Origin of the sequence: Agromyces sp. NPDC056523 (genome assembly GCF_042794545.1) — a bacterium.
Taxonomy (GTDB): domain Bacteria; phylum Actinomycetota; class Actinomycetes; order Actinomycetales; family Microbacteriaceae; genus Agromyces.
In genome coordinates this window covers 111,530-225,981 of sequence record NZ_JBHTTM010000003.1, presented here as the reverse complement: position 1 = coordinate 225,981, position 114,452 = coordinate 111,530, and the positions used below count along the sequence as shown (strand labels likewise).

General features: G+C 71.3%; 100 protein-coding genes, 1 tRNA gene, 1 other RNA gene and 1 pseudogene (2 of these 103 running past the window's edge). 38 read left to right on the top strand and 65 right to left on the bottom strand.

All coding sequences use genetic code 11. The features are described from left to right. From rfbA to ACFQ58_RS11890, 10 genes are all read right to left on the bottom strand, one after another. Positions 1-395: the start of a glucose-1-phosphate thymidylyltransferase RfbA gene (gene rfbA, locus ACFQ58_RS11935; protein WP_376951324.1), read on the bottom strand. Its footprint begins 481 nt before the window's first position; 395 of the gene's 876 nt are visible here — the first part of the coding sequence; its start codon is at positions 393-395; its stop codon lies off the left edge, out of view. Positions 396-453: 58 nt separating this feature from the next. After that, positions 454-1,932 carry a sugar transferase gene (locus ACFQ58_RS11930; protein ID WP_376951323.1) on the bottom strand — a complete coding sequence of 493 codons (1,479 nt, stop codon included), beginning with the start codon at positions 1,930-1,932 and terminating at the stop codon, positions 454-456. Between the two features lie 164 nt (positions 1,933-2,096). Next, the gene (locus tag ACFQ58_RS11925; RefSeq protein WP_376951321.1) at positions 2,097-2,714 is read right to left on the bottom strand and encodes a thymidine kinase; all 618 of its coding nucleotides are present in this window, start codon (positions 2,712-2,714) and stop codon (positions 2,097-2,099) included. Then, positions 2,715-3,386, bottom strand: coding sequence for a response regulator transcription factor (locus ACFQ58_RS11920; RefSeq protein ID WP_376951320.1), 672 nt, complete (start codon positions 3,384-3,386; stop codon positions 2,715-2,717). Then, a complete protein-coding gene (locus ACFQ58_RS11915) occupies positions 3,376-4,515 on the bottom strand; it encodes a hypothetical protein (RefSeq protein WP_376951319.1) in 1,140 nt (379 codons plus the stop codon). The genes ACFQ58_RS11920 and ACFQ58_RS11915 overlap by 11 nt, the downstream gene beginning before the upstream one ends. Beyond that, positions 4,512-5,819: a sensor histidine kinase gene (locus ACFQ58_RS11910; RefSeq protein WP_376951318.1), complete on the bottom strand. Its 1,308-nt coding sequence runs from the start codon at positions 5,817-5,819 to the stop codon at positions 4,512-4,514. The genes ACFQ58_RS11915 and ACFQ58_RS11910 overlap by 4 nt, the downstream gene beginning before the upstream one ends. 105 nt (positions 5,820-5,924) lie before the next feature. Beyond that, positions 5,925-7,043, bottom strand: a complete 1,119-nt coding sequence (locus tag ACFQ58_RS11905; RefSeq protein ID WP_376951317.1) for an Rv2578c family radical SAM protein — start codon at positions 7,041-7,043, stop codon at positions 5,925-5,927. A 163-nt stretch (positions 7,044-7,206) separates the two neighbouring features. Then, on the bottom strand, positions 7,207-8,988 hold the full coding sequence (locus ACFQ58_RS11900) for an ABC-F family ATP-binding cassette domain-containing protein (protein WP_376951316.1): 1,782 nt from the start codon (positions 8,986-8,988) through the stop codon (positions 7,207-7,209). A gap of 319 nt (positions 8,989-9,307) precedes the next feature. After that, positions 9,308-10,843 carry a malate:quinone oxidoreductase gene (locus ACFQ58_RS11895; RefSeq protein WP_376951315.1) on the bottom strand — a complete coding sequence of 512 codons (1,536 nt, stop codon included), beginning with the start codon at positions 10,841-10,843 and terminating at the stop codon, positions 9,308-9,310. A 97-nt stretch (positions 10,844-10,940) separates the two neighbouring features. Next, positions 10,941-11,360, bottom strand: a complete 420-nt coding sequence (locus ACFQ58_RS11890; RefSeq protein WP_376951314.1) for a hypothetical protein — start codon at positions 11,358-11,360, stop codon at positions 10,941-10,943. An 88-nt stretch (positions 11,361-11,448) separates the two neighbouring features. Here ACFQ58_RS11890 and ACFQ58_RS11885 point away from each other — a divergent pair, with 88 nt between their 5' ends. After that, entirely contained in the window at positions 11,449-12,069 is a 621-nt protein-coding gene (locus tag ACFQ58_RS11885) for a MerR family transcriptional regulator (RefSeq protein WP_376951313.1), read from the top strand. 103 nt (positions 12,070-12,172) lie between these two features. On the opposite strand, the gene ACFQ58_RS11880 is transcribed toward ACFQ58_RS11885, so the two are convergent. The 16 genes from ACFQ58_RS11880 to ACFQ58_RS11805 all read right to left on the bottom strand — a co-directional run bounded on the left by ACFQ58_RS11880 (position 12,173) and on the right by ACFQ58_RS11805 (position 30,918). Beyond that, on the bottom strand, positions 12,173-13,228 hold the full coding sequence (locus tag ACFQ58_RS11880) for an aspartate-semialdehyde dehydrogenase (RefSeq protein WP_376951312.1): 1,056 nt from the start codon (positions 13,226-13,228) through the stop codon (positions 12,173-12,175). A 124-nt stretch (positions 13,229-13,352) separates the two neighbouring features. Further along, complete coding sequence (locus ACFQ58_RS11875; RefSeq protein ID WP_376951311.1) at positions 13,353-14,627, bottom strand: aspartate kinase; 1,275 nt, start codon at positions 14,625-14,627, stop codon at positions 13,353-13,355. Between the two features lie 131 nt (positions 14,628-14,758). After that, positions 14,759-15,112 (bottom strand): nuclear transport factor 2 family protein, encoded by a 354-nt coding sequence (locus tag ACFQ58_RS11870; RefSeq protein WP_376951310.1) that lies wholly within the window; start codon positions 15,110-15,112, stop codon positions 14,759-14,761. Between the two features lie 151 nt (positions 15,113-15,263). Then, entirely contained in the window at positions 15,264-15,860 is a 597-nt protein-coding gene (gene recR, locus ACFQ58_RS11865; RefSeq protein WP_092671575.1) for a recombination mediator RecR, read from the bottom strand. A gap of 3 nt (positions 15,861-15,863) precedes the next feature. After that, a complete protein-coding gene (locus ACFQ58_RS11860; protein WP_376951309.1) occupies positions 15,864-18,179 on the bottom strand; it encodes a DNA polymerase III subunit gamma and tau in 2,316 nt (771 codons plus the stop codon). A 65-nt stretch (positions 18,180-18,244) separates the two neighbouring features. Continuing rightward, a complete protein-coding gene (locus ACFQ58_RS11855) occupies positions 18,245-19,735 on the bottom strand; it encodes a lipopolysaccharide biosynthesis protein (RefSeq protein ID WP_376951308.1) in 1,491 nt (496 codons plus the stop codon). Beyond that, positions 19,732-20,802: a hypothetical protein gene (locus ACFQ58_RS11850; RefSeq protein ID WP_376951307.1), complete on the bottom strand. Its 1,071-nt coding sequence runs from the start codon at positions 20,800-20,802 to the stop codon at positions 19,732-19,734. Before ACFQ58_RS11850 ends, ACFQ58_RS11855 begins: the two co-directional genes overlap by 4 nt. Then, the gene (locus tag ACFQ58_RS11845) at positions 20,786-21,820 is read right to left on the bottom strand and encodes a glycosyltransferase (RefSeq protein ID WP_376951306.1); all 1,035 of its coding nucleotides are present in this window, start codon (positions 21,818-21,820) and stop codon (positions 20,786-20,788) included. The genes ACFQ58_RS11850 and ACFQ58_RS11845 overlap by 17 nt, the downstream gene beginning before the upstream one ends. A gap of 10 nt (positions 21,821-21,830) precedes the next feature. Further along, the gene (locus ACFQ58_RS11840; protein ID WP_376951305.1) at positions 21,831-22,892 is read right to left on the bottom strand and encodes a glycosyltransferase; all 1,062 of its coding nucleotides are present in this window, start codon (positions 22,890-22,892) and stop codon (positions 21,831-21,833) included. Then, a complete protein-coding gene (locus ACFQ58_RS11835) occupies positions 22,889-24,028 on the bottom strand; it encodes a glycosyltransferase (protein WP_376951304.1) in 1,140 nt (379 codons plus the stop codon). Before ACFQ58_RS11835 ends, ACFQ58_RS11840 begins: the two co-directional genes overlap by 4 nt. Next, a complete protein-coding gene (locus tag ACFQ58_RS11830) occupies positions 24,025-25,224 on the bottom strand; it encodes a hypothetical protein (RefSeq protein ID WP_376951303.1) in 1,200 nt (399 codons plus the stop codon). The genes ACFQ58_RS11835 and ACFQ58_RS11830 overlap by 4 nt, the downstream gene beginning before the upstream one ends. A 46-nt stretch (positions 25,225-25,270) precedes the next feature. Then, a complete protein-coding gene (locus ACFQ58_RS11825) occupies positions 25,271-26,461 on the bottom strand; it encodes a glycosyltransferase (protein ID WP_376951302.1) in 1,191 nt (396 codons plus the stop codon). Further along, entirely contained in the window at positions 26,462-27,949 is a 1,488-nt protein-coding gene (locus tag ACFQ58_RS11820; protein ID WP_376951301.1) for a sugar transferase, read from the bottom strand. It lies immediately after the preceding gene. Next, positions 27,940-28,914: a hypothetical protein gene (locus tag ACFQ58_RS11815; protein ID WP_376951300.1), complete on the bottom strand. Its 975-nt coding sequence runs from the start codon at positions 28,912-28,914 to the stop codon at positions 27,940-27,942. Before ACFQ58_RS11815 ends, ACFQ58_RS11820 begins: the two co-directional genes overlap by 10 nt. A gap of 4 nt (positions 28,915-28,918) precedes the next feature. Continuing rightward, the gene (locus tag ACFQ58_RS11810) at positions 28,919-29,518 is read right to left on the bottom strand and encodes a low molecular weight phosphatase family protein (protein ID WP_376951299.1); all 600 of its coding nucleotides are present in this window, start codon (positions 29,516-29,518) and stop codon (positions 28,919-28,921) included. Continuing rightward, positions 29,515-30,918 (bottom strand): polysaccharide biosynthesis tyrosine autokinase, encoded by a 1,404-nt coding sequence (locus ACFQ58_RS11805; RefSeq protein WP_376951298.1) that lies wholly within the window; start codon positions 30,916-30,918, stop codon positions 29,515-29,517. The genes ACFQ58_RS11810 and ACFQ58_RS11805 overlap by 4 nt, the downstream gene beginning before the upstream one ends. A 296-nt stretch (positions 30,919-31,214) precedes the next feature. Here ACFQ58_RS11805 and ACFQ58_RS11800 point away from each other — a divergent pair, with 296 nt between their 5' ends. Next, positions 31,215-31,586: a TraR/DksA family transcriptional regulator gene (locus tag ACFQ58_RS11800; protein WP_376917486.1), complete on the top strand. Its 372-nt coding sequence runs from the start codon at positions 31,215-31,217 to the stop codon at positions 31,584-31,586. Between the two features lie 16 nt (positions 31,587-31,602). Here ACFQ58_RS11800 and ACFQ58_RS11795 read toward each other — a convergent pair whose 3' ends face one another. The 4 genes from ACFQ58_RS11795 to pta form a co-directional block, all read right to left on the bottom strand. Beyond that, positions 31,603-32,967: an MFS transporter gene (locus ACFQ58_RS11795; RefSeq protein WP_376951297.1), complete on the bottom strand. Its 1,365-nt coding sequence runs from the start codon at positions 32,965-32,967 to the stop codon at positions 31,603-31,605. Continuing rightward, positions 32,964-33,554 carry an ArsR/SmtB family transcription factor gene (locus tag ACFQ58_RS11790; protein ID WP_376951296.1) on the bottom strand — a complete coding sequence of 197 codons (591 nt, stop codon included), beginning with the start codon at positions 33,552-33,554 and terminating at the stop codon, positions 32,964-32,966. The genes ACFQ58_RS11795 and ACFQ58_RS11790 overlap by 4 nt, the downstream gene beginning before the upstream one ends. Positions 33,555-33,620: 66 nt before the next feature. Beyond that, on the bottom strand, positions 33,621-34,814 hold the full coding sequence (locus ACFQ58_RS11785) for an acetate/propionate family kinase (RefSeq protein ID WP_376951295.1): 1,194 nt from the start codon (positions 34,812-34,814) through the stop codon (positions 33,621-33,623). Continuing rightward, entirely contained in the window at positions 34,811-37,042 is a 2,232-nt protein-coding gene (gene pta / locus ACFQ58_RS11780; protein WP_376951294.1) for a phosphate acetyltransferase, read from the bottom strand. The genes ACFQ58_RS11785 and pta overlap by 4 nt, the downstream gene beginning before the upstream one ends. 108 nt (positions 37,043-37,150) lie before the next feature. Here pta and ffs point away from each other — a divergent pair. The 4 genes from ffs (at position 37,151) to ACFQ58_RS11760 (ending at position 38,881) form a co-directional block, all read left to right on the top strand. Beyond that, positions 37,151-37,247: signal recognition particle sRNA small type (ffs, locus tag ACFQ58_RS11775), an RNA gene on the top strand. Continuing rightward, a tRNA-Ser gene (locus tag ACFQ58_RS11770) sits at positions 37,245-37,329 on the top strand. The genes ffs and ACFQ58_RS11770 overlap by 3 nt, the downstream gene beginning before the upstream one ends. Positions 37,330-37,551: 222 nt before the next feature. Next, positions 37,552-38,133, top strand: a complete 582-nt coding sequence (locus ACFQ58_RS11765) for a hypothetical protein (RefSeq protein ID WP_376951293.1) — start codon at positions 37,552-37,554, stop codon at positions 38,131-38,133. A 217-nt stretch (positions 38,134-38,350) separates the two neighbouring features. Next, positions 38,351-38,881 (top strand): hypothetical protein, encoded by a 531-nt coding sequence (locus tag ACFQ58_RS11760; RefSeq protein WP_376951292.1) that lies wholly within the window; start codon positions 38,351-38,353, stop codon positions 38,879-38,881. 27 nt (positions 38,882-38,908) lie between these two features. Here ACFQ58_RS11760 and ACFQ58_RS11755 read toward each other — a convergent pair whose 3' ends face one another. Further along, positions 38,909-39,544 carry a GNAT family N-acetyltransferase gene (locus ACFQ58_RS11755; RefSeq protein ID WP_376951291.1) on the bottom strand — a complete coding sequence of 212 codons (636 nt, stop codon included), beginning with the start codon at positions 39,542-39,544 and terminating at the stop codon, positions 38,909-38,911. After that, the gene (locus ACFQ58_RS11750; protein WP_376951290.1) at positions 39,541-41,424 is read right to left on the bottom strand and encodes a helicase HerA-like domain-containing protein; all 1,884 of its coding nucleotides are present in this window, start codon (positions 41,422-41,424) and stop codon (positions 39,541-39,543) included. The genes ACFQ58_RS11755 and ACFQ58_RS11750 overlap by 4 nt, the downstream gene beginning before the upstream one ends. A gap of 49 nt (positions 41,425-41,473) precedes the next feature. On the opposite strand from ACFQ58_RS11750, the gene ACFQ58_RS11745 reads away from it, so the two are divergent. From ACFQ58_RS11745 to ACFQ58_RS11730, 4 genes are all read left to right on the top strand, one after another. Beyond that, a complete protein-coding gene (locus ACFQ58_RS11745; protein ID WP_376951289.1) occupies positions 41,474-42,334 on the top strand; it encodes an aminoglycoside phosphotransferase family protein in 861 nt (286 codons plus the stop codon). Positions 42,335-42,425: 91 nt separating this feature from the next. After that, complete coding sequence (gene trxA, locus ACFQ58_RS11740; protein ID WP_376951288.1) at positions 42,426-42,803, top strand: thioredoxin; 378 nt, start codon at positions 42,426-42,428, stop codon at positions 42,801-42,803. Between the two features lie 34 nt (positions 42,804-42,837). Then, positions 42,838-43,710: an endonuclease/exonuclease/phosphatase family protein gene (locus ACFQ58_RS11735; protein ID WP_376951287.1), complete on the top strand. Its 873-nt coding sequence runs from the start codon at positions 42,838-42,840 to the stop codon at positions 43,708-43,710. Continuing rightward, the gene (locus ACFQ58_RS11730; RefSeq protein ID WP_376951286.1) at positions 43,707-44,366 is read left to right on the top strand and encodes a hypothetical protein; all 660 of its coding nucleotides are present in this window, start codon (positions 43,707-43,709) and stop codon (positions 44,364-44,366) included. Before ACFQ58_RS11735 ends, ACFQ58_RS11730 begins: the two co-directional genes overlap by 4 nt. A gap of 6 nt (positions 44,367-44,372) precedes the next feature. On the opposite strand, the gene menC is transcribed toward ACFQ58_RS11730, so the two are convergent. The 10 genes from menC to aceB form a co-directional block, all read right to left on the bottom strand. Then, on the bottom strand, positions 44,373-45,668 hold the full coding sequence (menC, locus tag ACFQ58_RS11725) for an o-succinylbenzoate synthase (protein WP_376951285.1): 1,296 nt from the start codon (positions 45,666-45,668) through the stop codon (positions 44,373-44,375). Positions 45,669-45,799: 131 nt separating this feature from the next. Next, positions 45,800-47,311, bottom strand: a complete 1,512-nt coding sequence (locus ACFQ58_RS11720; RefSeq protein ID WP_376951284.1) for an alpha-N-arabinofuranosidase — start codon at positions 47,309-47,311, stop codon at positions 45,800-45,802. A gap of 156 nt (positions 47,312-47,467) precedes the next feature. After that, complete coding sequence (locus ACFQ58_RS11715; protein WP_376951283.1) at positions 47,468-48,502, bottom strand: LacI family DNA-binding transcriptional regulator; 1,035 nt, start codon at positions 48,500-48,502, stop codon at positions 47,468-47,470. A 25-nt stretch (positions 48,503-48,527) separates the two neighbouring features. After that, a complete protein-coding gene (locus ACFQ58_RS11710; protein ID WP_376951282.1) occupies positions 48,528-49,379 on the bottom strand; it encodes a hypothetical protein in 852 nt (283 codons plus the stop codon). Positions 49,380-49,476: 97 nt separating this feature from the next. Then, a complete protein-coding gene (locus ACFQ58_RS11705; protein WP_376951281.1) occupies positions 49,477-50,451 on the bottom strand; it encodes a hypothetical protein in 975 nt (324 codons plus the stop codon). 57 nt (positions 50,452-50,508) lie between these two features. Continuing rightward, positions 50,509-51,786, bottom strand: a complete 1,278-nt coding sequence (locus tag ACFQ58_RS11700) for a saccharopine dehydrogenase family protein (protein ID WP_376951280.1) — start codon at positions 51,784-51,786, stop codon at positions 50,509-50,511. 62 nt (positions 51,787-51,848) lie between these two features. Continuing rightward, complete coding sequence (gene allB, locus ACFQ58_RS11695) at positions 51,849-53,213, bottom strand: allantoinase AllB (RefSeq protein WP_376951618.1); 1,365 nt, start codon at positions 53,211-53,213, stop codon at positions 51,849-51,851. 8 nt (positions 53,214-53,221) lie between these two features. After that, positions 53,222-54,070 carry a bifunctional allantoicase/(S)-ureidoglycine aminohydrolase gene (locus tag ACFQ58_RS11690; protein ID WP_376951279.1) on the bottom strand — a complete coding sequence of 283 codons (849 nt, stop codon included), beginning with the start codon at positions 54,068-54,070 and terminating at the stop codon, positions 53,222-53,224. Beyond that, entirely contained in the window at positions 54,067-55,320 is a 1,254-nt protein-coding gene (locus ACFQ58_RS11685; RefSeq protein ID WP_376951278.1) for a DUF6986 family protein, read from the bottom strand. The genes ACFQ58_RS11690 and ACFQ58_RS11685 overlap by 4 nt, the downstream gene beginning before the upstream one ends. 2 nt (positions 55,321-55,322) lie before the next feature. After that, a complete protein-coding gene (gene aceB / locus ACFQ58_RS11680) occupies positions 55,323-56,924 on the bottom strand; it encodes a malate synthase A (protein ID WP_376951277.1) in 1,602 nt (533 codons plus the stop codon). A 127-nt stretch (positions 56,925-57,051) separates the two neighbouring features. Here aceB and ACFQ58_RS11675 point away from each other — a divergent pair, with 127 nt between their 5' ends. Genes ACFQ58_RS11675 through xdhC form a run of 3 tightly spaced genes read left to right on the top strand, consistent with a single transcriptional unit; the run spans position 57,052 to position 61,798 of the window. Further along, positions 57,052-58,512, top strand: coding sequence for a xanthine dehydrogenase small subunit (locus ACFQ58_RS11675; RefSeq protein WP_376951276.1), 1,461 nt, complete (start codon positions 57,052-57,054; stop codon positions 58,510-58,512). Then, on the top strand, positions 58,509-60,944 hold the full coding sequence (gene xdhB, locus ACFQ58_RS11670) for a xanthine dehydrogenase molybdopterin binding subunit (RefSeq protein ID WP_376951275.1): 2,436 nt from the start codon (positions 58,509-58,511) through the stop codon (positions 60,942-60,944). The genes ACFQ58_RS11675 and xdhB overlap by 4 nt, the downstream gene beginning before the upstream one ends. A gap of 11 nt (positions 60,945-60,955) precedes the next feature. After that, entirely contained in the window at positions 60,956-61,798 is an 843-nt protein-coding gene (gene xdhC, locus ACFQ58_RS11665; RefSeq protein ID WP_376951274.1) for a xanthine dehydrogenase accessory protein XdhC, read from the top strand. 12 nt (positions 61,799-61,810) lie between these two features. On the opposite strand, the gene ACFQ58_RS11660 is transcribed toward xdhC, so the two are convergent. From ACFQ58_RS11660 to ACFQ58_RS11650, 3 genes are all read right to left on the bottom strand, one after another. After that, a complete protein-coding gene (locus tag ACFQ58_RS11660; RefSeq protein ID WP_376951273.1) occupies positions 61,811-62,617 on the bottom strand; it encodes a phosphatase PAP2 family protein in 807 nt (268 codons plus the stop codon). Positions 62,618-62,734: 117 nt separating this feature from the next. Further along, positions 62,735-64,006, bottom strand: a complete 1,272-nt coding sequence (locus ACFQ58_RS11655; RefSeq protein ID WP_376951272.1) for a multidrug effflux MFS transporter — start codon at positions 64,004-64,006, stop codon at positions 62,735-62,737. 217 nt (positions 64,007-64,223) lie between these two features. Next, entirely contained in the window at positions 64,224-65,408 is a 1,185-nt protein-coding gene (locus ACFQ58_RS11650; protein ID WP_376951271.1) for an ROK family protein, read from the bottom strand. A gap of 143 nt (positions 65,409-65,551) precedes the next feature. Here ACFQ58_RS11650 and ACFQ58_RS11645 point away from each other — a divergent pair, with 143 nt between their 5' ends. The 7 genes from ACFQ58_RS11645 to ACFQ58_RS11615 all read left to right on the top strand — a co-directional run bounded on the left by ACFQ58_RS11645 (position 65,552) and on the right by ACFQ58_RS11615 (position 76,367). Next, positions 65,552-66,850 (top strand): ABC transporter substrate-binding protein, encoded by a 1,299-nt coding sequence (locus tag ACFQ58_RS11645; protein WP_376951270.1) that lies wholly within the window; start codon positions 65,552-65,554, stop codon positions 66,848-66,850. A gap of 4 nt (positions 66,851-66,854) precedes the next feature. Next, the gene (locus tag ACFQ58_RS11640) at positions 66,855-67,853 is read left to right on the top strand and encodes a carbohydrate ABC transporter permease (RefSeq protein WP_376951269.1); all 999 of its coding nucleotides are present in this window, start codon (positions 66,855-66,857) and stop codon (positions 67,851-67,853) included. A 1-nt stretch (position 67,854) separates the two neighbouring features. Then, positions 67,855-68,757 carry a carbohydrate ABC transporter permease gene (locus tag ACFQ58_RS11635; protein ID WP_376951268.1) on the top strand — a complete coding sequence of 301 codons (903 nt, stop codon included), beginning with the start codon at positions 67,855-67,857 and terminating at the stop codon, positions 68,755-68,757. Further along, the gene (locus ACFQ58_RS11630; RefSeq protein ID WP_376951267.1) at positions 68,754-71,174 is read left to right on the top strand and encodes a glycoside hydrolase family 3 N-terminal domain-containing protein; all 2,421 of its coding nucleotides are present in this window, start codon (positions 68,754-68,756) and stop codon (positions 71,172-71,174) included. Before ACFQ58_RS11635 ends, ACFQ58_RS11630 begins: the two co-directional genes overlap by 4 nt. A gap of 177 nt (positions 71,175-71,351) precedes the next feature. Beyond that, positions 71,352-75,368, top strand: coding sequence for an endo-1,4-beta-xylanase (locus ACFQ58_RS11625; protein WP_376951266.1), 4,017 nt, complete (start codon positions 71,352-71,354; stop codon positions 75,366-75,368). 130 nt (positions 75,369-75,498) lie between these two features. Further along, the gene (locus tag ACFQ58_RS11620; RefSeq protein ID WP_376951265.1) at positions 75,499-75,906 is read left to right on the top strand and encodes a RidA family protein; all 408 of its coding nucleotides are present in this window, start codon (positions 75,499-75,501) and stop codon (positions 75,904-75,906) included. Then, on the top strand, positions 75,906-76,367 hold the full coding sequence (locus ACFQ58_RS11615) for an SRPBCC domain-containing protein (RefSeq protein ID WP_376951264.1): 462 nt from the start codon (positions 75,906-75,908) through the stop codon (positions 76,365-76,367). The genes ACFQ58_RS11620 and ACFQ58_RS11615 overlap by 1 nt, the downstream gene beginning before the upstream one ends. Before the next feature lie 16 nt (positions 76,368-76,383). Here the strand turns inward: ACFQ58_RS11615 and ACFQ58_RS11610 are convergent, their stop codons facing one another. Continuing rightward, positions 76,384-76,890: a MarR family winged helix-turn-helix transcriptional regulator gene (locus ACFQ58_RS11610; protein ID WP_376951263.1), complete on the bottom strand. Its 507-nt coding sequence runs from the start codon at positions 76,888-76,890 to the stop codon at positions 76,384-76,386. 144 nt (positions 76,891-77,034) lie between these two features. On the opposite strand from ACFQ58_RS11610, the gene ACFQ58_RS11605 reads away from it, so the two are divergent. The 3 genes from ACFQ58_RS11605 (at position 77,035) to ACFQ58_RS11595 (ending at position 80,317) form a co-directional block, all read left to right on the top strand. Next, on the top strand, positions 77,035-78,309 hold the full coding sequence (locus ACFQ58_RS11605) for an MFS transporter (RefSeq protein ID WP_376951262.1): 1,275 nt from the start codon (positions 77,035-77,037) through the stop codon (positions 78,307-78,309). 71 nt (positions 78,310-78,380) lie between these two features. Beyond that, positions 78,381-78,881, top strand: a complete 501-nt coding sequence (locus ACFQ58_RS11600; RefSeq protein WP_376951261.1) for a GNAT family N-acetyltransferase — start codon at positions 78,381-78,383, stop codon at positions 78,879-78,881. An 11-nt stretch (positions 78,882-78,892) separates the two neighbouring features. Then, the gene (locus tag ACFQ58_RS11595; protein ID WP_376951260.1) at positions 78,893-80,317 is read left to right on the top strand and encodes an NAD(P)-binding protein; all 1,425 of its coding nucleotides are present in this window, start codon (positions 78,893-78,895) and stop codon (positions 80,315-80,317) included. 31 nt (positions 80,318-80,348) lie between these two features. Here the strand turns inward: ACFQ58_RS11595 and ACFQ58_RS11590 are convergent, their stop codons facing one another. Then, a complete protein-coding gene (locus tag ACFQ58_RS11590; RefSeq protein ID WP_376951259.1) occupies positions 80,349-81,143 on the bottom strand; it encodes an SDR family NAD(P)-dependent oxidoreductase in 795 nt (264 codons plus the stop codon). Positions 81,144-81,240: 97 nt separating this feature from the next. On the opposite strand from ACFQ58_RS11590, the gene ACFQ58_RS11585 reads away from it, so the two are divergent. The 3 genes and pseudogenes from ACFQ58_RS11585 (at position 81,241) to ACFQ58_RS11575 (ending at position 83,023) form a co-directional block, all read left to right on the top strand. Next, positions 81,241-82,062 (top strand): MBL fold metallo-hydrolase, encoded by an 822-nt coding sequence (locus ACFQ58_RS11585; protein ID WP_376951258.1) that lies wholly within the window; start codon positions 81,241-81,243, stop codon positions 82,060-82,062. Positions 82,063-82,064: 2 nt separating this feature from the next. Further along, positions 82,065-82,891, top strand: a pseudogene (locus ACFQ58_RS11580) (alpha/beta fold hydrolase); the annotation flags it as partial. Beyond that, entirely contained in the window at positions 82,880-83,023 is a 144-nt protein-coding gene (locus ACFQ58_RS11575) for a hypothetical protein (RefSeq protein ID WP_376951617.1), read from the top strand. The pseudogene ACFQ58_RS11580 and the gene ACFQ58_RS11575, both read left to right, overlap by 12 nt. 37 nt (positions 83,024-83,060) lie before the next feature. Here ACFQ58_RS11575 and ACFQ58_RS11570 read toward each other — a convergent pair whose 3' ends face one another. After that, entirely contained in the window at positions 83,061-84,098 is a 1,038-nt protein-coding gene (locus tag ACFQ58_RS11570; protein ID WP_376951257.1) for a LacI family DNA-binding transcriptional regulator, read from the bottom strand. A gap of 121 nt (positions 84,099-84,219) precedes the next feature. On the opposite strand from ACFQ58_RS11570, the gene xylA reads away from it, so the two are divergent. From xylA to ACFQ58_RS11555, 3 genes are all read left to right on the top strand, one after another. Continuing rightward, the gene (xylA, locus tag ACFQ58_RS11565; protein WP_376951256.1) at positions 84,220-85,413 is read left to right on the top strand and encodes a xylose isomerase; all 1,194 of its coding nucleotides are present in this window, start codon (positions 84,220-84,222) and stop codon (positions 85,411-85,413) included. Positions 85,414-85,433: 20 nt separating this feature from the next. Further along, positions 85,434-86,930: a xylulokinase gene (xylB, locus tag ACFQ58_RS11560; protein WP_376951255.1), complete on the top strand. Its 1,497-nt coding sequence runs from the start codon at positions 85,434-85,436 to the stop codon at positions 86,928-86,930. Positions 86,931-87,181: 251 nt separating this feature from the next. After that, entirely contained in the window at positions 87,182-87,466 is a 285-nt protein-coding gene (locus ACFQ58_RS11555) for a hypothetical protein (protein ID WP_376951254.1), read from the top strand. 72 nt (positions 87,467-87,538) lie between these two features. Here ACFQ58_RS11555 and ACFQ58_RS11550 read toward each other — a convergent pair whose 3' ends face one another. The 5 genes from ACFQ58_RS11550 to ACFQ58_RS11530 form a co-directional block, all read right to left on the bottom strand. Beyond that, positions 87,539-88,630: a glycerate kinase gene (locus tag ACFQ58_RS11550; protein WP_376951253.1), complete on the bottom strand. Its 1,092-nt coding sequence runs from the start codon at positions 88,628-88,630 to the stop codon at positions 87,539-87,541. Continuing rightward, on the bottom strand, positions 88,627-89,355 hold the full coding sequence (locus ACFQ58_RS11545; RefSeq protein WP_376951252.1) for a ThuA domain-containing protein: 729 nt from the start codon (positions 89,353-89,355) through the stop codon (positions 88,627-88,629). Before ACFQ58_RS11545 ends, ACFQ58_RS11550 begins: the two co-directional genes overlap by 4 nt. Before the next feature lie 33 nt (positions 89,356-89,388). Further along, positions 89,389-91,413, bottom strand: coding sequence for a beta-galactosidase (locus tag ACFQ58_RS11540; RefSeq protein WP_376951251.1), 2,025 nt, complete (start codon positions 91,411-91,413; stop codon positions 89,389-89,391). Between the two features lie 108 nt (positions 91,414-91,521). Continuing rightward, on the bottom strand, positions 91,522-92,811 hold the full coding sequence (locus tag ACFQ58_RS11535) for an ABC transporter substrate-binding protein (RefSeq protein ID WP_376951250.1): 1,290 nt from the start codon (positions 92,809-92,811) through the stop codon (positions 91,522-91,524). 333 nt (positions 92,812-93,144) lie between these two features. Next, on the bottom strand, positions 93,145-93,621 hold the full coding sequence (locus ACFQ58_RS11530) for an SRPBCC family protein (RefSeq protein ID WP_376951249.1): 477 nt from the start codon (positions 93,619-93,621) through the stop codon (positions 93,145-93,147). 16 nt (positions 93,622-93,637) lie between these two features. On the opposite strand from ACFQ58_RS11530, the gene ACFQ58_RS11525 reads away from it, so the two are divergent. Next, positions 93,638-93,985, top strand: a complete 348-nt coding sequence (locus ACFQ58_RS11525) for an ArsR/SmtB family transcription factor (protein ID WP_376951248.1) — start codon at positions 93,638-93,640, stop codon at positions 93,983-93,985. A gap of 66 nt (positions 93,986-94,051) precedes the next feature. Here ACFQ58_RS11525 and ACFQ58_RS11520 read toward each other — a convergent pair whose 3' ends face one another. After that, on the bottom strand, positions 94,052-94,831 hold the full coding sequence (locus ACFQ58_RS11520) for a MerR family transcriptional regulator (protein WP_376951247.1): 780 nt from the start codon (positions 94,829-94,831) through the stop codon (positions 94,052-94,054). Between the two features lie 38 nt (positions 94,832-94,869). Here ACFQ58_RS11520 and ACFQ58_RS11515 point away from each other — a divergent pair, with 38 nt between their 5' ends. Beyond that, positions 94,870-95,346: a DUF6194 family protein gene (locus tag ACFQ58_RS11515; RefSeq protein WP_376951246.1), complete on the top strand. Its 477-nt coding sequence runs from the start codon at positions 94,870-94,872 to the stop codon at positions 95,344-95,346. A gap of 76 nt (positions 95,347-95,422) precedes the next feature. On the opposite strand, the gene ACFQ58_RS11510 is transcribed toward ACFQ58_RS11515, so the two are convergent. The 8 genes from ACFQ58_RS11510 to ACFQ58_RS11475 form a co-directional block, all read right to left on the bottom strand. Then, the gene (locus ACFQ58_RS11510; RefSeq protein WP_376951245.1) at positions 95,423-96,085 is read right to left on the bottom strand and encodes a hypothetical protein; all 663 of its coding nucleotides are present in this window, start codon (positions 96,083-96,085) and stop codon (positions 95,423-95,425) included. Between the two features lie 10 nt (positions 96,086-96,095). Next, positions 96,096-97,019, bottom strand: coding sequence for a carbohydrate ABC transporter permease (locus ACFQ58_RS11505; RefSeq protein ID WP_376951244.1), 924 nt, complete (start codon positions 97,017-97,019; stop codon positions 96,096-96,098). Further along, entirely contained in the window at positions 97,016-98,008 is a 993-nt protein-coding gene (locus ACFQ58_RS11500) for a carbohydrate ABC transporter permease (RefSeq protein ID WP_376951243.1), read from the bottom strand. Before ACFQ58_RS11500 ends, ACFQ58_RS11505 begins: the two co-directional genes overlap by 4 nt. Positions 98,009-98,082: 74 nt before the next feature. Continuing rightward, a complete protein-coding gene (locus ACFQ58_RS11495) occupies positions 98,083-99,396 on the bottom strand; it encodes an ABC transporter substrate-binding protein (RefSeq protein ID WP_376951242.1) in 1,314 nt (437 codons plus the stop codon). 165 nt (positions 99,397-99,561) lie between these two features. Beyond that, the gene (locus ACFQ58_RS11490; RefSeq protein ID WP_376951241.1) at positions 99,562-100,575 is read right to left on the bottom strand and encodes a hypothetical protein; all 1,014 of its coding nucleotides are present in this window, start codon (positions 100,573-100,575) and stop codon (positions 99,562-99,564) included. Then, a complete protein-coding gene (locus ACFQ58_RS11485; RefSeq protein WP_376951240.1) occupies positions 100,572-101,708 on the bottom strand; it encodes a Gfo/Idh/MocA family protein in 1,137 nt (378 codons plus the stop codon). Before ACFQ58_RS11485 ends, ACFQ58_RS11490 begins: the two co-directional genes overlap by 4 nt. Then, positions 101,705-102,481 (bottom strand): cupin domain-containing protein, encoded by a 777-nt coding sequence (locus ACFQ58_RS11480; RefSeq protein WP_376951239.1) that lies wholly within the window; start codon positions 102,479-102,481, stop codon positions 101,705-101,707. The genes ACFQ58_RS11485 and ACFQ58_RS11480 overlap by 4 nt, the downstream gene beginning before the upstream one ends. Then, complete coding sequence (locus ACFQ58_RS11475; protein ID WP_376951238.1) at positions 102,478-103,473, bottom strand: PmoA family protein; 996 nt, start codon at positions 103,471-103,473, stop codon at positions 102,478-102,480. Before ACFQ58_RS11475 ends, ACFQ58_RS11480 begins: the two co-directional genes overlap by 4 nt. A gap of 301 nt (positions 103,474-103,774) precedes the next feature. Between ACFQ58_RS11475 and ACFQ58_RS11470 the strand changes: the two genes are divergently transcribed. The 6 genes from ACFQ58_RS11470 (at position 103,775) to ACFQ58_RS11445 (ending at position 110,813) form a co-directional block, all read left to right on the top strand. Further along, positions 103,775-104,695, top strand: coding sequence for an NAD-dependent epimerase/dehydratase family protein (locus tag ACFQ58_RS11470; RefSeq protein ID WP_376951237.1), 921 nt, complete (start codon positions 103,775-103,777; stop codon positions 104,693-104,695). A 23-nt stretch (positions 104,696-104,718) separates the two neighbouring features. Beyond that, complete coding sequence (locus ACFQ58_RS11465; RefSeq protein WP_376951616.1) at positions 104,719-105,675, top strand: 5-dehydro-4-deoxyglucarate dehydratase; 957 nt, start codon at positions 104,719-104,721, stop codon at positions 105,673-105,675. Continuing rightward, a complete protein-coding gene (locus ACFQ58_RS11460; RefSeq protein WP_376951236.1) occupies positions 105,672-106,784 on the top strand; it encodes a mandelate racemase/muconate lactonizing enzyme family protein in 1,113 nt (370 codons plus the stop codon). The genes ACFQ58_RS11465 and ACFQ58_RS11460 overlap by 4 nt, the downstream gene beginning before the upstream one ends. Continuing rightward, positions 106,781-108,292, top strand: a complete 1,512-nt coding sequence (locus tag ACFQ58_RS11455) for an aldehyde dehydrogenase (NADP(+)) (protein ID WP_376951235.1) — start codon at positions 106,781-106,783, stop codon at positions 108,290-108,292. Before ACFQ58_RS11460 ends, ACFQ58_RS11455 begins: the two co-directional genes overlap by 4 nt. Then, positions 108,293-109,462: an MFS transporter gene (locus ACFQ58_RS11450; RefSeq protein WP_376951234.1), complete on the top strand. Its 1,170-nt coding sequence runs from the start codon at positions 108,293-108,295 to the stop codon at positions 109,460-109,462. It abuts the gene before it with no gap. A 133-nt stretch (positions 109,463-109,595) separates the two neighbouring features. Next, on the top strand, positions 109,596-110,813 hold the full coding sequence (locus tag ACFQ58_RS11445; protein ID WP_376951233.1) for a TolB family protein: 1,218 nt from the start codon (positions 109,596-109,598) through the stop codon (positions 110,811-110,813). 67 nt (positions 110,814-110,880) lie between these two features. Here ACFQ58_RS11445 and ACFQ58_RS11440 read toward each other — a convergent pair whose 3' ends face one another. The 3 genes from ACFQ58_RS11440 to ACFQ58_RS11430 form a co-directional block, all read right to left on the bottom strand. Further along, positions 110,881-111,228 (bottom strand): GntR family transcriptional regulator, encoded by a 348-nt coding sequence (locus ACFQ58_RS11440; protein ID WP_376951232.1) that lies wholly within the window; start codon positions 111,226-111,228, stop codon positions 110,881-110,883. Between the two features lie 78 nt (positions 111,229-111,306). After that, positions 111,307-112,395: a DUF2510 domain-containing protein gene (locus ACFQ58_RS11435; RefSeq protein WP_376951231.1), complete on the bottom strand. Its 1,089-nt coding sequence runs from the start codon at positions 112,393-112,395 to the stop codon at positions 111,307-111,309. Between the two features lie 185 nt (positions 112,396-112,580). Further along, on the bottom strand, positions 112,581-113,924 hold the full coding sequence (locus ACFQ58_RS11430) for a Gfo/Idh/MocA family protein (RefSeq protein ID WP_376951230.1): 1,344 nt from the start codon (positions 113,922-113,924) through the stop codon (positions 112,581-112,583). Positions 113,925-114,157: 233 nt separating this feature from the next. Here ACFQ58_RS11430 and ACFQ58_RS11425 point away from each other — a divergent pair, with 233 nt between their 5' ends. After that, on the top strand, positions 114,158-114,452 hold the 5' end (the start) of the coding sequence (locus ACFQ58_RS11425) for a LacI family DNA-binding transcriptional regulator (RefSeq protein ID WP_376951229.1). The gene runs 749 nt beyond the window's last position; the window shows 295 of its 1,044 coding nt (coding positions 1-295); its start codon is at positions 114,158-114,160; its stop codon lies beyond the right edge, outside the window.

Genomic DNA, 114,452 nt, shown 5'->3' with positions numbered 1-114,452 from the left:
AAGACGGCCGCGCCGTCGAGCCCGCTGAAGCGCGCCAACCGCGTACCCAGCCCGGGCCCGTAGAAGATGTTGTCCCCGAGCACGAGGCAGACCTCGTCGCCACCGATGAAGTCGGCTCCGATCATGAACGCCTGCGCCAGGCCCTCGGGGGCGGACTGCTCGGCGTACCGCAGCTCGATGCCGAACCGGGACCCGTCGCCGAGGAGCCGCTGGAACTGCGGCGCGTCATGGGGCGTGGTGATCACCAGGATCTCGCGGATGCCGGCGAGCATGAGCGTGCTCAGCGGGTAGTACACCATCGGCTTGTCGTAGATGGGAACCAGCTGCTTCGAGATGCCGAGCGTGATCGGGTGCAGCCGCGTGCCCGAGCCGCCGGCGAGGATGATGCCCTTCATCGGTTCGATTCTGCCCGACCCGGGAGGCCGCCGGTGGCCACGGCACCCGGCGGCGGCATCAATACGCGCCCTGCGCCCGGAGCACGGCCCGTGCGGTGCGGTACAGGATGATGACGTCGCCGGTCAGCGACCAGTTCTCGACGTAGTAGAGGTCGAGACGCACGCTGTCGTCCCACGAGAGGTCGGATCGACCCTGCGTCTGCCACAGCCCGGTGATGCCAGGCCGCACGAGCAGTCGGCGGAGTGCCCACTCGTCGTACCGCTCGACCTCGCTCGCCAGGGGCGGTCGCGGGCCGACCAGCGACATCTCGCCGCGCAGCACGTTGACCAATTGCGGCAGCTCGTCGAGGCTGTACCGTCGCAAGACGGCGCCGATCCGCGTGACTCGCGGGTCGGTGCGCATCTTGAACAGCACGCCGTTCCCATCGGTCCGGTCGAGCAGGGTCGGCAGCTGGGTCTCGGCGTCGATCACCATCGAGCGGAACTTCAGCATGTGGAACGGAGTTCCGTTGAGGCCCACGCGCTCCTGCGAGAAGATCGCAGGTCCCGGGCTGTCGCGACGCACGGTGAGCGCGATAAGCAGGAAGAGGGGGCTCAGCACGACGAGCGCGACGGATGCGACCACGAGGTCGAACGCGCGCTTCGCCGCGTACTTCCGGCCCGAGAACTCGGGATAGTCGACCTGGATGAGCGGAAGGCCCGCGACGGGACGGGCGTGGATGCGTGGGCCCGCGACATCGGTCAGCGCGGGAGCCACCACCAGGTTCGTCGAGGTGGTCTCGAGCCGCCAGCCGAGCTCGCGCATGCCGCGAGGGTCGATCGTGTCGGCGCCCGTGAACACCACGGTGTCGGCGCGGGCCTCGCCGAGCACGCGGTCGAGGCTGTCGTAGTCGCCGAGCACGGGGATGCCGGGTGCGAGCTCGCGTGCCGACTCACCGTGCTCGGTGATCGCGCCGACGATCTCGATCCCCGAGACGCCGTCGCGCGCGATCTGCTCGGCCACGTGCGCGGACTTCTGTCGCTCGCCCATCAGGATGGCGCGGTGCAGGAACCGTCCCTGCACGCGCTGCCGGAGCAGCCACTTGCGCCACGCCCACCGGCCGGTGATGAGCAGGACCAGTCCCAGCGGGAAGGCAACGAGCACGTACGCGCGGCCGATCTCGGAGCGAAGCAGGAACGCGCCGATGGCGAGGATCGCGAACACGCGGAGCGTGGCGTCCGCGATGCGCCGGTACTCGCTCGTGCCCGCGCCCACGACGGTGCGATCACGTGTCGCGAACAGCGAGAGGGAGACGAACCATCCGGCAGCCAGGAGCGCGGAGACCACGGCGTAGCTGATCAGGACATCAGCGCGCTCGCCGACGCCGGGAATGCGCAACGACGTCCCGGACGTACCGAACCGGATGAACTGCGATCCGTACACCGCGAAGAGGATGACCGCCAGGTCGGTGATGAGGAGGCGCCGCACGTAGGCGCGCTGCCATTCGGCGACCGCCTCGGCAGGGCTGATGGTCTCGGACTGCCGAGTGAGCGTCATGCTTCACCTCCGGCGCCGGCCCCCGCCTCGGGTTCGCGTGGCCGAGCGCGTCCCATCGTCGGGTCGATGGGCATGGTCAGGTTACCTCGATTCCGAGTCCTCACAAGAGGGGACGGCAGCAACTCACCCCCGAACTGGGGCGAGCCGACGTTCGGAGTCGCTCGTCAGCCGTGCCGACCGTCCAGCACGCCGCCGCTCTCCTGGAGGTAGCACACCCCGCAGAGCGACTCGTACGCGACATCCGCCCCGTCGATCGCCACCTGGTCGCCGTCGAAGACGTACCGGCCGTCGATGCGCCGGCCGTTGAAGATCGCCTTGCGACCGCACCGGCAGATCGTCTTGAGCTCTTCGAGGCTGTGCGCGATCTCGAGCAGGCGACGGCTGCCGGTGAACGCCACCGTCTGGAAGTCGGTCCGGATGCCGTAGGCGAGCACGGGGATGTCGTCGAGCAGGGCGATCCGCAGCAGGTCGTCGACCTGCTCGCCGCTGAGGAACTGCGCCTCGTCGACGAGGAGGCAGCTCACGTCGCGACCGTGCTCCTCGATGACCGGGGTCCGATGGCGTTGGAAGACGTCGAGCACCGGATCGTCGGGCGCGATCGTGAAGTCGACGTCCCTGACCACCCCGAGCCGCGAGACGATGCTGCGGTCGCCCTTCGTGTCGACCGTCGGCTTGGCGAGCAGCACCCGGTGGCCGCGCTCCTCGTAGTTGAACGCGGCCTGGAGCAGCGCGGTCGACTTGCCCGAGTTCATCGCGCCGTACCGGAAGTAGAGCTTGGCCATCTACTCGAGCAATCCGTCCTCCGCCACGCGGCGGATCAGTTCGGCCCGGCGCCCGGCGGGGCGCCCGACCTTGGCGTACTTGTCGCGCGCGCGGCGCAGGTAGGTCTTCGCGGTCTCGTAGCCCACCGACATCTGCCGGGCCACCTCTGCGGTCGAGAGTCCCTGCGCGTACAGCACCAGCGCGCGACGCTCGGCGTCGCTCAGTCCAGCGTCGGTCGGGGCGGCGAGGTCGTCGGATGGCTCGTGTCCGGCGGTTGTCGCGGCGCCAGTGCGCGCCATCCGCTCACCTGCGGCGACCCGCCGCGCGATCGCCACCAGGTCGGCGACCGGTAGGGTCTTGGAGACGAAGGCGGCGGCGCCCGCCCCGAGCGAGCGCTCGCGGGAGGTCTCGTCGTCGAGCGCGGTCACGACGACGACCGCGGCTCCGGCCGCACGGCAGGCGCGGATGCGCGACTCGATCGAGATGCTCTCGCCGAGCTGGAGGTCCATGAGCACCACGTCGACCGGGAACTCGGGGTGCCGGACGAGGTCCAGCCAGCGGGTGGTCCGGATGACCACCCGGAGATCGGTGGCATGCTCGTCGATCCAGCCCGCGAGTCCGTCGACGATCAGGGCGTGGTCGTCGAGGATGCCGACGCGAACCGGGTTCGACCCGGCGGGCTCAGGCGTCATAGCGGAACTCCACGCGCATATTCTCTCGCGTCGAGGCGACATCGCCGCGCAGCCCGACCGACCGCCCGACGGCGACGAACCGATCGAGCTCACGACGCGTCGGCGGCGCAGCGCCCGACTCCGACTCGAGCACGATGCGATCGGTGCCGTCGACCGATGACACCGCCAATCGGATGGCGCGCGCCCGGTCACCGGCCGACAGCCATGAGACCAACGCGGTGAGGGCCGGGCGCTGGTCGCTGCGCAGTCGCGCCGCGACGCCGCCGGGATCGTCGACCGTAACGACGATGCCGCGCACGGCGGAGACGGAGGCGGCGAGGTCGTCGAGCCAGGTCGATTCGAGGCCCGCCTTGAGGGCGCGACGGAGCGCCTCGGCGAGCTCCCGGGCGCGGTCGGCGTCCGCGACCGTCAGTCGGTCGGCGTTCATGACGTGCGCGAGGAACGGGAGCACCTCGCGGCCGAGCACCGAGACCCGCCCCTGCTGCACCGATCTGGCGATGCCGGCGCGGAGGCCCGCGTCGCGCTCGAGTGCGGCCGCGTTGGCCTGTCGCTGCCAGGCGAGCGTCTCGCGGACGATCGCCGCGGAGTACCCCGCCGCGGCTGCGGCGAACGCCAGCACCGTGACGGCATCGACGAGGACGAGGGACGCCGCGGTCACGCGCGGAAGCGACGGATCGGCGGATCCGATCTCGAGGATGACGAGCACGGCGGTGGCGATGCCGCCGGCCACGAGCAGTGAGAGCCAGGTGCAGTACGGTGCGACTGCGAGGATCAGGGCGCCGACCACGAACGGCCCGTAGTCCTCGTAGCCCGTGCGATCGGCGCCGATCGTGGCGATGAATTCCGCGATCGCTCCCCCGACGGCGAGGCTCACCGTGACCCAGAGCCGATCCGCCGTGAACGGGTTCCGGCCGGGCAGCGCCGAGGCGGAAGCGACGATGCCCGCGCCCGCGACGAGTGCGACCCCGAGCAGCGCGATCACGGGCGCCGAGACCTCACCCCACTGCGCCACGGTCACGCTCACCGCGACCGCGACCGCGAGCGCGGAGCCCACGACGACGAGCGGAGCGGCGGCGACGCCGCCGATCGGGTCGACCTCCTGCTGCGTGAGCCGCATCCCGGTGCTCATCGGGCACCGTCCGGAACGGTGAGGACCACGGTGGTGCCGACCCCGGGGCGCGACCAGATGCGTGCGGTGCCGCCTTCCTGCTCGATGCGCCCCCGGATCGAGGTGCGCAGCCCGATGCGGTCGTCGGGAACGGCGTCGGGATCGAAGCCCGCGCCCCCGTCGATCACCACGACCGTGACCTCACCGTCGCCGGGGTCGACGGCGACCTCGGCCTCGTCGACGCCGGCATGCCGGACGACGTTGATCAGGCATTGGGCGACGGCGGCCTCGAGCGCGTCCCGTCGAGCCGGCGCCAGCGTCTCGAGTGCGGCCGGCGACCCGGCGACGTGCACCGCCACGCCCGCGTCGCGCGCGATGCCGAGCGCCTCGGCCAGCGGCGGAGGCGACGCTCGGAAGGCCGGCCCGGGCCCGACCGCCGCAGCCCCGTCGGCGGGCGTACGGCTCGACGGGCTCGCGGCCGACGGCACGGCGGCGCCGGTGCGCGGTGGAAGCCCGTCGCCGTGAGCCTCGGTGTGGTCGCCCGCCCAATCACGGCCGACGATGAGCGAGAGGTCGGACCGGATCGCGCTCCGCAGGCGCTCGTCGACCGCGCCCGAACCCGCCGTCGCGATCGAGATCAGGTGGCTGAGCGCGGTGTCGTGCAGCCGAGCGATGGCGCGAAGCTCGTAGTCGTGCCGGATGGTCAGCTCGCGGGTCTGCTGGCTCGCCCGGTGCAACGCCGTCTCTCGACGATCGACCGCGCGCCGCGCGGCGGCGTCGAAGGTGCGGGCGATGATCACGATGGTCAGCACGGCGAGGGCCGGCAGGCTGGGCGCCCAGGGCGCGCCGATCACGGTCGCTCCGAGGAACGCGGCCGCCTCGCCGAGGCCCCAGCCGAGCACGGCCCAGGTGATCGCGATGCCCGACCCGATCCCCGCACCGCCCACGAGGACGAGGGCGGCGCGCGAGAGCGCGACGAGCGCGTTGTCGGCCGCCGAGTCGACGTCGCCCGACGCGAGCAGCAGGACCGTGAGCCCGAAGACGGCGGCGGTGCCGCCCACGAGCGCCATCACGGTCAGGGTGACCGTCTCGTACCGGGCGACGAGATAGAGGAGCAGCGCCTGCACCGAGAGCAGGACGGTCGCGGCGAGCGCCGCGCGTTGCCGGTCCGGACCCTCGCCGGTCGGAGCGGAAGCCGCGACCGCCGAGGCGATAGTGAGGACCAGTGCCGCGGCGAGGCATACCGCGGCGGCGCACTGCCCTGCACGCGCAAGTGCACGACTCAGGGATTCCCTCGCGAGATGCTCGGGCAAGCCGAGGGTCATCCGTGCTCCGATCCCGGCCGGTGGGGTGCGGCCCTTGCCGGATTATCGCAGTTCGCGCCCGGGCTGCTGAATCTTCGCTCAGGCGTCCAGGGGCGGCGACACCGGTCAGAACAGCATGGCGGGCGCCGCGGCATCGAGGGAGACGTCGCCGAGCTCCGAGCCGCGCCCGTTCGGCGATGCTCCCGCGTCGGCCCGTGACGGCGCACCGGCTTGTCTCGGGCGGCGTCCGAGCGCGGTGGATCGGACGCCTCCGGTCACCGAGTCCTCGCGGCCGCGCTCGAGTCGGTGCGTCCGGATGAGCGGGCGTATCCGCTCGGCGAGCCAGTCGCGATACTCGGATGGCGCGTAGGCGCTCGAGCCGGGGTACATCGCGCGGTAGCGGGGCACGAGTTCCGGATGCTCGCGGGCGAGCCACTCGAAGAACCACGGCTTCACGGCGCCGCGGAGGTGCAGCGCCGAGTAGATGATGCTCGTGGCCCCCGCCGCCTTGGCACGACGCAGTGCCTCGTCGAGGTGGGCGCGCGTGTCGGTGAGGTACGGGAGGATCGGCATCAGGAAGACCGAGCAGTCGAAGCCGGCGTCGCGAGCGGCGGTGACCGTGGCCAGGCGGGCCGCCGTCGACGGGGTTCCGGGTTCGATCGACTGCTGCAGCTCGTCGTCGTAGACCGCGATCGACATCGCGAGGTCGACCGGCACGTGTTCGCGCGCCGCCGCCAGCAGCGGGAGGTCGCGGCGGAGCAGCGTGCCCTTGGTGAGCACGCTGAACGGTGTCCCGCTGCCGGCGAGCCCCTCGATGATGCCCGGCATCAGCGCGTAGCGCCCCTCCGCACGCTGGTACGGGTCGGTGTTGGTGCCGAGCGCCACGGGCTCGTGCCGCCACGATGGTCTCGCCAGCTCACGCCGCAGGACATCGGCGACGTTGACCTTCACGATGATCTGCCGGTCGAAGTCGTCGCCGGCGTCGAGGTCCAGGTAGTTGTGCGTCGGCCGAGCAAAACAATAAATGCATGCATGGGTGCATCCCCGGTAGGGGTTGATGGTCCAGCCGAAAGGCATGTACGACTGGCCGGGGACCTTGTTGAGGGCCGACTTCGCGAGCACCTCGTGGAAGGTCACGCCGGCGAACTCGGGGGTCTGCACCGAGCGGACGAGGTTGTTCAGCCGCGCCAGGCCCGGCAGCGCATCGGGCTGGTCGACACCGAGTTCCTGTCCGTTCCATCGCACCGCTCAATTCGAACATACGTTCGAACTTCATGCAAGCGGATGTCACGGTGCGCCGACGGACGTCCGGCTCCCCGACGCGCGGCGACGGTCGATCCGCCGGATTCGGGTGGAAAGGTATCCCGCGGATACCTTTCCACCCGGTTTCGCGATGGGATGGCGCAGCTTACGCGGCCACGCCGGCCCGCGCCGACGCCGCCTCGAGCGCGAGGGTCTCGCCGTCCCAGCGCCGCCGCAGCCACCGGTCGTGACTCGCGATCACGACCGCGCCCGGGTAGCCGCCGAGCGCCTCCTCGAGCTCACCCGCGAGCGCGAGTGAGAGGTGGTTGGTCGGCTCGTCGAGCAGGAACACGTGCGGCGGCGCCGAGATCACGAGCGCGAGCGCGAGGCGGCGCTGCTGTCCGACCGAGAGGCGGCTGACGGGTCGGTCCAGGTCGCGGGGTGCGACGAGGCCGAGTCCCGCGAGCGGCACGCGCTCGGCGCGCCGCTCCCCCAGCGTCCGCGCGTAGATCGCTCGCGGCGTGGCATCCGGATCGGCGAACCGCACGTCCTGCTCGAGCAGCCCCACCCGCAGCCCGCGCCGGCGATGCAGCACGCCCCGGTCGGGCACGAGGCGACCCGCGAGCAGCGCGAGCAGCGTCGACTTGCCCGCGCCGTTCGCACCGGTCACGAGCAGCCGGGTCGCCGGTTCGATGCGCAGCCTCCCGAGGTCGAGCCGACCGTCGACCGCGACATCCGCGGCCTGCAGCAGTGCGCCGGATTCGTCATCGAGCACGTGCGAACCCGACGGGATCCCGGCGAACGCCAGCGGTGCGGGCGGCGCCGCCAGCTGGGTGCGCTCGAGTTCGGTGAGCCGCGCCTCGGCGTTGCGCACCCTGCGCGACACCGCCTGCTCGACGCCCTCACGCTTGAAGTGCTTGAGGAACTTGTCGTTGTCGGTCGGGGCACGGCCGTGGGCGACCGCGCGCGCCGACTCGGCGACGGCCAGTCGCAACCGGCGCAGCTCCGCCTGCTCGTCGTCGTGCTGGCGCTCCCAGCGGGCACGCTCGTCGGCGCGCACGCCGAGGTACTCGCTGAAGGTGCCGCCGAAGACCGTGCCGACGGATGCCGCGAGCACGACCTCGCGCGAACCGTCACCGCTCGGTCGACCCCCGCCGGCCTTCGCGACCGCCGTCGCACCGATCCGTCCGGGATCGAGGTCCATCAGCCCCGTCGCGACGCGGTCGAGGAACTCGCGGTCGTGGCTGGCGAACACGACCGGCCCACGCCAGGACCGGAGCCGATCCTCGAGGAACGCCGCGGCGTCGTCGTCGAGGTGGTTGGTGGGTTCGTCGAGGAGCAGCGCATCGGGCGACGACAGCAGCAACGCCGCGAGGGCGAACCGGCTGCGCTGTCCGCCGGAGAGCTCGCCGATGCGGCGGTCGAGGGCGAGGCCGGCGACGCAGAGCCCGTCGAGGAGCTCGTCGCGCCGCCGGTCGACCGACCAGACGTCGGCACGCTCGGCCGCCTCGAGGGCGACGGCGTAGCGCTCCGCGGGATCGACGGAGGCCGTGCCCGGGTCCGACCCGGACTCCGCCTTCGCCAGCGCACGCGCGGCCGCGTCGAGCTCGCGCTCGATCGCCCGCACGTCGGCGACCGCCGACTCGATCACGTCGTCGACGACGGCGTCGTCGGCGAGCGGCAGCTCCTGCAGCAGGATGCCCGTCCGGATCGGGCGCGCGACGCGCCCCGAGACGATCGCGCCGGGAACGGGATCGTCGCCATCGGCGTCGGCGCGCGCGATCACGCGGAGCAGCGTCGACTTGCCGGCGCCGTTCTCGCCGATGAGGCCGAGCCGCTGGCCGGGCGCGACGGCGAAGCCGAGGTCGGACAGCACGCGCCGGTCGCCGAAGGCGACGGACAGCCCGTCGACGCGCAGGTGGGTGGTGGGAGTGTGGATGACTGGCATGAGGGTGGATCCCCTTCGCGAGAATGCCCCGGAGCCGCCGCCGCGCACGGTCGCATGAGCGCGGAACCGGACGACGCGTCGAACCGGTCGCGCGCCACGCGACGGCGGCGGCGACGGCCCGGGACGGAGGTGGATCCCGCCGGGCATCTGCCGTCGTCGGAGCGCGCGCGAACACTGTCGCGATCAGTGCGAAGAGCACACCCCGGATGTCAACGGCGCCTCGGGCGCGGGACAATGGGATGTGCTCACTTCATAGCGAGCACGACCATAGCAGACACTCGTCCCCTCGGTCGAGTCTCGCCACGTTCCTGCAGCGAAGTCAGGCGGAAGCCAGCGCCGGCACCTTCGCGGTCGCCGCGATCTCGGGCTGCGCCGCCCCGGCATCGAGTCCGAGCACGGCGGCCGTGCGCGCGAGCGACGCGGCCGCGAGCTCGCGGTCGTCGGAGAGCGTGGTGCCGTACGACGGGATCATCTCGCGCAGGCGCGGCTCCCACGACGCGACGCGGTCGGGGAAGCACTTCGCGAGGACCTGCAGCATGATCGGCACCGCGGTCGATGCCCCCGGCGACGCACCGAGGAGGCCTGCGATCGTGCCATCCGCACCGGAGATGACCTCGGTGCCGAACTGCAGCACGCCACCCTGCTTCGGGTCCTTCTTCATGACCTGGACGCGCTGGCCCGCCGTGATGAGCTCCCAGTCCCTGCTCTTCGCGGTCGGCATGAACTGGCGCAGTGCCGCGAGCTTCTTGTCGCGCCCGGCGAGCACCTCGGAGACGAGGTAGCGGACGAGGTCGAAGTTCTTGAGGCCCACCTGCAGCATCGGGATGATGTTGTGCAGCCGGATCGAGAACGGTAGGTCGAACCACGTGCTCGACTTGAGGAACTTCGGGGTGAAGCCCGCGTAGGGCCCGAACAGCAGCGAGGTCTCGCCGTCGACGACACGAGTGTCGAGGTGCGGGACCGACATCGGCGGGGCGCCGACCGCGGCCTTGCCGTACACCTTGGCGTTGTGCTGGGCGACGAGCTTCGGGTCGGTCGTGCGCAGGAACTGACCCGAGATCGGGAAGCCGCCGTAGCCCTTGATCTCGGGGATGCCGGCGTGCTGGAGCAGCGCGAGCGCGCCGCCGCCGGCACCGACGAACACGAACCTCGCGCGCACGACGCGGGGGGTGTTGCCGACGGTGTGCCGCACCCGGAGTCGCCAGGTGCCGTCCTTCTGCCGCTTCAGCCAGGTGACCTGGTGGTTCGCGTGGATCTCGGCGCCGCGCTGCTCGATGTCGCGGAGCAGCAGTTGCGTCAGCGCGCCGAAGTCGACGTCGGTGCCGGAGGCCGCGCGGGTCGCCGCGATCCGCTGCCGCCGGTTGCGCTTCTTCGCCAGCAGCGGCGTCCACGCGGCGAGCGTGTCGATGTCTTCCGTGTACTCCATGTCGGCGAAGAGCGGCTGGCCCTCGAGGGCCGCGCGGCGCTTGCGCAGGTACTCGACGTTGGCCTTGCCGCTGACGAAGGTCATGTGCGGCGTGGAGTTGATGAACTGCTTCGGGTCGCCGATGGCCCCGGTCTCGACGAGGTGCGACCAGTACTGCCTGCTGACCTGGAACTGCTCGTTGATCGAGACGGCCTTGTCGGCGCTCACCGTGCCGTCGGCCGCCTCGGGCATGTAGTTCAGCTCGCACAGCGCCGCATGACCGGTGCCCGCGTTGTTCCAGGCGTTCGAGGATTCCTGCGCCTCGCGGCCGAGTCGCTCGTAGACGCGGATGCTCCAGTCGGGCTGCAGCCGCGAGATCAGGGAGCCGAGCGTGGCGCTCATGATGCCCCCGCCGATCAGCACGACGTCGACGGTGTCCTCTGAGTTCACGGGTTCCAGTCTAAGTCCGCCCGGATGGACGCGATGACCAGCCGATCTCTGCGCAGGCGCCACTCCGGCGAAGGGGCACGGAGGCGGCGTGCGCCCGTCACAGTGCGGCCACGCCGCCGGCGATGAGCCCCACCCCCGCGGTGATGAGCGCCGCGGTCAGCACCGCCGCACCGATCCACAGCAGCACGATGAGGCGGTTCGGCCGCTGCGGATCCCGCCCGGTCACCGAGAGGAAGAATCCCGCGGGCATGAGGATCGCCGCGACCGGAACCCCGACCCGCGCGAGTTGCAGCCAGACGCCGTCGAGCGCCGCGTGCGAGACGACCGAGAGGATCGCGATGGAGAGGACGAGCAGCACCGCGGCGTGGGCATGACCCGCGCGGAAGAAGCCCTGTTGGGGCCGGTTCGCCGGCACGTGCCCGCGCACGACGCGGGTCAGGAAGTAGCCGCCGCTCTCGACGGTGACGAGCGCGAGCAGCAGCACTCCGATGAGGATGAGGTCGTTCGGCGTCGGCATGGCGGGCCCCTTCGATACATGAACTCATGATTGGATAGTGTGACTCTCCAATACTAGAGAGTTGCACTATCCAATGCAAGGAGGCGGCATGCGCATCTCCGCACTCGCCACGGCGACCGGACTGTCCGTCGCGACCATCAAGTTCTACCTTCGCGAGGGACTCCTGCATCCCGGCGTCGCGACCTCGGCGACCCAGGCCACCTACGACGACACCCACGTGCGGCGCCTGCGGCTGATCCGTTCGCTCATCGGGTCGGTGGGGCTCAGCGTCCAGCAGGCGCGTGCCATCCTCGACCTCGTCGACGATCCGGGCGACGACCTCTACGCGACGCTCGGACGCGCGGTCTCGGCTCTGCCTCCGGCGGTCGACCCTCCCCGCGACGACGACCCCGACCCGTTCCCCCGGGCTCGGGCGGCGCTCGAGTCCCTCGGCCAGGTGTTCGATCCCCGTTTCGCGGCGGTGGCGCAGCTCGAGTCGGCGCTCGCGGCCGCCGACGCGGCGGGCATGCCGATCTCCTCCGAGCGGCTGCTCGCCTACGGGCAGCGGTTGCGCGACGTCGCCGAGTTCGACCTCGACCGGATGCCGGACGAGCCGCACGCCGCAGTGGAGTACACGGTGCTCGGCACCGCACTGTACGAACCGGTGATCCTCGCCCTGCGGCGACTCGCGCACCAGGACGTCGCGGCGCGGCGCGGCCTCGGGCGCTGAGCCGCGCCGGGACCGCGAACGGCCCGCCCCGCGCGGTGCGGGACGGGCCGTTCGACGAGTCTCAGCGGTGTGCCGTGCGAGCGCGCGGCCGCGCCATCCGGTCTCAGACGGTGGCGGGCAGCTTCGCGGCGACGAGCTCGGCGATCTGCACGGCGTTGAGCGCAGCGCCCTTGCGCAGGTTGTCGTTCGAGACGAACAGGACCAGGCCCTTCTGCTCGGGGGCCGACTGGTCCTGGCGGATGCGTCCCACGTAGCTCGGGTCGTTGCCGGCGGCCTGCAGGGGCGTCGGGATGTCGCTGAGGGCGACGCCCGGGGCATCCTCGAGCAGCTCGGTCGCGCGCTCGGGCGTGATGTCGTTCGCGAACTCGGCGTGGATCGACAGCGAGTGGCCCGTGAAGACGGGGACGCGCACGCACGTGCCCGCGACGCGCAGGCCCGGCAGCTCGAGGATCTTGCGGCTCTCGTTGCGCAGCTTCTTCTCCTCGTCGGTCTCGAGGTCGCCGTCGTCGACGATCGAGCCGGCGAGCGGGATCACGTCGAAGGCGATCGGACGCGCGAACTTCTGCGGCTCGGGGAACTCGACCGCGGCACCGTCCTGGACGAGGCCGATCGCGTCCTGCGCGACCGCGGCGCGCGCCTGCTCGAGCAACTCCTCGCCGCCCGCGAGCCCGGCGCCCGAGACCGCCTGGTACGTCGAGATCATGAGTCGCTCGAGTCCGGCCTCGTCGTGCAGCACCTTCAGCACCGGCATCGCGGCCATCGTCGTGCAGTTGGGGTTGGCGATGATGCCCTTCTTCGCCTCGCCGATCGCGTGCGGGTTGACCTCGCTGACCACGAGCGGCACCTCGGGATCCATGCGCCATCCGCTGGAGTTGTCGATGACGGTCACGCCGGCCGCGGCGAAGCGCGGAGCCTGCGCCTTCGAGAGCGTGGCGCCCGCGGAGAAGATCGCGATGTCGAGGCCCGTGGGATCGGCCGTCGAGGCGTCCTCGACGACGACATCCTGGCCCTTGAACGGCAGGGTCGTGCCCGCCGACCGCGCCGACGCGAAGAAGCGGATCGACGCGACCGGGAAGTCGCGCTCCTCGAGGAGGCGGCGCACGACCGCGCCGACCTGTCCGGTGGCGCCGACGACGCCGATGTTCACTCCACTGCTCATGTGCTCGTTCCTCATCCGGGGTCCTGTATTCCAGTGTGCAGGGCGTTGTCTGGGAAGTAGGACGGTACGACGCTCGAGCGTCCCACATTGGCGCGAATGTCCTACACGAGGGCAGGATGTCGCGTCAGCGACCCGTGCCGGCGTACACGATCGCGTCGCTGTCGCCGTCGAGGTCGAACGCGCGGTGCACCGCGACCGCGGCGTCGTTCACGCTGTCGGCGCGCGTGACGACCGAGATGCGGATCTCCGACGTCGAGATCATCTCGATGTTGATGCCCGCCTCGTACAGCGCCTCGAACAGCTTCGCCGAGATGCCCGTCGCCGAGCGCATCGCGGCGCCGACGAGCGAGAGCTTGCCGATCTGGTCGTCGTACTGCAGCGACTGGAAGCCGAGCGACTCCTGCGCGTCGGACAGTGCCGTGAGCGCCCGCTCGCCGTCGGACTTCGGCACGGTGAACGAGATGTCGGTGCGCCCCGTGGCGGCCGCCGAGACGTTCTGCACGATCATGTCGACGTTCGCGTTGGTCTTCGCGACGATCTTGAAGATCTTGGCCGCGGCGCCGGGCACGTCGGGCACGCCGACGACGGTGACCTTGACCTGCCCGAGGTCGACGGCGACTCCGGCGATGACGGACTCTTCCACAGCTTCTCCTTCGGGAAGGCGCTCGGGGTCGTAGACGATCGTCCCCTCGCTGTTGTTGAACGACGAGCGGACGTGCAGCGTGACGCCGTGGCGGCGAGCGTACTCGACGGCCCTGATGTGCAGCACCTTGGCGCCGGATGACGCGAGCTCGAGCATCTCCTCGCTGGTGATGCGGTCGAGCTTCCGAGCCTTCTTGACCACGCGCGGGTCGGAGGTGAACACGCCGTCGACGTCGGTGTAGATCTCGCAGACGTCGGCGTCGAGCGCGGCCGCGAGCGCGACGGCGGTGGTGTCGCTGCCGCCCCGGCCGAGCGTGGTGATGTCTCGGGACTCGCGGCTGAAGCCCTGGAAGCCCGCGACGATCACGACGTCGCCCTCGTCGAGCGCCTCGCGCAGGCGCACCGGGGTGACCTCGACGATGCGGGCGGCGCCGTGCGTGGCATCCGTGATCATGCCGGCCTGGCTGCCGGTGAACGACCGCGCGCCGTGGCCCATGCTCTTGATGGCCATGGCGAGCAGCGCCATCGAGATGCGCTCGCCCGAGGTGAGGAGCATGTCGAGCTCGCGGGGGGCGGGGAGCGGCGCGACTTCGTGCGCGAGGTCGAGCAGTTCGTCGGTCGTGTCGCCCATCGCCGAGACGGCGACGACCACGTCGTTGCCGGCCTTGCGCGCCTCGACGATGCGCTTGGCGACCCGCTTGATGCTCTCCGCGTCGGCGACGGACGATCCGCCGTATTTCTGCACGATCAAGCTCACGTGGGCGCTCCCGGGGTGACTGGGCCGGGGGAAACGTCCACCCGGCGCCGGAAGGTCCATCATACGGCGGGGCGCATTCCGCCCCCGCCATGTGACGGCGACGGCGGTGCCGGATGTCGCGGCCGCCGAGCTCAGCGATCGCGCGCCATGTACCACTCGGTGAACCGGGTCGCCCGGCCGTCGGGAGCGAGCCGGATGACCCACAGGTTGTCGTAGAGCTTGTCGGCCGGATAGTCGGTGCGTCCCTGCACGATCACGGTGTCGTCGTGCTCGAGGAGCACCTCCCAGTCGAAGGTCCACTCGTCCGGATCGTCCTTGGAGTCGAGCCATCCGGCGATGATCGCCTCGCGGCCGCGCAGGGCGTCGGGGTCGTCGGGGCTGAACTCGTACACGGCGTCGTCGGTGAAGATGGCGGCGATGTCGTCGGGGTCGTTGCTCCCCCACGCTCGCACGTACCCCTCGACCCACTCGGTTCCTGCGCTCATGGGCTCCGTTCTATCCGCGCGACGCGCACGGCGTCAACGGGCTCGACAAGGCGCACGCGACCGCGGCAGGTTCACAGGAGATTCCGCGATCTGCAGGATCGTGCCGGAGCGACGAGCCTGGAGATCACGAGATCTCCTGCACACCATCGGCTCAACTGACGACGCGGCGCCCTTCGAACGCGCGGCCCAGCGTGACCTCGTCGGCGTACTCGAGGTCGCCGCCGACGGGCAGGCCCGAGGCGAGGCGGGTGACGCGGATCTCGAGGGTCGTGAGCAACCGGCTGAGGTAGGTGGCCGTCGCCTCGCCCTCGAGGTTGGGGTCGGTGGCGATGATCACCTCGCGGACGGTGCCGTCGGCGAGCCGCTGCATGAGCTGGCGGATGCGGAGTTCGTCGGGCCCGATGCCGTCGATCGGGCTGATCGCGCCGCCGAGCACGTGGTAGAGCCCGCGGAACTCGCGCGTGCGCTCGATCGCGACGACGTCCTTGGCCTCTTCGACGACGCAGATGAGCGACGCGTCGCGGCGCGGGTCACGGCAGATAGAGCAGGTCGACTCCTCGGCGACGTTGCCGCAGATCTCGCAGAACCGCACCTTGTCGCGGACCTCGAGCAGGATCTCCGCGAGGCGGGAGACATCGAACTGCTCGGTCTGCACGATGTGGAACGCGATGCGCTGCGCGGACTTCGGACCGATGCCGGGAAGGCGCCCGAGTTCGTCGATCAGCTCTTGGACGATGCCCTCGTACACGCGCTACCCCCGCTCGCCGAACCGGGCGGGCGGAGCCTCGACCTCTTCGAGGAACGTCGCGCCGAGCAGGTCGCGGACCACGGCCTCGCCATAGCGCTGGATGCCGGTTCCGGCCGGCGGTGCCGTCGCTGCGGCGGCTCCGCGCCTTCGACCGCGCGCGGGTGCCGACACCGCGGGTGCTGGCTCGACCGGCGCGGCGTCGACGACCGGCTCGGGCCCGGGGTCGAACGCGGGCTCGACATCGGGCGGCGGCGCATCGGCGTCATCGGGCGGCGGCACGTCGTCGGCGGGCTGCGACGCCGTTCGCACGGCCGGGCGGTCGATGACGGCGGTCGCGGCACGAGCCGCCGGCGCGACGTCGATCGTCGCCCCGGCTGAGACGCTCGGCACATCGGCCGCGGTCGGATCGGATGTCGGGATGGCGACGGTCGCCCATGAGTCGACGGGTCGGGTGCGCGCATCGGTCGTGACCGGTGTCGCGGACGCAGAAGATCGACCGCGCGTCGATGAGGCCGTCGAGCGCGACGCCGCGGACGCGGCGGGCGCGGGCGACGACGCGGTGCTGGTGGCCGACTCTGCCGGTCCGGCCGATGGAGAGTCCGCGGTGCCCGGGTCGACCGGACCGGGCGCACTCGGCGCCGGCGCGGGCGCGGGCGGCTTCTCGCCGCCGCCGGGCGCGTCGGGCGTCCCGGGTGCGATCACGCGCGGGATGAACTTGACCTGCACGCCGAGCACCTCGACGATCGCACCGCGAAGCAGCTCGGCCGGGCTCTGGGAGCCGGTGCTCCCGCGCAGGTCTTGCACATCGTTCTGGCTCGGGAAGCCGAGGACGAGCACCGAGTCGTCGGCTCGGTACTCGAGCACCTGCGCCGTGAGCGCCGCCATCCAGGCGGTGCGCTTGGTGCGCTCGAGCACGCCGAGGATCTCGGGCCAGGCGTCGCGCACCTGCTCGAGCGTCACCGGGCCGACCGGCTTCGGGCGGGACACCGGCGAGCTCGATGGCGTCGCCTTCGGCGCAGGCGCTGCGGCTTCGGCGGGCCGCCCGGCCGGAGCCGGGACGGATGGCGCGACGGGCTCGGCCGCCGCCTTTGCGTGGGCCGACGGCGCGGCGTTCGTCGCGGGCGCTGTGCTCTCGGCCGGCCCCGCGGCATCCGTCACCCCGACCCGTCGTTCGAGCCGCTCGACCCGGACGAGGGCGCCTCGCTCGGTCGCGTCGCTGGCGGGAACGAGCACGCGAGCGAGCATGAGCTCGAGGTGCAGCCGCGGCGAGGTGGCGCCGGTCATCTCGGTGAGCGTCTGGCTGACGAGGTCGGCGACGCGCGACAGCTCGGCGGCACCGAACGCCGAGGCCTGCGTGGCCATGCGGGCGAGCTCGTCGGCGGGCACGCCGCGCAGCACGGCGGCCGCGGCCTCGGGGCTGGTCGCCGCCACGACGATCAGGTCGCGCAGCCGCTCGAGCAGGTCTTCGACGAAGCGCCGCGGATCCTGCCCGGTCTGCATCACGCGGTCGGCGGCCGCGAACGCACCGGCCGCATCGGCCGCGCCGATCGCGTCGACGACCTCGTCGAGCAGGGCGCCGTGCGTGTAGCCGAGGAGCGCGACGGCTCGTTCGTAGCCCACGGTCGAGCCCTCGGAGCCGGCGATGAGCTGGTCGAGCAGCGACAGCGTGTCTCGCGGCGAACCGCCGCCGGCGCGGACGACGAGCGACAGCACGCCCGGCTCGACCTGCACGCCCTCGTCGTCGCACAGCTTCTGCACGTAGTCGAGCATGGGCGCGGGCGGCACGAGCCGGAACGGGTAGTGGTGCGTGCGCGAGCGGATGGTGCCGAGCACCTTGTCGGGCTCGGTCGTCGCGAAGATGAACTTCACGTGCTCGGGCGGCTCTTCGACGAGCTTCAGGAGCGCGTTGAACCCCTGCGGCGTCACCATATGCGCCTCGTCGAGGATGAAGATCTTGTACCGGTCTCGGGCCGGGGCGAACACCGCCCGCTCGCGCAGGTCGCGCGCGTCGTCGACGCCGTTGTGGCTCGCCGCATCGATCTCGACGACGTCGAGCGATCCGCCACCCGCGCGCGACAGCTCGACGCAGCTCGGGCACACGCCGCACGGGGTGTCGGTGGGACCCTCGACGCAGTTGAGGCAGCGCGCCAGGATGCGGGCCGACGTGGTCTTTCCGCAGCCGCGCGGGCCGCTGAACAGGTAGGCGTGGTTCACCCGATCGGTGCGCAGCGCCGTCATCAGGGGCTCGGTGACCTGCGACTGCCCGATCATCTCGGCGAAGGTCTCGGGCCGGTAGCGGCGATAGAGGGCGGTGACCACGCGTCAATCGTAGTTGGCGCCTGCGACACCCGTCCCTCGGCATCCGGTCCAGCGGACCTCGCGACTTACGGACGAGTCTGCTGATCCATTCGCCTGATCTCCAGCGTCCGCCTGTGTCGGCGGCTGGCGAAGAATATGACGCCTGCAGCGAGGACGGTGACCGCGTACGCAGTGAGTGCAACCCACGCGCTGCCCGCGAGGTTGAGCGAGAGGCCGATGGCTGCCAGAATTGCGGCGCTCGCTGTGAACACGCCGATGCGCTTGAGATCTGATCGGTCGAAGTGGGTGAGTCCGAGCCGACGGACAGCCAGTACGAACAACGGCACCAACGCTGCGGATGGGCCGACCATGGCGACAGCGATCCACGTGAGTTCACCCGTATCAACGGCAAGAATCACGGCCGGAACAGTGAGCATCAGCGCCACGAGCTGGAGACGGGCAATGACCCAGGGGTTCCCGCGAAGGTTCACGAACAAGGCGGCAGGAAAGAGTATGGCATTCACCATGATCCCGAGGCCGATAACAGCAAGAGCACTTCCGGCGAAGACGAACTGAGGTCCGAGCCAGGCCGACAGGATCGGTTGAGCCATCACCGTGATCGAGATCGACAGTGCGGCGCCGACACCGATCGCGAGGCGCGTGCACTGTCTGAACAACACCTCAAGCTGAGGTCCATTCGTTTCGGAGTCCGCGACCTGGCCGCTGAACGGATTGGTCAGCCAGGAGATCGCGAGTCGCCCACTCTGATACACGCGCAAGAGCGCACCGAACGCCGTGGCCTGAAGCAGACCCAGGTGCGAGCCGACCAAGAAGAGCGGTAGTTGCGTCGCGGCCAGCCCAGCCATGCTGCCGATGAACAGCGGCCAGCTCATCGTCACGAGCGGCGCCGCGTGCTGATGCATCGCGGCAGTGGAGAAGACCGGTCGGCCATATCGACGCGATACAGCGACGAGGCACACGACGCTGGGCAGGACCAGGGTCACCGACTCCACGACGACGACTCCAAGCAGTCCGTGATCACTGATCAGTACAGCGCCCAGGCCGACCGCGCGCAGGAGTATGGCGACGATCGCGGCCTTTCGTTCGATATCCGGACGATCTTCCGCCCACAGGACGGAGTTCGCCGCTCGCCCCAGCACGGTGAACCACAGGTCTACCGACGCAGCGGCGACGACGATGGGCAGAACCGGCGCGATGTCGACTGGAATGGAGACGGTCCCGTAATAGACACCCAGACCGATACCAAACATGGCCGTCAGCAGGCTGGCAAGGAGAACGAACAGCGTGATGCCGAGCGTGACGAATCGACGGCGGTCCAGCCTGGCATCATCGGCCCAGCCGATGTGCCCGAGCCTTCTGACGATCGCAGTTCCCAAACCGAAGTCCATCATCGAAAAGAACTGAATCGCGCCGAAGGCCAAGACCCACAGCCCGTACTCCTCCCCGCCGGATGCCGCCACGGCCAGTGGATAGAGCAACAGCAAGCCGAACACGCTCACGAAGCCGCTGGCATAGTTCCACAAGATGTTGCCGCGAAGCCGCGACTGCCGGCTCATGTCCCGCTGCCGATCCGTCGCCCCATGTTCTGGGAGGCTCCAACCCGGCGTCGAACGCGCGGATCGGCGACGCGTGTGTACACGTCGATGTGCGCCGCGGCCTGCGCGGGCCATTCCCGCGCGGGAATGACCGGACGTTCGTTGCGACTGAGGTGCGCGACGCGATGAAGCGCCTCCCTGAGATGCTCGATCGCAAGCGGTCCGTCATAGACGTGAACCCAGTCCGCGCCGAAGTCTCGCTCAAGCAATTCTGCGCTCTCGGTCCGCGGCACGAGGATGGGAGTACCCAGATCCAACGAGAGCAGTGCAGCGCCGGAGTTCTCGAACCGGCTGTAGGGAAGGACAACCAATGCTGCATCGGTGATGTAGTTCGCCAGCTGGATGCCGGGGATGTGGCGAAAATCCACCGTGATGTTGTCGGCTCGATCGGCCTGGGCCGCAAGGGCCGCGGCGAGCTGTGGCGTCGCCGGCTTGCCCGCGATGGCGCAGGTGATCGTGCGGGCATGAGAGACGACCTCGATGAGCCTGTCGACTCGTTTGTACGCGCGGATCATGCCGAAATGAAGGACGTCGATTGCGCGCGATTTCTTCGGTGCAACCCCTGTCCGGTAGAACGAGCCGAGTTCACCGTGCGGGATTACCACAGAGAGCGCGCGGTTCGGATGGAATTGGTTCTCGTTGAGATTGATCCAGGCAGACGTGAGGCGGTCGAGCATACCGAGGAGCTGCCTGTCGAGATACGAGGGGGATTCATGTGGCGCGCGATTGTGTACCGTCCGAACGATCGTCGTCCTGCCGAACCGCGCCCGCGCGAGGAGCATCACGAAGAGGCCGCGGCCGACGATTCGACCGATCATCGTTCGCCGCGTAAGCATGGTCTCGGGCCAATGCACGTGGAGGAGCTGCACCCGCCCAGTGAGCAGACGCCTCCAGGAAAGGAGTTCCACTTGCACGCCGCAATTCGCCAAGGCCCTCACGAGGAGTTGGACGTAGGGGCTCGACTGTTCGTCCAGCCCCGTGAACGACATCATCACGTGCAGCGGAGGAGAATCAGTCGAATACAGCATGCGCATACCTCGCGGCGTACTCCTTGGGGTCGGTGACGGCGATCGCCCGCGCCCTGGCGGTTTCCGTTACCCGGATGCGAAGATCGCGAGTAAGCATCTTGAGCGCTTTCGCGAGGCTGCTCGCGTCGCCGGCCCGATACTTCACGCCCGTCACGAGATGCTCCACCAGCTCGGCCGCACCCCCGCTGTCGGGAACCACCGCCATGATGCCACGCAGTTGCGCTTCGAGGACGGTACGCCCCATCGGCTCCCGCGCATTCGCCACCACGAGCGCGTCGATGTCATCGAGCGCGCGGCTCCAAGGCGTCGGTCCTTCCATCCTGAATCGCTCACCCAGTACGCGTTCGCCGAGCGCACGGACGTCTGCCGCATAGGTCTCGGAATCATTGTCGATGTCCCCACGGATGGTGACGCAGGCGTCCAGTTCGACGCAGGCCTGGATCACCAGGTGGGGGGCCTTGTCGCTGTTCACCCGACCGACGATGCCGACCCTCAACGGAATGGATGACGGCTCGACAGGTTGCGCGTCCAGCTTCGCGACCGGCCGCGTGAGCACGCGTCCGATCGACCGGCGGACCCTGAGTTGGCGGAGGGTGAATTCGCTCACCGCGATGACGCGGTCGAGCCGGAACGCGGATACGGCTAGCGCACGACGCCCGAACCCAGCTGTCAGCGTGTCGTGAAGGTCCAGGACCACGCGGGGACGGCCAGCGCGCCAGCGGAGGGGAAGAATGGCGCCGGCGGCCAGAGCATACGAGAAGAGGACCACCACGTCCCGCTTGCTCGTCTGGTTCGCCAAGTGGCTCCAGTAGGAGCGAACGAGCGACAGGCGGCCTCGAGAGGGTCGCGAAGCGGAGACGACAGACGCCGATTCGCCGGTCGCTCGGAGCCATTCGTCGGCGAGGGTCTGGTCAGTGCAGATCAAGTGGATGCGGTGGCCCGACTCGCGAAGCTCGCGCGCGAGCGTGAACATGCTTCGTTCCGCGCCCCACACACCGCTGGCCAGTGAGGCGAACACCCACCTGACGCTACGACTTGGCGTTGGCTGCGACACGGTACACCTCCAGAAGCTCTCGGCCGTAGTAGACGTCGGCGAATCGGCCGCTTCCGGCCCGGGAACTTGCGGACAATGCATTCAGTTCCGATGGCGATCCCAGCAGCCGTCGCAACACGGACAATGCCTCGTCCTCGTTTCGTGCAATGTGTCCCGTGATCCCGTCGACGACAACGTCGGCAACACCGACGCAGTCGATGGCGATGGCGGGAATTCCGGCGGCCTGGGCCTGCATCAGGCCGACCGGCATTCCCTCCCAGCGTGACGTGAAGTACACCAGAGAAGCACTGGCGAGTTCATCGGCGAGGGCCTGCTGGTCCAGCCAGCCGCTGACCGTCCAGCGACCGCTGACATCGGCCTCACCGGTGCCGATCCACCGGAATTCCGCAACGTCGTGCAGTTCGGATGCAGCGCGAACGAATCGCTCCGGTGCCTTCTGCTGGGACCATCGGCCGAGATTGACTACGCGCGGCGGCCGGCTCGGTCGGTGAATCGTCTCGGCAGACCATCGTGAGCCGGAGTCCAGGACGTTTTGCAGGAGGATCGGGCGCGCGCGGAGCTGTTCGGCCGCGACACGGTGTTCATCACGTGAAACGCAATGGATGACATCCGCTCGCCGAGCGAGTCGACGCTCAACGAATTTGAACAGCGCAGCCGCGCGAGGCGCCACATCGTGCCGGAGGAACGAGAAGCCGTGAGGTGAGTAGACGATGGGAATGGAGGACGGTCGAACTCGTCCAACGAATCCCGCGAACGTGGAGTGCAGGTGGACGATGTCCCAGTCTTCACGCAGCAGCTTCGTCATCGCGAGCGCGAGGCCCATGACGCGAAGCGGCCTCGCCCTCCCCGATCCCCATCCCGTCACGATGCGAATCCCAGGGAGAGCGTGTCGCAGTTCGCTCGCGGATGGACTCTCCGGGTGCGGAACATGAAGTACCGTCACGTCACAACCTTCAGCCGAGAGCTTCGACGACATGCGTGCGATGACGTCGAGTACCCCCGTCGCGAGGCACTCGGTCACGTGGAGGATCTTCATCGCGCAGCTCCCAGAGCGGGTTTCACTTCGGTAGATCCCCTTACGCTCTTTCCGCGCGGCGCCTGAGCAACGGCTCGATAGAGCGAGAGATAGCGTTCTGACGCGACCGAGATGTCGAAGAGCTCTCGTGCTCGAGCCGTTGCGCGTTCCTGCCACGCCGTGGGCTCGACGCGGTAGCGAGTGAGGAAGTCCCGTAGCACGCTCGCGAGAACCTCTGGATTACGGGGCGGAACGACCATTCCCGATTCGAGCGCCAGCAGCGAAGAGTCCCCTACGTCGGTCGTGATGACGGGCACGCCGCTTGCCAACGCTTCGATGCCCGCCATGGGTAGCGCTTCACCGTGGGAGCTGGAGATCACCAGGCAATTGGCGCGTGCGAACTCCGTCCCGATCTCGGCCATGGGCCCTCGCAACTCGATCCGTGCTTCTGGCCACTCGCGAACCAATGCGCCGAGGTCGGGGTTATCGGCGGTCATTCCGGATCCAGCGCAGACGAGGATCGGCGCTTCGCCGAGAGATCCGACCGCTTCGAAGAGTGTTGCGTGATCCTTCATGGGATGCCAACGCGCGACGCTGAGGAGCCGTTCGCGAGGGGAACCGTTCCGTGCGTGCTCCTGCCAGCGGTCGATATCGGTCGCGTTGAGGATGGTCTCATCGCACTGCCGTCCGAGCTGTTCGGCCGCGAACGATGCCGCCGAAGGTGAGCATGCGATCAGGGCCGAGTACCGGCGCGAGATGAGGCGCAGCAAACGCGTGACGAAGCGCGATACGGCGCCTGATTCATGTCCCCCGCTCGTGTGAATGGTCGATATCTGCGGGGCAACAGCGCCGGCCGTCAGAGCGACGAGCAAGTCCGATTGGAGAAGGTGGGAGTGGATCACATCAGGTCGGGTCTCGCGGATCAGGTGGCGAAGGCGCCATGCACCACCGAGGACCGCAAGAGGTGAACTCTTCTTCATGTCCAGATAGGTGACGTGACCCGCCACCGCGTCGAGACGTTCGCTCAACGTGTCCCTGCCGAGGAGCACGACGACGTCGACCTGCAGTTCTCGGGCGGCGTGGCGGGCACACAGTTGCTCGATGAGCGTCTGCGCGCCGCCGGTTTCAGCGCTGTTGACCACGTGGAGGATCTTCACGATTGAACTTCTCCTCGGTGCGACGCCTGACGGTAGTGCAGGACGATTCCCATTGCGGCGCCCGGAGCGAGCCACAACCAGTCGGCGCTCTCATAGCTGACTGTCAGTCCAGCGACGACCAGCCACGCAGCCACCACGAACCACCACAGCTGGGTTCTCACAAGCCGGGCGCCGCGGACGATCTGAACGAGCATGATCGCGACCACAGTCATTCCGCCGATGAGGCCGAACTCGACGATGATTCGCACGATGGCGCTGATGGCGTCGCGTGGAATCTGGACGAAGGTGTAGCCACTGAGATCAACCGCCCCCGACTCGAAGCCAGCGGCGAGTCCACCACGCCCCAGTCCGAGAAGCAGGCTGCCGACGTCCGCGCTCCAGTGGCGCACAGCAACGGCGATGGAACCGAGCCGATCGCCCCAGGAGAAATTCGACGCCAAGCCGCGCTCGCCGACGATCCATATCGCGGCAACGACGGCGACGGAGATCAGCAGCAACGCGAGGGTCTGATTCTTGAGGCTCCTCTCCGCCGACATCACGATCGACACGGCGACGAGCCCGAGCCCGAGGATCGCACTGCCCGACTCACTCAACGTGATCACGATTCCGCCGAGCAGGACGGCTGTAGATTCGTGCGCCCGCAGCCTCCCACCGAAGTATCTGCGTACCATCACCATCGTGATGAGTGCGAGGGTGAGGCTTCCCGCCATGAACGATGGCTCCGGGAACTGGGCGAACGGTCGTTGGATGTAGTTGAGGATCGCGTAGCTGTTCGCCTCCACGCTCGCGTAGCCGGGTGCGTCGTACAGCTCGAGGAATGGGATCGTACCCGCGCGGAGGGCAGCGTACTGCACCAATGCGAACAGAGCTGAGACGGTGACCATCAGGGAGATCGCCGTTGCGAACCGTCCGCGCAACGCGAGCACGGCGAGCACTCCAGCGGCAAAGGCTCCCACCAGGTTCAGCCACGTCAAGACGCCGGCGGGTGGAAGGGGTGCCTGAATGAGCAGCGTGGACAGGGCATTGACAACGATCGGAAGGGTGATGAAGAGAGCCAGCGTCCCATCGAGGCGCGGGATCCGAGGTCCGATTATCCATGCGACGAGGCCGAGCAAGGCGCCGACCGACAGGTGCGTGTTCGACCCCAGTGGAATCGCGATGTATGGGAAGAACGAGGCGACCAGCGCGGTGATCACGACTGCGGCGCAGAGACGATTCGGAGTCTTCGCGATAGCGCGCGCCCTATTCGAAGAGGCTGATTGCGACAGCATCCCACTGTGCGGGGGCGGACTGCTTGAAGCCTGTGACATCGGAGTTCCTTGCATACGTCTGAAGTTCCGAGAAGACCCGAGCCAGAGAAGGCACATCCCCCGGCGGCACGAACCGGATACGTGGGTACTCGCCCGCTTGTTCCCGAAGAGCGGGCAGGTCGGAGGCGACGATCTCTCGATCGAATTGCATTGCTTTGGCGAGTACACCGCTCTGGGCAGCGAAGTGGACATACGGCAGAACGATAAGGGGTGCTGCGGCCAGTCGCCCGTTGAACTCGTCGGCCTCGAGGTAGCGAAAGTCGAGAGTCACTCCGGTCGCTGGCGTTATCCGCTTCAGTTCCTCGCCGTAACTCGACGGTTCCGGCGATCCGATGATGCTCAGCCTGGTCGCGGTCGAGAGAGCAGCTTCGATGGCGATCTCGATTCCCTTGTTCGGTCGAACCTCGCCGATGCAGAGCGCCGAGTCCGACGCGTTCGGATGCTCCACCACGGGGCGGGAATCCCCGGGAAGTGCCACGGCTCTCACATCCCGAACTCCCCAGTCCGCCACGGCCGATCGCTGCTCACCGCCGTGGACGGCGATGAGGTCCGCGCGGCGGGCACTGCGCTTCTCCATCCTGAAATGCCATCGATCTCGCAATCCCATGTCGTCTGAGAAGCCGTGCGGCAACGCGTTATGAACGAAGACGATGTTTCGCGTTGTCGGAGCGACGGTCGGGACGCCGTACTTGGTCGACTCCCACAGGACCGTCAAGCCTCCGCGTGACTCGAGTCGCGAAATGTGCGAGCGGATCAGCCTGCGTTCGCGGATCACGTCCATCAGTTGCAGCACCGCCCGGGTGACCCGAGAGCTGGATCGGCGCGGGAGCAGCACTTCGCGCATCTCGAACGCGGACGGGTCCCACCCGGCCGTACTCATCGAGGCGCCCGGCCGGCTCAGGATCGTGCATGCGTCGACGCTGCCCGAGCGGACCGCTGCAGCACCGAGTTCCGCGGCGTGCTCGATCTGCCCGCCATATTCAGTCGGGCAGACGATGAGGAGATGGTGTTCCGGCATGGTCCTCTCTTCCGCGTCGGGTGCATGCTCGGCCGCTGCATCAGCCACGCCGCTGGCGGCAGACTCGACGGCGTGATGGTTCACGAATCGCTGATCGATGACCATTCACACCGCACCGGTCGGCTCAACGACGGCTCGAACCGTGCGCCACAAGATGACGAGATCCGCCATCATCGACCAGTTCTCGACGTAGTACAGGTCGAGGCGGATTGCGTCGTCCCATGCGAGGTCTGAGCGCCCGCTCACCTGCCATAGGCCGGTGATTCCGGGCTTCATGAACAGGCGGCGGTGCGCGTAGTCCTCGTAGAGGGCAACCTCGGCGGGGCGCTGCGGGCGCGGGCCGACCAAGCTCATGTCGCCACGGAGCACGTTGAAGAACTGGGGCAGTTCGTCGAGCGAGTAGCGGCGGATGAACCGACCGACCGACGTGATGCGCGGGTCGTCGTTCACCTTGAAGAGCGGGCGGTCCGACGTGCCCTGCGCGTCGAGCAGGCTCTTCAACTGGTCGTCAGCGCCGCTGACCATCGACCGGAACTTGAGCATGCGGAAAGGTTCGCCGCGAAGTCCGATCCGCTCCTGGCTGTAGAAGACCGCCCCGGTGCTCGTCGCCTTCACGGCGGCCGCGACCGCCAGCATGATCGGCGCGAACAGCACGATCAGTACGAGGGACCCGATGACGTCGAACGCGCGCTTGGTCGTTGCCTTGCCGCCGTCGAACGACGGGTACTCGACGTGGATGAGCGGGAGTCCGGCGACCGGGCGCGCGTGCAGGCGCGGCCCCGCGACATCCGTCAACGCCGGTGCCACGATGAGGCTGACCGAGCGTTCCTCCAACTCCCAACCGAGCTCTCGAAGTTGCTGCGGGTCGACCTCGTCGGAACCGGTGTACACGATCGTATCCACCCCGGTCTCCTCAATCGCTGCGAGCACGTCGGCGAGTGCGCCGACCACCGGGATGCCGTCGCCCAGGTCGCGATCCACCGAGCCGTGATCGGTCACCGCGCCGATGATGGAGATGCCGACCTCGGCATGGCGCGCCATCTGCAGTGCGACATGCTCGGCCTTCGTCCGCTCGCCGACCAGGAGTGCGCGGTGCGAGAATGCGCCCCTCTCCCGCTGACGGTTCAACCACTGCCGCCACACCCAGCGGCCGAAGAGCAGCAGCACGAGCCCGATGGGGAACGCGATCAGGAGGTAGCCGCGGCCGATCGCCGATTGAGTGAGGAAGGCGATGATCGCGAGCAGCCCGAAAGTCCGGAAACTCGCGTCGGCGATGCGCTTGTACTCGAGGCTGCCGCTTCCGACGATTCTCGGGTCGCGGGTGGCGAGCAGCTTGAGGGCGAGCATCCACGCCACGATCAGCGCGATCGACACGGCCGTGTACGTCACTGCGAAGTCGCGTTCGCCGGCCCCGTAAGTGTCGAGCGCCGCACCGCGGCCGCCGAAACGCACCCACTGCGAGCCCAGCACCGCGATAGTCACGCCGAGGAGATCGGTGGCGAAGAGCCGCATCGCGTACTCGCGCTGCCAGCGCGTCACGAGCATGTGCGGCGCGAGCGCCGGGACGGAATCGGATCCACGGGTCAGAGCCATGAGCTGCCACCATCCGTCGAGATGCCGACGCGGTCGCCGGCCCACACCCACATCGAGCCGTCGTCGCCGATGCCGACCGCGACGGCACCCGCCGGAACGGCGGCATCGAGGCATCCACCGGCCACGCCGACCTGGGCCACGCCCGCGGCGAGCGTCACCGTCGCGAGCTGCGCCCCCACGCAGCCGCCCTGGTCGACTAGTACAACGTGGTACCCGTCGGCCGCCGCCGAGATCGCCGCCGCACCGATCAGCGGTCCGGCCGCCGCGAGCCAGGTCGCTCCGCCGTCGATTGTCGCATGTACGGTGTCGTCGGTACACAGCAGGGCCGCGGAATCCGCGTCGACGGCGGCCAGCTGCTCGACCGCGCCGCACGGAGCCGACAGCTCGCCGGCGGGTGTCAGCAGGGTCGCCGGGTTCGCGGGATCGACGTACCATGACGCCGCGAGCTCCCCCGGTGCGGACTCCCACTCTGCCCCGCTGGTCCAGCTCTGTTCGTACACCGGCCCGCAGCCCTCAGCCGCAAGCCCCAAGACCGAGACGAAGGCCTCACCGTCCCATCCGACCCACTGCGCCGCCGACACGGTGGCGGCCGCTATGGGCGCCCATGTCGCGCCGCCGTCAGTCGTCACCTCGACCGTAGTCGGCTCCGGGCAGGTCGACGCGGTCGCACGGATGGCGGAGCTCGCGTCGATCGCGGTCAGGACGCGGCTTGCGCCGACTCCTGCGGGCGCCGGCGACGGCGCAGTCGGCTCGGCCGACGGTTCCGCGGACGGCGCCGGTTCGAGCGACTCGGTCGGCGGAGCGACCGCCCCTGGCGTGGCGCCCGCCTCGGGCACGACGCGATTCACGCTGAGGGCCAGCCCAACCGCCGCCAGCGTCACCACCGCGAGCACCGAGAGCAGGACGGCGCTCGCGACTTGTCGCGAACGCGCCGACCTGAAGCGCGGACGTGGAGCTGCTGCCATGCCACTACCCGCGCCTTGCGGCGCGCGCGAGCAGGGCGACGGCGATCTCGACGGCGGGCACGATCTGGGCCGCTGACTGCTCGTACACCGTCGCGGAACGTCGGTAGGGGTCGACGACGTCGGCGTCGTCGGGCGACGCGAACGGCGCGGCCACACCGCGAAGGGAGGCGGCAGCGGTCACGGCGGCGCGGAGGCGCGAGCGCTCGTCGTCCCCGTCGAACGGACCGCTCGACGCCTCGAGATCGGAGTCCGTCACCTCGCGGGCGAGGTGCGCGAACTCACGCAGCGTGAAGGCCTTGCGCGTCGCCGCGGGAACGAGCTCGACGACGGCTCGACGGTGCTCGCGCGCCATCCCGAGCACGAGGTCGGCCTCGCGGATGGCTTGCTCGTCGAGCTGGCGGGCGCGGTGAGAGTGCGCGTCGGCGATGCCGTAGCGCGTGGACAGGTCGAGCGCCTCAACAGGCATGCCCTCACCCACCATGGCGATCGTCCCGGCGCTCGACACGCTGACTTGGGTGCCACCGACACCGTGACGGAGGAGCTGCTCGGCGAAGGGAGACCGGCAGATGTTCCCCGAGCACACGGTGAGGATGCGGAACGTCATGCGTTGCCCCGGAATCCCTCGGCGGTCTCGACCTCGTGCGCGACGCCGTACGTGTACTCGCCGTAGCCGTAGCTGTCTGGCCCCTTCGTGGGCAGCATCGTGACGACCACGCCGAGCAGGCGGCTGCCGATCGCCTCGAGCGAGCGCACCGCGGCGGCGAGCTGCGGCTTGCGCGTCGAACCCGACGCGGCGATGAGGATGGCACCGCTGGTGAGCTTCGACACCACCGCCGCGTCGGTGACGAGGAGCAGGGGCGGGGCGTCGATGAGCACGTAGTCGAACTGACTGGTCAGCGTGTTCAGGAGTCGCTCCATCGAGGCCGACCCCAGCAGCTCGCTCGGGTTCGGCGGGATCCGGCCGGACGGGAGCACGTAAAGATAACCGCGACCCCATTTCTGCATCACGTCGACGAGTTCGGCTCGGCCGATCAGCACGTCGGTGAGACCGACACCGCCCTCGATGCCGAGGTAGTCAGCGAGCTTCGGCAGGCGCAGGTCGCCGTCGAGGAGCGCGACCTTCGCCCCGGTCTCGGCGAGGGAAATGGCGAGATTCGCAGTCGTGGTCGACTTGCCCTCGCCCGGACCGGCGCTCGTGATGACGAAGCTCCGCGAGCCACCTTCGACGTTGACGAACTGCAGGTTCGTGCGAAGGCTTCGGAAGGACTCGGCTCGCGGGTTCCGCGGGTCGGCGTGGACGATGAGCGGTCGACTCTGCGCGTCGGGATCGAGCGCGATGCCGCCCAGCAGCGGTTTATCGGTCACCTGCTCGATGTCGTGAAGCGAATGGATACGCGTGTCGAGCACGGTCCGCAGGACGGCGATGCCGACGCCAAGCGCGAGCCCGACCAGACCCCCCAGCGCCAGGTTGAGCGGCACATTCGGACTCGCCGCGTGTTCGGGCACGACCGCCGGTTGGATCGTCTCGATCTTGACCAGGCTCGCCGCGTCGCCCTCGGGCTTCTCGAGGTCGTTCACGACCACGTCGGCGAACGTGCGGCCGATCGAGTTCGCGATCTCGGCCGCCCGCTCGGGATCGCTGTCGGTGAAGGCAATCTCGATGAGGACCGTGTTGACGGGTGAGCTCGCCTCGATCGCCTCGGCGAGCTCTGCGCTCGTCTCCTCCAGCGAGAGCTCTGCGATGACGCGGTCGAGCACGATGCCGCTGTCGACCACGTCGACATAGCTCGTCACCGCTTGGCGCGCGAAATTCGTGCCCTGCACGAGGTCGCCGGTCACCGAGCTGTCGCCGGCGCGAACCGAGACGTAGAGCTCGGTCGTCGCCTCGTACTTCGGGGTCACGAGGATCGAATACGCCGCGGCGGCGGAAACTCCGAGCAGCAGGGTGGCGAGGATGAGCACCCAGTTCCTGTGGAGGATGCGCACGTAATCGCGGAGTTCCAAGTCGTGCTTCCCTTCGTCGCAGCGGGACGCACTCCGCTGCGCCTTCGCCAGCCCGAACAAACGAGCAACCCGCGTGCGCACGCGGGTGTGATGAGGAGTCTACCCTCCGCTGGTAACCCCGTTGACCGGTATGAACCATTCCCCAGTTCCAGGGCCACACCCGGGCTTCCCGCGGCCGGGGCTCGAACCGCCGTGCGACGGCGCCTCAGCCTCCCTGTCGTCCCGTGGGCGTAGGATGCCTGCACCGCACCGGTGCGGGCGCGACATCCGGCCGGTGCACGACGACGGAGGTGGGCATGACGGGCATCCGCAGCGCCGGGCAGATGGAGCGCTTCCGAGAACTGCTGCTCGCGGAACGCCGCGAAGCGGAGGAGCGGCTCCTGTCGCAGAGCGAGGGGATCACGGCAGTCCGCGAGGCTCGATCCGACGGATCCGTCGACGACGAGCACGACCCCGACGGCCCGACGATGAGCCAGGAGTGGTCGCAGCGCACTGCGGTGCTGCACGACGTCGAGCACGAGCTCGCCGACATCGACCGCGCGCTCGCCCGGATCGACGCCGGCACCTACGGTATCTGCGAGCGCTGCGGCCAGAAGATCTCGGTCGGCCGGCTCGAGGCGCGCCCGACGGCGACCCTTTGCATCGACTGCGCGCGCCTGGTTCGCTGACTCATCGGCGCGACGGTCAGCGCGCCGGCTCGGCGACCTCGTCGCGGCCGGCAGCCGCCCCGCGCGATGGCGGCGCATCGACCGTCACGACCTCGACAGGGGCGACGGATGCCGCGTCCCGCGCGCCGGCGAGCCCGTCGAAGCCGCGCAGCACCAGCGGACTCGCACCGAGCACCGCGTAGAGCACGGCCGCTCCGGCGAGCGCTGGAACGAGTCCGAACGCGTCGACGGCCACGCCCGCCGCGAACGCCCCGATCGGCATCGAGGCGGCCACGCCCGAGGTGATCGCCCCGAACACACGCGCGCGCATGCCGTCGGGCACGACCGCGAACAGCGCGGTCGCGATCATCGGGTTCAGCGCTCCCGCCGCCAGGCCCGACACCGCGAGGACCGCGTACAGCACGCCGGTCGGCACCTCGAGCGCCATCGCCAGGTACGGCGGCGTTCCGGCCAGCACGAAGCATGCGGCGAACATGAGCCGGCCGGAGCCGCGATGTCCGACCGCTCCGAACAGCGCCGACCCGGCGAGGGCACCGGCCGCGAAGCAGCCGATCATGAAGCCGAGCGCGGCGGGGTCGCCGAGCACCCGGGAGGCGTACACCGGCTTGAGGACCGTCATGCCCGCCGCATCGATCGCGTTCGTGAGCGTGACGAGCAGGACGACGGCCCGCGCCAGCGGCGTGCGGGCGATGAAGCGGATGCCCGCGACGAATCCTGCGGTGCTCGACCCGGCGTCGGTCGGCTCGGCCTCGATCGCCGCGATGGAGGCGCGGCGCCGCGCGGGCACGAGCAGGGCGACGAGCAGGGCCGACACGGCGAACCCCGCGGCGTCCGCGAGCAACGCGACCATCGGGCTCGCGAACGCGACGAGCGCGCCCGCGCTGCCCGCGCCCACCATGGTCGCGGTGCGCTGCACCGCCGACTGCGCGCCGGCGGCACGGGCGAGCGGCGTGCCGGCGAGCGCCGCGAGCTCGGGCATGAGCACGGTCTTCGCGGTGTCGCCGGGCGGGTCGAGGAGGCCGCCGAGGAACACGAGGGCGAGGAGCGCTCCGAACGAGAGCAGGCCCGCGGCGTCGAGCAGCGGGATCGCCAGCACGGTCGCGCCGCTCGCGACATCCGCCGCGATGCTCGACGCGCGAAACCCGAACCGGTCGACGAGCACGCCGCCGAACGCGCCGCCGATCACGAGCGGCACGGTTGCGAAGATCCCTGCCACGCCGGCGGCGAGCGGCGATCCGGTCTGCTGGAGCACGATGAGCGGGATTGCCACGATCGCGATCGCGTTGCCGCCGAGGGAGCACAGCTGCGCCGCGAACAGGGCGATCAGCGGGATGCGACGCCGATCGGCCCCAGGTACGGGATCGGCGTGGCCGCGGCTCATGCGTCGCTCCGTGGGAAGGCGTGCGTGATCCAGCGCACCGCGCGCGTCCCGTCGCGCGGGTCGCGACCGCGAGCCCACCACTTCTCGCGCACCGCCGCGAGGTCGGCGGCCAGCTCCCGGAACTCCTCGATGGTGAGCTGCGCGGAGCCGTCGCTCGCGTCGGAGGCCGCGACCCACTCGGGCTCGAGGGATGCCTCGGCCTCGAGCGCGCCGAGCAGCTCGCGGTGGTACGCCTCGAGCACCGCGCGGCGCATCGCGTCGGATGCCGCGTGCCGCTCGGGATCGTCGAGGAACTCTTCGGTGCGCCAGCTCGTCACCTCGTGCGAGGCCCGCCACCAGCGTTCTCGGCGGTCGCGCGCCAGCTCGGGCGCGGGTTCGACGAAGCCGTGCTTCGCGAGCGTCGAGAGGTGATAGCTGACGGACCCCGCCGCTTCGCCCGTACGCTCGGCGAGCATGCCGACCGTGGCCGGCCCGTCCACTCGCAGCATGCCGAGGATCCGCAGCCGCACGGGATGCGCGAGAGCCCGCATGGGGCCCGCCTCACGCAGTTGGACGCGGGTGCTCTCCTCGGGCGACGACTGATCCATGTCGCCGAGCCTACTTTCACAAGATCCCTTGTACAAGAGTTCTTGTAGATATCGAGGACCCTGGCGTCAGCCCGCGATGACCTCCACCGTCTGCCGGGCGATCTCGAGCTCCTCGTTCGTCGGCACCACGAGCACCTGCGTGCGCGATCCCTCGGCCGAGATCGTGCGTGCCTCGCGCGACCGCTCCGAATTGCGCGTCGCATCGATCTCGACGCCGAAGCCCTCGAGCCCGGCGAGCGCGCGGCGCCGCACCTCCGCCGCGTTCTCCCCCACGCCGGCGGTGAACACGATGGCATCGACCCGGCCGAGCTGCGCCGCGTAAGCCCCGACGTACGAGCGGATCCGGTGGCAGTACACCTCGAGCGCGAGCTCGGCGCGTGCGTCGCCCGACTCCGCCGCCCCGACGAGGTCGCGCATGTCACGGTGCCCGCCGAGGCCGAGGATGCCGCTGCGCTTGTTGAGCAGGTCGTCGACCTCGTCGACGTCGAGTCGCGCGCGCCGCTGCAGGTGCAGCAGCACGGCCGGGTCGAGGTCGCCCGAGCGCGTGCCCATCACGAGTCCCTCGAGCGGGGTCATCCCCATGCTCGTCTCGACCGAACGGCCGGCGTCGACGGCGCACGCCGAGGCGCCGTTGCCGAGGTGCAGCACGATCAGCTTGAGCTCCTCGATCGGGCGTCCCAGGTACGCCGCCGCCGCGTGTGAGACGTACCGGTGGGATGTGCCGTGGAACCCGTAGCGGCGCACGCGGTGCCGCTCGGCGACCTCCCGGTCGATCGCGTAGGTGTACGCCGCAGGCGGCATGGTCTGGTGGAACGCGGTGTCGAACACGGCGACGTGCGGGACGTCGGGGAACGCGCGCTCCGCCGCGACGATGCCCGCCAGGTTCGCCGGATTGTGCAGCGGCGCGAGCACCGAGAGCTCGTCGATGTTGATCTTCACGAGCTCGGTGATCACGGTGGGCTCGAAGAACCTCGCGCCGCCCTGCACGACGCGGTGCCCGACGGCGACGGGCGGGTGCGCCTCGAGCGACGGCCCGTGGTCGGCGAACGCGCGCAGCATCCACGCGAACGCGGCGTCGTGATCGGGGATGGCGAGCTCATCGCGCAACTCGCGGCCCGTGGCATCCGAATGGGTCGCGAGCCCCTCGGGCTGGCCGATGCGCTCGACGAGCCCGGTGGCGAGCGCCTCGCCCTCCTCGACGTCGAGGAGCTGGTACTTCAGCGACGACGACCCCGAATTGACGACGAGGACCGTGGTCATGACGCGGCCGTCCGTGACTCGAGCTGGTCGAGCGGGCCGGCCGAGTGGTGGAGTCCATCGCCCGCGGCGGCCTGGATCGCCGTGATCGCGACCGTGTTCACGATGTCCTGGACGAGCGCGCCGCGCGAGAGGTCGTTGACCGGCTTCCGCAGGCCCTGCAGCACCGGCCCGATCGCCACGGCACCGGCCGAACGCTGGACGGCCTTGTAGGTGTTGTTGCCCGTGTTGAGGTCGGGGAAGATGAACACGGTCGCCCGCCCCGCGACATCCGACCCCGGCAGCTTGGTGCGCGCCACCGCGGCGTCGGCCGCCGCGTCGTACTGGATCGGCCCCTCGACGGGCAGTTCGGGGGCGCGTTCGCGCACCAGGTCGGTCGCCCGCCGCACCTTGTCGACGTCGGCGCCGTAGCCCGACTCGCCGGTCGAGTACGAGAGCATCGCCACGCGCGGCTCGATCCCGAACTCTGCCGCGGTCGCGGCCGACGAGATCGCGATGTCGGCGAGCTGCTCGGCCGTCGGGTCGGGCACGATCGCGCAATCGCCGTACACGAGCACGCGGTCGGCGAGCGCCATGAGGAACACGCTGGAGACGACCTCGACGCCCGGCCTGGTCTTGATGATCTCGAACCCGGGACGGATCGTGTGCGCGGTCGTGTGCATCGCCCCGGACACCATGCCGTCGGCCAGGCCGAGCTCGACCATCATCGTGCCGAAGTACGAGACGTCCTGCACGGTGTCGCGCGCCTGCTCGAGCGTGAGGCCCTTGTGCGCGCGACGCCGCTGGTACTCGTCGGCGAAGCGGTACACGAGCACGTGGTCGTGGTTCGAGAGCACGGTCGCCCTCGAGATGTCGAGGCCGAGCCCGATCGCGCGGGCGCGGATCTCGATCTCCTCGCCGAGGATCGTGAGATCGGCGACATCGCGCGCGAGCAGCGTGGCCGCGGCGCGCAGGATGCGGTCGTCGTAGCCCTCGGGCAGCACGATGTGCTTGCGCACCTGCCGGGCCCGCGCGAGCAGCCCGTACTCGAACATCAGCGGGGTCACCACGTCGGTGGTCGCGACATCCAGCCGATCGAGCAGCGCCTGGCCGTCGACGTGCTTCTCGAAGAGCGCGAGCGCGGTGTCGCGCTTGCGCTGCGACTCGGCCGCGAGCCGGCCGCGCGTCGAGGTGATCGCGAGCGCGGTGTCGTAGGTCGTGAGCTGGGTGCGGATGATCGGCAGCCCCGACTTCAGGCCCTCGATGAGCCGCTCGACCGTCTCGGAGACGGGGAATCCGCCGTTCAGCACGATGCCCGAGATCGATGGGAACGTCGCCGACGAGTTCGCGGTCAGCACGCCGAGCAGCACCTCACTGCGATCGCCCGGCACGATCACGACCGACCCCTCGATGAGACGGACCAGCACGTTCTCCATCGACATCGCCGCGATCACCACGCCGAGCGCCTCGCGCTCGAGCAGCTCGGGATCGCCCGCGTACAGCTCGCCGCCGAGGGCGTGCATGATGCTGCGCATCGAGGGCGCGACCAGGAACTCGTCTTCGGGGATGGCCCAGACCGCGACGGATGGTGCAGCCCCGGCCTCGCCCTCGGTGCGAGCGGATGTCGCGACATCCGCTGCCCCGCCGGCCGCCGACCGCACCGCCTCGACCACCTGGTCGAGCCGATCGGGATCGGCGCGGTTCGCGACGATGCCGAGCAGTGTCGCGTGCTCGCGCGCGAGTTCCTCGACCGCGAGCTCGGTGAGCTGCGCCAGCTCGTCGGGCGTGCGCGCATCCGTGTAGCCGAGGCGCTCGCTCGCGCCGCGACCATGCGGCACGCGTCCGCCGACGACGAGGAGCACGGGCGCCCCGAGATTCGCCGCGATCCGCGCGTTGAAGGCCAACTCGGTGGGGCTCGCGACATCCGTGTAGTCGGACCCGATCACGACCACCACGTCGCAGCGCGACTCGACCGCCTTGAAGCGGCGCACGATCGTCGCGAGCGCGCCCTCGGGATCGGCGTGCACGTCCTCGTAGGTCGCGCCGATCGCGTCGTGGTACCCGAGCGCGATCACGCCGTCGTGCGCGAGCAGCAGCTCGAGCACGTAGTCGTCCTCTTCCGAGGAACGGGCGATCGGACGGAACACCCCGACGCGGGTCGCGCGCCGGCTCAACGTGTCGACCGCGCCGAGTGCGACGGTGGACTTGCCGGTGTTCCCTTCCGCGGAGCAGATGTAGATGCTGTGCGCCACGCCCGCCAGCCTATTGTCCGCGTGGGCGGCCCCGCTGGGAATCCGGGGCGAGTGCGGCTGCGCCGGCCTACGCGGTTCGCGGGGGTCGCGCGCTCGGGTAGACTGTCCGACGGCTCCTCGCGTGGCGCCATCCAGGCCAACTCCCCCAGGGCGGAAACGCAGCAAGGGTAACCGGGCTCTGGCGGGTGCGCGAGGGGTCCCAGGAGGATTCGCCTAGTGGCCTATGGCGCACGCTTGGAAAGCGTGTTGGGTGAAAGCCCTCGGGGGTTCGAATCCCCCATCCTCCGCCGATTGAGTACGTGAAACCCGGGTGACGCGCAGCGCCCGCACCGGGGTTCGAATCCCCCATCCTCCGCCGATTGAGTCAGCCCCGCACATCGCTCCGGCGCGCCGAAATCACCCCCGAACGGGTGTGGCAGCGACCGCACGGATCCGCGAAGATTCGCCCAACCCGGCCAATGCAGCGCAGCGGGTCGCTCTCCGCCCTCGCCGCGCGAGAAGGGGAGAACATGTCCGCATCCAGCCCGATCCGCCGGCGCGGCATGGTCGCCGCCGCCGCTGCCGCGGCTCTCGCCGCCTCAGTCGTCGCCGCACCATCGGCGATGGCGCGCCCTCTCGAGAACGTCAAGTTCACCGAAGAGGACTCGTTCACGGACATGAACTTCTGCGACGTGGGACTCACGGTGCAGGTCGATTCGACGGCCGAGGTGCACGTGCTCTTCAACTCCCGCAAGCCGGGCACCGCGCCGTTCTTCAAGGCGAACGTCGCGGGCGTCACGACCTATACGGGTCCGGGCGGCGTCGTCACCGAACGCGTGCGTACCGTGGACAAGGACCTGAAGATCACCGACAACGGCGACGGCACGATGACGATCCTCGTGCTCGCGACCGGGAACGCGGCCGTGTACGACGAGTCGGGCAAGGCCATCGCACGCAACCCGGGCCAGGTCCGGTACGAGGTCCTCATCGACTACGGCGACGACATCACCGACCCGTCCGACGACGTGTTCCTCGAGTTCCTCGGCCTGGTGAAGGGCTCGACCGGACGCACGGACGACTTCTGCGCGGCGGTGCTGCCGATCCTCGAATAGCGCCCGACGTCGCTCTCGCCGGCGCCGAAGCGGACCCCGTCGTCCGCACGCGCATCCGCGCCGCGCGCGCAAGTCCTCCTTAATGCCGAATAGCGGCTCCCGCGGCATCGGCGGGATCATGGATCTGATGTCAACGGCAACTGTGGTCATGGTGGGAAGTGGGGACGCAGGGGGCTTCCGCACCGACCCGACGTCGACAGAGGGCCGGGGTCTCAGGGTGCACACCCTGAGACCCCGCCGCACCCTCGCGCGCAGCATCGGCCTGCCGGTGCTCGCGCTCGCGCTGCCGCTGCTCGTCACGATCGCGTGGGTGCTGCGCCCCCTCGGACCCGTCCTCGTCGTCGGCGCCGTCCTTGCGGCGACGGCGCTCGGCGCACTCGCCCTCGCGGCCTGGGTCCGATACCAGCGCACCGAGGCGGCCGTCAGCCCGCACGGCATCGTGGAGCGCGGGTTCTTCGGGCGCATGCACAGCGTGGCGCGGCGCGATGTCGCCGGCGTGCTCCGACTCGAGACGTATCGCGGCGACACCCTGGAAACCGTGAAGCAGCTCTTCGTGGTCGACGCGGAAGGTCGGTGCGTGTTCCGCATGCGCGGGACCTTCTGGGACGACGCGTCGATGGACCTCGTCTCGGAGATCCTGGGCGTCGACGAGGTGGTTCGCGCGGAGCCGGTCACGATGTCCGAGCTCCGGGCGACCGACCCGAAGCTGCTGTACTGGTTCGAGGGCCACGGGCTACGCCGCAGGTGACGGCGAGGCGGATGGCGCGCCATCCGCTCAGCGCGTGGTGATGCCGAGCAGGGGCGCGTCGGGTCGGCTCGACGCGAGTTCGTGGAAGCCCAGCCGTTCGTAGAAGGCGCGCGCCCCGGTGTTCGCCGGATCCAGGCCGAGGTGCACCGCGGGCACGCCCCGCTGGGCGAGCGCATCCCGAAGCCGGTCGATGAGCCGCCGGCCGAGGCCCTGCCCGTGGTAGCGCGAAAGGAGGTCGATATGCAGGTGCGCCGGGTACGCGTCGAGCTCGGCGATGCGCATGCGCTCGGGATCACCCCCATCGGCGATGAGCTCTGCCTCGGTGTATGCCGGCCGGTGCGTCGTCGGCGGCGCGGGCATCGGGTGACGCCGACGGAACCCCGGCGCCCACTCGCGCGCGTACCAGTCGATGAAGTCGGCCGTGTCGGCGACTCCGAGCACGTATCCGCCGACGACTCCGCCGTCGTCGACCACGAACGCGAGGTCTGGCGCGTACTCGACGTACGGCAGCGCGTACACCTCGGGCATCAACGTGTCGTCGCCGTAGACGCCCGTCGCGTCGCCGCCGCCCGCCGCGGTGAGCAGGCAGATGCGCGCGAGCGCATCGTGGTCCGCCGCGCGGTACGGGCGGATCACGGGCGCCCGCCCCGCGGCATCCGTCATCGCCGCTTGGCCATGCCGAACAGGCCCGTGAGGACCTGCCCGATGATCTTCTGCGTCTGCTTCGAGCCGAGCACCTGCTCGAGCGCCGATCGCTCGGGCGTGCGCGATCGCGAGCGCGAGGTGCCGGAGGTCCGCTTCATCATCCGGTCGTACTCGGCCTGCGCCTTCTTCTCGGCCTTCTCCTGGTCGGCGCGGATCTTCGCCTGCATCTTCGCGTACTCGGCATCGGCCTCGGCCTGCGCCTTCGCGGCCTCGGCAGCGTCCGCGGCGGCCGCGGCATCCGCCATCTTCTTCGTCAGCAGCTCGTGCGCGGACTCGCGGTCGATCGCGGTGCCGTACTTCGCCAGCAGCGGGGATGCCGCGACGGCGGCGTCGATCGCGGCGTCGGGGCTCGGCGACATCGACGCCTGGGGTGCGCGCAGCCGCGTCCAGGCGACAGGGCTCGGTGCGCCCTTCTCGTTCATGACCGTGACGATGGCCTCGCCGGTGCCGAGCACGGTGAGCGTCTCCTCGAGGTCGTAGCCGGAGTTCGGGTACGTCGAGACGGTCGCGCGCAGCGCCTTGGCGTCGTCGGGCGTGAACGCCCGCAGCTGGTGCTGCACACGCGAGCCGAGCTGCGCGAGCACGTCGCCCGGAACGTCCTTCGGGGTCTGCGTGACGAAGAACACGCCGACGCCCTTGGAACGGATGAGGCGCACGGTCTGCACGACCTGCGCGAGGAACTCCTGCGAGGCGTCGCGGAACAGCAGGTGCGCCTCGTCGAAGAAGAAGACGAGCTTGGGCTTGTCGAGGTCGCCGACCTCGGGCAGGCCGCCGTACAGGTCGGCGAGCAGCCACATGAGGAACGTCGAGTACAACGCCGGCTTGTCGGCGACGCCGGGCACCTCGAGGAGGCTGATGACGCCGCGGCCGTCGGCGGCGCTGCGAAGGAACTCGGCCGTGTCGATCTCGGGCTCGCCGAAGAACACGTCGGCACCCTGGTCGGCGAACGCGATCAGCTCGCGCAGGATGACGCCGACCGTCGCCTTCGACAGGCCGCCGAGCCCCTCGAGCTCGTCCTTGCCCTCGTCGCTCACGAGGTACGCGAGCACGGCGCGCAGGTCGTCGAGGTCGAGGAGCGCGAGGCCGTTCCTGTTGGCGTAGTGGAACACGAGTCCGAGGCTGGACTCCTGCGTCTCGTTGAGCCCGAGCACCTTGCTCAGCAGGAGCGGTCCGAATCCCGAGATCGTCGCGCGGATCGGGATGCCCCGGCCGACCCCGCCGAGGGAGTAGAACTCGGTCGGGAAGCTCGCGGGCGTCCACTCCTGGCCGATGCCGGTCGTTCGCTTCAGGAGCTTCTCGTTGCCCTCGCCCGGCGTGGCGACCCCGGAGAGGTCGCCCTTGATGTCGGCGGCGAACACGGCGACGCCGTTGGCCGCGAGCTGCTCGGCGAGCACCTGCAGCGTGCGGGTCTTGCCCGTGCCGGTCGCGCCGGCGACGAGGCCGTGCCGGTTGGTCATCGCGAGCGGGATGCGCACGGGCACGCCGGGCAGGGGCTCGCCGTTGACCAGCGCACCCATCTCGAGGGCGGCGCCCTCGAAGGCGTATCCGGCGCGGATGGCCTCGACCTCGTCGGCGGAGAGCGGCCCGGCGGGCGTCGCGGCGGCGGGGGTCGCGGCGGCGACGGATGGCGCGGGCGCCGGATCGTCCGCGGCCGGCGCGCTCGCAGCATCCGGTGTCGCCTTCGCTGCTGCCGCCTGCGCGTCGGCCGCCGCCTTCGCGAGCGCCGCGGCCTCCTCGGCCTTGCGGATCGCTTCCTGCGCCTGCTGCTGCAGCGCCTCGGCCGCTGCCGCGGCGGCGGCGGCCGCCTCCTGTGCCTGCTTCACCACGTCGTCCGACATGGGCCTACCCTAGCCGCGGGCCGCAGCCCGGAGCCGGAATACTGGAGCGGTGAGCGACCTCGGACCCGTGGACCCCGGACACGGCGCAGACCTCGCGTGGCTGCGGCGGTGGCGGCTGCACCAGGACGGCGACGCGGTGACCACCGCGTCCAGCCGGCTCATCCCGGTGAGCACCGAGGAGGGCACGCCCGCGATGCTCAAGATCGCGCACGTCGAGGAGGAGGCTCGCGGCGCCGACCTCCTCGTCGCGCTCGACGGGCACGGTGCGGCTCGCGTCCTCCGACGCGACGGGCGCGCGCTGCTCCTCGAACGCGCGATGGGCGATGGCGACCTCGTCGAGATGGTGCGCGCCGGGTCGGATGACGAGGCGACGCGCATCGTGTGCTCGGTCGCCCGGCGACTCCACGGGCAGACCGAGCGCGTGCTGGCCGCGCCGACGCCGCCCGACCTGGTCGATCTCGAGAGGTGGTTCCGCTTGCTCTTCGAGCACGCCGACGAGCTGGAGCCGCTCCATCGAGCCGGCGCGTCGATCGCCCGTCGGCTGCTCGACGAACCGGGCGAGCCGGTGGTGCTGCACGGCGACCTGCACCACGCGAACGTGCTCGACTTCGGCGACCACGGCTGGCTCGCGATCGATCCCAAGGGCCTGATCGGCGACGCCGAGTTCGACGTGTGCAACCTGCTCTGCAATCCCCACGACCTGGCGCTCGCGCCCGGTCGCCTCGCCCGGCAGTTCGCCGTCGTCGTCGAGGCGACGGGCTTCGACGAGCGTCGGCTGCGCGACTGGCTGGTCGCCTGGTGCGCGCTCTCGTCGACGTGGTTCGCGCTCGACGACGACCCCGATCGCGCCGTCGCGGTGGCCCGGATCGGCGAGCTCGCCGCCGGCCTCGACGGGGGCGCATTCGCCTGAGCCGGCGCGCCCGGGGCAATGGTGGTGCCCGGTCCGCGGCATCCAGCCAAACCCGGAGGATACCCCCAGGGTATCTGCTAGACTCGCCCGCATGGCTTCCGTGAACATCACCCACGACACCATCGAGTCGACCGTCAGCGACAACGACATCGTGCTGCTCGACTTCTGGGCCGAGTGGTGCGGTCCGTGCCGCATGTTCGGGCCCATCTTCGAGAAGGCCTCCGAGCAGCACGGCGACGTCGTGTTCGGCAAGGTCGACACCGAGGCCGAGCAGGCCCTCGCGGCCGGCTTCGGCATCACCTCCATCCCCACGCTCGTGGTCTTCCGCCAGGGCATCATCGTCTTCGCCCAGCCCGGCGCGCTCAACGGCGCCCAGCTCGAGCAGGTGGTCCAGGGCGCGAAAGCGCTCGACATGGACGACGTGCGGCGCCGGATCGCCGAGCAGCAGGCCGCAGGCGCACAAGCCTGATCCTGATCCCGCCCGCCGCGCGTACGCTGGCGGGATGACGGATGTCGCGCTGATCGGTCGGGTGGAACCCCCCGCCCTGCACGTCATGACGTTCAATGTCCGCCGTCGCATCCCGCGCTACCGGCCGGGCAGCCCAGACGACTGGACCGAGCGCAAGCGCCTCGTCCGCCGACTGCTCGCCGCCGAGCAGCCGACCGTGCTCGGCGTGCAGGAGGCGCTCGCCGACCAGGTCGAGGTCGTCGCCGACGCGCTCGGCGACCGGTACCGCTGGGTGGGCACCGGCCGCGATCCCTCGGGGCGCGGCGAGCGCTGCCCGATCTACTACGACGCGACGCGACTCGAGCTCACCGCGTGGCGACAGCTCGCCCTCTCGGCGACGCCCGACCTGCACGGCTCGCGGTCGTGGGGCAACGTCACCCGCCGGATCCTCGTCACCGCCGAGTTCACCGACCGCGAGACGCGCACCCGGCTCATGGCGTTCAACACGCACCTCGACCACATCTCGTGGCGGTCGCGCCTGCACTCCGCGCGCATGATCGTGCGACTCGCGCAGGCCGCGCGCGCCGCCGACCCCGCGGCCGCCGTCGTGATCACGGGGGACTTCAACGCCGGGGAGGACTCGGCGGTGCACCGTAACCTGGTGCTCGGCGACGGCCTCCGCGACGCGTGGGATGCGGCCGACGAGCGGGTCACGCCGCAGTGGGGCACCTATTCGGGCTATCGTCGGCTCAGGGTCGGCGGACGGCGCATCGACCACATCCTCGTCGACGACGGGCTCGACGTGCTCCGCGCGGGCATCAACGCGACGCGGTTCGATGGACGATCGCCGTCCGACCACGAACCGGTGCAGGCGGTGCTGCGCCACCGACGCATCGGCCGGACGCACCGCACGGAAGGGGACGGATGATGCACGAGCTGCTCGAGAACCTGCGCCGCCGACCGCACGGCCCGGCCGAACTCGTCGCCGACGGCCTGCGCGCGGTCGGGCTCGTCTGCATCGTCATCGCCGGCATCGGGTGGGGGCCCATGGGTGCCGTCAGCCTCGCGTTCGTCACCGGTGCGATGCTGCTCCCGCGTGCGTTGGCCGTGCGCCCCGGCTTCGACATCGCCTACTGCGTGATCGCCCTGATGTCGGTGTGGAGCAGCGTCACCGACCTCTACGTCACGGTGAAGTGGTGGGACCTGCCCATGCACTTCCTCATGAACGGCCTCGCGGCGGCGGTGTGCTACATCCTGCTCGAGCGGCTCGGCGTCGTCGCCAAGGCATCCACGCTGCCGCGTCCGTTGCTCTCGACGACCATCGTCACGACCGCGATCGGCCTGTCGCTCGCGGCGTTCTGGGAGATGTTCGAGTGGTTCGGCAAGACCTTCCTCGACGAGACGATCTACGTCGGCTACCGCGACACGATCGGCGACATCGTCGCGGGCGGCCTCGGTTCGCTGCTCGCGGGCCTGCTCATGCCGGTGCTCGTCGCGCGACCGCGCCGCGCCGAGTCGGCCGGTTCCTCGCGAGCCGGCGCCACCCCGCACGCGACGACGCCGCCCGCGAGTCCGGACCCGTGAGCCGGCTCAGCGCGATCGCGGGGTGATCGTGACGGGCGGCCGGGTCGCCCAGTCGCGCACGAGGTCCTCCCCGACGGTGACGCCCGTGCCCGCGCCATCCGGGACCCGCAGCTGCCCGCGATGCTCGCCCTCGCCGAGCACGAACGGCTCGGTGAGGTCCTCGGCGAAGTAGCGCGCCGAGGCCGACGTGTCGCCCGGCAGTACGAACCCCGGCAGCGCGGCCAGCGCGACGTTCGCAGCACGGCCCACCCCCGTCTCGAGCATACCGCCGCACCAGACGGGCACGTCGCGCGCCCGACAGGCGTCGTGCACGCGCAGCGCTTCGAGGTAACCGCCCATGCGGCCGGGCTTGATGTTGACGATCGAGGTCGCGCCGCGTTCGATCGCGTCGATCGCGGTCGTGACGTCGAGGATCGACTCGTCGAGGCATACGGGCGTCGTGGCCGCCTCGGCGAGTCGTACGTGCGTCGCGAGATCCTCCTCGGCGAACGGCTGCTCGATCAGCAGCAGCTCGAACGGATCGAGGCTCGCCAGGAGCGGGATGTCCTCGGCCGTGTAGGCGGTGTTCGCATCGACCTGGAGCATCCCGTCGCGGCCGAGCAGCTCCCGCACCGCGGCGACGGGCACGAGGTCCCAGCCCGGCTTGATCTTGAGCTTGATGCGCCGGTACCCCTCCTCGAGGTACCCGGTGACCTCGTCGAGCAATTCCTCGAGGGTCGGCGCGATGCCGACCGAGACGCCGCAGTCGACCCACTCGCGAACAGCGCCGAAGCACTCCCCCATCGACCTGCCCTGCGCTCGCAGTTCGGCGTCGAGCACGGCCGCCTCGAGCGCGCCCTTGGCCATTCGGTGGCCCGCGACGAACGACAGGGTGGGGGCGACGGATGCGGCGAGCGGCACGCTTGCGATCGAGGCCGCCGCACCGCCTGCCGCGGTGGGCCCGGCGGCGCCCTCGATGTGCTGCTCGCGGTCGTCGATCCAGATCCCGGCGGAGTGCGCGGGATCCTCGATGAGCACGCCCGAGACGTGGCCGTCGTCCACCGCGTGATGGGCCGGGCGAGCCAGCAGCGCGGGCGCGAGGTAGTGCTCGATCACGGATGCCGCGCCGTCGACGTACTCGGACGAGTAGAACGGGTCGCGACCGGCGACGCATTCCCCCCACCCGTCGCCCCGGTCGGTGCGGACGCGGACGAGGAGCACCTCGCGCGCGGTCTCGCGCCCGAACGAGGTCTCGAACGGACGCACGAGGGGCACCTCGAGCCGGTGCAGCTCGATCGCCTGGATCACGGGCGCGTCGGTCATCTCGCCTCCAGTCGGCTCGCCGGTGCCCCCATCCTCTCGCAGCCGCGGCTCCGGCGTCCGCCCGATTCGAGAAGTCGCGTTCGCACGGTCCCGCGGTGCATCCGCGACCTCCCGGTCGGCAGCGGACCCGGTCAGCCGAGCGAGATGGCGGTCCAGGAGACGGGCGGCAGGGTCGCCGTGAGCTCGCGCCCGTCGATTCGCGCGGTGTCGTTCGGGCGCGGGGCGACGCGAGTCGGCTCGGCGAGGGTGTTCTTCGCGTACACGTCGTCGTCTGCGAGCGTGTGCGTCTCGAGCACCGAGACCTCCCCGAGCGAGCCGACGTCGACCGTGAGCGTCACGGCCTCCTCGACGCTGCGGTTCACGAGGAATACGGCGGTGCGTCCCGTCGACGCGTCGTGCGTAGCGACGGCGTCGACGAGCGGCACGACCCCATACTCCTTGGTCTCGTACGTGGGTGCGTCGAGTTTCAGCTCGAGCGCCTCGCCCCCCGCGAGCCGCGAGGTGATCGAGAACGGGAAGAACGTGGTCTGCCGCCACGCCGGGCCGCCAGGCTCCGTCATGATCGGGGCGATCACGTTGACGAGCTGCGCGAGCGATGCGCTGGTGACACGGTCGGAATGCTTGAGCAGCGAGATCATGAGGTTGCCGAAGACGACCGCGTCGGCGACCGAGTAGACGTCCTCGAGCAGCCGCGGCGCGACAGGCCAGTTGTCGAGCCCCTCGATCTTGTCGACGTTCTGGAAGCGCGAGAGATACCAGACGTTCCACTCGTCGAACGAGATGTTCACGGACTTGTCGCTGCCGAGCACCGCCTTGACGTGATCGGCCGTCGCGACGACCGTCTCGATGAAGCCGTCCATATCGACCGCCGAGGCGAGGAAGCTGCCGAGGTCGCCGTTCTTCTCCTCGTAGTACGCGTGGCACGAGATGTAGTCCACGTCCTCGTAGGTGTGGCTGAGCACCACGCGCTCCCACTCGCCGAAGGTCGGCATGTGCGCGCTCGACGAGCCGCACACGACGAGCTCCACCGACGGGTCGAGCTGGCGCATCGCCTTCGCGGTGCGCGAGGCGAGCTTGCCGTAGTCGTCGGCCGATCGGTGGCCGAGCTGCCACGGGCCGTCCATCTCGTTTCCGAGGCACCACATCTTCACGCCGAACGCGTCGGTTCGGCCGTTCGCGATGCGCTGCTGCGACAGCGCCGTGCCGCCCGCGATATTCGCGTACTCGAGCAAGTCGAGCGCCTCGAGCGTGCCGCGGGTGCCGAGGTTCACCGCGAGCATCATGTCGCTGCCGACCTTCTCGAGCCAGTCGGAGAACTCATGCAGGCCGACCTCGTTGGTCTCGGTCGAATGCCAGGCGAGGTCGAGGCGGCGCGGGCGCTCCTCGCGCGGTCCGACCGAGTCCTCCCACCGGAACCCCGAGACGAAGTTGCCCCCCGGGTAACGGATGGTCGAGACGCCGAGCTCCCTGACGAGCTCGATGACGTCCTGCCGGAAGCCCTCTGTGTCGGCCGTTGGGTGGCCGGGTTCGTGGATGCCGTCGTAGACGTGTCGGCCGAGGTGTTCGACGAACCCGCCGAAGAGGCGGCGCCGGATGGGCCCGATGGTGGAGCGGGGGTCGATCGTGAGGCGTGCGCTGGGCATCGTGGGCTCCAATGGGCGAGTCGGTCGGTCGGTGCGATGAGGGCGAGCGGATGGCGCGTCCAGGCGAGTCAGGGCGTTCTACATCGTTGTACGTAAACGTTGTAAATCCATGGTGCAGGGGCGACGGCCATCCGTCAAGGCGAAGACGCGTCCGGCTCAGTGGGCGCCGTCGGTGGCGCGCGCCGCGGGCGCCGACTCGCGCTCGACGACGCGGAAGTTCGCGAGCATGAGCCGCGGCGCCTCGTCGGCAGCGCCGCCCCGGACGCGATCGAGCAGCGTCCGCACGGCCGTCTCGGCGATCCAGTGCCGCCCCGGATCGACCGTGGTCAGCGACGGGACCGAGTACTCCGCCTCGTCGAGGTCGTCGAACCCGATGACCGCCACCTCGTCGGGCACGCGCACCCGGGCCTCCTGGAGCGCCCGGATGGCACCGAGCGCCAGCGTGTCGTTGAGTCCGAACACCGCATCGAACGCCTCGCCCCGGTCGAGCAGCTCGCGTGTGGCCTGCGCCCCGCCCGCACGGTGCCACATCGCGCTCGGCACCACGATGGCGTCGTCGTACGAGATGCCGGCCGCCTCGAGCGCCTCGCGGTAGCCGCGCAACCGCAGCCCGGCCGTGCCACCCTCGTCGCCGTCGTGCGTACCGACGACCGCGATGCGTCGCCGTCCCGACGCGAGCAGGTACGCCGTCGCAGCCCGGGCCGCCTCGACGTTGCGCATGGTCACGTGGTCGGCGGGCGCGTCGTAGACCTGTTCGCCCAGCAGCACGAGCGGGTACGCCACGGCGAGGGTCGCGACATCCGCCTGCCCCATGCCGAGCGCACTGAAGATGAGCCCGTCGGTGAGCTGGCGCCGAGGGCTCCGCAGCAGCTCGAGCTCGCGCTCGCGGTCGCCGCCGGTCTGCTCGACGAGCACCACGACTCCGGCCGCCTCGGCAGCCTCGACGACCGACGCGGCGAGCTCGGCGAAGTACGGCAGCCCGAGGTTCGGCACGGCGAGCCCGATCGCCCCCGTGCGACCCGAACGGAGGTTCCGCGCGGTCAGGTTCGGCGTGTAGCCGAGCTCGGCGATGGCCTGCTCGACGCGTTCGCGGGTCGCGGGCCGGATGTGCGGGTAGTCGTTGATGACGTTCGAGACCGTCTTGATCGAGACGCCCGCGACCCGGGCGACGTCGTGCAGGGTCACGGCCATGGGCGCCTCCTCGTCGCCCGCTACCCTACAACGTTGTAGAAGCGGATGGCGCGCGGTCGGGGTCGTCGGCCGTGAAGACGTAGTCCCCGCTCGCGTCCAGCTCCGGCCGCAGCCGCCCCTCCGCCAGCACCGCGAACGCCTCGCGCGACGCGTCCCGGAGCTCCGCGGCCGTGCGCGGATCGGCCGCGCGCACGCCCTCGAAGTCGGCCGTGAGCGCGAGCCCGCCCTCGGCGTGCCACGCCGGCTGCGGCATCCGCTGCACCGCACGCTCGACGCGCGGCGAGGCGAGCCGCCAGCGCACTTCGAAGCGGTCGCTGCGGTCGCCGCCCGAGATCGCGTCGCGCAGTTCGCCGTAGAAGTCGGGGTGGTAGGCGACGACCTCGGCGCCCAGCCGCACGAGGTTCATCCGCGCATTGCGGCGGATGAGCGGGTCGTACGTCCAGCGCACCTCGTCGATGCCGTGTTCGAGGCAGATGGCGCGCTGCCGCAGCTTCAGCGCGACGCCGATCCCGCGCCCGCGCGCGTTCGGGTCGACCGCGTTCATGTGCGAGTGCACGTGGAGTCCGCCGGACCACCCGAGGAAGCCGAGCGCAGCCCCGAGGGGCGCGTCGTCGGGTGTGACGAGCTCGCCCGCGGCATCCGCTCGGCCCGCCGCCGGGACGGCCACGAGCACGGTGTTGCCCGCGTGCGCGATCGCCGTCAGCGAGGCGAGGTCGACCGTGCGACCGACGCCCCAGGTCGCGTCGAACCGGGCGAGCGTGCCGGCGAGCTCGTCCATGCGCGCCTCGCGCGTCACCACGCCCGAACGCCGGTCGGCCTCGTCGGCGAGCGCGTGCGCATCGACCGCGGTCGCCGCGAGCTGCGCGCCATCCGTCATGCCCGCGACCCTATCGCGGCGGCCGGCGCACGGACGCCGACCGTACGCCTGTGAGAATCGTGCGCCGGGATCGTCCGGCCACGGCGGCGAGTCGGCGTCAGCCGCCCCAGGAGAGCAGACCGCCATCCGGCATCACCGCATTGATGAACGGCTCCGGCGACTGCGGATCGCCGCGGATTGCACCGGGTTGAGGGCCGAGCACCATGGAAACGCGATTCATGGAAGAGAGCACGCGAGAGACGATCTCAGGCCTCAGCTCGAAGCATTCGACTGCAGCTTCCCGCTCGAGCGGATCATCCACCCCTGCCGACGGGAACTGCCGCTCAGTGCCGTAGACCAGCTCTTGCGCAGCACGAGGAAGCTGATCGATCGCCCTCGTCGCGGGTACGTTGTAGCCGAACAGTCGCAGTTGGACCCAGAAGCAGAGCGCGTAGGACGAGGGCGCATACGGCCGGAATTCCTCCTCCACCCAGGTCTCGGTCGGACCTTCCCATGGTCCGCGGAGAAGCGATCGCGGGCTCCGGATCAGCCGGAGCCGTACCTCGAAGGCTCCAGGTTGCCCGCCGAGATCGTCGATGTCACTCGGAGCGAGCGCGCCGGAACGCACGAGAGCCAGGCCGGAACGCGTGAGCCGACGTTCGAAGGGAGGACCCGCTTGATTCACCCAGATCACGCGCCCATCCGAATAGACCCGCACCCAGCCGTCGTGAATCTCGGACCATGCCGCGATGACCTCGACCGAGTCCTCCTCCGCAACGCCGCCGGCGAGGTCGGCCACAGGACCGGCGGCGGAGCTTTCGTCAGACGACGAGCCGCGCTCACCGACCGTTGCAGCGACCGCCAGGCCGGCGACGACCAGTGACGCGATCACCGCGACACGCCTGCGGCGCCGTCTGGCGACGCGCTTCGCCTCTTCGATACCGGCGTCGCCACCCGGGCCCGGCTCGACGGTGAACTCGACATCGTGGGAGTCTGCCCGACGTGGCGGTCCGATGGCCGCCATGATCGTCCCTCCTCCGATGATGCTACGCGCCTCGCACCGAGGAGACACCTCGGGGTCGACGAACACCATCGCGACGACGCGACGTCCACTTCACGCGATCTGCCGCGACGTCGCACGAGGCGCGGCTCAGCGCGCGAGCCGGTCCTCCATGCCCCAGGCCTGGCCGTAGCCGCCATCGGCTTCCGCCCGCGCCATCAGGTCGAGGAAGGGCTTCGCGTCGAACGCCTCGGGCCCGAGCACGCCCACGCCCTGCCACGCCCCGCTCGCGAGCAGCTCGAGCGCGATGACGGGGTTCAGCGCGGTCTGCCAGACCACGCACTGCGCCTCGTACTCGCGCATCGTCCACTCGTTGTCGCTGACGTGGTACAGGTACACCTCGCGGGGCGCGCCATCGGTGCCGCGACCGGTGACCCAGAGGCCGGCGCAGGTCTTGCCGGTCATGCGCGGGCCGATGGTCGCGGGGTCGGGCAGCGCCGCCGCCACGACGTCGCGCGGCGCGACCTCGACCGGGCCGTTCGCGCTGCGCACCCGGATCGGGCGCGTCGAGTCGAGCCCCAGCAGGTTCAGCGTCCTCAGCACGCCGATGAACTCGTCGCCGAGCCCGTACTTGAACGTGACGCGCTTCGCGTCGACCCAGCGCGGCATGAGGAGCACCTCCTCGTGCTCGACGTTGACGCACTCGACCGGCCCGATGCCCTCGGGGAACTCGAACACCTCGGGCTCGCTGAACGGCGGGGTCGTGTACCAGCCGCGCTCCTCCTCCCACACGACCGGCGGGTTGAGGCACTCCTCGATGGTCGTCCAGATCGAGAACGACGGCGCGAAGATCTCGTTGCCCTCGTCGTCGCGCACGACCAGGTTCGCCCCGTCGCGCGTGCCGAGCTCGTCGATCTCACTGAAGAGGTGGTCGGCGGCGTACCGCGCGAACACGTCGGAGAGCCCCGGTTCGACCCCCATGCCGACGAGGGCGAGACGGCCCGCCTTCTCCCAGTCGCCCGCCTGCGCGAACTGGTCGTCGCCGAGCTTCACGCCGGTCTCGGCGTACGGGTCGGTGGGGTGCGGCTCCGACAGGCTCATGGCCATGTCGAGGTAGTCGGCACCCGCGGCGAGCGCGCCGGCGAAGATCGACGGCACGAACTTCGGTTCGACCGCGTTCATCACATGGGTTGCGCCGTGCTCACGGGCGACGGATGCCACGACCTCGGGGTCGCCCGCGTCGATCTGCGCGGTGGCGAACCGGCCCGCGACGTCATCGCCGTGCCGCGCGCGGATCCACTCGACCGTGCGGGTCGCACGCGACTCGTGGTAGTCGCTCACGATGATCAGCTCGAAGAACGAGCGACGGGCCGCGATCTTGGCGATGGCGTCTCCGACGCCTCCGGCGCCGACGAGGAGGATTCGCATGGTGGGTACGGTAGCCGCCGGTCGATGAATTGTCCAGATGGACAGCAGGCCTCGCGGCCCGGTCACGGATGGCGCAACATCCGCCCGCGTGTCACCTCGGGAGCCACCGGCTCGCCCCCCAGGTACGTCGCGCGCACGACGCCCCGCAGCGTGCGGCCGTCGTACGGCGTGATCGGATGGCGGTGCTCGAGCCGCGCGGCCTCCACCGTGAACTCGGCCTCGGGTGCCACCACCGCCAGGTCGGCCGCACCGCCGACCGCGAGCTCGCCCTTGCCCGCCACGCCCGCCATGCGCGCCGGCGCCGACGCCATCCATCCGACGACGCGCTCGAGCGGGATACCGCGACGCCGCGCCTCGGTCCACACCACGGGAAGCCCGAGCTGCAGCGACGCGATGCCGCCCCATGCCTCGTCGAAGTCGCCGCCACCGGCGTGCTTGAGGTCGGCGGGGGCCGGCGAGTGGTCGGTGACGACGAGGTCGATCGTGCCGTCCTCGAGTCCGCCCCAGAGCGCGTCGCGGTTGTCGGTCTCGCGGATGGGCGGACAGCACTTGTACGCCGTGGCACCGGCCGGCACGTCCTCGGCCGTGAGCGCGAGGTAGTGCGGGCAGGTCTCGGCGGTGAGGCGCACACCGTCCCGCTTCGCCGCGGCGATGAGCGGCAGCGCCGTCGCGGAGCTGAGGTGCAGGATGTGCGCCCGGGTACCGGTGCGCCGTGCCGCCTCGATCACCGTGGTGATCGCGGCCTCCTCGGCGGCGGAGGGGCGGGACGCGAGGAAGTCCGCGTACAGACGGCCGCGCGGGCGCGGCGCGTGGCCGATGACGGCGGGGTCCTCGGCGTGCACGATCACGGGTCGGTCGAGCTCGGCGAGCATCCCCATCGCCGCCTCGAGCTCCGTCGCCGTCACGGGCGGGAACTCCTCGACGCCCGAGTCGACCAGGAAGCACTTGAACCCGAACACGCCCTCGGCGACGAGCGGTCGCAGGTCGCCGAGGTTGCCCGGCACGATGCCGCCCCAGAATCCGACGTCGACCGCGAGTCCCGCCGCCGCCGCGGCCCGGCGCTTCACGTCCAGCGCCGCGACCGACGTCGTGGGCGGGATGCTGTTGAGCGGCATGTCGACGATCGTCGTGACGCCGCCGGCCGCGGCCGCGCGCGTCGCGCTCCGGAAGCCCTCCCACTCGGTCCGCCCGGGCTCGTTCACGTGCACGTGCGTGTCGACGAGGCCGGGGAGGAGCACCTCATCGTCGGCGAGTCGCGTCATCCGCGCGCCCTCGAGCCCGGTGCCGAGCGGTTCGATCGCCATCACGACCCCGTCGCGCACGCCCACCTCGGCAGGCGTGAACGCGCCCGCGACCAGCACGCGCGCGCCGGCGACGACGAGGTCGTACGACGCCTCGCCGCCCGGCGCTCGGCCGCCCCGCGGCATCCGCTCGGTCACCACCGCCGCCCGCCGGCCGGACCGCCGGAGGGATCGGTGAGCCGCACCTGCCGGTTCACGTCCTTGTAGAGCAGGTACCGGAACGGGCCGGGGCCACCGGCGTAGCAGGCCTGAGGGCAGAACGCGCGGAGCCACATGAAGTCGCCCGCCTCGACCTCGACCCAGTCGCCGTTGAGCCGGTACACGCCCTTGCCCTCGAGCACGTAGAGGCCGTGCTCCATGACGTGCGTCTCGGCGAACGGGATCACGCCGCCGGGCTGGAACGTCACGATGTTCACGTGCATGTCGTGCGCGAGGTCGTCGGGGTCGACGAAGCGCGTCGTCGCCCACGCGCCGCCGGTGTCGGGCATCGCGCGCGGCTCGACCTCGGCGTCGCTCGTGACGAACGACCGCGGCGGCGCCACGTCGTCGAGCGGCTCGTACACCTTGCGGATCCAGTGGAAGCTCGCGAGTGCGTCGCCGTCGTTGGCGATCGCCCACTCGGTCCCGGCGGCGAGGTACGCGTACCCGCCGGCCTCGATCACGTGCCGCTCGCCGTCCAGGCGCAGGGTGAGGGCGCCCGCCGTCACGAAGACCACGCCCTCGACGCCCGGCTCGCGCTCGGGCCGCTCGGCGCCGCCGCCCGGCGCGATCTCGACGATGAGCTGCGCGAACGTCGTCGCGAAGCCGGCGATGGGCCGCGCGAGGATCCACGAGCGCGTGCGCGTGAAGCCGGGCAGGTTGCTCGTCACGATGTCGCGGAGCACGCCCTTGGGGATCACGGTGTACGCCTCGGTCACGATCGCCCGGTCGGTGAGCAACTCGGACTGGCCGGGCAGCCCGCCCGGCGGGGTGAAGTAGCTCATGCGCCCTCCCTCACGCGCGCGAGCGCGGTGAGCGCCCGCTCGTCGAACCCGGTGTCGGTGGCGACCTCGTCGGAGGTCAGCGCCCCGCATTGAACGCCCCGCCGCACGAATGCGGCGAGCGCGCGCGCGGTCGCAGGCTCGTCGAGCACTCCGCCCGTGCGCCGGTCATGCACGTCGCGCAGCCGCGCCGCCGCCTCGGCGTAGCCGTCGCGGTAGTACGCGTAGGTCGCGAGGAACCGGGTCGGCAACTGTGCCGGGTGCAGGTCCCAGCCCTGCGGGAACCCGCGCTCGAGCGAACGTCGCACGAGCCGCGCATGCAGTCGCCAGGCGTCCAGCGCGCGGTCGCCGACGGGCAGCACGTTGGTCGAGCCGTCCGAGAGGCGGATGCCGGTGCCCGCGACCGCGAGCTGCATGACGTGCTTCGCGTGGTCGGCGGCGGGGTGCTCGAGCGACTGGTACGGCCCGGCGATGCCGAGCGCGGCGCTGTAGTCGTACGTGCCGAAGTGCAGCCCGCTCACCCGCCCGCGCCCCGCGAGCGCGATCCGGGCCAGCGGCGCCACCCCGTCGGGTCCGAGCACGAGCTGCGGGGTCTCGACCTGCACCTCGAACCGCAGCCGGCCGTCGGGCAGGCCGTGCACGCGCTCGAGCGCCGCCGCGACCTCGACCATGGCCTCGACCTGGGCGATCGTCGACACCTTCGGCAGGGTGAGGGCGAGGCCGTCGGGCACGCCGCCGTGCTCGACGAGGGCGGTGATGAAGTGGTCGAGGGTCCGGATGCCGCGCACCCGCGTCGCGGCCTCGAAGCTCTTGAAGCGGATGCCGATGGATCTCGGTGCGAATCCGGCGCCCTCGGCGGCGAGCACGCGACGGGCGGCGCGGACCGCATCGGCGTCCTCGTTCTCGTCGCCGTGGTCGCCGTAGCCGTCCTCGAAGTCGATGCGGAGGTCCTCGATCGGTTCGCGGTCGAGCTTGACGGCCACGTGCGGCACGACCGCCGACGCAATCCGCTCGTCGAAGCCGATCAGTCGCGCGACCACGTCGAGTCCGCCCGCGGCCTCGACCGCCTCGCGCGCCAGCCTGCCCCACACCGTCGTGAGCTCCGGCGTGAACCGGTCGCCTGGCACGTACACCGTGTGCACCGGCTGCCGGGAACTGTCCTCGCCCGGATACGCGCGGGCCAGCAGCTCATCGGTCGCCACGAGCCGGGCGTCGATCGCGGCGAGATCGGCGGCGGACAGGGCCGTGCGCATGTTCACTCCAGCAGCTCGTAGGCGGGGAGCGTGAGGAAGTCGACGTACTCGTCGGCGAGGCACAGCTCGGCGACGAGCCGGGCCGCGGGTTCGTAGTACGCCGCGAACCGGTCGGGCGGCACGTCGGCGCGCAGCGCGGCGCCCTCCTCGTCGAGCACCTCGCGCACGAGTTCGGGCGTGATCGTGCGTCCGGTGTCGGCGAGCACGACCTCGTGGCGCAGGTGCTGCCACACCTGCGACCGCGAGATCTCGGCGGTCGCCGCGTCCTCCATGAGGCTGTGCAGCGCGACCGCGCCGTTGCCCGACAACCAGACGGCGAGGTACGCCACGGCGACCGACAGGTTGGTGCGCAGCCCCACCTCGGTGACGGCGCCGCCCGTCGAGGCGACATCGAGCAGTTCGGCGGCGGACACCTCGACCTCGGGCCGCAGCCGATCGAGCTGGTTCGGCCGGTCGCCGAGCACGCCGTCGAACACCTCGCGGCACACGGGCACGAGGTCGGGGTGCGCGACCCAGGAGCCGTCGAACCCGTCGCCGGCCTCGCGCGCCTTGTCGGCCCGGACCTTCTCGAACGCGACCGCGGTCGCCTCGGGGTCGGCGCGGTTCGGCACGAAGGCGGCCATCCCGCCCATCGCGACCGCCCCGCGGCGGTGGCACGTCTGCACGAGCAGTTCGGTGTACGCGCGCATGAACGGCGCGGTCATCGCCACCGAGGCGCGGTCGGGCACGACGAACTCGGGCCCGGCGTCGCGGAACACCTTGATGATGCTGAACAGGTAGTCCCACCGGCCGGCGTTCAGCCCCGACGCGTGCTCGCGCAGCGCCCAGAGGATCTCGTCCATCTCGAACGCCGCCGGGATGGTCTCGATGAGCACCGTCGCCCGGATGGTGCCCGGCGGGAGCGACATCCGCTCCTCGGCGAACGAGAACACGTCGTTCCAGAGCCGCGCCTCGAGGTGCGATTCGAGCTTCGGCAGGTAGTAGAACGGGCCGTCGCCGCGGTCGACGAGCAGCCGCGCCGTGTGGAACACGTGCAGCCCGAAGTCGACGAGCGACGCCGAGGCGCGCTCGCCGTCGACGAGCACGTGCTTCTCGGGCAGGTGCCATCCGCGTGGGCGCGTCACGACGGTCGGGCGACGGAGGTCATCGCGCAGTGCGTACGCCTTGCCCTCGGGCGACGTGAACGCGAGCGTGCCGCGGGCGGCATCGCGCAGGTTCCGGATGCTGCCGACGATGTTCGCCCACGTCGGGCTGCACGCATCCTCGAGGTCGGCCAACCAGACGCGCGCACCCGAGTTGAGCGCGTTGATCGCCATCTTCGCAGGCGCCGCCGGACCTGTGATCTCGACCCGGCGGTCGACGAGCGCCGGCGGCGGGGGCGGCACGCGCCAGTCGGCCGACCGCACGTCGGCCGTCTCGGCCAGGAAGTCGAGCCGTTCCTCGCCACGGGCGATGCGCTCGCGCCGCGAGCGCCGGGCCGCGAGCAGCTGGCGGCGGCGCTCGCCGAAACGGTGATGCAGCTCCTCGACGAACGCGAGGGCGTCGTCGGCGAGGATCTCCTCGCCACCCGCGACGCCGTCGGCACCGGCGATCTCGATCGTCATGCGGCTTCCGCTCCCCTCCGGGTCGATGCCACCACGCTGCCCTCATCTTGGCGCACGACGGGCGCGCCGTCACGGGGTTCCCGGCCTCTCGCGCGAGCGTAGACTCGCCGGAACGAGGGGTGCGACGATGGACGACTCGATGGTGACCGTCAACGGACGGCCGCGCCCGCTGCGCGGGGTCGCGCCGCACACGACGGCGCTCGACTGGCTGCGGTCAGAGGGCCTCACGGGCGCGAAGGAGGGCTGCGCCGAGGGCGAGTGCGGCGCGTGCTCGGTGCTCGTCGCCATGCCCGACGGCGCCGACGGCACCGCCTGGACCGCCGTGAACTCGTGCCTCGTGCCGGCCGCCGGTCTCGACGGCCAGGAGGTCGTGACCGCCGAGGGGCTCGGCACGCCCGAGTCGATGCATCCGGTGCAGGCCGCGCTCGCCGCAGCGGGCGGCTCGCAGTGCGGGTACTGCACTCCGGGGTTCGCGTGCAGCATGGCCGCCGAGTTCTACCGGGCCGGGCGGCGCGAAACGGATGTCGCGCGCGCGAAGGATGGCGCAGGTGAGGCGGATGGCGCGAGCGCCTTCGACGTGCACGCCCTGGTCGGCAACCTGTGCCGCTGCACCGGCTACCGACCGATCCGCGATGCCGCGGTCGGACTCGGCGAGCCCGACGCCGACGACCCCCTGGCCGCGCGCCGGACCGCCCCCGCACCGGCGGCGGTCGGGACTCGGATCGAGGTGGACGGCTCGCGCTTCGTCCGGCCCCGCTCGCTCGACGAGGCCTTCGCCCTGGTCGCCGACGAACCCGATGCCGCGGTCGTCGCCGGCTGCACCGACTGGGGCGTCGAGGTGAACCTCCGTGGCCGTCGTGCGCCGCTCACCGTCGCCATCGACCGGTTGCCCGAGTTACGGGGCTTCTCGTTCGGCGACGCCGGCATCGAGCTCGGTGCGGGCCTGAGCCTGACCGAAGCTGAACGACTGCTCGACGGCCGGGTGCCGGTCCTCGCGGAGCTGTTCCCGCAGTTCGCATCGCCGCTGATCCGCAATCGCGCGACCCTCGGCGGGAACCTGGGCACGGCCTCCCCCATCGGCGACGCCGCGCCGGCGCTGCTCGCGCTCGAGGCACGGCTCGTGCTCGCCTCGGCCGACGGCGAGCGCGAGGTCGACCTCGCCGAGTACTTCACCGGCTACCGCGAGACCGTGCGCCGGCCGGGCGAGCTGATCCGCTCGGTGCGCATCCCGCTGCCGCTCGCGGCGCTCTCCGGGTTCCACAAGGTCGCGAAGCGCCGTTTCGACGACATCTCGAGCATGGCCGCGGCGTTCGCGATCGACGTCGGCGCCGACGGCGTCGTCGCGGCGGCGCGCATCGGGCTCGGCGGTGTCGCCGCGACGCCGATCCGTGCCCGCGCCACCGAGGCGGCGCTGGTCGGACGTCGATGGGACGTCGAGGCCGTGCGCGACGCCGCATCCGTGCTGGGCTCCGAGGGCACGCCCATGAGCGACCACCGGGCGAGCGCCGAGTACCGCGCGATCATGCTCCAGCAGTCGTTGCTCCGGTTGTTCCGGACGGCGGCCCCAGAGGAGGTGGTGCCCGCATGAGCGGACTCGCCGACCGTCCCGAAGGCGCCCTGGTCGGCGCGGCGCTGCCGCACGAGAGCGCGGCACGGCACGCCACGGGCACCGCCATCTACACCGACGACCTCGCCGCCGGTCGCCGCGACGTGCTCACCGCCTGGCCCGTGCAGTCCGAGCACGCGCACGCGCTCGTGACCCTCGACGTGGCGCCCGCGCTCGAGGTTCCCGGCGTGGTCCGCGTGCTCACCGAGGCCGACGTGCCGGGCGAGAACGACGCGGGCGCGAAGCACGACGAGCCGCTCTTCCCGTCCGAGGCGATGTTCCACGGCCACGCGCTCGCGTGGGTGCTCGGCGAGACCGCCGAAGCGGCCCGGCTCGGTGCGGCCGCCGTGCGCGTCGCGTACGAGCCGCTGCCGTCGATCATCACGATCGCCGAGGCGATCGACGCCGGGTCGTTCCAGGGCATCGCGCCGACCGTGCGGCGTGGCGACGCGGCATCCGCCCTGGCCTCGGCACCGCACGTGTTCGAGGGCGTCTGCGAGGTCAACGGGCAGGAGCACTTCTACCTCGAGACGCACGCCTCGCTCGCGCACGTCGATCCCGAGGGCCAGGTGTTCGTCGAGTCGAGCACGCAGCACCCGTCGGAGACGCAGCAGATCGTGGCGCACGTGCTGGGCGTGCCGAACCACCGCGTGACCGTGCAGTCGCTGCGGCTCGGCGGCGGCTTCGGCGGCAAGGAGATGCAGCCGCACGGATTCGCCGCGATCGCCGCGCTCGGCGCCACCCTCACCGGGCAGCCGGTGCGCGTTCGGCTCACCCGCACGCAGGACCTCACGATGACCGGCAAGCGGCACCCGTTCCACGCCGCCTGGCGGGCCGGCTTCGACGACGAGGGCCGCATCCTCGCGCTCGAGGCGACGCTCACCTCGGACGGAGGCTGGTGCCTCGACCTGTCCGAGCCCGTGCTGGGTCGGGCGCTGTGCCACGTCGAGAACGCGTACTGGATCCCGGATATCGTCGTGCTCGGCCGTATCGCGAAGACGCACAAGACCTCGCAGACGGCGTTCCGCGGATTCGGCGGCCCGCAGGGCATGTTCGTGATCGAGGACATCCTCGGCCGCGTCGCTCCAGTGCTCGGCATCGAGCCAGCGGTGCTGCGCGAGCGCAACCTCTACCGGCCGGGCCAGACGACGCCGTACGGGCAGGAGGTGCGGCACGCCGAGCGCCTCCACCACGCCTGGGCACGCGTGCGCGCCGAGGGCCGCGTCGATGAGCGCCGCGCCGAGATCGACGCGTTCAACGTCGCCCACCCCGACGTCAAGCGCGGGCTCGCGATCACGCCCGTGAAGTTCGGCATCTCGTTCACGTTCACCGCGTACAACCAGGCCGGCGCGCTCGTGCACGTCTACCGCGACGGCTCCGTGCTCGTGAACCACGGCGGCACCGAGCTCGGGCAGGGCCTGCACACCAAGATGCTGCAGGTCGCGGCGACCGCGCTCGGCGTGCGCATGTCGGCGGTGCGGCTCGCGCCGACCCGCACCGACAAGGTGCCGAACACGTCGGCGACGGCCGCGTCGAGCGGCGCCGACCTCAACGGCGCCGCGGTCAAGCACGCGTGCGACCAGATCCGCGAGCGCCTCCTGCCCGTCGCCGCCGACCTGCTCGGCATCGACGAGCGCGACGTGCGGTTCACGGGCGGGCTGGTGTCGGGGTCCGATCCGGATGGCACGTCGCTCGGCTTCCACGAGGTGGTCGAGGCGGCGTACGCGCGCCGCGTCCAGCTGTTCGCCGCCGGGTTCTATCGCACCGAGGGCCTCGGCTGGGAGCCCGGCACGATGCAGGGCACGCCCTTCAAGTACTTCGCATACGGCGTGGCCGCGAGCGAGGTCGAGGTCGACGGGTTCACGGGCGCGACGCGGTTGCGGCGCGTCGACATCGTGCACGACGTCGGCGACTCGCTCTCGCCGATCATCGACCTCGGCCAGGTCGAGGGCGGCTTCCTGCAGGGCGTCGGATGGCTCGTGCTCGAGGAGCTCCGCTGGGACGAGACCGACGGCCCGGGGCGCGGGCGCCTGCTCACGCAGTCGGCGAGCACGTACAAGCTGCCGAGCCTCGGCGAACTGCCGGACGAGCTCAACGTGCACTTCCTCGAGCGGGCGACCGAGGATGGCGCGGTCTACGGGTCGAAGGCGGTCGGCGAGCCTCCGCTCATGCTCGCGTTCAGCGTGCGGGAGGCGATCCGCGAGGCGGTCGGCGCGTTCGGACCGGACGGGCACAGCGTCGAGCTCGCCTCGCCCGCGACGCCCGAGGCGGTGTTCTGGGCGGTCGAGGCGGCGCGCGGCGCGGGCGGGGATGACGCCGCGACGGGCGCGGGCGCCTCCGACCGGCTCGCCGACGCGGGACTCGCCGACGCGGGACTCGCCGCCGCACGGCGGTCGCCGCGCGCGGAGCACTGAGCGAGGCGCGCGTGGACTGGGTCGACGCCGTGCAGCGGCTCCGCACCGAGCGGCGCCCCGGCGTCATCGTGACGCTCGCGATGGTGCGCGGCCACGCGCCGCGGAACGGCGGCGCGAAGATGGTGGTGTCGGCTGACGACGCGGTCGGCACGGTGGGCGGCGGCAACCTCGAGCGCACCGCGCTCGAACGCGCGGGAGCGATGCTGGCCGAAGCATCCGTCGAACCCGAACTGCTCACGCTGACGCTCAGCGACAAGGCCGTCACCGAGTACGGCGTGCAGTGCTGCGGAGGAGAGGTCACCATGCTGCTCGAACCCCTGCCGGTTGTGCCGGTCGTCGCCATCTTCGGCCTGGGACACGTGGGCCTCGAGCTCGCGCGCGTCCTCGCACGGCAGCCGCTCGAGCTGCACCTCGTGGACTCGCGCGAGCAGATGCTGGACGCCGCCCGCCTCGGCGTGCCCGGCGAGCGCGGTCCGCTCGGGGACGCCGTCGCGACCGTTGAGGTCGAGCACCGGCCCGTGCCCGAGTCGGCACTCTCCGACCTGCCGACCGGCGCCCACGTGCTCGTGATGACTCACGACCACGCCGAGGACCTCGCCATCTGCGACCTCGCACTGCGCACGCCCGGCATCGCGTCGATCGGGCTCATCGGGTCGCGCTCGAAGTGGGCGCGGTTCCGCACCCAGCTCGCCGCGGCCGGACACGACGACCGCGCGCTCGAGCGCATCACGACACCGATCGGCATCGCCGGCATCCGCTCGAAGGAGCCCGCGGCGATCGCGGTCAGCGTCGCCGCGCGGATCCTGCAGCTCGTCGAGGAGGCGGCTCCCGCCGGCACACCGGTGGTCGAGTAGCGCCCACCGGGGCTATGAACGCGCTCGGGCGGGCGGGGTGATGTGCGACTGCGCCGTCGCGGCGTTCCGCTCGGCGATGATCGCGGCGCGTCGAAGGCGCTCGGCCTCGAGCTTGCGCGCGAAGAGCGTCCACGTGAGCAGCGCCATCCCGGCGCCGACGAGCGCGCCGCCGATCGTGTCGGTGAGCCAGTGGGCGCCGACGTAGGTTCGGCTCACCGCCATGAGGAACGTGTAGATCGCGCTCGCGATCCACACCCAGCGCCTGGGCGCGATGATGCCGATCGCGACCGCGATCGTGGCCGCGTTCGCGACGTGGCCCGAGGGGAACGAGCCGAAGTCGGACACGACGAGGATGTCCTCGGGCCGCGCCCGCCCGAACAGGTTCTTGAGCACCTGCACCATGATCGCGCTGGCCGCGGACGCGACGATGAAGTACAGCGCCGCCCACGGGCGACGGATGACGAGCAGGGTCGCAGCGATCGCGATCGGCACGACGAACACGCCCATGATGCCGCCGCCGAGCTCGTCCATGCCGAACGCGAAGACATCCCAGATACCACCGCGGAACTCGAAGACGTCCTCCGCCCATTCCTCATCGATCTCGAACGGCAGCCCGCCCGACCGCAGTGCGATCAGCACCCCGAGCACGGCCGCGATGACGACCGCGGCGATGCCGGCGACCAGCGGCACGAAGCGCGCGACGTACTCGGTGCGGGCTTCGCGCGCGGCCGGCCGGAGGTCGTCGGCCTTCGCGGCGGTGCGACCGGCTTCGCTCGTGGTCGTGCCCTCGGGTCCCTGGTCGGTGCCGGGTGCGCTCATTCCCTCACGGTAGCCCGCGTGCCGCGAACCCCTTGAGATCGGATGCCGCGTGGCCGCGGTTCGCGCGACGCGCTATCCTCCGCCCTGCGCGCGGCACGCGCCATCCGCTCGCCCCGGTCAGTCGGAGAGCGCCGGCACCGTCGACGGCCGCACGAGCGCCCACACCGCGACGATCGCGATTCCGGCGGCGCCGAGCATGACGACCGCCATGGGGACCGCGCTGCCCACGCCGAGCAGTCCGACGAGCGGCGAGATGGCCCCGGCCAGGCCGAAGTTCAGCGCACCGAGGAGCGACGCCGCGGTCCCGGCCTCGGCTCCGTGGTTCGCGAGCGCGAGCACCTGCACCGCGGGGAAGGTGAACCCGCATGCGGCGATGTAGATCCAGAGCGGGATCGCCGTGCCCCAGAAGCCGGCGCCCGCGCCGTCGAGCACGATGATCGCGATCGCCATGGCGAGGTGCACGACGGTGGTGCCGGCGATCACGTACTGCGGCGGCACCGGCCCGCGGATGAGGCGCGACGAGACCTGCACGCCGGCGACGACGCCGATCGAGTTCACGGCGAAGAGCAGGCCGTACTGCTGCGGGGTGAAGGCGTACACCTGCTGGAACAGGAACGATGAGGTCGACAGGTACGCGAACAGGCCTGTGAAGGTCATGCCGCCGACGAGGGCCGCACCGAGGTAGACCCGATCGCGGAACAGCGCCCGGTAGCGCTGGCCGACCGACGAGTGGCCGGCGATGTGGCGGCGCGACTCGGGCAGGGTCTCGACGATGAGGAACCCGACGGCGACGACCACGACCAGGCCGTAGCCGGCGAGAACCCAGAAGACGCCGCGCCAGTCCATGACCTGCAGCAGCTGCGAGCCGATGACCGGCGCGAGCACGGGAGCGAGGCCGTTGACGAGCGCGAGTCGCGAGAGCATGCGCACGAGCGGCTTGCCGCCGAACAGGTCGCGCACCATCGCCATCGCGACGACGCCGCCGGCCGCGGCGCCGAAGCCCTGGAGCAGGCGGAACACCACGAGCCAGGCGATGTCGGGCGCGAGCGCCGCGGCGACCGACGCCGCGATGTGCAGCGCCGTCGAGAGCATGAGCGGCAGGCGACGACCGACCTTGTCGCTCCACGGCCCCACGATGAGCTGGCCGAGGCCGAAGCCGATCATCGTGCCGGTGAGCGTGATCTGGATGGCGGCGGCGTTCACGCCGAGCTCGGCCTCGAGCGCGGGGAAGGCGGGCAGGTAGAGGTCGATCGTGAACGGCCCGAGCGCGGTGAGCGCACCCAGCACGAGCACGTAGACGAGCCGCTGGCGGCGGCTGAGCAGGTCGCCCGGATGGCGCGGCGCGGTGTAGTCGTCGGGCCGGACGATGGGGATGGAGGCAGTGGACATGGCGTTCCCGAGGCGTGCTGGAGTGCGGACGTGCGAGCGGATGCCGCAGGCGCACGCCGTCGGGCGCCGGGCGAACGAAAACGGCGCCCGATCTGCTGGGCGCCGCCGGTGGGCGATCTCGGCCATCACGGCCTCGAATCGATTCGACTGCCTTCGAGTGTAGCGTTTCACCCCCGGTTCCGCGCAAGTGCGGACCGACGGGCCGACACCGGAGGCCTCAGCCCGCGGCGCCGAGCGGGTCGGCGAGCAAACCGGCGAACGCCGCCTCGGCCGCGCCGATCATGAGCCGGTCCTCGCCGAGCGCGGCCACGCGCACGTCGACGTCCTCTGCCGCGGCCGGCATCGCCTGCGCCGCCATCGCGTCGCGCAGCGCCGTCGGGTCGAGATCGGCGAGCGTCGCGAGGAACCCGCCGAGGATCACGAGCGACGGGTTCAGCACGTTGACGGCGTTCGCGAGCGCGGTCGCGAGGATGCGCCGCTGCCGGGCGAGCTCGTCGGCGATCGGGGCGCCGCCCGACGCCTCGAGGGCCGAGCGGATGGCGGCCGCCAGCGTCGGCTCGTCGGCGCCGCGCAGCCCGACCGCCTCGAGCAGGCGGGCGCGGCTGACCTCGTCCTCGAGCACGCCGCCGTTCGCACGGCGGTCCTCGGCCGAGGCGATGCCCGGACGGTTCTGGCCGAACTCGCCGGCGTACCCGCTCGCGCCGCCGACGGGACGGCCGTGCACGATGAGACCGCCGCCGATGCCGCTCGCGCCGCCGTTGAGGTAGAGCAGGTCGTCCACGCCGCGGCCTGCGCCGAACAGGTGCTCGGCGATCGCGCCGAGGCTCGCGTCGTTCCCGACTGCGCTGGGAAGGCCGGTCGCCTCCTCGACGAAGGCACGGATCGGCACCTCGCGCCATTCGAGGTGCGGCGCGAAGCGCACCAGGCCGTCGGAGGCGCGGACGAGTCCCGGCACGGCGAGACCGACGCCCGCGAACCGGGCGTCCTGCAGATCGCCCGCACGCCAGCGCCCGATCGAGTCGGCGATGAGGCGTGCCGTCTCCTCGGGCGTGACGAGGTGATCGACCTCGATGCGCTCGCGTGTCTCGATCCGGCCGCCCAGCCCGACGGCGGCCACGGTGACGGCGTCGACCTCGGGGTTCACGGCCACGGCGACGAGCCGGGGATGCGGCGCCACCACCGGTGACGGGCGTCCGACGCGATTCGTGGGATCGGGCGCGCGCTCCTCCGCGAGGCCGAGCTCGACGAGCTCCCCGGCGAGCGCGGCGATCGTGGACCGGTTGAGCCCGGTGAGCGCGGTGAGCCGTGCTCGCGAGAGCGGCCCCTCGAGATGCACGAGGCTGAGCACGCGCGCCAGGTTCCGGCGATGCACGCCGTCGAAACTGCCGGACCGGTCTTTCACGCGTCCACTCTAGGGACGCCCCCGCAACCGCACACCGTGGCACGCCGAATATGTTGCGCTTGACCGCAAATCGGAGGCGTCGTATATTCGAGTCGTCCGTATCACTTTCGGCGAAGATGTCGAAAATTTCGAAGGGTTCAATGATGAACAGACGCAGCACCATGCGGTTCGTCACGCTCACCGCGGCCACCGGCCTCGCGCTCGCGTCGCTCACGGCGTGCAGCGCCGGCGGCGGGGCTGACGACGGCGGCGACGGCGACGTCACCATCACCTGGTGGCACAACGGCACGACCGGTCCGCTCCCCGACGTCTGGGAGGAGGTGGCCACCGAGTTCGAAGAGGCGCACCCGGGCGTCACCGTCGAGCAGACCGGCTACCAGAACGAGGAACTGCAGCGCACGCTCATCCCGAACGCCCTCGCGGCGGGCGACCCGCCGGACCTCTTCCAGGTCTGGCCGGGCGGTGAGCTCCGCGACCAGGTCGAGAACGGCTACCTGATGCCGCTCGACGACGAGATCGGCGACACGATCGAGAGCGTCGGCGCGACCGTGAACCCGTGGCAGGTCGACGGTGAGACGTACGGCGTCCCGTTCACCTTCGGCATCGAGGGCTTCTGGTACAACACCGACCTCTTCGAGCAGGCGGGCATCGACGCGCCGCCCGCCACCTTCGACGAGCTCACCGACGCCGTCGGCAAGCTCAAGGACGCCGGCATCACCCCGATCGCCGTGGGTGCGGGCGACAAGTGGCCGGCCGCGCACTGGTGGTACCAGTTCGCCCTGCACTCCTGCTCGCCGGAGGCGCTCCAGGCGGCGGAGACCGAGTACGACTTCGAGGACGAGTGCTTCGTCGAGGCGGGCGAGCAGCTGGAGGAGTTCCTCGCGCTCGAGCCCTTCCAGGAGGGCTTCCTCGGCACCCCCGCCCAGCAGGGCGCGGGAAGCTCCGCCGGTCTCGTCGCGAACGGCCAGGCCGCGATGGAGCTCATGGGCCACTGGAACGCCGGCGTCATCGGCGGCCTCACCCCCGACCAGCAGGTGCCGCCGTTCCTCGGCTGGTTCCCCTTCCCCGGCATCGAGGGCGCCGACGGCGACCCGACCGCCGCGCTCGGCGGCGGTGACGGCTTCGGCTGCTCGGCGGAGGCCCCGCCGGAGTGCGCCGAGCTGCTGGAGTACATCATGAGCGAGGACGTGCAGGCGAAGTTCGCCGCCAGCGGCTCGGGCATCCCGACCGTCCCCGCGGCGACGGAGTCCCTCGACGACGAGAACCTCAAGGCCGTGGCCGAAGGCCTCGCGAACGCCTCGTTCGTGCAGCTCTGGCTCGACACCGCGTACGGCACCACCGTCGGCAACGCGATGAACGAGGGCATCACGAACCTGTTCGGCGGCGCCGGTACGCCGGAGGACATCGTCACCAAGATGCAGGACGCTGCGGCGACCCAGTAGCACCATGACCGCGACGCTCAACCCGGCCGGGCCCGCGACCACCGCGGGCCCGGCCCCCACCGCCCCGGTCCGGCGCAGCCGGTCCAGCTCGACCCGCCAGCGGGTCGAGATCGCGATCCTGGTGGGCCCCGCCCTGATCCTGTTCCTGGGCTTCGTGATCCTGCCGGTGCTGCTCGCCGCGGTCTACAGCCTCTACAACCTGCCCCCGGCGTTCCGCTGGGAGCACCTGGCCGACCCCGAGCGGTTCGTTGGCTTCGCCAACTACGAGCGCGCGTTCAACAGCCCCGAGTTCATCCGCGCGATCAGCAACAACTTCCTCATCCTGTTCCTGTCGCTGCTCATCCAGGGCCCGCTCGCGATCGGCATCGCACTGCTGCTCAATCGCCCGCTGCGGGGCCGGTCGGCGCTGCGCCTGCTGATCTTCGTGCCGTACGTGCTCGCCGAGGTCATCGCAGGTCTCTCGTGGAAGCTGCTCCTGCAGCCGCAGGGCGGCGTGAACGCGGCGCTCGAGGCGATCGGCCTCGGTGAGTTGCAGCAGAACTGGCTGGCCGATCCCGAGATCGCGCTGTGGACCCTGTTCTTCATCCTCACCTGGAAGTACCTGGGCTTCGCGATCATCCTGATGCTCGCCGGCCTGCAGGGCGTGCCCGAGGAACTCGCCGAGGCGGCGGCCATCGACGGCGCGAACTGGTGGCAGATCCAGCGCCACATCACGATCCCGCTGCTCGGCCCGACCATCCGGATCTGGGCCTTCCTCTCCATGATCGGCGCGCTGCAGCTCTTCGACATGGTCTGGGTGACCGTCGCCCCGACCGTTCGCGCAATGGCGACGGAGACCATGGCGACGTACATGGTGCAGCAGGGCCAGTTCGCCGGCCAGCCCGGCTACGGCAGCGCGATCGCCGTCATCCTCTTCTTCATCTCCCTCATCGTGGCGCTCGTCTACCAGCGCTTCGCCCTCCGCCGCGACCTCGCGGGCGCCATCACCCGAGGAGTGCGCTGACATGACCGCCACCACCGCCATCACCACGGGCCGTCCACCGGAGGACCTGCCCGTCCGGCGCACCGCCGGGCGCGGGTTCGACTGGGGCCAGCCCTTCGTGTACCTGATCGCCCTCGTCGTCGCGGCGCTCGCGATCGGTCCCGTCGTGTACGTCTTCATCGGCGGCTTCCGCACCACCGCCGACCTGAACGCCGATCCGGCCGGCCTCCCCGACCCGTGGACGCTGCAGAACTGGGCGACCGTGCTCGGCGCCCCGCGCTTCTGGGGCAACGTCTTCGCGAGCGTCGTGCTCGCGGTCGGCACCACGCTGGGCGTCGTCATCGTCGGCATCATGGCGGCGTTCGTCATCGCCAGGTACGACTTCCGCGGCCGGGAGGGGCTGTACACGCTGTTCACCGCGGGACTCATGTTCCCGCTCACGGTGGCCGCGCTGCCGCTCACGCTGCTGCTGCGCACGCTCGGCCTGCACGGCACCTACCTCGGCGTCATCATCCCGTCGATCGCGTTCGCGCTGCCGACGACGATCATCATCCTGGTGCCGTTCCTGCGCGCCATCCCCGACGAGCTGGAAGAGGCGGCGTCGATCGACGGCGCCTCGCGGCTCGGGTTCTTCTGGCGCATCCTGCTGCCGCTGTCGATGCCGGGCCTCGTGACCGTCGGCGTGCTCGCGTTCGTCGGCAGCTGGAACGGCTACCTCCTGCCCCTGCTCGTGATCAGCACCGGGACGCTGCCGCAGGACCTGTGGCCGCTGCCGCTCGGCGTCACGCAGTTCTCGACGCAGTACTCGCAGGACACCGCGGCCGTGCTCGCCTACACCTCGCTGGCGATGATCCCGGCGCTCGTGTTCTTCCTCGCCGCCGAACGACGCATCGTCGGCGGCCTGCAGGGGGCGGTGAAGGGATGACGCAGATCGACGACACCACGAGTGCCGAGTCGGCGACGACGGATGCCGCATGGCGCGACGCCGCGCGCCCGCTCGACGAGCGCGTCGAGGCCCTCGTCGGCGCGATGACGCTCGACGAGAAGCTCGCACAGCTCTACGGCGTGTGGGTCGGCGCGTCCGACGACGGTCACGCCGATGTCGCCCCGCACCAGCACGACCTGAACGACGACGTGGACCTCGACGCCGTCCTGCCCGCCGGGCTCGGCCAGGTGACGCGCCCGTTCGGCACGGCCCCGGTCGACGCCGCGGTCGGCGCGCTCTCTCTGGTGCGTATGCAGGAGCGCATCGTGGGCGCCAACCGCTTCGGCATCCCCGCCATCGCCCACGACGAGTGCCTCGCGGGCTTCGCGGCCTGGGGCGCCACCGCGTATCCCGTTCCGCTGTCGTGGGGCGCGACCTTCGACCCGGCGCTGGTCGAGCGGATGGCGCGCCGCATCGGCGAGGACATGCGTTCCGTGGGCGTCCACCAGGGGCTCGCGCCGGTGCTCGACGTGGTGCGCGACGCCCGCTGGGGCCGCGTCGAGGAGACGATCGGCGAGGACCCGTACCTCGTGGCGACGGTGGGCACCGCGTACGTGCGGGGGCTCGAATCATCCGGCATCGTCTCGACGCTCAAGCACTTCGTCGGCTACTCGGCGTCGAAGGCGGGACGCAACCTCGCGCCCGTGTCGATCGGGCAGCGCGAGCTCGCCGACGTGCTGCTGCCGCCGTTCGAGATGGCCGTGCGCGAGGGCGGCGCCCGCAGCGTCATGAACTCGTACTCCGACCTCGACGGCGTGCCGTCGGCAGCCGACCGGTGGCTGCTCACCGAGCTGCTGCGCGACACGTGGGGCTTCGACGGCACGGTCGTCGCCGACTACTTCGCGGTCGCGTTCCTGAAGCTGCTGCACGGCGTGGCCGACACGTGGGCGGATGCCGCGGGCGCGGCGCTCGAGGCCGGCATCGACGTCGAGCTGCCCACCGTGAAGGCGTTCGGCGAGCCCTTGCGCGCGGCGGTCTCGTCGGGCGCGATCGACGTCGCGCTCGTCGACACCGCGCTCCGGCGCGTACTCCGGCAGAAGGGCGAGCTCGGGCTGCTCGACGCCGACTGGTCGCCGATCCCGCCGGCGCTCCACGGCGTCGACCTCGCGGATGCCGCGGCGGTGCGGGGCACGATCGATCTCGACTCGTCCGCCAACCGCGACCTGGCGCGCGAGCTCGCCGAGCGCGCGATCGTGCTGGTCCGGAACGACGGGATGCTGCCGCTCGCCGTCGGCGAGGGCGCACCATCCGTCATCGCGGTCATCGGCCCGAACGCCGACGACCCGTACGCGATGCTCGGCTGCTACTCGTTCCCGACGCACGTCGTGACGCAGCACCCCGGCGTCGAGATGGGGATCCGCATCCCCACGCTGCTCGACGCGATCCGGGCCGAATTCCCCGGCAGCGACATCCGCCACGCCCTCGGCACGACCGTCGACGGCGGCGAGACCGACGGCATCGCGGCGGCCGCGGCGCTCGCCGCATCGGCCGACGTCGTCGTGCTCGCGCTCGGCGACCGTGCTGGGCTGTTCGGCCGCGGCACGAGCGGCGAGGGCTGTGACGCCGAATCGCTCGACCTCCCGGGCGCGCAGCAGCAGCTCGTCGACGCGGTGCTCGACACGGGCACGCCCGCCGTGCTCGCGCTCCTCGCCGGGCGTCCGTACGCGCTCGGCCGGGCGACGACCGAGGCGGCCGGCATCCTGCAGGCGTTCTTCGCGGGCGAGGAGGGCGCACCGGCCATCGCGGGCGTGCTGAGCGGGCGCGTGAACCCGAGCGGACGCCTTCCCGTCTCCATCCCGTCGACGCCGGGCTCCCAGCCGACGACGTATCTCGCCGCGCCGCTCGCGCGGGCGAACGACGTGTCGAACGTCGACCCGACGGCGGCGTTCGCGTTCGGTCACGGCCTGGGCTACACGTCGTTCGACTGGGAGTCGTTCGAGGGCGACGAGGACACGATCGCGACGGACGGCGCGGCGAGCGTCCGGCTCCGGATCCGCAACACCGGCTCGCGAGCCGGTACCGAGGTCGTGCAGCTCTACCTGCACGACCCCGTCGCGTCCGTCGTGCGGCCCGTGCAGCGGCTGATCGGGTTCGTCCCGGTCTCCCTCCAACCCGGAGCCGCCGCCGACGTCTGGTTCACGGTGCCCGCCGACCTCGCGTCGTTCACCTCGCGCACCGGCGAGCGGATCGTCGAGCCCGGCGACCTGGTGCTGAGCATCGGCCGCTCCGCCGGTGATCTCGCGCACGCCCACACCGTTCGCCTCACCGGTCCGAAGCGGGTGGTCGACCACCGCCGACGCCTGCACCCCGTCATCGATGTCGAACCCAGCCCCGTGGCGGCGCCCACGACGGGCTGAGCACCGCGACGGTACGGCGGATGGCGCTCCCCTGCGCTTCATCCGCCGGACCGCCGCGCCCGCGCGATCCCGCGAGCCCCGCACGACCCCGCAGACCCCGCACCACCGTCATCGCACCACCGACCGCGCAAAGGAGCGCAGCACATGCAACGACGAAGGATATTGGGAACCCTCGCGATGGCCACGGCCACGGCGGTCCTGACGACGCTCGGCCTCGCCACCTCGGCGAGCGCCGAGCCCGTCACGGTGCACGCGACGGGCTTCGAGGACGGCACCACCGGCCCGTGGGGTCCGCGCGGCGGCGTCTCCCTGACGGTGACCGACGCCGAGGCGCACGGCGGCACGAAGAGCCTCGCCGTGGGGAACCGCACGGCGAACTGGCAGGGCGTGTCGGTCAGCGCGGCGTCGCTCGGACTCCAGGCCGGCGCGACGTACGAGTTCTCGGCGTGGGTCAAGCTGCCCGCGGGTGACGCCGGCACGAGCGGCATCCATTTCACCGCCGAGCAGACGCCGGCGGGTGGCGGCTCGAACACGTACACCTGGATCGGCGGATCCGTCGACACCACAGCCGACGGCTGGGTGGAGATCGGCGGGAGCTACGTGTTCCCGGAGGGGCTCGCGAGCGCCAACCTCTACATCGAGGCCGCGGCGATCGGCGACCGCCAGCCGTCGTTCCTCGTCGACGACGTGCTCATCACGACCGAGGAGGGAGGAACCGTACCGGATCCCGACTTCGTGCCGGGCGGCGCGATCAACCCGGTCGTCACGCCGGTGAGCCTCGCCGAGGGCACCGGGAACGTCTCGGCACTGACGTTCGATGACGGGCCGAACCCGGGCACCACGCCGGCGCTGCTCGACTTCCTCGCCGAGCACGACCTGAAGGCGGTGTTCTGCGTCATCGGGCAGAACATCACGGCACCGGGCGGGAGCGACATCCTCAAGCGGATCGTCGCCGACGGCCACGTGCTGTGCAACCACTCGACGAGCTACGCCGACATGGGCTCCTGGTCGGCCGCGCAGGTCGAGGCCGACCTGAAGGCGAACCTGCAGATCATCCGCACCGCGCTCGGGAACCCTGACCAGGCCGTGCCGTTCTGGCGCGCACCCAACGGCAGCTGGGGCGTGACGCCCGCGGTCGCCGTCGCGCTCGGGATGCAGCCGCTCGCGGTCGTGAACACGATCAACGACTGGGCGACGCAGGATGTCGCGACCCTCACCGAGAACCTGCGGGCGGCCATGAAGCCGGGCGAGGTCGTGCTCGCACACGACGGCGGCGGCGAACGGTCGGGCACGCTCGCGGCCGTGCAGACCGTCGTCTCCGAGCGGCTCGCTGACGGCTGGGTCTTCACGTTCCCGAAGGGCACGCCGCCGGCGGCCGGGTCGGTCGTCATCGACACCGACTTCGAGAGCGGTCTCGACGGCTGGGGCCTTCGCGGCGGCAGCGGCTCGACCACGGCCACGGTCGAGCTGTCGACCGTGCTGGCGCACGGCGGCGCGCAGTCGGCGGTCGTGCGGGACCGCGCGAGCCAGGGCGATGGCATCGGCCACGACGTGACCGGACTGCTCGACCCATCCGTCACCTACGAGCTCACCGCGTGGGTGCGCTTCGGCGAGGGCCAGCCGGTCGACGACGTGTGGCTCAGCCGCGCGAACACGACCGGCGGCGCGACGGCGTTCTCGACGCTCGCGCAGTTCGACACGGTCACGAACAGCGGATGGACCGAGTTGACGGCGACCTTCCAGGGCTCGGACGCCGACAGCTCGCTGCTGTACTTCGAAACCCGATGGGACAACGGCGCCGTCGGCAACATCAGCGACCTGTACGTCGACGACATCGTGCTCCGCGTGCCCGAGCCGCCCGTCATCGAGGACCTCACCGGGATCCACGAGACCGTGGACTTCCCCGTGGGCGTCGCCATCGACAGCCGGGAGACCTCGGGCGCGGCCTCCCAGCTGCTGCTGCGGCACTTCGACCAGGTGACGCCCGAGAACTTCATGAAACCCGAGGCCTGGTACGACGCGAACGGCGACTTCGTCACGGCGAACGCCGAGGCCGACGCGCTCATGGACTTCGCGCAGGAGCACGAGCTCGGCGTGTACGGCCACGTGCTCGTGTGGCACAGCCAGACCCCGGCGTGGTTCTTCCAGGATGACGCGGGGCAGCCGCTCGCAGCCGACGACGCGGGCAAGGCGGTACTGCGCGACCGCCTGCGGACGCACATCTTCGATGTCGCCGAGTACCTCGCGGGCAAGTACGGTCCGTTCGGCTCCGACACCAACCCGCTGCGCGCGATCGACGTCGTGAACGAGGTCGTCTCCGACGGCAGCGAGTTCGCCGACGGCCTGCGCCGCAGCGAGTGGTACCGCATCCTCGGCGAGGAGTTCATCGACCTCTCGTTCGCGTACGCCGACGAGGCCTTCAACGAGGTCCACGCGGCGGATGGCGCGGAGCGGCCGGTCACCCTGTTCATCAACGACTACAACACCGAGCAGGGCGGCAAGCAGGAGCGCTACCGCGCGCTCGTCGAGCGACTGCTCGCGCGGGGCGTGTCGGTCGACGGCGTGGGACACCAGTTCCACGTGAGCCTCGCGATGCCGGTGTCGGCGCTCGAGCAGGCGATCGTCGCCTTCGAGGACCTGCCCGTCACGCAAGCGGTCACCGAACTCGACGTGACGACCGGCACGCCAGTCACGCAGGCGAAGCTGGTCGACCAGGGCTACTACTACCGCGACGCGTTCCGGGTATTCCGCGAGCACACGGACTCGCTGTACTCGGTCACGGTGTGGGGCCTCACCGACGGGCGCAGCTGGCGTGCCGGCTCGGGTGCGCCGCTGATCTTCGACGACCAGTACCGGGCGAAGCCCGCGTACTTCGGCGCCGTCGACGGCGAGCTGCCGGCGCCGCTGCGCACGGCGAACGTGTTCGCGGGCGACGTGGCCCTCACCGACGAGGCGATCGCCTCTCCCGAGTGGGACCGACTGCCGCTGCACCGCGTCGACGACGTGGCGGAGTTCCAGCTGCGGTGGGCCCCCGATCACCTCACGGTGTTCGCACGCGTCGATGACGCGACGACGGATGCCGCGGACGGCGTCGAGCTGCAGCTCGGCGATGCCGTGGCGACCGTCGGCCGCGACGGGTCCGGGTCCGCGTCCTCGACGGTGACCGCGCGGGACGGCGGCTACGACATCGTCGCGCACCTCCCACTGGCTGATGTTGCGCAGGGCGACACGCTCGCGTTCGACCTGCGGGTGACGGATGGCTCGGGCGCGCCGGTCGGCTGGAACGCGCCGGGAGTCCTCGGCACGCTCACGCTCGTCGAGCCGCTCTCGTTGCTCGAGGTCGTCGAGGCCGGTGCGGCGCCGACCGTGGACGGCGCGATCGACGCCGCGTGGGATGGCGCGAACTCCGTGCGCACCGAGAAAGCCGTGGTCGGCGAGACCGGCGCGTCCGCGGACGTCCGCACGCTCTGGTCGGGTGACACGCTGTACATGCTCGCCGAAGTGGCCGACCCGATCGTCGACGTCACCGGCTCGGACCCCTGGATCCAGGACTCGGTTGAGGTCTACGTCGATCCGGGGAACGCGAAGAACGGGTCCTACCGTTACGACGACACCCAGATCCGCGTCAGCGCGGCGAACGCGGTGTCGTTCGGCACCGGTGACGAGGCGTTCCAGCGAGGTCGCGTGCAGAGCGCGACCGCGCTCGTCGACGGCGGCTACGTCGTGGAGCTGTCCGTCGACCTCGGCGACGCGGCAGGCCACGGCACGTTCCACGGACTCGACTTCCAGGTCAACGACGCGTCCGGCGGTCAGCGCTCATCGATCCGCAACTGGGCCGACCCGACGGGCGCCGGCTACCAGTCGACGGCGCGCTGGGGCGTGGGCGAGTTCGTCGGACCGGCGGCACCCACCGCGGCCGTGAACCTGGTGGCGCCGATCATCCAGGGTGCGGCCGTCGCGGGTCGCGTCGTCGCCGCGAATGCCGGCGGCTGGAATGTCGCGGGCCTCGCGTTCGCGTACCAGTGGCAGCTCGACGGCGTCGACATCCCCCGCGCCATCGGGCCCGAGTACCGGGTGCGCGGCACCGACCGTGGCGGCGAGCTCACGGTCGTCGTCACCGCCACGGGTGACGGGCTCGAGCCCGGCACCGCCGTCTCCCCCGCGGTGCGCGTGGCGGCCCGTCCGGCTGGGTGACCCCGACCCAGCCGTGCGAAGCGGGGCGGCCGATCGTGTGGAACGATCGGCCGCCCTGCCGCTTCCCACCCGACCGGGTGCGGATGTCGGTCGCCTCCGGAAGACTCGTCCTGAACCGAAGGGAATCATCATGACGACGCAGGTGACGCCGGTCGACCCCGAACAACTGCACCGCAGCCCTGCCTTCGCGCAGGGCATGATCGCGCCGGCCGGTCCGCTGCTGTTCGTCGGCGGCCAGAACGGCACCGATGCCTCGGGCGAGCTGCTCGAGGGCGGCCTCGGTCCGCAGACCGAGCAGGCGCTGCGGAACGTGCTGGCGGTGCTCGCCGAGGCGGGCAGCGGGCCCGAGCACGTGGTGAAGCTGAACATCCACCTCGCGCCCGGCATCGACCCCTCCGACGGGTACGCCGCGACCGGCTCGGTGTGGGGCAACCGCCGCACCGCGGTCACCGTGCTCATGGTCGCGCCCGCGCGTCCCGGCGCCCTCGTCGAGATCGACGCGATCGCCGCCATCCCGCCGACCTCAGCGGGCGAGTGATGCCCTCCCGCACGACGCTCCGCGACTCGTTCGACCTGCCCCTCTCGCGCGGGGTCGCCTTCCGCCTCTTCACCGCGCGCGGCGAGCAGCTCTGGGTCCCGGGATGGACCCCGCGCTTCTTCGCCGACGTCGAGGATGACCTCGCGGTCGGGACCGTCTGGCGCACCGACGACGACGCGGGGCGTCCGACCACGTGGATCGTGCTCGACGCCGATCCTCCGTCGCGCGTGCGCTACGCCCGCGTGGCCGAGGCGTGGACCGCCGGAACCGTGACCGTGTCGTTGACCGAGACGACGAGCGGATGCCGGGTCACGGTCGAGTACGACCTCACGGCGATCCATCCGGATGCCGCGGCCGAACTCGATCGCTTCGCCGACGGCTACCCGACCTACCTCGGCTCGTGGCGCGACGCGATCCTCGACCATCTCGATTCCGGCGGCCCGATGCCCGACCCGGTCTGACGCGTGCCGTCCGGCGTCAGGCCTCCACGTCGTCGAGCCGCGCGATCACGACCTCGAGCAGTCTGGCGAGCTCGCCACGTTCGGCGTCGGAGAGGTCCTGGAGCACGTCCGATTCCACGACGTCGGAGCCCCGGATCGCGAGGCTGAAGAACTCCCACCCCGGGCTCGTGAGCCCGACGAGGATCCGCGTGCGGTTCTCGGGGTCGGGCGTGCGCTCCACAAGGCCGCGTTCGGCGAGCTTGTCGAGCCGGTGCGTCATCGACGAGGGCGCGACGTTGGTGAGGTCGGCGAGGTGGCTCGGCGTGAGCGCGCCGTCGGCCTTCGCGAGCGCGGCGATCACCGCCCACTCCCCCGCGGTGACGCCCAGGTCGGCGAGCTGCCGGGCGTACCACTGGTCGAGCTTGCGCGAGAGGCTCCCGATCGCGGTGATGACGCGCTGCACGGATTCCTCGCCGCCCGCCGCGACGTACGTCGCGACCGCTCGCCGGTGCTGCTCGGCCGCGCTCGGCCTTCGCTTCGCCATGCGGGAATTGTCGCACACCTCTTTCGGTTGCTAATATTTCGATATCGAACTCTTCGACGCCGAAGCCGATCTCGTGCCGCCGGCGTCGCCGTGTGCGGCGCCGTCGGCCGCGACATCCGTCGACCACACGAAAGGGGTGCGCCCATGCGCGCGATGCTGCTCGTCCTCGCCTCGAGCATCGGTTCACTGGGATGGGGCGGCGTGCTGCCCTACCAGTACGCCTATGCCGCGGACACGAGGGACTGGGGCGCACTCGTCGCCGCGGGCGCGGCGTCCCTGTTCTCGGTCGGCGCGCTCGTCGCGGCGCCGATCGCCGGGCGGTTGAGCGACCGGTTCCCGCCGGTGCGCGTCGCGGTCGTCGCGCAGCTGATCGGCGCGGCCGGCGCCGCGTCGCTGATCCTCGCCGGCGAGCCGGCGACGTTCCTCGCGGGCATGCTCGTGTTCGGCCTCGGCCTCTCGGCGGCCGCGCCGGCCAAGCAGGTGCTCGCGCTGCAGTGGTCGTCGAGCGACGACCGCCGCAAGGTGTTCGCATACAAGTTCACGGGCGAGGCGCTCGGCATGGCGGCGGGCGCGTTCATCGCGGGCCACCTGGTCGACCTCGACCGACCCGACGGTCTCAACGTCGGCTTCCTCATGGCGGCCGCCGGCTTCGTGGTGTCGTCCGTGATCATCGCGCTCGCGGGTCGCGGCGCGGCCGTGCCGAGCGAGTTCACTGCCGACCCCACGGGCGCGATCGCGGCGATCGAAGGACGCCCGCGCGGCATCCTGCGCCTGATCTTCGCGAACCCGGCCCTGCGCTGGACCGCGGTCGTCACCATCACCCTCGCGCTCGGCTTCTACGCGCAGTTCGAGTCGGGCCTGCCCGCGTACGGCATCACCGTGCTCGGCGTCGACCCGACCGCGATCGGCACGGCCGCCGCCGTGAACTGCATCGTGATCGTCGCCATCCAGGTGGTGGTCGTTCGCGTGACCGCGAAGCGCAGCGCCCCGGTGCTGCTCATGGCGGTCGGCACCATCTGGGTCATCGCGTGGCTCGGGCTGTCGGCGGCGCAGTTCGCGCCCGGCGTCGCGTCGGCGATCTTCGTCATGACCTACGGCGTCTTCGCGGTCGGCGAGACGATCTACAGCCCGGTGCTGAACCCGCTCACCGCCTCGCTCGCGCCGAAGGGCATGGTCGGCCAGACGCTCGGCGCGATGGCGGCGCTGCAGACCGCGTTCACGGCGGCCGGCCCGATGGTCGCGGGCGTGGTGCTCGGCGCGGGCTTCGCCGACGGCTTCCTGCTCATGCACCTCGGCGTGAGCGCCCTCGCGGTGTTCGCAGCCTGGCGCGTGCACCGTGCGCTCGCGCCGGCGCGCGTGGGCTCAGAGCCCGAGCCGCCGCTCACGCGGCCGGTCCCGGTCGCGGGCCCGGCCGCCTGATCCCAGCGACGGATGCCGGCGGCGTGCGACTCTCGACGCCGCGCGTCGGATCGCTCTGGGAGGATGGCCCGGTGACCGTCGAGACGTCCCGGATCCGGCTGGAGCCCATCACCGCCGAGCTCGCGCGCAGCATCGTCGCGCGCGACGAACGCCCGGGTGATGCGTGGCATCCGGAGTACCCGTTCGCCGACGAGCTCGACGTGCTGCGGAGGGTTGCCGAGTCGACCGAGCTGCACCCCGTCTTCGGCGCGTACTTGGTGCGCCGCAGCTCCGACGGGCTCGCGGTCGGCGGACTCGGCTTCTTCGGACCGCCGGACGAGCAGGGCGAGGTCGAATTCGGCTACGGCCTCGTGCCGAGTGCGCGCGGCCACGGCCTCGCGACCGAGGCGGTCCGGGCCGCGCTCACCCACGCGGCGACCCACGGGGCGCGACGGGCCGCGGCCGAGACGGAGATCGGCAACCACGCGTCGCGACGCGTGCTCGAGAAGGCGGGGCTCGTCGAGGTGCGACGGGACGGCGACATCATCCGATTCGAGCGCGACCTCTCCCCCGAGGTTGGATCTCCGACCTAGCCACGCGGCCGGTGGACTCGCCGCAGGCCGCGTGGTTCAGTTGGTACGTGTCCCACGTGGTCCAAGCGGACTACCTCGTCGTGGGCGCCGGCGCCACCGGGATGGCGTTCACCGACGCCCTGATCGATTATGCCGACGACGTGACCGTGGCCCTCGTGGACCGTCGCCACGGCGTGGGCGGCCACTGGCTCGAGGCCTACCCGTTCGTGCGCCTGCACCAGGCGTCGGCCTTCTACGGCGTCGCGTCGACGCTCCTCGGCGGGGGTCGTCTCCAGCATCGCGGGCCCGAGGCGGGACTCCAGGAGCGCGCCACCCGCGCGGAGATCTGCGCGTACTACGAGGACATCCTCGCCGACCGGCTGCTGGAGTCGGGCCGCGTCGAGTTCTTCCCCGGATGCGACGTGCTCGACGACGGCCACGCGTTCGTCTCGCGAGTGTCGGGCGAGCGGTTCGCCGTTTCCGAACGGTGCCGAGTCGTCGACGCCCACTACCTCGCGCCGGGGATCCCCGCCGAACTGGCCCCGCCGTTCGTCGTCGGCGACGACGCCCGGGTGGTGCCCGTCAACGAGCTCGCCCACCTCGAGGAGCCTGCCGGCCAGTACGTCATCGTCGGCTCGGGCAAGACCGCGACCGACGCGTGCGTGTGGCTCCTCGCCCGAGGGGTCGAATCCGACGCGATCTGCTGGGTACGGCCGCGCGACCCGTGGATGCTGAACCGCGCCGTCGTGCAGCCCGATCCCGCCATCTTCCTCGGCATGGTCGCCGACACGATGCAGGCGGCGGAGGCCGCTTCCTCGCTGTCCGACCTGTTCCTCCGACTCGAGGACGCGGGTGTCATGCTGCGCATCGATCGCGACGTCGAGCCGACCATGGCGCGCACGCCGACCCTCGCAACGTGGGAGCTCGAGCTGCTGCGTTCCATCGCGAACGTCGTCCGACACGGCCACCTCGCGGCGGTCGCGCGCGGACGCCTCGAGTTCGCCGACGGCGCCGTCGTGACCGTCGCCGACGACGCGCTGGTCGTGCACTGCGCGGGTGAAGGGCTGCGGATGCGGCCGCTCGTGCCGGTCTGGACGCCGGAGGCGATCACGCTCCAGCCGATCCGGTCGGGCTTTCCGTGCTTCGGGGCGGCGCTCGTCGGGTACGTGGAGGCGACGCGCGACGACGACGCGGAGATGAACCGGCTGTGCCCACCGTCGCCGTATCCCGACTCGACCGCGGAGTGGGCGCGGATGACGGTGATCGGCGCACGCTCGGCGGCCTCGTTCGGCTCGGAGCACGACATCGCGTCCTGGGCGGACGGCGTCGCACTCAACCCTGCACGGATCCCGCCGGGCTCCTCGCACACCGGTGAGCTCGGCGACGTGCTCGATCGCCTGCAGGCGCATCGGTCACAGGGGCTCGCCCGGCTCGCCGAGCTTGCCGGGATCGGGTGAATCCGGGCGGCGATGACCGCGAAGAAACCGGCTACGGCACGATCGAGTCCACGTACCCGCCGTCGACCCGTACCGCTGCCCCGGTCGTCGCCGAGGCGAGCGGAGAGGCGAGGTACGCGACCATGTTCGCGATCTCCTCGGGCTCGATCAGCCGCTGCAGCAGCGACTGGGGTCGGTGCTCCTTCATGAACTCGCGCTGCGCCTCGTCCCACGGCAGGCTGCGATCGACGAGCTCGTACACGAAGTTCTCCACGCCGCCGGTGTGGGTCGGGCCGGCGAGCACCGAGTTCACGGTGACCCCGCTGCCCGCCGCCGCCTTCGCGAAGCCGCGCGAGACGGCGAGCAGCGCGGTCTTCGACATGCCGTAGTGGATCATCTCGGCCGGAATGACGATCGCCGAGTCGCTGGCGATGTTCAGCACTCGCCCCCAGCCTCGCTCGATCATGCCGGGCAGCGTCGCGCGGATGAGCCGGACGGCGGCGAGCACGTTCACGTCGAAGTAGCGACGCCACTCGGCGTCCGAGATCTCGAGCGGCTCCTCGGCGCCGAAGACGCCGAGGTTGTTGACGAGGATGTCGACCGGTCCGGTCGCAGCCAGCACCTCGGCCGCACCATCCTCGGTCGTGACGTCGCCGGATGCCGCGATGAGCTCGCGCCCGTCGGATTCCGCCCGCAGCTCCGCGACCACGTCCTCGACCGTCGCCGCGGTGCGCCCGTTGATCGCCACGCGGGCTCCGGCGTCGGCGAGGGCGACTGCGATCGCGCGGCCGATGCCCTGGGTCGAGCCGGTGACCAGTGCCGTCCTGCCGCTGAGATCGATTCGCATGGGTCCCACGCTACGACGTGCGGACCGCTCGCTCTTTGTCGGCAGGAGGCAATACCGTCTGGACAAGCGGATGCACACCACGAACGGAAGGCGTTCCATGTTGAAGCAGATCGCTGAGGGCGTACTCGTCCACGAGAGCGAGTTCCTCCAGAGCAACTCCGTGGTGGTGCAGGGCACTGTGGGCGTGCTGCTCATCGACCCCGGCATCACGAGCGAGGAGATGGCGACCATCGCCGACGACCTTCGCGCGTTGGGCCAGCCGGTCGTGGCGGGCTTCTCGACGCATCCGGACTGGGATCACGTGCTCTGGCTCGAGGCGTTCGGCGACGTGCCCCGCTACGGCACGGCCCGCTGCGCGGCCGCACTCGACGACCTGCTCTCGCACGCCGACTGGCGGGACCGCGTCGCCGAGGGACTCCCGCCCGAGTACGCCGAGGACATCCCGATGCACCTGCTCGGCCTCGTCACCGGCCTGCCCGCCGATGCTGCGCGAGTCCCCTGGGACGGCCCTGAGGTCCGGATCATCGAGCATTCGGCGCATGCGCCGGGCCATGCGGCCCTGCTGGTCGAGGAGCACGGCGTGCTCGTCGCCGGCGACATGCTCTCCGACATCCTGATGCCGTTCCTCGACCTCGAGGCCGCGGACCCGATCGTGGACTACCTCGCCGCGCTCCGCCGGTTCGAGGCCGAGGCCGACGACGTCGTCGCGGTCGTCCCGGGTCACGGATCCGTCGGCGGAGCCGAGGAGTTCCGCGCACGCCTCGCGCTCGATCGCGCGTACGTCGAGGCCCTGCAAGACGGCGAGGTTCCCGACGATCCGCGGGTCGATCCGGCAGGCCCCTTGTACTGGCTGGCCGACGTGCACCACTGGCAGGTCCAGCGGCTCGCCGAACGGAATCCGGACGCGACGTCGGACTAGCGATGCACGAACACCCGGCACCGTACGGCGATGGCGTCCTCGAGGTCGCTGGCGCGGCATCGATCCACTGGGAGGAGTCGGGCACTGCGGGCGGCGTGCCGGCGGTCTGGCTGCACGGCGGTCCGGGCGGATCGGTCGGCACCGGATGGCATCGCGCGCACTTCGACCCGCGCCGATACCGCCTCATCGGCTTCGATCAGCGAGGTTGCGGCCGGAGCCGGAAGTCCGAATCCGAGGCATCCGACGACCTCACCCACCAGACGACCCAGCAGCTCATCGAAGACCTCGAGGTCCTCCGCGAAGCCCGGGGAATCGATCGTTGGGTCGTGGCCGGGATCTCCTGGGCACGACGCTCGCGCTCGCCTACGCCGAGCAGCACCCGGATCGAGTGTCAGCCCTGGCACTCGCGGCGGTGACGACCACGAGCCGGCAGGAGGTCGAGTGGATCACCGAGGGAGTCGGCCGGTTCTTCCCCCTCGAATGGTCCGCCTTCCAGCGAGCGAGTGGCCGACGCGAGGGTGAGCGAATCGTCGACGCCTATGCCCGCCGGCTCGCCTCTGACGACCGGGCCGATCGCGCGGCAGCAGCCCACCACTGGGACATCTGGGAGAGCGTGCAGGACTCGTTCGACGACCCCGAGGCCCGCGGATCAGGGCACGTGAACCCCGAGCGGCGCGTGGAATTCGCGACCCTCGTCACCCATTACTGGAGCAACGACGCCTTCCTGAACGACTCGAACGCCATTCTCGAACGACTCGACGACATCGCATACATCCCAGTCGCCCTGGTGCACGGCCGACGAGACATCGGCAGCCCGTTGGTCACCGCCTGGCGGCTGCACCGCGCACTTCCGATGAGCTCGCTCGTGGTCATCGAGGACGAGGGGCACGGAGGCCCGAAGTGCAGTGCCGCGCTGAGCGAGGCGCTCGACGGGTTCGCCTCTTCAGCCGAAGCACCATGACGGCGTGCCGTGAGCAGTCCGGTCGAGTACCGACGGCTCAGGCGCCGGCGGGCGGCGCCGTGCTCTCGCGCACGACGAGGCTCGTCGCGAGGTCCATGCGCGGCGTCGCGGCGCCCGGCTCGAGCGGCTCGTCGGCCAAGCGGATGGCGAGCCGCGCCGCCTCCTCGCCCATGCGACGAAGGGGCTGGTGCACGGTCGTGAGCTTCGGGGTGAGCCACGCCGCGAGCGGGATGTCGTCGTAGCCGACCACCGAGAGGTCCTCGGGCACGCGGATGCCGCGCTCGCGCGCCGCCTCGAGCACGCCGAGGGCCTGCATGTCGCTGCCGGCGAAGATCGCGGTGGGCCGCTCACCGTCGTCGAGCAGCTCGCGCGCGCGGTCGCGGCCGCCCGAGACGTGGAAGTCGCCGAATCGGATCCACGACTCATCGATCGGCAGGCCGGCCGAGTTCATCGCCGAACGGTAGCCGTCGATGCGGGCGAGCGAGCACATCATGTCGGCCGGCCCCGTGATCGCGGCGATGCGCCGGTGACCCAGTTCGATCAGGTGCCGGGTTGCGGCGAGTCCGCCCGACCAGTTCGCCGAACCGACGGATGGCGCGTCCGCCGACGGGTCGCCGGCCGGGTCGACGATCACGAACGGGATGGCGCGCGCGTGCAGCTGCTCGCGGTACTCCGGGACCAGGTCGCTGAACACGAGCACGATCCCGACGGGCCGGCGACGCATGACGCCCTCGATCCAGTCGGGGTCGGGCGAGTGCCGGCTGCCGCTCACCGTGAGCACGACCGACAGACCGTGCTGCTTCGCGACCGACTCCACGCCGTCGATGAGCTCCATCGACCAGATCGGGTCGAGCTCGTGGAAGACCAGTTCGATGAGCTCGGCGCGCGACTCGGAGCGTCCGCCACCCCTGCGCCGGTAGCCGCGCTCGGCGAGCACCTGCTCGACGCGAGCCCGCGTCGCGGCCGCGACATCCGCCCTGCCGTTCAGCACCTTCGAGATCGTCGACAGGGACACACCCGCCTCGTCGGCGATCTCGGCGAGCGTCACGCGCTCGGTCGCGGCATCCAGTGACATGTTTCGAAGCCTAGCGCCGAAAGTTCCGGCACGCAGACATGTCAGGCGAGGTTGCGCGGGACGCGACATCCGGTTATGTTTTGTCTGCCAACAAATCATCGACGACGCTGAGAGGCGGATCATGGCCAGCGCCCCGACCCGTGACGACAAGTTCTCCTTCGGTCTCTGGACCGTGGGCTACAACGGCACCGACCCGTTCGGCGGTCCGACGCGAAACGCGCTCGACGTCGTGCACGTGGTCGAGAAGCTCGACGAGCTCGGCGCCTACGGCCTCACCTTCCACGACGACGACCTGTTCGCCTTCGGCTCCTCCGACGCCGAGCGCCAGACGCAGATCGACCGCCTGAAGGGCGCCCTGGAGGCCACGGGCATCATCGTGCCGATGGTCACCACGAACCTGTTCAGCGCCCCCGTCTTCAAGGACGGCGGCTTCACGTCGAACGACCGCCAGGTGCGCCGCTTCGCGCTCCGCAAGGTGCTGCGCAACATCGACCTCGCCGCCGAGCTCGGCGCGAAGACCTTCGTCATGTGGGGCGGCCGCGAGGGCGCCGAGTACGACGCCGCGAAGGACATCCGGTCGGCCCTCGAGCGCTACCGCGAGGCCGTGAACCTGCTCGGCGACTACGTCACCGACAAGGGCTACGACCTGAAATTCGCGATCGAGCCGAAGCCGAACGAGCCCCGCGGCGACATCCTGCTTCCGACCGTCGGCCACGCGCTCGCCTTCATCGACTCGCTCGAACGTCCCGAGCTGGTCGGCCTCAACCCCGAGGTCGGCCACGAGCAGATGGCGGGCCTCAACTTCGCCGCCGGCATCGCCCAGGCGCTGTACCACGGCAAGCTCTTCCACATCGACCTCAACGGCCAGCGCGGCATCAAGTACGACCAGGACCTCGTCTTCGGCCACGGCGACCTGCACAACGCGTTCGCGCTCGTCGACCTGCTCGAGAACGGCGGCCCGAACGGCGGACCGGCCTACGAGGGCCCGCGTCACTTCGACTACAAGCCGAGCCGCACCGAGGACGAGACCGGCGTCTGGGACTCGGCCGCCGCGAACATGCGCACCTACCTGCTGCTCAAGGAGCGCGCCGCGGCCTTCCGCGCCGACCCCGAGGTGCGGGAGGCGCTCGAGGCCGCGAAGGTGCTCGAGCTCGCGCAGCCGACCCTCGGCGACGGCGAGTCGTACGACGACCTGCTCGCCGACCGTTCGGCGTTCGAGGACTTCGACGCGTCGGCGTACCTCGGCGGCAAGGGCTTCGGCTTCGTGCGCCTGCAGCAGCTCGCGACCGAGCACGTGCTCGGCGCGCGCGGCTGAACCGCGAGGACGACTCTGCGATGACGCTCGTCGCCGGCGTCGACTCGTCGACGCAGTCATGCAAGGTCGTGATCCGGGATGCCGCGACCGGGGCGCTCGTTCGCTCCGGTCGTGCCCCGCATCCCGACGGCACCGAAATCGATCCCGCCGCGTGGTGGGGCGCGCTGCTCAGCGCGCTCACGGATGCCGGCGGGCTCGACGGCGTCGAGGCGATCTCGATCGGCGGCCAACAGCACGGCATGGTCGTGCTCGACGCCGAGGGCCGGGTCATCCGCGACGCGCTGCTCTGGAACGACACCCGCTCGGCGCAGGCCGCCCGCGACCTGATCGACGACGTCGGCGCCGACGAGTACGCACGCCGCACCGGTGTCGTGCCGGTGGCGTCGTTCACGGCGACCAAGCTCCGTTGGCTGCGCGACGCCGAACCGGAAGCCGCGGCCCGCGTCGCGGCGGTGGCGCTCCCCCACGACTGGCTGACGTGGCGCCTGCGCGGCTACGGCCCCGCGGGCGAGTCGCCGCTGGGCCCCGTGCTCGAGGAGCTCACGACCGATCGGTCCGACGCGAGCGGCACCGCGTACTGGGGCGCCGACGGCTACGACCGCGACCTCCTCGTGCGGGCGCTCGGGCACGACGTGATCCTCCCGCGCGTGCTCGGACCCGGCGAGGCGGCCGGCTGCACGCCCGACGGCATCCTCGTCGGCCCCGGCGCGGGCGACAACGCGGCAGCAGCACTCGGGCTCGACGCGGCATCCGGCGACGTCGTCGTGTCGATCGGCACCAGCGGCACGGTCTTCGCCGTGACGGATGCCGCCGTCGCCGACGCCTCGGGCACGGTCGCCGGGTTCGCGGATGCCACGGGGCGCTTCCTCCCGCTCATCGCGACCCTCAACGCGGCCCGGGTGCTCGACGCGACGGCGCGCCTGCTCGGCGTCGACCACGCCGAGCTCGGCCGAATCGCGCTCGAGGGCGAGCCCGGTGCATCCGGCGCCGTGCTCGTGCCGTACTTCGAGGGTGAGCGCACGCCGAACCTGCCCGAGGCGACCGCCTCGTTCTCGGGCCTCACGCTCGCCAACACGACGCGGCCGTCGATCGCGCGCGCCGCGATCGAGGGCATGCTGTGCGGACTCGCCGACGGGCTCGACGCCGTGCGCGGCCAGGGCGTCGACGCGCGGCGCGTGCTGCTCATCGGCGGCGCCGCGCAGAACCCCGCGGTGCGGCGCGTCGCGGCGCAGGTGTTCGACGTGCCCGTGACGGTGCCCGCGCCCGGCGAGTACGTGGCCGACGGAGCGGCGCGCCAGGCGGCGTGGGCCCTCACGGGCGAGCGCCCGGCATGGCCCGTCGAGATCGTCGACGAACTCGCCGTGGACACGCACCCGATCATCCGCGAGCAGTACGCCGCTCGCTCGGCCGAGGCCGCCTCGGTGGCGCCGGCCCGGTCGAGCGCCGAGATGCCCGGTCCGCCGGGTCCCGTCGCCGACGACTCGGCGGTACCGGCATCCCGCGGGCGCGGAGCGTGACGGGCCGACCCCAGTGCGAACGGATGACGCGGGGCGCGTGTCCGTGCGCGGGTTCGCCGGAGACTACGCGGTGCGTCGGGCCGGCGCAGATGGCACGGCCAGGCCATTCGCGATCGCGCACGGCGGCGCGGACGAGGCATCCGTCATCCTCTGAGACCTCGCGGCTGACCGGCCGTTTCGCGCGCGGACGGGCTTAGCATGAGGGTGAGACGTCGGAGACGGCGCCCCGGACCACGAGCGAGGGAGCGATCATGTCAGACCGCACACCAGGCGAGCACGCCGAGCCGGATCAGCAGATTCCCGACAGCGACCGCGTCGAAGGCACGTACACCGAGGTCGACGGCGAAGCCCCACCGGTGCGCGGGGTCCCCGGCGAGTACACCCGCACCGACGGGGCTCCCGACGACGAGAACGTGATCGGCGACTACGTGTCCACCGAGGAGCACCCGCACACGCACGACCCGAGCGAGCGTCGCGGCAAGTTCGTGCGCTCGGAGCCGCCGAAGCCGCACCCCGGCATGCACCACGTCGACTAGCCGAGGGCACGCGCGACGACATCGTCCGGGTCGCCCGGGCGATGCGCTGCGTCCCCGGTCGAGGGGCCGCGCTCAGCCGCGCGCGAGCTGCGCGCCCGCCGCCTCGAGCCAGCGCAGCGGGTCGGCCATCGCAGCCGCACCGTCGCCCGCGAGCTCGGTGAGCGAAGCGGATGCCGCGAACGCCGAGGCATCCGCGTCGATCGCGCCTGCGACCAACGCGACCGGCACGCCCCACGCGCCGGCGCGCGCGGCCACCTCGCTCGGTACCTTGCCGGCCGCCGACTGCCCGTCGAAGCGCCCCTCGCCCGTCACCACGAGCGACGCGCCGCGGAGCGCCTCGGAGAGCCCGATCGCATCGGCGACCGCGCCCGAGCCGCCGGCCATCGTCGCACCCCACGCGAGCAGGCCGAAGCCCGTGCCCCCGGCGGCACCCGCGCCCGGCTCCTCGCAGAGGCCGTCGCCGCCCGGCATGGCACGCACCAGCCGCGCGAGGTTCTCGTCCATCGCCTCGACGAGTTCGGGAGTCGCGCCCTTCTGCGGACCGAAGATCGCCGCGGCCCCGAACGGGCCGAGCAGCGGGTTCGTGACGTCCGAGAGGATCAGCGCGCCATCCACCGGCAGCGCACGCAGCCGCGACAGGTCGACGCGAGCGAGTGCCCCGACCCCGCGATTGCCCAGCCGCACCGGGCGGCGCTGCGCGTCGAGGAAGACCCCGCCGAGCGCCGCGAGCGCACCGAGGCCGCCGTCGGTCGACGAGCTGCCGCCCAGCGCGAGGAGCACCCGGGTCGCACCGGCGTCGAGCGCGGCGGCGATCGCCTGACCGAACCCCAGGGTGTGCGCGTCGAGCGGACGGAGCGGGTCGAGCAGCGTGATGCCGCTCGTCATCGCGAGCTCGACCACGGCCGACCCGTCGGGCAGCCGCAGCCACGCGGCGTCCACCGGACGGTCGTCGGGGCCCTGCACGGTGACGGGCACGCGCTCGGCACCGGGCACGGAACCGGCGAACGCGTCGAGCGTGCCCTCGCCGCCGTCGGCCATGGGCTTCTCGACGAGCTCGTCGTCGGGTGCGACCGTGCGCCACCCGCGCGCGAGCGCCGCGGCGGCGTCGGAAGCGGTGGCCGTGCCCTTGAACGAGTCGGGCGCGAAGACGATGCGGCGCGTCATCCGGCCCGCCCGTCGACCGCGCCCGCGCCCAGGCCGAGATCGGCGGCAGAGGGCGCCGGCACGTGCGAGAGCCAGGCGAGCGCCTGCGAGATCAGCGCACGATGCTCGGCGGAGTCGTACGAGCGCGTGTCGTGCCCGAGCGCGTCGTACACGAGCCGCGAGCGCCCGAACTCACGACCCCAGACGAGCGGGTGCCGGATGCCGTCCTCGACATGCTCGGCGATGGGCTCGATCACGTCGTACTGGTGCAGGTCGGTGTACCGCTCGTCCTCCACCGTGAAGTCGTCGATCCCCTCGCGCACGGGATGGTGCCCGACGAGGTGCACGAGGGCGTCGCCGAACGGCGGATGCCACGACTCGTCGGGCTCCCATCGAGCGCCGAGCGCGCGGTCGAACGCGCCGTAGTCGCGCAGGCTGGACGCGGCCGCGTGCATCGCGAGGATGCCGATGCCGCGCTCGAGCGCCGCGTCGAGGGCCGCCGGGTCGACGAGGTCGTCGGCCCCGTCGTCCCCGCCGTCGGGGATCGGGCCGTCGGGGTCGCCGGCGTTCACGACGACCAGGGTCACGTCGTCGTCGAGCGTCGCGAGCGCGTCATCCACGTCCGCCCGCACCTCGACCTCGAACCCGGCGTCGCGCACGAGCTCGGCGAGCCGCGCGCTGGTCTCGGGGTACGGATGCCACGGGTCGTCGTATCGCCCGGCTCCGCTCAGGATGATGGCGCGCATGGAACCTCCTCGGTCGGCGGCATCGTACGACGCTCAGTCGCTGAGCACCATGGCCCAGTCGTACGCCTCGAGCCGGACCTCCGCCATCCGGTTGCCCGAGACGGCGTCGACGCCGTCGATCTCGATGGTCACCGCCGGGCCGCCGTGGTTGATGACCGTGAGGAGCCGACCCCGTCGTGCGGCCTCGACGTGGGCGGGGAGCCCCGCGACGACCGGCTCCACCCCGGTCGTCGCGAGGAGTCGGTCGACGACGGCCTGCACGCCGGCCTCGTCGGGAATCGTGGCGAGGTACCTGGCGCTCCCGGCGCCCACCGCGCGCACCGTGAGTGCCGGGTCGCCGGCCCGACGGCCATCGGTGAAGGATGCCTCGACGCGCGCGTCCTCGGCGACGAGCCGCACCTCCTCGGCGAGCAACGTGCCGGTCCCGGCGATCGTCTCGGCGGTCGCGCCGACCTCGCCGCGCTCACCCCGGAATGGAGCCTGCCGCTCGCCAGGCGTCCCGGCGGGCGCATCGACGGGCACCAGCGCCCCGAAGTCCTCGATGCGGATGCCGCACAGCGGGCCGAGCTGCGTCGCGAATCCGCCGTCGCGGAAACGGTCGAACTCATCGACCACGTCGGTGAACGGCCCGGCGAGCAGGTGCCCGCCCGCCTCGACGAACGACGTGAGCGCCGCGGCATCCGCCTCGCGCACCAGGTACAGCAGGGGCGCGATCGCGACGTCGTAGCCGTCGCCCACGCGTGACGCCGGCACCACATCGACCTGCACGTGCCGTCGATGCAGCGCGCGGTACCAGCGCTGGATCACAGCGAGGTAGTCGAGCGCGTTCTGCGGGTGGTCGGACGCCTCGACGGCCCACCAGTTCTCCCAGTCGAACACGAGCGCGACCCTCGCATCGCGGGCCCCCGCCTCACCCGACGGCAGTTCGGGCAGCCCCGCCAGGTCGGCGCCGAGCGCGATGACCTCGCGCCACGTGCGGGTGTCGGTGCCGGCGTGCGGCAGCATCGCCGAGTGGAACTTCTCGGCGCCTGCCCGCGACTGGCGCCACTGGAAGAACAGGATGCCGTCGGCGCCGCGCCCGATCGCCTGGGCACTGAGCGCGGCCATCTGCCCGGGTGCCTTGGGCGCGTTCGTCGGGCGCCAGTTCAGCGCGTTCGTCGACTGCTCCATGAGGATCCACGGCACCTCGGGCTTGACCGAGCGGACGAGGTCGCGCTGGAACGCTGCCGCGCGGAAGGACTCCGGGTCGTTCGGGTCGGGGTACGCGTCGTCGCTGATCACGTCCATGTGCTCGGCCCACTCGGCGTAGTTCGCGGGCTTGAACGCACCCATGAAGTTCGTCGTGATCGGCTGCGTCGCGCCGGCGGCGAGCAGGATGTCGCGCTCCATGAGGTAGCACTCGAGCAGCATGTCGCTCGTGAAGCGGCGGAAGTCGAGCTCCTGGCCGGGGTTGCGGCTGTACGGCGCCTTGCGCGGCGGGAACACCTCGTCGAACGACTGGTAGCGCTGCGACCAGAAGTTCGTGCCCCATGCGTCGTTGAGCGCCTGGATGTCGGGGTAGCGATCGGCGAGCCAGCGACGGAACGCGTCGCGTGCGGCATCCGAGTAGTCGGCGTTGAGGTGGCAGCCGTACTCGTTGTTGACGTGCCACATGACGACGCCCGGGTGGTCGGCGTACCGCTCCGCGATCGCGGTGACGAGTTCTCCAGCGAGGCGTCGGTACACAGGCGACGACGGTGCGAACTGCTGGCGGCTGCCCGGCCAGTACGTGGCGCCGTCCTCGTCCTGCGGGAGCATCTCGGGGTAGGCGGCTGTCGCCCACGGCGGCGGCGACGCGGTCGCGGTCGCCAGGTCGACGGCGATGCCGCCGTCGTGCAGCAGGTCGATGACGCGATCGAGCCACGCGAAGTCGAACTCGCCTTCGCGCGGCTGGAGGCGCGACCACGAGAAGATGCCGAGGCTCACCATGGTGACGCCCGCCTCGCGCATCCGTGCGACGTCCTCGGGCCAGACCTCTTCGGGCCACTGCTCGGGGTTGTAGTCGGCGCCGTAGTGCACGGGTGTCCTCTCTCCACGTCGAGGTTGCGAAAGATACCGAGTGGGCGATCTTGGCGGTCCATCGGAGATGGATCCCGCCAGGATCGCCCACTCGAGGGGGCTGGTCGCTCAGCCGAGGATGACGTTCGCCTCGGTGAAGAACTGCGACACCGCGTCATCCACGCTGATCGCGCCGAGTCCGATCGACTTGCCGAGGTCCCAGAAGGTCTGCTCGAGCGAGCCGTAGCCCACGACCGGCACGGGCGGGGCGTCGCCGATGCGGTCGGCGACCGACTCGAGGTAGTCGGCGACCTGCGCGTCGACGCCCTCGAGGGTCGTGCCCGCGAGCTTCGTCTCGGAGGCCGGGAAGCCCAGCGTGGTGCCGAAGACCTCACCTGCCTTCTCGCTGTTCACGACGTAGTCGAGCCACAGCGCGGCCGCCTCGGGGTGCTCGGTGTCGGCCGAGATCGCCATCTGCAGGCCGGCCTGTCGGTAGAGGTCCTTGCCGTCGGGCTCGTCGGTGGGCGGCGCGACCAGCGTGATCGACGCGGCGCCCGAGTCGGCGAGGTAGCCGCCGAGGAAGTTGCTCCAGCTGCCCTCGCTCGCGGTGAGGTTGGCGCCGAAGCCCGAGATCGGCGAGATCTCCTCGAGCTTCTGCTGCGGGATCGCGATGCCGTCGCGCGCAGCGGCACCCGACTCCCAGAACTCGCGGAGCTCGTCCTCGGTGAAGCCGAGCTCGCCGTCCTCGGTGTAGAGGTTCCCACCCTGCGCGCGCAACACGTTCTCGAACGTCTGGATGCGCTGGGTCATGTCGGTGCCGCCGTAGACCGCGCCGCCGGTCGCCTCGGTGACCGACGCCATCCACTCGTCGTACTCCTCGTACGAGGTGCCGCCCTCGTACGGTTCAACGCCCGCCTGCTCGATGAGCGCGTCGTTCAGGAAGACCGCCCACGCGCTGTAGCCGGTCGGCAGCGAGAACTGCGTGCCCTCGAGCTGGCCGGTCGCCTTGAGGCCGTCGTCGAAGGCGTCGAAGTCGACGTAGTCCGAGACCTCGGCGAGGTCGAGCAGCAGGCCGGGCTCGGCGTACTCGCGCAGGTACGAGTCGGAGAACTGCCATACGTCGGGCAGGCCGCCGCCCGCCGCCTCGGTCTTGCGCTTCTCCCAGTACGACGGGAAGTCGGTGAAGTTTCCGTCGATCGTGATGTTGGGGTGCTCCTCCTCGAATGCGTCGATGAGCTGCTGGTAGCGCTGGGCGCGGTCGTCGTTGCCCCACCAGGTGAAGGTGAGCGTCACCTCCTCGTCGGGGTCGTAGTCGGATGCCTCGCCTCCGCCGCTCGCGCAGCCGGTGAGCGCGAGGGCCGCGATCCCGGTGATGGCTGCCGCGGCGAGCATGCGTCGCCGGCCGTTCCTCGTGAACATCTGTCCTCCGTCGTCGTCGTCGGGTGTGCGCGCTTGGGGGGTTAGGGAAAGCGCTTCCCGAAGCGTAGCGTCCAACGTTGGAGATCGTCAATGTCGAATCGCAGGTGTCGCTGACAGCTGCTCGAGACGTCGCGGATGCGGGGTGCGACCAGGCATTCGCGACATCTCGAGCGCCGGCGGTCGATGCAGCAGCCCCGGCTGCGTACGCATGGCGGCCCGCTCGGCCCGCTCGGCGCGCTCGGCGCTCGACCGGCTCGTCGGGTGGCGCTCGACGGTGCGGCGCGCCACCGGCTGACCGGACGAACCCGGGCGGGATCAGCGACCGGGGCGGCGTCAGCGGTAGAAGCCCTCGCGCAGGTTGATGCCGTGCTCGACCCACGCCTTCATCGCTGCGAGCATGCCGGTCCAGCCCTCGCAATTGCCGAACGCGTGCTTCGCACCGTCGGGCGTGGCCAGCCACGACGCCTCGGTGATCGTGACGAGTGTGCGCGTGTCGTCGTCGATCGGCTCGAATTCGAACGTCGTGCGGGTCGTCCCGCTCGCGCCTGCCGTGGCCTCGCCATCCCATTCGATGACGATCCGGCGCGGCGGGTCGGCCTCGACGACCCTGACCGGGAACGCGCCGGGGAAGTCATGGAAGTCCCATGTCACCTCTGCGCCCGGCACGAGGCGGCCCCGTGCCCCGCCGGTCGTGAAGTAGTTCGAGAGCTGCTCGGGGTCGGCGACGGCCTCGTACACCTCGGCCACCGGGCGAGCGATGCGCCCGGAGACGGTGAAGGAGAGCGTGTCGAGCTTCGCTGCATCGTTCATGTTGTATTTTTATCACATGTCACGCTTCGCCGAACAGCTCTCCGACGACGACCGGGTGTTCAAGGCGCTCGCCTCACCGGTGCGCCGCCGCATGCTCGACGCGCTGCGCGACTCGACGCACACGACGGGGTCGCTCTGCGCGCGGTTCCCCGACCTCGACCGGACCACCGTGCTGCAGCACCTGCGCGTACTCGAGGATGCCGAACTCGTGGACGGCCGTCGGATCGGCCGCGAGCGCCACCTCTCGCTCGCCCCGCTCCCGATCAAGCGCATCCATGACCGCTGGATCAGCGACTACACGCGCGCCGCCGTCGAGCTGCTCGACCGCCTCGACCGCTCGGCGGACACCTCACCTGCCTGGTGACCCGTTGCGCGGAGGAAGTCCGCGACCGCGTCGCACCGCCCGTGAAACGACGTGACGAGCCCTGGCTCACTCGTCGATGACGGCCGCCAGGTCGGCACCAGCGCGCATGAGCGCGATGCTGCGCGCGGAGATGCGGTCCAGGCGTTCGGCGAGGATGCGGTCGGCCTCCTGCGTGCCGCCGAGGTCGCGCAGGTCGGCCATGACGTCGTGCACTGCCGGGATGCCGTACCCGGCGGCGCGCAAGGCCACGACGATGCGCGCCCCGTCGACCGCCATCGGCGCGTAGCGGCGTGCGCGGAGCGACGTGACCCGGTCGGGCCGCACCAGGCCTTCCTGCTCCCAGAACCGCAACGTCGACGTGCGCACGCCGAGGGCCGAGGCGAGCTCGCCGATGGTCATCGCGTCGTCCGGTCGAGCGCCGACGCCCGCAGCAGGATCGACCGTGCCCGCCGTGCCGGCGGCCTCGCCCGATTCTGCCGCGTTGGCTTCGGCCCGGATGACGCGCAGCGCCGCCTGCGCGCGCTCAACCGCGTCGCGCTCGCGCTGCAGCCGAACGTGCACGGCGTCGATCGCGGCGGCCGCGTCCGCAAGCGTCGTGGAGGGCACACGGGCCAGCAGGCGTCGCGCTTCGAGCGGCCCGGCGGCCGCCGCGAGCCCACGATACGCCGCGAGCGCGCGCACGTGCCGTGTCGAGTACGACCGATATCCGTTCGCCTCGCGTACGGCGGCCGGGATCACGCCGAGGCGCTCGAGGTCGCGCACCTGCTGGACGGAGTAGCCCGACCGGCGTGCGACCTCGACCGTCCGGAGCGGTCGCCCGTCTGCGACATCCGTCTCAGCGTTCATCCAACCCCACACAAGCACTTGAAGGAGATGCTCGAATCATGAGTATGCAGCAGATCATCGAGATCGTGCGCGGATTCGAGGGCGTCCTGATCCTGCAGCCGCAGCCCGGCGATGGCACCCCGGATGTCGCGTGGGGCGATGCGTTCTTCTACTACAGCCCCGGCGGCGGGACCCCGGAGCACACGCAGCCCTACGCGACCATCGTCACGAAGGACTACCCCGACGACGCCGCCTCGGACCTCGGCGCCCCCGATCGCTGGCGCGTGAACATCCACGTCGACCGCGCGACCTTCCGCGAGTCGACGGGCGAAGATCCGCGCCGCCTCACCTCAGTTCACGACTTCGCGGCAGCCGACGTCATCAATCCTCACCCGGTCTACGGCGCACTCGGCTGGATCTGCGTGGTCGTGCCGGCCGAGCGCACGATGGAGCAGGTGGTCGCGCTCCTCCGGCAGGCGCATGACGCCGCGCGATCCCGAGCGACGCGACGCGCGGAGGTCGGCGGCCCCACATGAGCGGCCTCCCTCACGATCGAACGGTCGCGGATGCAGGATGCGACCATGCATTCGCGACCTCTCGATCGCCCGGCGGTCAGCCGGCGTGTGCCTTCCCGCCCCGCGGCCGCTCGGGCACGGCCACGATCGCGAGCGCGACGCAGCCGAGCGCCGGCACGACGAGCGGCACCAGCTGCCACGTCACGACGACCGCGAAGACCGCGGTCGCGACGAGGTAGGCGGCGCCGATCGGGTCGGCCGCGACGGCGGCCGGAACCGAGCGCAGCGCGCCGAGCCATCCGATGCGCGGCGTCCAGCGCCCCGCCGCCGTGAACAGCGCGAGTGCGATCGCGGCGAGCCCGAGCCATCCGATCGCCGCGACCATCGGCCCCCCGGGCAGCATGCCGCTGTTCGCGAGGTCGACATCGAGCAGCAGCACGAGCACGAGCACGACGGATGCCGCGCCGACCCCAAGGCCGCCGAGCAGGCCGGCGCGCACATCGGCCCAGAACGCGCCCATCGACGACGACTCGGCCTTGAGGAACCGCCGGAGGTGCCGTACGCCCGCCGCCAGGGCGGCCGGGAATGTCACGACCGGGATCGACACGAGGGTGACGAGCACGCCGATGAGGAGGACCTCGCCGAGCAGCCCGAACGCGCTCGTCGCGCCGGGGAAGCGGGCCGGCGGCGCGTCGGATCGCGTCGGGCCGCTGCCCGACCGATCGGCGCGGCGCGCCGCCCGCTCGCTGAGGCGAGACATCCGCTCGCCCCTAGCCCTTGAGCCCCTGGGTCGCCACGCCGGCGACGAGGAACCGCTGGAACACGATGAAGAAGATCAGGATCGGCAGCAGCGCCAGGAACGACACGGCGACGGTCGCGCCGTAGTCGGACGACGAGGTCTGGTCGTTGTACAGCCGCAGCGCGACCGGTAACGGGTACAGCTCGGGGCTGTTCACGTACAGCAGGGGGCCGAGGAAGTCGTTCCAGGTCCAGATGAACGTGAAGATCGCGCAGGTGATCAGCGCCGGCTTGATCAGCGGCAGGATGATCGAGAAGAAGATGCGCCAGTGGCCGGCGCCGTCGATCTTCGCCGCCTCGTCCATGTCGCGCGGGATGTTGCGGATGAACTGCACGATCAGGAAGACGAAGAACGCCTCGGTCGCGAGGAACTTCGGCAGGATCAGCGGCCAGTACGTGTCCACGAGTTCGAGCTTCTGGAACATGATGTACTGCGGGATGATCACGACGTGGAACGGCAGCAGCAGCGTGCCGATCATCGCCGCGAACAGGATGCCGACGCCCTTGAACTGCACCCGGGCGAACGCGTACGCGGCCAGCGCCGAGCTCAGCAGGGTGCCCACGACCGCGGCGACCGCGATGATCAGCGAGTTGGCGAAGAACCGCCACAGCGGCACGCCGCCGATGCCCTCGAGCACCTTGAAGTAGTTGTCGATGGTGGGCTGATCGGGCAGCAGGCCCGGGTTCTGGCCGAATTCGCTCGACGGCTTGAACGTCGCGAAGGTCATCCAGATCAGCGGGTAGAGCACGATCGCGGTCAGCGCGAGCAGCACCACGAACCAGATGACCGTGTTGATCGTCTTGCGCTTGACCCGGCGGCGACCCCCGGTGGCGCGCTCCTGCGTCTCGATCTCGAGGAACTCGGGGCGGGCGATCTCGGAGGTTGACGTGGTCATCGGTTCTCTCCCGCGTAGTGCACCCACGACTTCTGGGTCTTGAAGAGGACGGCGGCGATGATCGCGACCACGATCACGAGGACCCACGCCATCGCTGCGGCGTAGCCCATCTGCAGGTCGGCGAAGCCGCGCTTGTAAAGGTAGACGGTGTAGAAGTTGGTCATGCCCGCCGGCCCACCCGAGCCGTTGGAGATGATGTACGCCGCGGCGAACACCTGGAACGCGTTGATCAGCTCGAGCAGCAGGTTGAAGAAGATCACGCTCGAGAGCATCGGGAACGTGACCGAGCGGAACTTCCGCACCGGCCCGGCACCGTCGACCTCGGCCGCCTCGTACAGCTCCTGCGGGACCTGCTTGAGGCCGGCGAGGAAGATCACCATCGGCGCGCCGAACTGCCACACCGCCAGCAGGATCATCATCGGCAGCACCAGGGCCACGTTGCCGACCCAGCCACCGAGCTCGATGCCGAAGAAGCTCAGCGTGTTGTCGACCGGGCCGTCGGTGGTGAACATCGCCCGCCACACGATCGCGACCGACACGCTCGCGCCGATCAGGCTCGGGGCGTAGAACGAGGAGCGGAAGAACGCCGAGCCGCGGTCGCGATAGTTCAGGAGCATCGCCACGCCCAGCGCCGCGGCCAGCTTGATCGGGGTGCCGACCAGCACGTAGATCAGCGTGATCTGCACCGACTGGATGTACACCGGGTCCTCGGTGAACATGCGGACGAAGTTGTCGAAGCCGATCCACTCCGGCTCGGTGAACAGGTTGTACTTGGTGAACGCCAGGTACAGCGAGTACAGCATCGGGCCGAGCGTCAGCCCGAGGAAGCCGATCATCCACGGCAGGAGGAAGGTGTAGCCGGCGGCCGTCTCACGGCGGTTGCGGGCCTTGATGCCCGCGCGTGCGGGACCCTCGGGGCGGCGACGGCTGGAACGGCGCGTGCCGTCCTCCTCTGCGGTGACGATCGCCCTCGTCAATGTGGTGCTCACTGTGTGTCTCCCGGTTCGATCCTGAGGCTACCCCGGGTCCGGACCGCCATGCGGGGCCCGGACCCGGGCGCTGCCTACTGGTTCAGCAGGACGTCCATCTCGGCGAAGAACTGCTCGACCGCCTCGTCGACGGTCAGGGTGCCGTAGACGAGCTCCTGGCCGATCAGGCGGAACTTCTCCTCGATCTGGCCGTAGCTCGTGACCGGCACGGGCGGGGCGTCGCCGAGGCGGTCGGCGATGGAGGCCTCGTAGTCGGCGATCTGCTGGCCGAGCGGGTCGAGCTCAGCGCCCTCGAGTTGCGTCTCCGACGCGGGGATGCCGCGGTTGCTGCCGAACGCGGCACCCACCTCGGGCGCGTTCACGAGGTAATTGAGCAGCGTCGCCGCGGCCTCGGGGTGGTCGGTCGTCGACGAGATCGAGTGCAGCATGGACGGCTTGAGGTACAGGTCCTTCGCGCCCTCCTCGGTCACGGGCGGGGCGACCAGGCCGAGTTCGGTGTAGCCCTCGCCGAGGTTGCCGAGGTAGCTGGCGCCGAAGTTGTCCCACGTGAGTTCGCTCGCCGTGAGGGCCGTGTCGAAGCCCGAAAGCGGGTAGACCTCCTCGAGTCGCTGCTGGCCGATGACCGACCCGTCGGTGCGGATCTCGTCGCCCTGCTTCCAGAACGCGGCCAGGTCCTCCTCGGTGAAGTTGGGCTCGCCCTCCTCGGTGAAGAGGTCCTCGCCATCGGCGCGCTGGGAGATCTCGAAGTTCTGGATGCGGCCGGTCCAGTCGGTGCCGCCCGTGAGTTCGACGCCGGCTGCGTCAGCCCCGTCGGTGACCTCCTTCATCCAGGCGTTGTAGTCGTCCCAGTCGCCGCCGCCGAACTCCTCGACGCCGGCCTGCTCGAGCAAGGCCGGGTTGGTGTACATGCCCCACGCGTTCGTGGAGGTCGGGATGCCCGTGGTCTCGTCGCCCACGACGCCGATGTTCAGGATCTCCTCGCTGAGCGGCTCGGTGTCGATGATGTTGCCGAGGTAGGGCTCGAGGTCGAGCAGCAGGCCGTTCTCGGAGTAGTGGCGGAGGTAGGAGTAGTCGAACTGCATGACGTCGGGCAGGCCGCCACCGGCCGCCTCGGTCTGCCGCTTCTCCCAGAACTCTGGGAAGCCGAGGAACGAGGTGTTGACCGTGATGTTCGGGTACTCCTCGTTGAATGCGGCGAGCGCCTCGTCGTACATCTCGGCGCGGACGTCGTTGCCCCAGAAGGCGAAATCGAGCGTGACCTTCTCGTCGGGGTCGTAGGTCGCGGCGGGCTCGGAGCCTCCGCCGGCGCACCCCGTGAGCACGAGGGCCGCGCTCGCCGTGACCGCGGCGGCGGCGAGTGCCGCGCGACGCGTGCGAATGTTGAACATCGTTGTCCTCCCGGAAACGTCTCTGTCTGCCTGGTGCGGGTGGCACTTCGGGAAAGCGCTTCCCCAAAGATAGCCGGTCGCCGTCCATCGGTCAATCAGATCCACAAAATCGTTTCAATCGATATCCGGCCGTGACCATGCTGCACCGACGGCGGCGCGCGCGGATCAGCTCCCGAGCGGAACGACCGCGGCGTCGCGGTCGCACACGAGCCGGCCGTCGACGACGGTCAGCGAGGCGGCGAACACGGCGCTCAGGCGCGCGGTCGCGGCATCCGACGACCCCAGCTCCGAGCCGTCCCAGTGCGGGTGCGTGAAGTAGTACAGGATGGCCCGATCTGCCTCGACCACCACGTCGCCGTGCCGCCCGAAGGTCTCGTCGCCGCGCCGCCGCCCCGGCTCGCCGAGGATCACGTCGTCGGGGCCGCCCTGCCGGGTCCAGTGGACGGCGTCGGTCGAGCGGTGCACGCCCATTCCGCGCCACTCGTCGACGAGCATCCACCACCAGCCGCCGAGCTCGAACACGTTCGGTCCCTCGTGCGGCCGCCCGCCGATGGCGCGGCCCTCGACCCGCCAAGATCCCGGGGCGAGATCCTCGCTCGATGCCACCCAGGTGGTCGAGCCATCCGCCTCGTCCTTGAACCACAGCCGCCAGATGCCGTCGAGGCAGCGCGCGACGCACGCGTCGATCACGCGATCGCTGCTGAGCCGGATGTCGCCGACGACCCGCCATCGCTCGAGGTCGTCGCTCACGTACTCGACGATCCGGCGCGCGTGCCCCTCCCATCGGTCGGGGATCCCGTCGATCACGGTGAGGTACATGCGGTACCGCTCGCCGTCGTGGATGACCTCGGGCGCCCAGTGCGTCTCGTCCCACCCCGACTCGGAATCGCCCAGTCGCAGGTCGTCGACCGTGCCGGCGTACTGCCAGTCCACGCCGTCGACCGAGCGCGCGACGCCGATGCGACTGCCGTGCACCCACGCGACGCCGGGCTCGTCGACACCGGCGCGGCGCTGCGTGAAGAACATCCACCACTCCCCCGTCGCCCGGTGACGGATCACGGCGGGGTCGGTGGCGCCGTCGTGCACCGGATCGTGGAAGAGCGCGTCGTCGCCGGGCAGTGGGACGCCGACGCGTGGCGCGCGGGCCGCGACATCGGCTCGGGCGTCGCGGTCGCTCATCGGCGCAGGTCGGTGATCGGGCTCTCGAGGCTCCGAAGGCGGTCGGTGTCGTCGCGCAGGGTCTGGCGCGTGACGGTGCGACCCGTGGCGGCCGACGAGTAGATCGCGGTCACGATCTCGAACGAGCGCGCGGGGTCGCTCGCCGTGGGCGGGAGCGGCCCGCCGGTCACGAGGGCGCGGTAGATGTCGCGCACGAGCGGCTCGTGACCGCTCGCCTCCTCGGCCTCGGGGAGGGCCCAGCGAGCGGCCATGGACTCGTGCACATGCGGGGCGGGCGAGATCCGCCAGTGCTCGTGCCCGTGCCCGTAGAGGTGGTCGACGGTCACGGTCGCGAGCTCGGTGTCGATGCGGATGGTGCTGACCTCGCGCGGCGAGAGCGCGCTCGTCGTGACCGAGGCGACCACGCCGTTCTCGAACTCGACGGTCGCGGTGGAGACGTCCTCCATCTCGGTCTCGCGGGCGAGCCGCCAGAGCCGGCCGTGCACACTCGCCCAGTCGCCGAGCAGCCACGCCAGGAGGTCGATCTGGTGGATGCCGAGGCCGAGCGTTGGACCGCCGCCCTCGGTCGCCCACCTGCCGCGCCACGGCACCGCGAAGTACGCCGGGTCGCGGTACCAGAGCGTCTCGCACGTCGCGACGAGGGGACGGCCGAGCGCGCCGGACTCGAGCAACTGCCGCACGTGCGCGGCGGCCGTGCCTGTGCGCTGCTGGAACACCACGGCCAGCCGTCGATCGTTGCGCGACGCGGCCTCGGTCATGGCGTCGAGCTCGCCGAGCGAGAGGGCCGCGGGCTTCTCGCAGATCACGTGCAGGCCGGCGTCGAAGGCGGCGATCGCCTGCTCGGCGTGCACGCCGGGAGGGGTGCAGATGTGCAGGACCTCGACGTTGCGCGCGGCGAGCAGTGCGTCGAGCGACGAGGCGACGGCGGGGCCGGCCGGGTTGCCCCAGAGCTCGGCGAAGCGCCCCGCCGCCTCGGCGTCGCGATCGACGACGGCGACGAGCTCGGCGTTCGGCGTCGCCGCGATCGCCTTCGCGTGCGCGTTGGCGATCGCGCCGGTGCCGATGATCGCGGCGCGCATCGGACCGGACGTGTCGGACGGGGCGTGCGCGGTGTGCGCGGCGGGGTCGGTCATCGTGCTCCTCCGATGCGGTCGATGGTGCGGTCGGGCCTGCGGTCGGGGGCGGCGTCGGGCGTCGTGTCGTAGCGCTGCAGCCGCCCGCACATGCCGAGGGCGAGCGAGACGGATGCCTCGGCGACGCGTGCCTCGGCGAGGCTCGGCTCGCGCTGCGCCTCGAGCGCTGCCAGCCGCTCGCCGGTCTCGCGGGCGGCGGCGAGCGCGCCGGCCTCCCAGCGAGCTCGCCACTCGGGGACGCTCGGCACGACGAGCGCGGCGGCGCGCGCGTGCAGGCGGGCGAGACGGTCGGCGTCGACCGTGCCGTCGTCGCGGAACAACGCGAGACAGCCCGCGACGGCGAGGTCGCGGCGCGCGACGGACGCGGCGAGTCGGGCGGCGTCGGATGCCTCGGGGCCGGGTAGCGCCGCGGCATCCGCGTATCGCCCGGGGTCGGCGAGCACGTCGTCGGGGAAGGTCATCACGGCGTCGCCGGCCTCGGGCAGCCCGGCGTTCTGCATGATCACGCGGACCTCGAGACCGCCGTCGTTCACCGCGCGGTGGATCACACCGGGCGCGAACCAGACCAGGTCGCCCGGCGCGAGCGCGCGCTCGGCGAACGTGCCGGCGCCGTCGATCGTGTGGAGGCGACCGCGCCCGCCGACGACGAGGTACGCCTCGGCCGAGACGAGGTGCAGGTGCGGGGTGCCGCCCGCGAGCCCGTCGGGGGCGACGGTGTCGTACACCTCGAGGGCGCTGACGGCGGTCGCACCGGGGAACGTGGGCGCGGTCATGGGACGCCGCCCGTCGCGCCGGCCGCCACCGCCGCGTTCGTGCCGGTCTCCCCGACCGTCGTCTCGGGCGCGAGCAGCTCTCCCATCCGATCGGCCGCCTGTGCGGCGAGCCGGGCAGCGCGTGCCGCGTCGCCCGCGCCATCCGCCACGACCACGGCGTAGCGCAACGACATCGTCGCGCCGGGCTCGATCTCGTGCTCCTCGCTGAAGAAGGGCGCGGGGCAGAGGCACGCGAACTCGGCGCTGCGGGCGAACCACTGCGGTGGGTGCTGCAGGTTGCCCGGGTCGTCGACGATGACGACGGTCGACGCCCCATCGGTCTCGTCGTGACGACCGGTGAAGCCCATCCACGGCGCGCGCGTGCCTCGCAGTTCGTCGCCGCCCGCGACGCCGGGCGCGAGCACCTGCCCGCCCGTGAACGACCGGGGGCCGCGCCAGAAGAGACCGCCGTACCCGGCGTTCTCGCGCCCCCGGGTCGTGGGCGATCCGATCGAGATCGCGCGGTCGGTGGCGTTGGTCATGCTCGTCGCGAACCCGAGCACCCAGGCGTCGTCGCTGAGCACGGATGCCGCGAGCGTGCGCTCCTCGTCGAAGATGCGCTCGCCCGCCTGCGTGATCCACTCGAGGCGCTCGACGCAGCGCGCCGCGCCGCGCCCCGCCGCGGCGGCATCCTTCGGCGCGAAGGCCACGTGCCGCTGCTCGCCGTTGTTCGGCAGCTGCATGTACCCCTCTCCGCGCACGAACGTCGGACCGCCCCAGAAGTTCTCGTCGCCGACGACCGGGAGCGACCAGGCGATGCCCTTGTGCCAGACGTGGTCGTGCGGGCGGTAGAGCGACACGGTCTCGCCGCCGAGGGTGCGGAGCGGGCTCACGTACGGACGCGGCGACTCGAACGTCGGGTGCTCGGGACGGAAGACGTACTCCGCGAGGATCTCGCCCTGGGCGTGGATCATGATGCGGTCGTCGTCGCGCGTGATCCGGAGGTCGGTCATCGGTCTCCTTCTGGTCGTCGTCGATCCGTGTCGCGTTCCGGTGCGCATCGGGCGGGAAAACGCTATCCAGCAGCCTACACGGCAGTGCCATCCCGACTCCATACTGCTCCTCACGGCCGACACTCGCCTCGTGCAGTTCGTCGGCGACCGCGCGCGCCGAGGCCGCTCAGTCGCCCCATCGACCGGCCACGGACGCAACGGGTCCTCGCCGATCACGAGTCCTCAGCACTTGCGCCCGGCGAGAACTGACCTAGGCTTCACGAGAAAGCGGTTTCCCACGCTTGCGAACAAGGGAGCAGCGATGCGCGTCGTGGTCACCGGATCCTCGGGCCGCCTCGGGCGCTCGCTCGCCTCGGGCCTCGCCACCGTCGGTCACGAGGTGGTCGGCGTCGACCGCGCGCCTGCCGGTCTCGACGGCGTCGAGGAGCGCACGGCCGACCTCGCCGCGCCGGGTGCCGCCGCCGCGGTGATCGGCGGCCTCCGCCCGGACGTCCTCGTGCACCTCGCGGGCGTCGCGGTGCCGTTCAGCGCACCCGAGCGCGACATCCTGCTCACCAATGCCGCGTTGGCGCACGACGTGCTCGCGGCCGCGGCATCCGCCGGCGTCCGACGCGTGCTCGCCGCCTCGAGCCCGACACCCATCGGGTACTCCTCCCCCGCGTGGCGCGCCGGCACCGTGCCGATCGACGAGACCCACCCGCTCGAGCCCGCCAACGCGTACGCATTGTCGAAGGTCGTCATCGAGGAGACCGTGCGCATGTTCGCGCGCACCGCCCCGGGCGAGTACGGGTTCTTCAGGCCCTGCTACGTGATCTCACCCGAGGAGTGGGCGGGCGCCCCGACCCAGCAGGGCCACACGGTCGCGGAACGTCTTGCCGACCCCGCGCTCGCAGCCGTGAGCCTGTTCAACTACGTCGACGCGCGCGACGTTGCCGGGTTCGTCGACGCCTGGCTCGCGGCGCCCGCCGACGCCGTCGACGGCGAGGGCTACTTCGTCGGCGCGGCCGACGCGCTGGCGACGCGGCCCGTCGCCGAGCTGTGGCGCGAATTCGCGCCTGGGCTCGGCCCCGCCGCCGACGCGCTGGTGGGCACGGCGCCCGTGTTCTCCATCCGCAAGGCCGCCGACCGCCTCGGCTGGACGCCGCAACGCGACTGGCGCACCGAACTCGCCACGGCCGGAATCACCGACATTCCGCAACCGACCGAAGCGAGGAACGCATGATCAGGACCACGCCCGCCGCCCGCCTGGACTTCGACGGGGTGCTGTTCTTCCCGGTCACCCCGTTCGACGGCGCCGGACGCATCGACCACGACGTGCTCGCCGAGCACCTCGCCTCGCGGATGCCGTTCGGGCCGGGCGGCGTGTTCCCGGCGTGCGGTACGGGCGAGTTCCACGCGCTGTCCGCGGGCGAGGTGCTCGAGGTCGTGCGCACGAGCGTCGACGTCGTCGCGGGCCGCGTGCCGGTGATCTCCGGCTCCGGCGGTCCGCTCGGCCACGCGATCGAGCTCGCGCGCGGCGCGGCCGACGCGGGGGCCGACGGGCTGCTGCTCCTGCCGCCGTATCTGGTCTCAGGCACGACCGACGGGCTCGTCGCGTGGGTCGAGGCGGTCGCCGCGGCATCCGGTCTGCCCGTCATCGTCTACCACCGCGGCACCGCGCGCTACACCGCCGACGCGGTCACCCGTCTCGCCGCGAACCCGAAGGTCGTCGGCTTCAAGGACGGCACGGGCGACATCGGCCTCGCACAGGAGATCGTGCTCGCCGCCGAGGCCGCGGGCCGCGAGGATTGGGCGTTCTTCAACGGCCTGCTCACCGCCGAGCTCAGCCAGGGCGCGTACCGCGGCATCGGCATCGCGCTGTACTCGTCGGCCGCGTTCGCGATGCTCCCCGAGCTGGCCGCGCTGCACTATCGGGCGTACGCCGACGGCGACGAGACGACGCGGATGGTGCTGCTCCGCGAGTTCTACACGCCCCTCGTGCGCCTTCGCGACGAGACGCCAGGATTCGGCGTGTCGCTCATCAAGGCGGGCCTGCGCCTGCGCGGGCTGCCGGTCGGATCGGTGCGCCCGCCGCTGGTCGACCCGACACCCGAGCAGGAGGCGCGGCTGCGCTCCATCCTCGACACAGGGCTGGAGCTGGCCGAGCGACTCGCATCGGATGGCGCGACCGCACCGCCCGCGGAGGAGGCACGCGCCCGGTGACCGCCACCATCGCCCGGCTCGCGACCCGGCCGATCCGGATCCCGCTCCGCCGCCCGTGGGGCCCCGACGTGCCCGACCTCTCGGTCGTCGAGGTCGTCGTCGAGGACTCCGATGGCGCGCGCGGCTTCGGCTTCTCGTGGACGCCGACGATCGGCGCGGCCGCCGTGCAGGCTCACCTCGACCGCGACATCGCCGACTTCGCGATCGGACGCGAGGCCGAGGCATCCGCCCTCTGGGAACCGCTCTGGACGCACCTGCACGAGGGCGGCGGAGGCGGCATCACGACCATCGCGATGGCCGGCCTGGACCTCGCGCTCTGGGACCTCGCGGGACGCCGCGCCGGCCTGCCGCTGACCGAGCTGATCGGGCGCCGGCACGAGACGGCCACGGTCTACGGCAGCGGCGTGAACCTGCACTACCCGCTCGACGAGCTCGTCGCGCAGGCGGAACGCTTGGTCGCGGCCGGCTTCGACGCCGTCAAGGTCAAGGTCGGCAGCTCGGACCTGTCGCGCGACCTCGAGCGCATCGCCGCGGTCCGCGAGGCCATCGGGCCCGACCGCCGCCTGATGATCGACGCCAACCAACGCTGGGCCCTCGGGCAGGCCGAGCGCGCGATCGGCGAGCTCGCCGCCTTCGATCTCGCCTGGATCGAGGAGCCCCTGCGCGCCGACGACCTCGCCGGCCACGTCGAGCTGCGACGCCGCCTCGAGGTGCCCGTCGCACTCGGCGAGAACCTGTACACGCACTACCGGTTCGCCGAGTTCATCGACGGGGGTGCGGTCGACGTGGTCCAGCCGAACGCGGTCCGCGTCGGCGGCATCACGCCCTTCCTGCGCATCGCCGAGCTCGCGGCCGACCGCGGCGTCGAGCTCGCGCCGCACCTGCTGCTCGAGCTCTCGGCGCAACTCGCGCTCGCCCTTCCGGGCCGGCACCTCGTCGAATCGGTCGAGGACGCGTCGTTCGAGGCGCTCGGCGCACTCGCCGAACCGGCGCCCGTCACGATCGTGGGCGCCACGGTGTCCACCATCGGACGCCCGGGTCTCGGCATACGCTTCTCGGGCGAGCAGTCGGATGGCGCGCCATCCGCTCGACCCACGGAGGAACCATGACCGACACCGTCACCGCGACCGCGACCGACGTCGCCCGCGACACCGCCCCCGCCGAGCTCGACGCGGTCGCCGCTGCGGCCCGCCGCGCCTTCGCGGTCACCGTCGCCTCGACCGCGGCCGAGCGCGCGACCTGGCTGCGCGCCGCCGCCGACGCACTCGACGCCGCCCGTGACGAGCTGGTCGCCATCGCCGACGAGGAGTCGCACCTCGGCGTGCCGCGCCTCACGGGCGAAGTCGCCCGCACCACCGCGCAGCTCCGGCTCTTCGCCGACGCCGTGCTCGAGGGCTCCTACCTCGAGGCGACGATCGACCACCCCGACCCGTCGACGATCCCGCCCCGCCCCGACCTGCGCCGGATGCTTCGCCCGCTCGGTCCGGTCGCGGTGTTCGGCGCGTCGAACTTCCCGTTCGCGTTCTCCGTGGCGGGCGGCGACACCGCCTCGGCGCTCGCGGCCGGCTGCCCCGTCATCGTCAAGGGTCACCCGGCGCATCCGCGCCTCTCGCGCCGCACCGCCGAGGTCGTGGCCGGGGCGCTCGTCGCCGCCGGCGCGCCCGACGGCGTCTTCGGGCACGTCGAGGGCCACGAGACCGGGATCGCGCTCGTGCAGCATCCCGAGGTCCGCGCGGTCGGATTCACCGGATCGCTGCACGGCGGCCGCGCGCTCTTCGACCTCGCCCAGCAGCGGCCCGATCCCATCCCGTTCTACGGCGAGCTCAGCGCCGTGAACCCCGTGCTCATCACGGCGCCCGCACTCGAGGCGCGCGCCGACGAGCTCGCGGCCGGCCTCGCCGGCTCCTTCACCCTCGGCGCGGGCCAGTTCTGCACCAACCCGGGGGTCGTGTTCGTCCCGGCCGGTTCGGGCTTCGCCGAGCAGGTCGGTGCGGCGGTCGCCGCGGCATCCGCCGGCCCGATGCCGATGCTCACCGTCGGCATCGCCGCCGCCTTCGCCGACGGCCTCGCCGCGCTCGCCGGCCACGCCGACGTCGAGGTCGTCGCGGGCGACCCGGCGCAGCAGCCCGGTACCGGTGCGCCGGTCGTGCTGCGCACCACGACCGCCGCGGTGCTCGCCGACCCCGGCACGCTCTTCCACGAGTGCTTCGGCCCGTCGACGCTGGTCGTCGAGTACGCGGATGTCGCGGACGCCCTCGCTGCCATCCGCGCCGTCGGCGGCAGCCTCACGGCCACCCTGCACGCGCAGCCGGGCGAGGAGCTCGCGCCGATCGTCGAGGTGCTCACCGAGGTCGCGGGGCGCGTGCTCTTCGCCGGCTGGCCGACGGGCGTCGCCGTGAGCTGGGCGCAGCAGCACGGCGGACCGTGGCCGTCGACCACGTCGATCCACACGTCGGTCGGCGTCACCGCGATCCGCCGGTTCCTGCGACCGATCGCGTTCCAGGATGCACCGGATGCCGCGTTGCCGCAGGAACTCCGTGACGAGAACCCGCTGGGCATCCTGCGACGGGTGAACGGCGTGCTCGTGCTGCCCGGGCAATACGAGCCGGTCGCCTGAGTGGGGGTCGGCTCCTACCTCACCGCCGCGACCCCGCCGCGCCTCGCGGTCGGCGGCATCACGGTCGCGCTGCCCGTCCTCGCGGTCGAGCGGCTCGGGGATGTCGCGGTCGGCGGCCTCCTCGCCGCTGCGGCGCTCGGTCCGAGCATCGTCTCCGCCCCGATCGCCGGCGCATTGCTGGACCGGAGCCGGCGGCCGGGCACGCTCGTCGCCGGCGCCGGGCTGGCCACGGCTCTCGCCTTCACGGTCGCGGCGTTCCTCGGGCCCGTTCCGGTGTGGGTCGTCGCACTCGCGCTCGTGCTCGCGGGAGCGACCACGCCGTTCGTGTTCGGCGGGCTGTCGAGCTTCGTCACCGAGAAGATCCCCGATGAACGCCGGGCGTACGCGATGGACGCGCTCGCGTACAACCTCGGTGCGGTGATCGGGCCGGCCGCCGTCGCCGCGGCCACCGCCCTGGGTTCGGCGCGCGCCGCCACGCTGCTCATGGCGGCGTTCGCACTGCTCGGCGCGCTCGCCACGGTGCCGCTGCGGTTGAGCCCGCTGGCCGGCCGCCACGAGGCGGCGTCGTTCCTCGGCACGATCGCGGCCGGGTTCCGCCACATCGCCACGCATCGCCCGCTCGCGGTCATCACGGCGAGCGGCACCCTCAGCCAGTTCGGCGCGGGCGGGCTCACGATCGCCGCGGTCGCGCTCTCGATCTCGCGCACCGGCGATGCCGGCCAGGGACCGGTGATCGTCACCGCGTTCGCGGTCGGCGGGCTGCTCGGCGCGTTGTGGAACTCGCGATACCAGTCGCACCGAGCGCCCGAGTGGGTCATGGGTGCGGGCTTCGCCGCAACGGGTGTCCTCACCGTCCTCGCCGTACTCGACCTCGGCCCGTGGTGGGCGGCCGCGGCGATCGGCGCGTCCGGGCTCTTCACCGCGTCGAGCTCGGCGGCGATGCTGCTCATCCGCAAGCAGCAGAGCCCTCCGGCCCTCCGGTCGCAGGTCTTCACGGTCGGCGCGGGACTGCGCGCGGCCGCCGCGGCGGCCGGTGCGGCCGTCGCCGGACTCGCGGCCGGCGTCGGTGCCGAGGTGCTACTCGCCGCCATCGGCGTCACGTGGATCGCATCAGGCGTGATGCTGATCGCGTATCCGACCGGTGCGCCCCCCATCGACGGTGACGGCTGAGCCGACGCATCCCGCATCATCCGCTTGACAGGAATGATGGTGATAGCGATAATAGCACCAAGGTTCGGTGTCTCTCATGGATATCCACACTCCTCTCTCCACGTCCACTCCCTCCACGGTCGACGCATCCGCGATGCGCGAACCCGTCGAGGCGCTCTTCGAGGAGGCGAGGCGGCGCTCCCGGCGACGGCGCCTGGCCATCGGCGCGGCCATCGCTGGGCTCACGGCCCTCGCGGCGATCGCCGCGACGTCGTCGCTCAACGGTGCTGAGCCACCGCAAGGTCGCGAGGCGGCGCTCGGTGCTCCGTCGTTCGCGACACCCCTCGGCGTCTTCGAGCCGCTGCGGGGTCGAATCGTCTACCTGGCGGGAGATGAGCTCGTTGGTGTCGACCCGGCCGACCCGCCTTCGGTCACGAGCATCCCGATCCCGGATGAGATGCGCCCGCGGCCCGTCGTCACGGGCTGGTCGGCGGACGGCACGCGGCTGGCGCTGGCCTCCGAGGAATCCGACTGGAGTTACGTGATGGATGCCGAGGGCGGGGTCACCGAGGTCAAGAGACCGATCGGCTGCTGCCTGTTCGTCCGGACGTCCTGGCTCGCTCCGGACGGCCGCACCGCCCTCTCATCGGTCGAAGCCGACCGGATCCGACTCCGCGATCTCGACGGCGGCTCCGGACGCGTGATCGGGCTCGAGCCGCCGGTCGGGCCGCTCGGGGCGTTCGATGGCGGTCCGCCGGAGCACGTCTGGTCCCCGGACGGGACCCGGATCGCGTTCATCGTGTTTCAGCAGGTCGGCGGGGACTTCCTGCCGTCCATCGTCACCGCAGACCTCGAGACCGGAGCCACTCGCGAGCTGGTGGGCCAGGGGTTCGGGCACATCCGGCACATGACCTGGTCGCCCGATGGCGCTCGGCTCCTGGTGATCGCCGGCGCCGCGGCATGGGGAAAGACGCAGAACAACCCGCTCACCCGACCCCAGGAGACGGCAATGTACGTCGTGGACGCAGACCGCTCTGCTCCGACGGCGTCGCCCGCGGCCCTGGAGCCGATCGCCTCGGGACACTACATCGCCGGGACGTGGTCCCCCGACGGCGAGTGGGTCGCGGCTCTGGATTCGAGCCCCACGGGACGCGACCTGGTGTTGATGCGTGCCGACGGGGCGGTGCGACGCCTGCTCGTGGACCGCGTGGTTCCCGTCCTGTTCACCGGCTTGGCGTGGCATCCCATCGGCGGCAAGGCGATCCCCGACGATGGGCCGATCCGCCCGTGGATCGCGCCGCCATTCCTCGTCCCGCCCGCACACCTGCTCGATACGACGACGCCGCCGCTCCGGCCGGGCTCCGGGTACTGACGAGCGCCCGCCCGACCCCCGAAGCCCATCCACGCCAGCCCACGGACGACGTGCCCTCGGCCGGAGTTCAGGCGATCTCGTTGATGAGGTCGATCAGCTCGTCGATGCGGTAGCCGTGGTGTCGCGCGAACTCGACGAGTTCGCGCGCCTTCTGCACGACGGCGCCCTTGGCAGGCGTGCCGGCGACCGAGATGCCGCGGCCGCGACGGAACTCGAGTAGGCCCTCCTCCCGCAGCACCCGGAGGGCTCTCAGTACCGTGTTCGTGTTGACGCCGAGCACGGCCGCGAGGTCCTTCGCCGGCGGGAGCCGCTCGCCCGGTTCCGCTTCGCCGTCCGCGATCGCGCGCCGGATCTCGGCGGCGACCTGCTCGTAGAGGTCGGTCGGGTCGGTCTTGTCGACCTGTACGGGAATCATGGTGATAGCAATACTAGCACCAACGCCCGAGCGGATCCGACTTCGGGATCGGAGCGCCGGCGTGCAGCCGGAACCCGCTCAGCGCGACACGTTCGTGAAGATCGCCGCCTCGTACACGAACGATGGCGAGGTGCTCATCGTCAGCGTGTCGGGATCGGCGACCGACCACGCCTCCTGCCACGTGATCGACTCGCCCGGCTGGATGGGCGTGGTCGGCGGGATGCCGACCTGGCCGCCTTCGGCGCCCACGTCGATGATGCGGGTGGCCTCGGTGCCGCCGGACGAGAGCGTCGACACGACGATCGGCTGCACGTTCTCGGTCGAGTCGTTGACGATCGTGAGCGTGAACACGAGGTCCTCGGCCTGGTCGGAACCGGCCGCGAGGTCGGACGCGCTGAACGGCTCGGGTTCGGACACGGTCATCGTGACGCCGTCGCTCCACTGCATCGTCTCGCCGAACGCGAGCCCGTTCGCGGTGGCCTCGTCGTCCTCGCCGGGGGCGGGTGACTCATTCGGCACGGGCGTGCCCAGCTCGTCCTCGAGGCTCTCCCGGATCTCTTCCTCGATGACACCGGAGTCGACGAGTTGCCCGAAGATGCCCCACGCCACCACGGCGGCGACGACCGCGCCGACGATGGCCCCCACGATCGAGACGATGAGCGCGGTGATCGCGGGCCACTTCCGGCCTTTCAGGACCAGGCCCACGATCGACAGCACGAACGCGATCGGCAGGAGGATCCATCCGACGACCTGCACGAAGGGGATGCAGGCGAACACGAAGCCCACGACGGCGATGGCGAGCGCGATGATGCCGACGACGTTGGGGCCGGATGGCTCGCCGCCGGGCCCGCCGGCGGGTCGGGTCGTCGTGGTCGTGGTGGTCGTGCCGTAGGGCGCGACCGCGTACGGGTCCGTGCCGGAGCGCGGCGTGCCGTACGGGTCGGTGCCGAACTGCTGCGTCGCGTACTGGTCGGCGGGCGGGACCGCGCCGTACGGCGCGGTGGCGGTCAGGTCGGCCGGGCTCGGCGGATAGGCGGCGGTCGCGGCCTGGTCGGCGGCGGGCGCGAGCGGGGCGGTGTGCTCCGTCCACTGCGTCCCGTCCCAGTAGCGCAGCGCGCCGCGGCCGTCGTCGTACCAGCCGGCGGGAGGGTTCACGGGATCGGTCATGCGGGCGATGCTGCCACCGGCGCCGCTCCGCCGTGGGGCACAAAGGCCTCCCGCAGGGGGGCGGATGTGGGACCATCCGCCCCCTTTCAGGAGAACGCGCCCGAATCAGGACGGACTGCCGCGAATCGTCCTGCGGAGCCTCCGTGTTCCTGAAACGCGGATGTCGCGACATCCGCCCGCCGCAGTCAGACGCCGAGGTCGAGGTCGGCGATCCGCACCGGCTCCCCCGTCTCGAGCGAGTGGTTGCCCGCGATGCCGACCGCCACGGCGCGCACGCCGTCGGCGTAGCCCGCGACGCGGCCGAGCGGCTCGTCGCGGGTGACCCGGTCGAACAGGTGCCGCAGCAGGAACGCGTCGCCGCCGCCGTGCCCCCCGATGCCCTCGGGGATCTCGACCACCTCCGCGGACTCCCAGTGCCGCTGCAGCACGAGTCGCTCACGGTCGGGTCGCACGTCGTCGACTGCCGAGTGGTCGGGGTGCATGCTCGGGTCGACGACGACCCGCCCGTCGTCGCCGATGAGCACGGCGCCGCGCTCGACGACCTCGAGCTCGGCGCGACCCTCGGTGCCGTTGACGGTGACACGGTAGCCCTCCCACGGCGCGTGCGCGTTGAGCGAGTAGCTCATCGTCGCGCCGGAGTCGTAGTCGACGAGCGCGGCGAGGTTGTCCTCGATGGTGATGCCCGGGTCGAAGACATCGCGGTCGCGGAGGTAGCCGTCATGGTGCTCCTGGTCGAGGTAGAGCTCCTTCAGGCGCGCGTCGCCGGCGAGGTCGAGCGCGAACGGGTCGCCGGTCGTGCCGGTGCCGCGCGCGGGGCGATCGGCGAGCCCGCGCGCGGTCGCGTTCTCGGCACCGTAGAAGCGGAGCCCTCCGCTCGCGAACACGCGCACGGGCGCGGCGGCGATCCACCAGTTCACGAGGTCGAAGTGGTGCGAGGCCTTGTGGATGAGCAGCCCACCGGAGTTCGCCTTGTCGCGGTGCCAGCGGCGGAAGTAGTCGGCGCCGTGCACGGTGTCGAGCGCCCACTCGAAGTGCACGCTCGTGACCTGCCCGATGCGCCCCTCGGCGATGACGCGGCGGAGGGCCGAGTTGCGCGGGCTGTAGCGGTAGTTGAACGTCGTGATGACCTCGCGGCCGGTCTCCTCGATGGCCGCACCGATGTGACGAACGCTCCCGGCGTCGATCGTCAGCGGCTTCTCGACGACGACGTCGGCGCCCGCCCGCAGCGACCGCACGATGTAGTCCGCGTGCGTGAAGTCGGGGGTCGTGATGATCACGCGGTCGAGGCGCTGGTCGGCGATCATGAGCTCGAGGTCGCCGGTCGCATACCTGGCCGGGGCCGGATGGCCCGCCGCGACGACCTCGCGCTCGTACACGTCGAGTCGGCCGGCGTTCACGTCGCTCCACGCGACCAGCTCGGCGGTGCCGGGCACCTGCTCGGCACCCAGCACCGTGCCGGTCAACGCGCCGACGTACATGCCGGCGCGGCTGCCCGTGCCGATGAGTCCGTACCGTTCGCGTTGCGCCATCGCCTGCTCCACTCGGATCGCCAGTGCCGTCGCCGCCAGATGAGAAAGCGATTCCCGGGGCTGGACGAGAGGATGCGACATCCGCGCCGTTGCACTGGGAAAGCGCTATCTCGTCGGACTATCATTTCTACCATCCCGGTGGTGGACGGCCAAACCTCCCTGCAGCCGACAACCCGGGGAGTAGCATCGGAGCGCCGCGGGCGCGAGGACCCGCGATCGACGACGGAGGACGCATGACCGGCGACGCCGCCCCCACCACGCGGAGCGCCCCCGCGACGCTGCATGACGTCGCGCGCGAGGCCGGGGTCTCGCTCGCGACCGCGTCCCGCTCGCTCAACGGCAGCACCCGCAAGGTCAACGAGGAGTACCGCCAGCGCGTGCTCGCGGCGGCCGCGAAGCTGAACTACTCCCCCAACCTCTCGGCGCAGGCGGTGGCGCGCGGCTCGACGACGACGGTCGCGCTGCTCGTCGCCGACATCGCCGACCCCTACTTCTCGCAGATCGCCGCGGGCGTGGTCCGCGAGGCGG

Coding starts and splice junctions, on each gene's coding strand:
- ACFQ58_RS11930 (WP_376951323.1), bottom strand. CDS start 1,932: ATGACGCTCACTCGGCAGTCCGAGACCATCAGCCCTGCCGAGGCGGTC.
- ACFQ58_RS11925 (WP_376951321.1), bottom strand. CDS start 2,714: ATGGCCAAGCTCTACTTCCGGTACGGCGCGATGAACTCGGGCAAGTCG.
- ACFQ58_RS11920 (WP_376951320.1), bottom strand. CDS start 3,386: ATGACGCCTGAGCCCGCCGGGTCGAACCCGGTTCGCGTCGGCATCCTC.
- ACFQ58_RS11915 (WP_376951319.1), bottom strand. CDS start 4,515: ATGAGCACCGGGATGCGGCTCACGCAGCAGGAGGTCGACCCGATCGGC.
- ACFQ58_RS11910 (WP_376951318.1), bottom strand. CDS start 5,819: ATGACCCTCGGCTTGCCCGAGCATCTCGCGAGGGAATCCCTGAGTCGT.
- ACFQ58_RS11900 (WP_376951316.1), bottom strand. CDS start 8,988: ATGCCAGTCATCCACACTCCCACCACCCACCTGCGCGTCGACGGGCTG.
- ACFQ58_RS11890 (WP_376951314.1), bottom strand. CDS start 11,360: ATGCCGACGCCGAACGACCTCATCCTCATCGGAGTGCTGCTGCTCGCG.
- ACFQ58_RS11885 (WP_376951313.1), top strand. CDS start 11,449: ATGCGCATCTCCGCACTCGCCACGGCGACCGGACTGTCCGTCGCGACC.
- ACFQ58_RS11880 (WP_376951312.1), bottom strand. CDS start 13,228: ATGAGCAGTGGAGTGAACATCGGCGTCGTCGGCGCCACCGGACAGGTC.
- ACFQ58_RS11870 (WP_376951310.1), bottom strand. CDS start 15,112: ATGAGCGCAGGAACCGAGTGGGTCGAGGGGTACGTGCGAGCGTGGGGG.
- ACFQ58_RS11855 (WP_376951308.1), bottom strand. CDS start 19,735: ATGAGCCGGCAGTCGCGGCTTCGCGGCAACATCTTGTGGAACTATGCC.
- ACFQ58_RS11850 (WP_376951307.1), bottom strand. CDS start 20,802: ATGCTGTATTCGACTGATTCTCCTCCGCTGCACGTGATGATGTCGTTC.
- ACFQ58_RS11840 (WP_376951305.1), bottom strand. CDS start 22,892: ATGAAGATCCTCCACGTGACCGAGTGCCTCGCGACGGGGGTACTCGAC.
- ACFQ58_RS11825 (WP_376951302.1), bottom strand. CDS start 26,461: ATGGTCATCGATCAGCGATTCGTGAACCATCACGCCGTCGAGTCTGCC.
- ACFQ58_RS11820 (WP_376951301.1), bottom strand. CDS start 27,949: ATGGCTCTGACCCGTGGATCCGATTCCGTCCCGGCGCTCGCGCCGCAC.
- ACFQ58_RS11815 (WP_376951300.1), bottom strand. CDS start 28,914: ATGGCAGCAGCTCCACGTCCGCGCTTCAGGTCGGCGCGTTCGCGACAA.
- ACFQ58_RS11810 (WP_376951299.1), bottom strand. CDS start 29,518: ATGACGTTCCGCATCCTCACCGTGTGCTCGGGGAACATCTGCCGGTCT.
- ACFQ58_RS11800 (WP_376917486.1), top strand. CDS start 31,215: ATGACGGGCATCCGCAGCGCCGGGCAGATGGAGCGCTTCCGAGAACTG.
- ACFQ58_RS11795 (WP_376951297.1), bottom strand. CDS start 32,967: ATGAGCCGCGGCCACGCCGATCCCGTACCTGGGGCCGATCGGCGTCGC.
- ACFQ58_RS11790 (WP_376951296.1), bottom strand. CDS start 33,554: ATGGATCAGTCGTCGCCCGAGGAGAGCACCCGCGTCCAACTGCGTGAG.
- ACFQ58_RS11785 (WP_376951295.1), bottom strand. CDS start 34,814: ATGACCACGGTCCTCGTCGTCAATTCGGGGTCGTCGTCGCTGAAGTAC.
- ACFQ58_RS11765 (WP_376951293.1), top strand. CDS start 37,552: ATGTCCGCATCCAGCCCGATCCGCCGGCGCGGCATGGTCGCCGCCGCC.
- ACFQ58_RS11755 (WP_376951291.1), bottom strand. CDS start 39,544: ATGACGGATGCCGCGGGGCGGGCGCCCGTGATCCGCCCGTACCGCGCG.
- ACFQ58_RS11750 (WP_376951290.1), bottom strand. CDS start 41,424: ATGTCGGACGACGTGGTGAAGCAGGCACAGGAGGCGGCCGCCGCCGCC.
- trxA (WP_376951288.1), top strand. CDS start 42,426: ATGGCTTCCGTGAACATCACCCACGACACCATCGAGTCGACCGTCAGC.
- ACFQ58_RS11735 (WP_376951287.1), top strand. CDS start 42,838: ATGACGGATGTCGCGCTGATCGGTCGGGTGGAACCCCCCGCCCTGCAC.
- ACFQ58_RS11730 (WP_376951286.1), top strand. CDS start 43,707: ATGATGCACGAGCTGCTCGAGAACCTGCGCCGCCGACCGCACGGCCCG.
- menC (WP_376951285.1), bottom strand. CDS start 45,668: ATGACCGACGCGCCCGTGATCCAGGCGATCGAGCTGCACCGGCTCGAG.
- ACFQ58_RS11720 (WP_376951284.1), bottom strand. CDS start 47,311: ATGCCCAGCGCACGCCTCACGATCGACCCCCGCTCCACCATCGGGCCC.
- ACFQ58_RS11715 (WP_376951283.1), bottom strand. CDS start 48,502: ATGGCCGTGACCCTGCACGACGTCGCCCGGGTCGCGGGCGTCTCGATC.
- ACFQ58_RS11710 (WP_376951282.1), bottom strand. CDS start 49,379: ATGACGGATGGCGCGCAGCTCGCGGCGACCGCGGTCGATGCGCACGCG.
- ACFQ58_RS11705 (WP_376951281.1), bottom strand. CDS start 50,451: ATGGTGTTCGTCGACCCCGAGGTGTCTCCTCGGTGCGAGGCGCGTAGC.
- ACFQ58_RS11700 (WP_376951280.1), bottom strand. CDS start 51,786: ATGCGAATCCTCCTCGTCGGCGCCGGAGGCGTCGGAGACGCCATCGCC.
- allB (WP_376951618.1), bottom strand. CDS start 53,213: ATGCCGCGGGGCGGCCGAGCGCCGGGCGGCGAGGCGTCGTACGACCTC.
- ACFQ58_RS11690 (WP_376951279.1), bottom strand. CDS start 54,070: ATGAGCTACTTCACCCCGCCGGGCGGGCTGCCCGGCCAGTCCGAGTTG.
- ACFQ58_RS11685 (WP_376951278.1), bottom strand. CDS start 55,320: ATGCGCACGGCCCTGTCCGCCGCCGATCTCGCCGCGATCGACGCCCGG.
- aceB (WP_376951277.1), bottom strand. CDS start 56,924: ATGACGATCGAGATCGCCGGTGCCGACGGCGTCGCGGGTGGCGAGGAG.
- ACFQ58_RS11675 (WP_376951276.1), top strand. CDS start 57,052: ATGGACGACTCGATGGTGACCGTCAACGGACGGCCGCGCCCGCTGCGC.
- xdhB (WP_376951275.1), top strand. CDS start 58,509: ATGAGCGGACTCGCCGACCGTCCCGAAGGCGCCCTGGTCGGCGCGGCG.
- ACFQ58_RS11660 (WP_376951273.1), bottom strand. CDS start 62,617: ATGAGCGCACCCGGCACCGACCAGGGACCCGAGGGCACGACCACGAGC.
- ACFQ58_RS11655 (WP_376951272.1), bottom strand. CDS start 64,006: ATGTCCACTGCCTCCATCCCCATCGTCCGGCCCGACGACTACACCGCG.
- ACFQ58_RS11645 (WP_376951270.1), top strand. CDS start 65,552: ATGAACAGACGCAGCACCATGCGGTTCGTCACGCTCACCGCGGCCACC.
- ACFQ58_RS11640 (WP_376951269.1), top strand. CDS start 66,855: ATGACCGCGACGCTCAACCCGGCCGGGCCCGCGACCACCGCGGGCCCG.
- ACFQ58_RS11635 (WP_376951268.1), top strand. CDS start 67,855: ATGACCGCCACCACCGCCATCACCACGGGCCGTCCACCGGAGGACCTG.
- ACFQ58_RS11630 (WP_376951267.1), top strand. CDS start 68,754: ATGACGCAGATCGACGACACCACGAGTGCCGAGTCGGCGACGACGGAT.
- ACFQ58_RS11625 (WP_376951266.1), top strand. CDS start 71,352: ATGGCCACGGCCACGGCGGTCCTGACGACGCTCGGCCTCGCCACCTCG.
- ACFQ58_RS11620 (WP_376951265.1), top strand. CDS start 75,499: ATGACGACGCAGGTGACGCCGGTCGACCCCGAACAACTGCACCGCAGC.
- ACFQ58_RS11615 (WP_376951264.1), top strand. CDS start 75,906: ATGCCCTCCCGCACGACGCTCCGCGACTCGTTCGACCTGCCCCTCTCG.
- ACFQ58_RS11610 (WP_376951263.1), bottom strand. CDS start 76,890: ATGGCGAAGCGAAGGCCGAGCGCGGCCGAGCAGCACCGGCGAGCGGTC.
- ACFQ58_RS11605 (WP_376951262.1), top strand. CDS start 77,035: ATGCGCGCGATGCTGCTCGTCCTCGCCTCGAGCATCGGTTCACTGGGA.
- ACFQ58_RS11590 (WP_376951259.1), bottom strand. CDS start 81,143: ATGCGAATCGATCTCAGCGGCAGGACGGCACTGGTCACCGGCTCGACC.
- ACFQ58_RS11585 (WP_376951258.1), top strand. CDS start 81,241: ATGTTGAAGCAGATCGCTGAGGGCGTACTCGTCCACGAGAGCGAGTTC.
- ACFQ58_RS11570 (WP_376951257.1), bottom strand. CDS start 84,098: ATGTCACTGGATGCCGCGACCGAGCGCGTGACGCTCGCCGAGATCGCC.
- xylA (WP_376951256.1), top strand. CDS start 84,220: ATGGCCAGCGCCCCGACCCGTGACGACAAGTTCTCCTTCGGTCTCTGG.
- xylB (WP_376951255.1), top strand. CDS start 85,434: ATGACGCTCGTCGCCGGCGTCGACTCGTCGACGCAGTCATGCAAGGTC.
- ACFQ58_RS11555 (WP_376951254.1), top strand. CDS start 87,182: ATGTCAGACCGCACACCAGGCGAGCACGCCGAGCCGGATCAGCAGATT.
- ACFQ58_RS11550 (WP_376951253.1), bottom strand. CDS start 88,630: ATGACGCGCCGCATCGTCTTCGCGCCCGACTCGTTCAAGGGCACGGCC.
- ACFQ58_RS11545 (WP_376951252.1), bottom strand. CDS start 89,355: ATGCGCGCCATCATCCTGAGCGGAGCCGGGCGATACGACGACCCGTGG.
- ACFQ58_RS11535 (WP_376951250.1), bottom strand. CDS start 92,811: ATGTTCACGAGGAACGGCCGGCGACGCATGCTCGCCGCGGCAGCCATC.
- ACFQ58_RS11530 (WP_376951249.1), bottom strand. CDS start 93,621: ATGAACGATGCAGCGAAGCTCGACACGCTCTCCTTCACCGTCTCCGGG.
- ACFQ58_RS11525 (WP_376951248.1), top strand. CDS start 93,638: ATGTCACGCTTCGCCGAACAGCTCTCCGACGACGACCGGGTGTTCAAG.
- ACFQ58_RS11520 (WP_376951247.1), bottom strand. CDS start 94,831: ATGAACGCTGAGACGGATGTCGCAGACGGGCGACCGCTCCGGACGGTC.
- ACFQ58_RS11515 (WP_376951246.1), top strand. CDS start 94,870: ATGAGTATGCAGCAGATCATCGAGATCGTGCGCGGATTCGAGGGCGTC.
- ACFQ58_RS11510 (WP_376951245.1), bottom strand. CDS start 96,085: ATGTCTCGCCTCAGCGAGCGGGCGGCGCGCCGCGCCGATCGGTCGGGC.
- ACFQ58_RS11505 (WP_376951244.1), bottom strand. CDS start 97,019: ATGACCACGTCAACCTCCGAGATCGCCCGCCCCGAGTTCCTCGAGATC.
- ACFQ58_RS11495 (WP_376951242.1), bottom strand. CDS start 99,396: ATGTTCAACATTCGCACGCGTCGCGCGGCACTCGCCGCCGCCGCGGTC.
- ACFQ58_RS11490 (WP_376951241.1), bottom strand. CDS start 100,575: ATGAGCGACCGCGACGCCCGAGCCGATGTCGCGGCCCGCGCGCCACGC.
- ACFQ58_RS11485 (WP_376951240.1), bottom strand. CDS start 101,708: ATGACCGACCCCGCCGCGCACACCGCGCACGCCCCGTCCGACACGTCC.
- ACFQ58_RS11480 (WP_376951239.1), bottom strand. CDS start 102,481: ATGACCGCGCCCACGTTCCCCGGTGCGACCGCCGTCAGCGCCCTCGAG.
- ACFQ58_RS11475 (WP_376951238.1), bottom strand. CDS start 103,473: ATGACCGACCTCCGGATCACGCGCGACGACGACCGCATCATGATCCAC.
- ACFQ58_RS11470 (WP_376951237.1), top strand. CDS start 103,775: ATGCGCGTCGTGGTCACCGGATCCTCGGGCCGCCTCGGGCGCTCGCTC.
- ACFQ58_RS11455 (WP_376951235.1), top strand. CDS start 106,781: ATGACCGACACCGTCACCGCGACCGCGACCGACGTCGCCCGCGACACC.
- ACFQ58_RS11445 (WP_376951233.1), top strand. CDS start 109,596: ATGCGCGAACCCGTCGAGGCGCTCTTCGAGGAGGCGAGGCGGCGCTCC.
- ACFQ58_RS11440 (WP_376951232.1), bottom strand. CDS start 111,228: ATGATTCCCGTACAGGTCGACAAGACCGACCCGACCGACCTCTACGAG.
- ACFQ58_RS11435 (WP_376951231.1), bottom strand. CDS start 112,395: ATGACCGATCCCGTGAACCCTCCCGCCGGCTGGTACGACGACGGCCGC.
- ACFQ58_RS11430 (WP_376951230.1), bottom strand. CDS start 113,924: ATGGCGCAACGCGAACGGTACGGACTCATCGGCACGGGCAGCCGCGCC.